General features: G+C 45.5%; 113 protein-coding genes, 1 tRNA gene, 1 pseudogene, 1 riboswitch and 1 other annotated feature (2 of these 117 running past the window's edge). Of the genes and pseudogenes, 75 read left to right on the top strand and 40 right to left on the bottom strand.

All coding sequences use genetic code 11. The features are described from left to right. The 5 genes from rpsA to pyrF form a co-directional block, all read left to right on the top strand. Nucleotides 1-62 carry the end of a 30S ribosomal protein S1 gene (gene rpsA / locus J4N39_RS09765; protein WP_252018625.1) on the top strand. The gene continues 1609 nt to the left of window position 1, outside the view, so 62 of the gene's 1671 nt are visible here — the last part of the coding sequence; the start codon falls outside the window, past its left edge; the stop codon is at nt 60-62. Nucleotides 63-252: 190 nt separating this feature from the next. After that, entirely contained in the window at nt 253-537 is a 285-nt protein-coding gene (ihfB, locus tag J4N39_RS09760) for an integration host factor subunit beta (RefSeq protein WP_252018623.1), read from the top strand. A gap of 155 nt (nt 538-692) precedes the next feature. Beyond that, nucleotides 693-962: a LapA family protein gene (locus J4N39_RS09755; RefSeq protein WP_252018620.1), complete on the top strand. Its 270-nt coding sequence runs from the start codon at nt 693-695 to the stop codon at nt 960-962. 14 nt (nt 963-976) lie between these two features. Next, nucleotides 977-2146: a lipopolysaccharide assembly protein LapB gene (gene lapB, locus J4N39_RS09750; protein WP_252018618.1), complete on the top strand. Its 1170-nt coding sequence runs from the start codon at nt 977-979 to the stop codon at nt 2144-2146. A 23-nt stretch (nt 2147-2169) separates the two neighbouring features. Next, a complete protein-coding gene (gene pyrF / locus J4N39_RS09745) occupies nt 2170-2865 on the top strand; it encodes an orotidine-5'-phosphate decarboxylase (RefSeq protein ID WP_252018616.1) in 696 nt (231 codons plus the stop codon). Nucleotides 2866-2933: 68 nt separating this feature from the next. On the opposite strand, the gene J4N39_RS09740 is transcribed toward pyrF, so the two are convergent. The 4 genes from J4N39_RS09740 to J4N39_RS09725 all read right to left on the bottom strand — a co-directional run bounded on the left by J4N39_RS09740 (nt 2934) and on the right by J4N39_RS09725 (nt 5982). Then, nucleotides 2934-3755 (bottom strand): IS3 family transposase, encoded by an 822-nt coding sequence (locus tag J4N39_RS09740; RefSeq protein WP_252023689.1) that lies wholly within the window; start codon nt 3753-3755, stop codon nt 2934-2936. 20 nt (nt 3756-3775) lie between these two features. After that, complete coding sequence (locus J4N39_RS09735) at nt 3776-4285, bottom strand: helix-turn-helix domain-containing protein (RefSeq protein WP_252018614.1); 510 nt, start codon at nt 4283-4285, stop codon at nt 3776-3778. 62 nt (nt 4286-4347) lie between these two features. After that, complete coding sequence (gene miaE / locus J4N39_RS09730; protein ID WP_252018612.1) at nt 4348-5124, bottom strand: tRNA isopentenyl-2-thiomethyl-A-37 hydroxylase MiaE; 777 nt, start codon at nt 5122-5124, stop codon at nt 4348-4350. A gap of 96 nt (nt 5125-5220) precedes the next feature. Further along, the gene (locus J4N39_RS09725) at nt 5221-5982 is read right to left on the bottom strand and encodes a DNA repair protein (protein ID WP_252018610.1); all 762 of its coding nucleotides are present in this window, start codon (nt 5980-5982) and stop codon (nt 5221-5223) included. Between the two features lie 291 nt (nt 5983-6273). Between J4N39_RS09725 and cysB the strand changes: the two genes are divergently transcribed. Continuing rightward, entirely contained in the window at nt 6274-7248 is a 975-nt protein-coding gene (cysB, locus tag J4N39_RS09720; RefSeq protein ID WP_252018608.1) for an HTH-type transcriptional regulator CysB, read from the top strand. A 59-nt stretch (nt 7249-7307) separates the two neighbouring features. Further along, on the top strand, nt 7308-8504 hold the full coding sequence (locus J4N39_RS09715) for a methyltransferase (RefSeq protein WP_252018606.1): 1197 nt from the start codon (nt 7308-7310) through the stop codon (nt 8502-8504). Nucleotides 8505-8659: 155 nt separating this feature from the next. Here J4N39_RS09715 and ald read toward each other — a convergent pair whose 3' ends face one another. Then, nucleotides 8660-9784 carry an alanine dehydrogenase gene (gene ald / locus J4N39_RS09710; RefSeq protein ID WP_252018604.1) on the bottom strand — a complete coding sequence of 375 codons (1125 nt, stop codon included), beginning with the start codon at nt 9782-9784 and terminating at the stop codon, nt 8660-8662. 156 nt (nt 9785-9940) lie between these two features. On the opposite strand from ald, the gene lrp reads away from it, so the two are divergent. The 5 genes from lrp to serS all read left to right on the top strand — a co-directional run bounded on the left by lrp (nt 9941) and on the right by serS (nt 16990). Continuing rightward, nucleotides 9941-10435, top strand: a complete 495-nt coding sequence (gene lrp / locus J4N39_RS09705; protein WP_004406045.1) for a leucine-responsive transcriptional regulator Lrp — start codon at nt 9941-9943, stop codon at nt 10433-10435. 184 nt (nt 10436-10619) lie between these two features. Further along, nucleotides 10620-13559 carry a DNA translocase FtsK gene (locus J4N39_RS09700; protein WP_252018602.1) on the top strand — a complete coding sequence of 980 codons (2940 nt, stop codon included), beginning with the start codon at nt 10620-10622 and terminating at the stop codon, nt 13557-13559. A gap of 69 nt (nt 13560-13628) precedes the next feature. Continuing rightward, on the top strand, nt 13629-14228 hold the full coding sequence (lolA, locus tag J4N39_RS09695) for an outer membrane lipoprotein periplasmic chaperone LolA (protein ID WP_252018600.1): 600 nt from the start codon (nt 13629-13631) through the stop codon (nt 14226-14228). Nucleotides 14229-14237: 9 nt separating this feature from the next. After that, nucleotides 14238-15587, top strand: a complete 1350-nt coding sequence (locus J4N39_RS09690; protein WP_252018597.1) for a replication-associated recombination protein A — start codon at nt 14238-14240, stop codon at nt 15585-15587. Nucleotides 15588-15682: 95 nt separating this feature from the next. Next, nucleotides 15683-16990: a serine--tRNA ligase gene (gene serS / locus J4N39_RS09685; protein ID WP_252018595.1), complete on the top strand. Its 1308-nt coding sequence runs from the start codon at nt 15683-15685 to the stop codon at nt 16988-16990. Nucleotides 16991-17038: 48 nt separating this feature from the next. Here the strand turns inward: serS and bioA are convergent, their stop codons facing one another. Next, nucleotides 17039-18316 carry an adenosylmethionine--8-amino-7-oxononanoate transaminase gene (bioA, locus tag J4N39_RS09680; RefSeq protein ID WP_252018593.1) on the bottom strand — a complete coding sequence of 426 codons (1278 nt, stop codon included), beginning with the start codon at nt 18314-18316 and terminating at the stop codon, nt 17039-17041. Between the two features lie 129 nt (nt 18317-18445). Between bioA and bioB the strand changes: the two genes are divergently transcribed. The 4 genes from bioB to bioD are packed head-to-tail and all read left to right on the top strand — an operon-like array spanning nt 18446 to nt 22152. Continuing rightward, nucleotides 18446-19498 (top strand): biotin synthase BioB, encoded by a 1053-nt coding sequence (gene bioB / locus J4N39_RS09675; RefSeq protein ID WP_252018591.1) that lies wholly within the window; start codon nt 18446-18448, stop codon nt 19496-19498. Then, nucleotides 19485-20642, top strand: a complete 1158-nt coding sequence (gene bioF / locus J4N39_RS09670; RefSeq protein ID WP_252018589.1) for an 8-amino-7-oxononanoate synthase — start codon at nt 19485-19487, stop codon at nt 20640-20642. Before bioB ends, bioF begins: the two co-directional genes overlap by 14 nt. Further along, nucleotides 20639-21460 (top strand): malonyl-ACP O-methyltransferase BioC, encoded by an 822-nt coding sequence (gene bioC / locus J4N39_RS09665; RefSeq protein ID WP_252018587.1) that lies wholly within the window; start codon nt 20639-20641, stop codon nt 21458-21460. Before bioF ends, bioC begins: the two co-directional genes overlap by 4 nt. Then, nucleotides 21457-22152 (top strand): dethiobiotin synthase, encoded by a 696-nt coding sequence (bioD, locus tag J4N39_RS09660; RefSeq protein ID WP_252018585.1) that lies wholly within the window; start codon nt 21457-21459, stop codon nt 22150-22152. Before bioC ends, bioD begins: the two co-directional genes overlap by 4 nt. 65 nt (nt 22153-22217) lie before the next feature. Here the strand turns inward: bioD and J4N39_RS09655 are convergent, their stop codons facing one another. Further along, nucleotides 22218-22385, bottom strand: coding sequence for a hypothetical protein (locus tag J4N39_RS09655; RefSeq protein ID WP_252018583.1), 168 nt, complete (start codon nt 22383-22385; stop codon nt 22218-22220). Between the two features lie 322 nt (nt 22386-22707). On the opposite strand from J4N39_RS09655, the gene htpX reads away from it, so the two are divergent. From htpX to J4N39_RS09610, 9 genes are all read left to right on the top strand, one after another. Next, the gene (gene htpX, locus J4N39_RS09650; protein ID WP_252018581.1) at nt 22708-23571 is read left to right on the top strand and encodes a protease HtpX; all 864 of its coding nucleotides are present in this window, start codon (nt 22708-22710) and stop codon (nt 23569-23571) included. 188 nt (nt 23572-23759) lie between these two features. Further along, nucleotides 23760-24179 carry a nuclear transport factor 2 family protein gene (locus J4N39_RS09645; RefSeq protein ID WP_252018578.1) on the top strand — a complete coding sequence of 140 codons (420 nt, stop codon included), beginning with the start codon at nt 23760-23762 and terminating at the stop codon, nt 24177-24179. Nucleotides 24180-24181: 2 nt separating this feature from the next. Continuing rightward, nucleotides 24182-24907 carry an SDR family NAD(P)-dependent oxidoreductase gene (locus tag J4N39_RS09640; RefSeq protein ID WP_252023687.1) on the top strand — a complete coding sequence of 242 codons (726 nt, stop codon included), beginning with the start codon at nt 24182-24184 and terminating at the stop codon, nt 24905-24907. A gap of 3 nt (nt 24908-24910) precedes the next feature. Continuing rightward, entirely contained in the window at nt 24911-26179 is a 1269-nt protein-coding gene (locus J4N39_RS09635; protein WP_252018576.1) for an NAD(P)/FAD-dependent oxidoreductase, read from the top strand. A 2-nt stretch (nt 26180-26181) separates the two neighbouring features. Next, nucleotides 26182-26937, top strand: a complete 756-nt coding sequence (locus J4N39_RS09630) for a DUF1365 domain-containing protein (protein WP_252018573.1) — start codon at nt 26182-26184, stop codon at nt 26935-26937. Continuing rightward, entirely contained in the window at nt 26924-28153 is a 1230-nt protein-coding gene (locus J4N39_RS09625) for an SAM-dependent methyltransferase (RefSeq protein ID WP_252018571.1), read from the top strand. The genes J4N39_RS09630 and J4N39_RS09625 overlap by 14 nt, the downstream gene beginning before the upstream one ends. 1 nt (nt 28154) lies before the next feature. Further along, nucleotides 28155-28679 carry a DUF2878 domain-containing protein gene (locus J4N39_RS09620; protein WP_252018569.1) on the top strand — a complete coding sequence of 175 codons (525 nt, stop codon included), beginning with the start codon at nt 28155-28157 and terminating at the stop codon, nt 28677-28679. Next, a complete protein-coding gene (locus J4N39_RS09615) occupies nt 28676-29263 on the top strand; it encodes a chalcone isomerase family protein (RefSeq protein ID WP_252018567.1) in 588 nt (195 codons plus the stop codon). The genes J4N39_RS09620 and J4N39_RS09615 overlap by 4 nt, the downstream gene beginning before the upstream one ends. Next, entirely contained in the window at nt 29260-29784 is a 525-nt protein-coding gene (locus J4N39_RS09610) for a DUF3833 domain-containing protein (RefSeq protein ID WP_252018564.1), read from the top strand. Before J4N39_RS09615 ends, J4N39_RS09610 begins: the two co-directional genes overlap by 4 nt. On the opposite strand, the gene rsmS is transcribed toward J4N39_RS09610, so the two are convergent. Genes rsmS through dinG form a run of 4 tightly spaced genes read right to left on the bottom strand, consistent with a single transcriptional unit; the run spans nt 29781 to nt 33367 of the window. Continuing rightward, nucleotides 29781-29960, bottom strand: a complete 180-nt coding sequence (rsmS, locus tag J4N39_RS09605) for a pleiotropic regulatory protein RsmS (protein ID WP_252018562.1) — start codon at nt 29958-29960, stop codon at nt 29781-29783. The two genes, J4N39_RS09610 and rsmS, sit on opposite strands and share 4 nt — an antisense overlap. Further along, a complete protein-coding gene (gene priC, locus J4N39_RS09600; RefSeq protein ID WP_252018560.1) occupies nt 29953-30507 on the bottom strand; it encodes a primosomal replication protein PriC in 555 nt (184 codons plus the stop codon). Before priC ends, rsmS begins: the two co-directional genes overlap by 8 nt. Beyond that, nucleotides 30504-31283: a sulfite exporter TauE/SafE family protein gene (locus J4N39_RS09595; RefSeq protein ID WP_252018558.1), complete on the bottom strand. Its 780-nt coding sequence runs from the start codon at nt 31281-31283 to the stop codon at nt 30504-30506. Before J4N39_RS09595 ends, priC begins: the two co-directional genes overlap by 4 nt. A 5-nt stretch (nt 31284-31288) precedes the next feature. After that, nucleotides 31289-33367, bottom strand: coding sequence for an ATP-dependent DNA helicase DinG (gene dinG / locus J4N39_RS09590; protein WP_252018547.1), 2079 nt, complete (start codon nt 33365-33367; stop codon nt 31289-31291). Nucleotides 33368-33879: 512 nt separating this feature from the next. Here dinG and J4N39_RS09585 point away from each other — a divergent pair. From J4N39_RS09585 to J4N39_RS09575, 3 genes are all read left to right on the top strand, one after another. Then, nucleotides 33880-34839 (top strand): porin, encoded by a 960-nt coding sequence (locus J4N39_RS09585; RefSeq protein ID WP_252018545.1) that lies wholly within the window; start codon nt 33880-33882, stop codon nt 34837-34839. A gap of 134 nt (nt 34840-34973) precedes the next feature. After that, nucleotides 34974-35621 (top strand): YccT family protein, encoded by a 648-nt coding sequence (locus J4N39_RS09580; protein ID WP_252018543.1) that lies wholly within the window; start codon nt 34974-34976, stop codon nt 35619-35621. 178 nt (nt 35622-35799) lie between these two features. Further along, nucleotides 35800-37104 (top strand): inosine/guanosine kinase, encoded by a 1305-nt coding sequence (locus J4N39_RS09575; protein WP_252018541.1) that lies wholly within the window; start codon nt 35800-35802, stop codon nt 37102-37104. 55 nt (nt 37105-37159) lie between these two features. Here J4N39_RS09575 and J4N39_RS09570 read toward each other — a convergent pair whose 3' ends face one another. Then, the gene (locus J4N39_RS09570) at nt 37160-37567 is read right to left on the bottom strand and encodes an H-NS family histone-like protein (protein ID WP_252018539.1); all 408 of its coding nucleotides are present in this window, start codon (nt 37565-37567) and stop codon (nt 37160-37162) included. 304 nt (nt 37568-37871) lie between these two features. Beyond that, nucleotides 37872-38056: riboswitch (Lysine riboswitch) on the top strand. Between the two features lie 94 nt (nt 38057-38150). Here J4N39_RS09570 and J4N39_RS09565 point away from each other — a divergent pair. The 9 genes from J4N39_RS09565 (at nt 38151) to hisIE (ending at nt 47207) form a co-directional block, all read left to right on the top strand. Further along, complete coding sequence (locus J4N39_RS09565; protein ID WP_252018537.1) at nt 38151-39746, top strand: Na+/H+ antiporter NhaC family protein; 1596 nt, start codon at nt 38151-38153, stop codon at nt 39744-39746. 161 nt (nt 39747-39907) lie between these two features. Further along, nucleotides 39908-40041: a sequence feature (His leader region), on the top strand. 46 nt (nt 40042-40087) lie between these two features. Further along, nucleotides 40088-40984, top strand: coding sequence for an ATP phosphoribosyltransferase (gene hisG, locus J4N39_RS09560; protein ID WP_252018535.1), 897 nt, complete (start codon nt 40088-40090; stop codon nt 40982-40984). A 3-nt stretch (nt 40985-40987) separates the two neighbouring features. Then, nucleotides 40988-42286 (top strand): histidinol dehydrogenase, encoded by a 1299-nt coding sequence (hisD, locus tag J4N39_RS09555; protein ID WP_252018533.1) that lies wholly within the window; start codon nt 40988-40990, stop codon nt 42284-42286. Next, the gene (gene hisC, locus J4N39_RS09550) at nt 42286-43347 is read left to right on the top strand and encodes a histidinol-phosphate transaminase (protein WP_252018531.1); all 1062 of its coding nucleotides are present in this window, start codon (nt 42286-42288) and stop codon (nt 43345-43347) included. Before hisD ends, hisC begins: the two co-directional genes overlap by 1 nt. A gap of 24 nt (nt 43348-43371) precedes the next feature. Further along, nucleotides 43372-44445, top strand: a complete 1074-nt coding sequence (gene hisB / locus J4N39_RS09545; protein WP_252018529.1) for a bifunctional histidinol-phosphatase/imidazoleglycerol-phosphate dehydratase HisB — start codon at nt 43372-43374, stop codon at nt 44443-44445. Further along, nucleotides 44445-45059: an imidazole glycerol phosphate synthase subunit HisH gene (gene hisH, locus J4N39_RS09540; RefSeq protein WP_252018527.1), complete on the top strand. Its 615-nt coding sequence runs from the start codon at nt 44445-44447 to the stop codon at nt 45057-45059. The genes hisB and hisH overlap by 1 nt, the downstream gene beginning before the upstream one ends. Nucleotides 45060-45082: 23 nt before the next feature. Further along, on the top strand, nt 45083-45820 hold the full coding sequence (gene hisA, locus J4N39_RS09535) for a 1-(5-phosphoribosyl)-5-[(5-phosphoribosylamino)methylideneamino]imidazole-4-carboxamide isomerase (RefSeq protein WP_252018525.1): 738 nt from the start codon (nt 45083-45085) through the stop codon (nt 45818-45820). Beyond that, nucleotides 45802-46575, top strand: coding sequence for an imidazole glycerol phosphate synthase subunit HisF (gene hisF / locus J4N39_RS09530; protein WP_252018523.1), 774 nt, complete (start codon nt 45802-45804; stop codon nt 46573-46575). The genes hisA and hisF overlap by 19 nt, the downstream gene beginning before the upstream one ends. Continuing rightward, nucleotides 46572-47207, top strand: coding sequence for a bifunctional phosphoribosyl-AMP cyclohydrolase/phosphoribosyl-ATP diphosphatase HisIE (hisIE, locus tag J4N39_RS09525; RefSeq protein WP_252018520.1), 636 nt, complete (start codon nt 46572-46574; stop codon nt 47205-47207). The genes hisF and hisIE overlap by 4 nt, the downstream gene beginning before the upstream one ends. Nucleotides 47208-47274: 67 nt before the next feature. On the opposite strand, the gene J4N39_RS09520 is transcribed toward hisIE, so the two are convergent. From J4N39_RS09520 to J4N39_RS09505, 4 genes are all read right to left on the bottom strand, one after another. Then, on the bottom strand, nt 47275-47778 hold the full coding sequence (locus J4N39_RS09520; RefSeq protein WP_252018518.1) for a YchJ family protein: 504 nt from the start codon (nt 47776-47778) through the stop codon (nt 47275-47277). Between the two features lie 25 nt (nt 47779-47803). After that, nucleotides 47804-49012 carry an EAL and HDOD domain-containing protein gene (locus tag J4N39_RS09515; protein ID WP_252018516.1) on the bottom strand — a complete coding sequence of 403 codons (1209 nt, stop codon included), beginning with the start codon at nt 49010-49012 and terminating at the stop codon, nt 47804-47806. Nucleotides 49013-49086: 74 nt separating this feature from the next. Next, a complete protein-coding gene (lpxH, locus tag J4N39_RS09510; protein WP_252018514.1) occupies nt 49087-49824 on the bottom strand; it encodes a UDP-2,3-diacylglucosamine diphosphatase in 738 nt (245 codons plus the stop codon). A 47-nt stretch (nt 49825-49871) separates the two neighbouring features. Next, nucleotides 49872-50366, bottom strand: a complete 495-nt coding sequence (locus J4N39_RS09505; protein WP_252018511.1) for a peptidylprolyl isomerase — start codon at nt 50364-50366, stop codon at nt 49872-49874. 210 nt (nt 50367-50576) lie between these two features. Between J4N39_RS09505 and cysS the strand changes: the two genes are divergently transcribed. Beyond that, the gene (cysS, locus tag J4N39_RS09500) at nt 50577-51962 is read left to right on the top strand and encodes a cysteine--tRNA ligase (protein WP_252018509.1); all 1386 of its coding nucleotides are present in this window, start codon (nt 50577-50579) and stop codon (nt 51960-51962) included. A gap of 209 nt (nt 51963-52171) precedes the next feature. Continuing rightward, on the top strand, nt 52172-52750 hold the full coding sequence (locus J4N39_RS09495) for a thymidine kinase (RefSeq protein ID WP_252018507.1): 579 nt from the start codon (nt 52172-52174) through the stop codon (nt 52748-52750). A gap of 195 nt (nt 52751-52945) precedes the next feature. Here J4N39_RS09495 and J4N39_RS09490 read toward each other — a convergent pair whose 3' ends face one another. The 6 genes from J4N39_RS09490 to J4N39_RS09465 form a co-directional block, all read right to left on the bottom strand. Continuing rightward, nucleotides 52946-53923 carry an alpha-L-glutamate ligase-like protein gene (locus tag J4N39_RS09490; RefSeq protein ID WP_252018505.1) on the bottom strand — a complete coding sequence of 326 codons (978 nt, stop codon included), beginning with the start codon at nt 53921-53923 and terminating at the stop codon, nt 52946-52948. A gap of 3 nt (nt 53924-53926) precedes the next feature. Further along, nucleotides 53927-55435, bottom strand: coding sequence for an inactive transglutaminase family protein (locus J4N39_RS09485; protein WP_252018503.1), 1509 nt, complete (start codon nt 55433-55435; stop codon nt 53927-53929). 24 nt (nt 55436-55459) lie between these two features. Then, a complete protein-coding gene (locus J4N39_RS09480; RefSeq protein WP_252018501.1) occupies nt 55460-56203 on the bottom strand; it encodes a putative ATP-dependent zinc protease in 744 nt (247 codons plus the stop codon). 128 nt (nt 56204-56331) lie between these two features. Further along, complete coding sequence (gene cmoB, locus J4N39_RS09475) at nt 56332-57306, bottom strand: tRNA 5-methoxyuridine(34)/uridine 5-oxyacetic acid(34) synthase CmoB (RefSeq protein WP_252018499.1); 975 nt, start codon at nt 57304-57306, stop codon at nt 56332-56334. 87 nt (nt 57307-57393) lie between these two features. Beyond that, on the bottom strand, nt 57394-58122 hold the full coding sequence (gene cmoA, locus J4N39_RS09470; protein WP_252018497.1) for a carboxy-S-adenosyl-L-methionine synthase CmoA: 729 nt from the start codon (nt 58120-58122) through the stop codon (nt 57394-57396). Between the two features lie 100 nt (nt 58123-58222). Then, nucleotides 58223-59077, bottom strand: a complete 855-nt coding sequence (locus tag J4N39_RS09465; RefSeq protein WP_252018495.1) for a DUF72 domain-containing protein — start codon at nt 59075-59077, stop codon at nt 58223-58225. A 255-nt stretch (nt 59078-59332) separates the two neighbouring features. Between J4N39_RS09465 and aspS the strand changes: the two genes are divergently transcribed. The 18 genes from aspS to nadA all read left to right on the top strand — a co-directional run bounded on the left by aspS (nt 59333) and on the right by nadA (nt 75057). After that, nucleotides 59333-61111 carry an aspartate--tRNA ligase gene (gene aspS / locus J4N39_RS09460; RefSeq protein WP_252018492.1) on the top strand — a complete coding sequence of 593 codons (1779 nt, stop codon included), beginning with the start codon at nt 59333-59335 and terminating at the stop codon, nt 61109-61111. Between the two features lie 207 nt (nt 61112-61318). Then, nucleotides 61319-61873: a TIGR02594 family protein gene (locus J4N39_RS09455; RefSeq protein WP_252018490.1), complete on the top strand. Its 555-nt coding sequence runs from the start codon at nt 61319-61321 to the stop codon at nt 61871-61873. After that, nucleotides 61873-62331 carry a hypothetical protein gene (locus tag J4N39_RS09450; RefSeq protein WP_252018488.1) on the top strand — a complete coding sequence of 153 codons (459 nt, stop codon included), beginning with the start codon at nt 61873-61875 and terminating at the stop codon, nt 62329-62331. Before J4N39_RS09455 ends, J4N39_RS09450 begins: the two co-directional genes overlap by 1 nt. Nucleotides 62332-62434: 103 nt before the next feature. Next, on the top strand, nt 62435-62956 hold the full coding sequence (gene ruvC, locus J4N39_RS09445; protein ID WP_252018485.1) for a crossover junction endodeoxyribonuclease RuvC: 522 nt from the start codon (nt 62435-62437) through the stop codon (nt 62954-62956). A 79-nt stretch (nt 62957-63035) separates the two neighbouring features. Further along, nucleotides 63036-63647: a Holliday junction branch migration protein RuvA gene (ruvA, locus tag J4N39_RS09440; protein WP_252018483.1), complete on the top strand. Its 612-nt coding sequence runs from the start codon at nt 63036-63038 to the stop codon at nt 63645-63647. 8 nt (nt 63648-63655) lie between these two features. Beyond that, a complete protein-coding gene (ruvB, locus tag J4N39_RS09435) occupies nt 63656-64660 on the top strand; it encodes a Holliday junction branch migration DNA helicase RuvB (protein ID WP_252018481.1) in 1005 nt (334 codons plus the stop codon). Between the two features lie 467 nt (nt 64661-65127). Then, a complete protein-coding gene (gene cydA, locus J4N39_RS09430) occupies nt 65128-66714 on the top strand; it encodes a cytochrome ubiquinol oxidase subunit I (RefSeq protein ID WP_252018478.1) in 1587 nt (528 codons plus the stop codon). A 17-nt stretch (nt 66715-66731) separates the two neighbouring features. Next, nucleotides 66732-67868 (top strand): cytochrome d ubiquinol oxidase subunit II, encoded by a 1137-nt coding sequence (gene cydB, locus J4N39_RS09425; RefSeq protein ID WP_252018476.1) that lies wholly within the window; start codon nt 66732-66734, stop codon nt 67866-67868. 12 nt (nt 67869-67880) lie between these two features. Further along, on the top strand, nt 67881-67991 hold the full coding sequence (gene cydX / locus J4N39_RS09420; RefSeq protein WP_190335611.1) for a cytochrome bd-I oxidase subunit CydX: 111 nt from the start codon (nt 67881-67883) through the stop codon (nt 67989-67991). A 59-nt stretch (nt 67992-68050) separates the two neighbouring features. After that, the gene (gene ybgE / locus J4N39_RS09415; RefSeq protein WP_252018474.1) at nt 68051-68350 is read left to right on the top strand and encodes a cyd operon protein YbgE; all 300 of its coding nucleotides are present in this window, start codon (nt 68051-68053) and stop codon (nt 68348-68350) included. A gap of 136 nt (nt 68351-68486) precedes the next feature. Beyond that, on the top strand, nt 68487-68909 hold the full coding sequence (ybgC, locus tag J4N39_RS09410; RefSeq protein ID WP_252018472.1) for a tol-pal system-associated acyl-CoA thioesterase: 423 nt from the start codon (nt 68487-68489) through the stop codon (nt 68907-68909). After that, on the top strand, nt 68899-69582 hold the full coding sequence (gene tolQ / locus J4N39_RS09405) for a protein TolQ (RefSeq protein WP_252018469.1): 684 nt from the start codon (nt 68899-68901) through the stop codon (nt 69580-69582). The genes ybgC and tolQ overlap by 11 nt, the downstream gene beginning before the upstream one ends. A 2-nt stretch (nt 69583-69584) precedes the next feature. Further along, nucleotides 69585-70025: an ExbD/TolR family protein gene (locus J4N39_RS09400; protein WP_252018467.1), complete on the top strand. Its 441-nt coding sequence runs from the start codon at nt 69585-69587 to the stop codon at nt 70023-70025. A gap of 19 nt (nt 70026-70044) precedes the next feature. Beyond that, entirely contained in the window at nt 70045-71145 is a 1101-nt protein-coding gene (gene tolA / locus J4N39_RS09395; RefSeq protein WP_252018465.1) for a cell envelope integrity protein TolA, read from the top strand. 12 nt (nt 71146-71157) lie between these two features. Next, nucleotides 71158-72513: a Tol-Pal system beta propeller repeat protein TolB gene (gene tolB / locus J4N39_RS09390; RefSeq protein ID WP_252018452.1), complete on the top strand. Its 1356-nt coding sequence runs from the start codon at nt 71158-71160 to the stop codon at nt 72511-72513. Nucleotides 72514-72547: 34 nt separating this feature from the next. Beyond that, nucleotides 72548-73072, top strand: a complete 525-nt coding sequence (pal, locus tag J4N39_RS09385) for a peptidoglycan-associated lipoprotein Pal (RefSeq protein WP_252018450.1) — start codon at nt 72548-72550, stop codon at nt 73070-73072. A gap of 12 nt (nt 73073-73084) precedes the next feature. Next, nucleotides 73085-73855 carry a tol-pal system protein YbgF gene (gene ybgF, locus J4N39_RS09380; RefSeq protein ID WP_252018447.1) on the top strand — a complete coding sequence of 257 codons (771 nt, stop codon included), beginning with the start codon at nt 73085-73087 and terminating at the stop codon, nt 73853-73855. Between the two features lie 140 nt (nt 73856-73995). Then, entirely contained in the window at nt 73996-75057 is a 1062-nt protein-coding gene (gene nadA, locus J4N39_RS09375; RefSeq protein WP_252018445.1) for a quinolinate synthase NadA, read from the top strand. An 87-nt stretch (nt 75058-75144) separates the two neighbouring features. Here the strand turns inward: nadA and J4N39_RS09370 are convergent, their stop codons facing one another. After that, nucleotides 75145-76008, bottom strand: coding sequence for a LysR family transcriptional regulator (locus tag J4N39_RS09370; RefSeq protein ID WP_252018443.1), 864 nt, complete (start codon nt 76006-76008; stop codon nt 75145-75147). Between the two features lie 178 nt (nt 76009-76186). On the opposite strand from J4N39_RS09370, the gene J4N39_RS09365 reads away from it, so the two are divergent. Both J4N39_RS09365 and fghA read left to right on the top strand, forming a co-directional pair. Then, nucleotides 76187-77335 carry an S-(hydroxymethyl)glutathione dehydrogenase/class III alcohol dehydrogenase gene (locus J4N39_RS09365; RefSeq protein WP_252018441.1) on the top strand — a complete coding sequence of 383 codons (1149 nt, stop codon included), beginning with the start codon at nt 76187-76189 and terminating at the stop codon, nt 77333-77335. A 71-nt stretch (nt 77336-77406) separates the two neighbouring features. Beyond that, nucleotides 77407-78252 carry an S-formylglutathione hydrolase gene (fghA, locus tag J4N39_RS09360; RefSeq protein WP_252018438.1) on the top strand — a complete coding sequence of 282 codons (846 nt, stop codon included), beginning with the start codon at nt 77407-77409 and terminating at the stop codon, nt 78250-78252. A gap of 78 nt (nt 78253-78330) precedes the next feature. On the opposite strand, the gene J4N39_RS09355 is transcribed toward fghA, so the two are convergent. Next, complete coding sequence (locus J4N39_RS09355) at nt 78331-78900, bottom strand: UPF0149 family protein (RefSeq protein WP_252018436.1); 570 nt, start codon at nt 78898-78900, stop codon at nt 78331-78333. A gap of 142 nt (nt 78901-79042) precedes the next feature. Between J4N39_RS09355 and J4N39_RS09350 the strand changes: the two genes are divergently transcribed. The 5 genes from J4N39_RS09350 (at nt 79043) to J4N39_RS09330 (ending at nt 84894) form a co-directional block, all read left to right on the top strand. Continuing rightward, nucleotides 79043-80002, top strand: a complete 960-nt coding sequence (locus J4N39_RS09350; RefSeq protein ID WP_252018434.1) for a DUF3080 family protein — start codon at nt 79043-79045, stop codon at nt 80000-80002. A 159-nt stretch (nt 80003-80161) separates the two neighbouring features. Continuing rightward, the gene (locus J4N39_RS09345) at nt 80162-82597 is read left to right on the top strand and encodes a hybrid sensor histidine kinase/response regulator (RefSeq protein ID WP_252018432.1); all 2436 of its coding nucleotides are present in this window, start codon (nt 80162-80164) and stop codon (nt 82595-82597) included. 262 nt (nt 82598-82859) lie between these two features. Further along, nucleotides 82860-83309, top strand: a complete 450-nt coding sequence (locus J4N39_RS09340; protein WP_252018430.1) for an L-alanine exporter AlaE — start codon at nt 82860-82862, stop codon at nt 83307-83309. 157 nt (nt 83310-83466) lie between these two features. Beyond that, a tRNA-Ser gene (locus J4N39_RS09335) sits at nt 83467-83554 on the top strand. A gap of 152 nt (nt 83555-83706) precedes the next feature. Continuing rightward, nucleotides 83707-84894, top strand: a complete 1188-nt coding sequence (locus J4N39_RS09330; RefSeq protein ID WP_252018429.1) for a DNA cytosine methyltransferase — start codon at nt 83707-83709, stop codon at nt 84892-84894. 22 nt (nt 84895-84916) lie between these two features. Here the strand turns inward: J4N39_RS09330 and J4N39_RS09325 are convergent, their stop codons facing one another. From J4N39_RS09325 to J4N39_RS09300, 6 genes and pseudogenes are all read right to left on the bottom strand, one after another. After that, complete coding sequence (locus J4N39_RS09325) at nt 84917-86791, bottom strand: ATP-binding protein (RefSeq protein WP_252018428.1); 1875 nt, start codon at nt 86789-86791, stop codon at nt 84917-84919. A gap of 474 nt (nt 86792-87265) precedes the next feature. Beyond that, entirely contained in the window at nt 87266-88225 is a 960-nt protein-coding gene (locus J4N39_RS09320; RefSeq protein WP_252018427.1) for a transposase, read from the bottom strand. Nucleotides 88226-88430: 205 nt separating this feature from the next. Further along, nucleotides 88431-88688: pseudogene (locus tag J4N39_RS09315) on the bottom strand (hypothetical protein); the annotation flags it as partial. Nucleotides 88689-88871: 183 nt separating this feature from the next. After that, nucleotides 88872-89831, bottom strand: coding sequence for a transposase (locus J4N39_RS09310; protein ID WP_252018426.1), 960 nt, complete (start codon nt 89829-89831; stop codon nt 88872-88874). Nucleotides 89832-89956: 125 nt separating this feature from the next. Next, on the bottom strand, nt 89957-91816 hold the full coding sequence (locus J4N39_RS09305; protein WP_252018425.1) for a sensor domain-containing diguanylate cyclase: 1860 nt from the start codon (nt 91814-91816) through the stop codon (nt 89957-89959). A 300-nt stretch (nt 91817-92116) separates the two neighbouring features. Further along, nucleotides 92117-92995 carry a 6-pyruvoyl trahydropterin synthase family protein gene (locus J4N39_RS09300; RefSeq protein ID WP_252018424.1) on the bottom strand — a complete coding sequence of 293 codons (879 nt, stop codon included), beginning with the start codon at nt 92993-92995 and terminating at the stop codon, nt 92117-92119. A gap of 357 nt (nt 92996-93352) precedes the next feature. Here J4N39_RS09300 and dctP point away from each other — a divergent pair, with 357 nt between their 5' ends. Genes dctP through J4N39_RS09275 form a run of 5 tightly spaced genes read left to right on the top strand, consistent with a single transcriptional unit; the run spans nt 93353 to nt 96934 of the window. Beyond that, nucleotides 93353-94366: a TRAP transporter substrate-binding protein DctP gene (gene dctP, locus J4N39_RS09295; protein ID WP_252018423.1), complete on the top strand. Its 1014-nt coding sequence runs from the start codon at nt 93353-93355 to the stop codon at nt 94364-94366. Between the two features lie 13 nt (nt 94367-94379). Continuing rightward, entirely contained in the window at nt 94380-94886 is a 507-nt protein-coding gene (locus J4N39_RS09290; protein ID WP_252018422.1) for a TRAP transporter small permease, read from the top strand. A gap of 1 nt (nt 94887) precedes the next feature. Next, entirely contained in the window at nt 94888-96177 is a 1290-nt protein-coding gene (locus J4N39_RS09285) for a TRAP transporter large permease (RefSeq protein ID WP_252018421.1), read from the top strand. A gap of 10 nt (nt 96178-96187) precedes the next feature. After that, nucleotides 96188-96592: an OsmC family protein gene (locus J4N39_RS09280; protein WP_252018420.1), complete on the top strand. Its 405-nt coding sequence runs from the start codon at nt 96188-96190 to the stop codon at nt 96590-96592. A 3-nt stretch (nt 96593-96595) separates the two neighbouring features. Continuing rightward, a complete protein-coding gene (locus J4N39_RS09275) occupies nt 96596-96934 on the top strand; it encodes a GYD domain-containing protein (protein ID WP_252018419.1) in 339 nt (112 codons plus the stop codon). Between the two features lie 66 nt (nt 96935-97000). On the opposite strand, the gene guaD is transcribed toward J4N39_RS09275, so the two are convergent. The 4 genes from guaD to J4N39_RS09255 all read right to left on the bottom strand — a co-directional run bounded on the left by guaD (nt 97001) and on the right by J4N39_RS09255 (nt 101927). Further along, a complete protein-coding gene (guaD, locus tag J4N39_RS09270) occupies nt 97001-98347 on the bottom strand; it encodes a guanine deaminase (protein WP_353505596.1) in 1347 nt (448 codons plus the stop codon). 46 nt (nt 98348-98393) lie between these two features. Further along, entirely contained in the window at nt 98394-99104 is a 711-nt protein-coding gene (gene deoD, locus J4N39_RS09265; protein ID WP_252018418.1) for a purine-nucleoside phosphorylase, read from the bottom strand. A gap of 11 nt (nt 99105-99115) precedes the next feature. Further along, nucleotides 99116-100336 carry a NupC/NupG family nucleoside CNT transporter gene (locus J4N39_RS09260; RefSeq protein WP_252018417.1) on the bottom strand — a complete coding sequence of 407 codons (1221 nt, stop codon included), beginning with the start codon at nt 100334-100336 and terminating at the stop codon, nt 99116-99118. Nucleotides 100337-100625: 289 nt separating this feature from the next. After that, nucleotides 100626-101927, bottom strand: coding sequence for a serine hydrolase domain-containing protein (locus tag J4N39_RS09255; RefSeq protein ID WP_252018416.1), 1302 nt, complete (start codon nt 101925-101927; stop codon nt 100626-100628). A 112-nt stretch (nt 101928-102039) separates the two neighbouring features. On the opposite strand from J4N39_RS09255, the gene J4N39_RS09250 reads away from it, so the two are divergent. Continuing rightward, nucleotides 102040-102927, top strand: coding sequence for a LysR family transcriptional regulator (locus J4N39_RS09250; RefSeq protein WP_252018415.1), 888 nt, complete (start codon nt 102040-102042; stop codon nt 102925-102927). A 73-nt stretch (nt 102928-103000) separates the two neighbouring features. On the opposite strand, the gene J4N39_RS09245 is transcribed toward J4N39_RS09250, so the two are convergent. Next, entirely contained in the window at nt 103001-104752 is a 1752-nt protein-coding gene (locus tag J4N39_RS09245; protein ID WP_252018414.1) for a sigma-54-dependent Fis family transcriptional regulator, read from the bottom strand. Nucleotides 104753-104962: 210 nt separating this feature from the next. Here J4N39_RS09245 and exaC point away from each other — a divergent pair, with 210 nt between their 5' ends. Next, nucleotides 104963-106483 carry an acetaldehyde dehydrogenase ExaC gene (exaC, locus tag J4N39_RS09240; RefSeq protein WP_252018413.1) on the top strand — a complete coding sequence of 507 codons (1521 nt, stop codon included), beginning with the start codon at nt 104963-104965 and terminating at the stop codon, nt 106481-106483. A gap of 115 nt (nt 106484-106598) precedes the next feature. Here the strand turns inward: exaC and J4N39_RS09235 are convergent, their stop codons facing one another. The 3 genes from J4N39_RS09235 to J4N39_RS09225 all read right to left on the bottom strand — a co-directional run bounded on the left by J4N39_RS09235 (nt 106599) and on the right by J4N39_RS09225 (nt 108538). Continuing rightward, a complete protein-coding gene (locus J4N39_RS09235) occupies nt 106599-107054 on the bottom strand; it encodes a hotdog fold domain-containing protein (RefSeq protein WP_252018412.1) in 456 nt (151 codons plus the stop codon). A gap of 156 nt (nt 107055-107210) precedes the next feature. Next, entirely contained in the window at nt 107211-107591 is a 381-nt protein-coding gene (locus J4N39_RS09230) for a DUF4345 family protein (protein WP_252018411.1), read from the bottom strand. Nucleotides 107592-107614: 23 nt separating this feature from the next. After that, nucleotides 107615-108538 carry an SDR family NAD(P)-dependent oxidoreductase gene (locus J4N39_RS09225; protein WP_252018410.1) on the bottom strand — a complete coding sequence of 308 codons (924 nt, stop codon included), beginning with the start codon at nt 108536-108538 and terminating at the stop codon, nt 107615-107617. Nucleotides 108539-108656: 118 nt separating this feature from the next. On the opposite strand from J4N39_RS09225, the gene J4N39_RS09220 reads away from it, so the two are divergent. After that, a complete protein-coding gene (locus J4N39_RS09220; protein ID WP_252018409.1) occupies nt 108657-109586 on the top strand; it encodes a LysR family transcriptional regulator in 930 nt (309 codons plus the stop codon). Here the strand turns inward: J4N39_RS09220 and J4N39_RS09215 are convergent. After that, nucleotides 109583-111112 carry a sensor domain-containing diguanylate cyclase gene (locus J4N39_RS09215; protein WP_252018408.1) on the bottom strand — a complete coding sequence of 510 codons (1530 nt, stop codon included), beginning with the start codon at nt 111110-111112 and terminating at the stop codon, nt 109583-109585. The genes J4N39_RS09220 and J4N39_RS09215 overlap by 4 nt on opposite strands. 255 nt (nt 111113-111367) lie before the next feature. Here J4N39_RS09215 and J4N39_RS09210 point away from each other — a divergent pair, with 255 nt between their 5' ends. Beyond that, nucleotides 111368-111709 (top strand): hypothetical protein, encoded by a 342-nt coding sequence (locus tag J4N39_RS09210; protein ID WP_252018406.1) that lies wholly within the window; start codon nt 111368-111370, stop codon nt 111707-111709. 210 nt (nt 111710-111919) lie between these two features. Beyond that, nucleotides 111920-113146, top strand: coding sequence for a M20/M25/M40 family metallo-hydrolase (locus J4N39_RS09205; protein WP_252018404.1), 1227 nt, complete (start codon nt 111920-111922; stop codon nt 113144-113146). Nucleotides 113147-113219: 73 nt separating this feature from the next. On the opposite strand, the gene J4N39_RS09200 is transcribed toward J4N39_RS09205, so the two are convergent. Then, nucleotides 113220-114239, bottom strand: a complete 1020-nt coding sequence (locus tag J4N39_RS09200) for a linear amide C-N hydrolase (RefSeq protein ID WP_252018402.1) — start codon at nt 114237-114239, stop codon at nt 113220-113222. Between the two features lie 235 nt (nt 114240-114474). Between J4N39_RS09200 and J4N39_RS09195 the strand changes: the two genes are divergently transcribed. Next, nucleotides 114475-115343, top strand: the 5' portion of a protein-coding gene (locus tag J4N39_RS09195; protein WP_252018400.1) for an ABC transporter permease. 64 nt of this gene lie beyond the right edge of the window; the window shows 869 of its 933 coding nt (coding positions 1-869); the start codon lies at nt 114475-114477; the stop codon falls past the right edge of the window.

The following is a 115343-nucleotide window of genomic DNA, read 5'->3' as shown; positions in this document are numbered from 1 at the left end:
CAGACGATGCTTCATTCGGTAACGCTATGGCTGACGCTTTCAAAGCAGCTAAAGGCGAGTAATTCTCCCGTCTTTATCTAAAAAAGGAGCCTTAGGGCTCCTTTTTTTATGCCTAAACGTAAGTGTTTGAAAAAAACTTGTCATTTAGAGTGATAACACTCAGCAATTATGTTCTATAATTCTTAGCAAGTGTTTGTTGGAATTGATATTCCTGTCTATAATTGGCTTGTAATCTAGGTAAAGAGAGGAACTATGACTAAGTCAGAACTAATTGAAAGACTCTGTGCTCAACAGACTCATCTATCTGCTAAAGAAGTAGAAGATGCGGTAAAAGATATCCTAGAGCATATGGCAACTACGCTTGAAAGTGGTGACCGTATTGAGATCCGTGGTTTCGGCAGTTTCTCACTACATTTCCGCGAGCCAAGAATGGGTCGTAACCCTAAAACGGGTGAAAAGGTAGAACTTGAGGGTAAATACGTTCCTCACTTTAAACCAGGTAAAGAGTTGCGCGAGCGCGTCAATATTTACAGCTAAAGATCTAACAACGGTTTATGAAAAAGCGGCATGCTACGGCTATGCCGCTTTTTTATGAGCAAAATTTCGCGATTGGCATGGTTTGCACAAGCGAATTCCTGCATAATCAGGTCTCGTGAAACTTGTACAAGAACTCATCCAGGGAGTTGTGAGCTATGAAAATTATAAAAATAATCATCGTGGTTGCGCTGGTACTAATTGCGCTCGCACTAGGAGCCCAGAATCAACAAGTTGTGACGTTTAACTACTTGTTGGCGAAAGGGGACTTTCACTTGTCTATTTTGCTCGGTATCGTCTTTGCAACAGGTGTTGCCATCTCTGCCATTGTATTTGGTAGTGTCCACCTAAAATACAAAATGACGATTCGTCGCTTGAACAAACAGGTGAAGAAACAAGAATTGGCCATCGCCAAAGATAAGAGCTAACTCAAAGATAGCGAATGCTGGAACTGCTTTTCCTGCTGTTACCTGTCGCAGCGGCCTATGGTTGGTACATGGGCCATCGCAGCGCAAGTATCGACAAGCAGGTACAATCCAACCAAATCTCTCGTCAGTATGTTACGGGCTTAAACCTCTTATTGTCTGATCAGTCAGATAAAGCAGTTGATCACTTTATCGAGCTTCTGCAGGTAGATAACGACACTATTGACACACATCTCGCACTTGGGAACCTATTTCGTTCTCGAGGCGAAGTCGATCGTGCCATTCGTATTCACCAGAACTTGATATCACGCTCGGGGCTCACCATAGAGCAAAAAAATATTGCTCTGCAGCAACTAGCAAAAGACTTTATGGTTTCCGGTCTATTAGACCGAGCTGAGCGCATCTTTGAGCAGTTATTGGAAGAGCCAGACCATCGAGAAGCGGCGCTTACTCAGTTAGTGATTATCTATCAACAGACTCGTGAGTGGCCAAAAGCGATTGAGCACGCAGTACAGTTAGCGAAAATGGGTAAGAAGCGTATTCGCCGAGATATCGCCCATTACTACTGCGAACTGGCTGTGCTGGAGCAGGCGGAATCCAATACCAAAAAAGCCATTCAGCTACTTAACAAAGCGCTGAGCGAGGATGCTAAGTGTGTACGTGCAACCATCACATTGGGCAAGATTTATCTGGCCAATGAAGATTACACCACGACAGCCAAATACCTAGAGCAGGTGTTAGAGCAAGATATCGATTTCATTGGAGAAATCTTACCAACGTTGGCTGAGTGTTATTACCACTTAGGCAGAGAAGACGAACTGCTTGAGTTTTTGCAGAAGTGCATTAAAAAGAAAGCAGGCGTGTCAGCGGAGCTCATGCTGGCACAACTGGTGGCGCAACACGAAGGTGTGCCTGCCGCTCAAACCTTGTTGACAAGACAGTTGGTTAAGAACCCGACCATGAAAGGGTTCCACCGTTTGATGGATTATCATTTAGCGGAAGCTGAAGAAGGACGAGCGAAGGACAGTCTAACGACCTTACAAGCCATGGTTGGCGAACAACTAAAAGTTAAGCCACACCATCGTTGTAGAAAGTGCGGCTTCTCAACACATTCTTTGTATTGGCACTGCCCTTCTTGTAAAGGGTGGGGCACTATTAAACCTATCCGCGGTTTGGATGGGGAATAAAAACTGACACGTTAGGAGAGAAAATGATTGACCAAAAAGTCATCGTAGCGCTGGATTATGACAATCAAGCAGATGCCCTTGCTTTTGTTGACCGCATTGACCCTGCAAGCTGCCGACTAAAAGTTGGTAAAGAGATGTTCACTTTATTTGGTCCAGAGTTCGTTCGTGAATTGCACAAACGTGGCTTTAGTGTTTTCTTAGACCTAAAATTCCATGACATTCCAAACACTTGTTCCAAAGCCGTTCGCGCAGCTGCAGAAATGGGTGTATGGATGGTTAACGTTCATGCCAGTGGCGGTGAACGTATGATGACAGCCTCTCGCGAGATCCTTGAACCATATGGTAAAGATCGTCCTCTGCTGATTGGTGTAACCGTGCTCACTAGCATGGAGCAGCAAGATCTTGCAGGTATCGGTCTGGATCTAGAGCCTCAAAAGCAAGTGTTGCGTTTGGCGACTCTGACTAAAAACTCGGGCCTAGATGGCGTGGTTTGTTCTGCTCAAGAAGCGAACTTACTTAAAACAGACCTTGGCGAGAGCTTTAAGCTTGTAACCCCAGGCATTCGACCAGCTGGTGCTGCGGTTGGTGACCAGAAACGCATTATGACTCCAGTAGAAGCAATTAATGCAGGTTCAGATTACCTAGTGATTGGTCGCCCTATCACTCAGGCAGCAGATCCAGCAGCAGTACTGACGGAAATCAATAAAACGCTTATTTAGTTGATTTTACATAAATAAGCACATTGAAGCCCTTCATTGAAGTGACCCCATAAAGTTGGACATTTCTGTTAAGCGGCTTGCAAGGCCTGATTTCGATATTCAATCGGAGTCAGGCCTTTTAGTTTTACCTTAATCCGCTTGGTGTTGTAATACTCGATATACTCTTCAATCTGCTCTATAAGATCGTTGGCATCATTAAATGATTGATTGTGGTACATCTCTGTCTTAAGCAGTGCGAAGAAGTTCTCTGCCACTGCATTATCTAAACAGTTCCCTTTTCTCGACATGCTCTGTGTTAACCCATTATCGGTAATTTTCTTCTGATATAACTGATGTCGATATTGCCAGCCTTGATCACTATGTATGATCGGTTTTGAGTGCTTATCCAGCTTCGAGATCGCTTCTGTTAGCATATCAGTCACAAGAGGCAATCGTGCGTTCTTGGCGACTTTATAAGCGACAACCTCTTGAGTAAACAAGTCAACCACTGGTGACAGATAGACTTTTTGGCCTTTTACTTTGAACTCAGTAACATCGGTTACCCATTTTTCATCTGGTTTAGTTGCCGTGAAGTCTCTTTCTAAGATATTTGGCGCACTTTTGCCTGTTTCCCCTCGATAAGAGCGATACTTCTTGGGTCTAACGGTTGATTTTAGACCTAGTTCTTCCATCAGTCGCTGGACCGTCTTGTGGTTTATTACGAACTCCAGCTTCTTTAACTCAAGGTGAATACGGCGGTACCCATACCGACCCTTATGCTCATGATAAATTGATTTAATTAACTCTCGTTCAATCGTATAGCTATCCGAGCGCTTACTCGCTTGTACTTGATAGTAGAACACACTTTTTGGCAGCTCGAGTGCTTGGAGCAAGTGTTTTAGTGGGTGTATTTCTCTGAGAGTTAGAGCAATTACCGTTTTTTCTTTATTTGACGGCGTCTCTTTTCCTGCTCTAACTCCTCTAACTTTTTTAGGACAGCATTCTCCGCTCTCAAGTACGCTAACTCCTCTTTCAGCTCCTCCAAAGTCTTATCATCATCGGATGTAATAGGATGTTGAGGTTGCTGTTTCATAAGAGGTCTGCCTACTTTCTGAGGCTCGAGCCCTTTAATACCTTGTTCTCTGTATCTTTTTAGCCAAACAGAGAGTGTTCCAGGGGTCGAGAGGTTTAAGAAGGCACTAGTGTGCGTCAGAGACCAGCCATTCGTCCACATTAAATTAATCGCTTCTAGCTTCGTTTTAGCCGTTGAAGCATGATTTGTGGGAAGAAAAGAGTTAGTACCATGAATAGCAAAGACTTGCGCCCAGTACCTAATTTGTCTAGAGGAAATGGAATATTCTTTAGCTAACAGGCGAGATGGCACACCACTTAAGCATTGCTTAGCAATGATGCACTTCAACTCACGACTATATTTGGACATAAAAGACCCCCAATAATTGGTGTCCAACTATTGGGGGTCAGTTCACATTCGAAGGGCTTTTTTTATACTTGGAGAGGTGAGCCGCTGTGAAACTTAAAATCAGTGTCTGGTGTAGTAATGAGCTCAGCTTCTACTTTCCCCAATGCTAACACTCGTTCTGAGATGTCATAGTCAGCGATTTGCTGTGCTAGATCTAAGTAGTCTTGGTAGTGCCTAGCTTCAGAGCGAAGCAGTGAAATATAGAATTTGGCGATATCTTCTGGCATGTGCGGGGCTAATTTAGCAAAACGCTCACATGAGCGGGCCTCGATGTAGGCACCAATGATCAGTTTATCGATTAAGGTTTCTGGTTCATAAGTGCGCATCTGTGAAAGCAGCCCTTTGGCGTATCGACTCGCAGGAATGTTACTGTATTCGATACCCCTTGCGTCCATGATTTCAAGAACTTGATAGAAATGGTGCAGCTCTTCTTTAATCAAAAGTACCATTTTGTCGATCAGGTCTTGGCTATAGGGCGAATCAGACTTAGCCATAATTGATTTTGATATATTGCTCTTACCCTTGAGCGTTTCAAGGCTGCCGATGTTGCGATAGGCAAAATCCTCATAAGGTTTGAACCAATCGAGTAGGTTAACGGCGCTTTTGTTGTCCACCGCATATTTGCGAATCAAATACATCGCCGATTGGCCTGCCTTTAGCTCGCATAGTAAGTGGTCAATCAGCACTGTGCTCAAGTTCTCTGGCTTTTTGGCTTCTATCACCCAGCTGTCAGGGGTTTCACATTGCAGAAACTGTTGAATTGGGGTTAATAGGTCTTGGTATGGTTCGATAGAAATCATGGGTGGTGTTGAGCTTTTTATTGGATTATTGAGCTCGCATGGTAATAAAAAAGGTCGCCGATGGCGACCTTTGTAAAGACAAATATTAAGCGGTAACTACCATTTCTTCTTATTACCGAACAAGGCTTCCATATCGTCACTGCGCTCTTTATCTTCAAGCTCTTGCATGGCTGCGGCATCCTTATCCATACGTTTTTGCTCAAGCTCATCCAGCATCTGCTGTAGTTTCTCTTTTGCTTGAGTTGAATACGCATCGTTTTTGGTTGTTAGTGCCTCTAGACCTTTCTTAAGCAGTTGCTTTGCAGTCCCCGCTTGTCCGCGCATTACTGAGTCATTGGCACGTTTGATAACATTTTCAATGTTGATACGGATCTGAATTTGTTCAAGACGAGCGTTTTCTGCCACGTAAGCTTGAGTATCAAATCGACCCTTGTTGTGCTCACTTCGAATAGTTTCGCGCAGACGCTTAACCAGTTTCAGCATTACAATCGCTTGCTTGTCACTGCTTGGGTTGCGGAAGTTGGCTGTTTCGTCTTTGAAGTTTTCTTTTAGCTGCTCGATCTGAGCATTCATATTGGCGATGCGAGATTTAAGCTGCTTGTTCTTTGGATCAAGTTCCGCCATGGCTTCAAGAGCATCAAGAATACGGGTATTGAGGCACACTAAAAGGTCTTTACTGTATGGAAGGTGGTGTGCATTCCCGATCAGGTCTTCGGTTGCGTCGATCACGGCGACGTATCGACCAGCCTCTTGACGTTTGGCGGACTCGGTTTTCATGCGATATTGGAGCATAACGTTGTAGCCGATGACCAGCACTAATAAAACGGCAACTAGAGCAATAATTAAACCAATATTCATAAAGTTACGTCTGCGATTAAATCAAAAAACTAACCTGTGAGCATACACTAAAGCGAAGTAAGACACATCACAGATTTACAGATTACCATACTAACCAATTAAATTATTATTTTAATCAAAAGTGACCACGAGAACTCAAATCTGAGGGGTAGGTTACAAAACATCTTTTTTCAATATAGTCGAGCCCCATATGAAATGGGCACTTATGAGACATTTTTCTGTCTTTTTTTTACATCTGGCGTTATAACTAATACTTATATACCCCTATAGTAAAGGAATACGAGGCTCGCAATGAAATTACAGCAATTGAAGTATATTGTTGAAGTCGTCAACCATAACCTTAACGTCTCTGCCACCGCAGAAAGCCTGTTCACATCGCAACCTGGGATCAGTAAGCAAGTCCGCTTGTTAGAGGATGAACTGGGTATTCAGATATTTGAACGTAGCGGTAAGCATTTGACGCATGTTACGCCTGCAGGTGAAGACATCGTTCGCATTTCTCGCGAGATTTTGGCGCGGGTAGAGAGCATTAAAGCAGTGGCTGGCGAGCATACTCATCCAGAAATGGGGACGTTAAACATATCGACCACTCATACTCAAGCTCGATATGCTTTGCCTGACGTGATCAAAGGTTTTACTGCTCGTTATCCAAAAGTTTCTTTGCACATGCACCAAGGTACACCGACCCAAATGTCAGAAGCTGTAGCGAAAGGTACTGCGGATTTTGCCATTGCTACCGAAGCGCTGCATCTCTATCAAGATTCCATTATGTTACCTTGTTATCACTGGAACCGTTCGATTGTTGTGCCACAAGGCCACCCGCTGGCACAAAAAGAGCACATCACCATTGAAGACTTAGCGAGTTACTCTCTTGTCACTTACGTATTTGGCTTTACAGGTCGCTCTGAGCTAGATACGGCCTTTAACAAAGCAGGACTGACACCGAGAATTGTCTTTACCGCAACCGATGCTGATGTGATCAAGACATACGTTCGTATGGGAATTGGTGTTGGGGTGATTGCTAGTATGGCAATTGACCACGAACAAGATACCGATTTAGTCGCTATCGATGCGAGCCACATCTTTGGGGCGAGCACGACCAGTATTGGGTTTAGAAAAGGTACTTTCCTTCGTTCTTACATGTATGACTTTGTGGAGCGTTTTGCCCCGCACCTGACTCGCCCTGTGGTCGAGCAAGCTATCTCACTAAAAAATAACGCCGAGATCGAAGAGATGTTTAAAGACATCGACCTGCCTGTGCGATAAGCCCGCCTTGACCTAACGCTATTTCCCCCTACAATCAGCGCCAAGATGTAGGGGGATGCATGCAGTCACAATTTATCCAAATCGACCAACTTTTATTAGAGCACCAACAACTGTGGCGCTTTGAGCCGTTTCATATCAGTGCTGAACCTAATTACTTACGCTCTTGGTCAGTTAAATACCCCAATTTATGTCAATGGTTGGATAGCCTATCTTACGCTGCGGTGGAGTCGCTCAAGTCAGACAGCACATCACTGACTCAACAGGCTGTCACGGCCGAACCAAAGCTTGCAGATTTGTTGAACGTCATCGACCCTACGGCAACAGACGCCAATACAGTTCAACTCTCTAGCCGAGAAAGTGCCGGCATTCCGGGAAGAAAACTCAATCAAATCTTAGCGATGGGAAGTGCTTGTTTAGCGTTTTCCGAGCAAAAAAGTTGGTTAGAGTGGTGCTCTGGGAAAGGGTTTCTTGGTCAGGTGCTAGCAAGGCATTCAACTTCACCAGTGACCAGCTTTGAATGGCAACAAGCCCTATGCGATAAAGGGCAACAGGAAGCCGATAGAGCAGGGCTTGCCATGAATTTTGTTCAAGGTGATGCACTGGATGCGAGTGCTTCTAGCTGTCTTAAACCAGAGCAACATGCGGTCGCCCTTCATGCTTGTGGTGATTTACACGTTAACTTACTGAAATTTGCCAGTCAGAAAGGCACTCAGGCGTTGACGGTTGCTCCATGTTGCTACCATTTGATTCAAGCTGATGACTATCAAGCATTGTCTGCTAATGCTCAAAATAGTGCTCTTAAGTTGTCTAAAGCTGAGCTGAGAATACCACTGCAAGCGACGGTCACTGGGGGAGAGCGAGTGCGTCGTCATCGGCGTCTAGAGATGAGTTACCGCCTAGGATTAAGTGGCTACCTTGAATCTATATATGGTGAGTACATTCCAATCCCTAGTATTAAAAAATCTTTGTTAGATGATGGCTTTGAAGCGTTTTGCCAGTGGGCGGCGGAGAAGAAGTCACTAAATATTACGGATATCAATTTTGATGACTGGCTTCGCTATGGCCAACAGCGCTTCGAGTTGATGGAAAAGCTAAGTTTAGTTCAACAGCTATTTCAACGCCCACTAGAAATGTGGCTGATCTTGGATAGAGCGTTGTTTTTAGTAGAAAATGGCTATCAAGTGTCGCTATCCACGTTTTGCGATTACAAGGATACACCAAGGAATTTGTTGATTCAGGCGGTGAAGGGAAAATAACGCTATTAGGCGTTCCACTTTTTCCAGTGTGGCGACTGTTTCTGTGAAAGTGGGAGAGGATCCTACAGAACTAAACTCATATTTTGTGGAATATGCAAGTTTGTGGCAGAACCCCCTCCAGCTCCCCCTTGGAAAGGGGGAGAGAAGACAGTTGATTAGCTAAACATAGTAATCGCAGTAGCTGGCTCAACGTACTCAAGATCAAACGCTTCGGCGACTTCCTTACAAGTCACTTTACCGTGGATAACGTTTAGCCCTTCTAGGAAACCTGGATCTTGCGTTAGTGCTTCACGATACCCTCTATCTGCCAATTTCAGGATATAAGGTAAGGTTGCATTGTTTAGTGCAAACGTAGAAGTACGAGCGACTGCACCTGGCATATTCGCAACGCAGTAGTGAACCACTTCATCGACAATGTATGTTGGCTCTGCGTGAGTGGTGGCTTTCGATGTTTCAAAACAGCCACCTTGGTCGATAGCCACATCCACAACAGCTGCGCCACGTTTCATGCGCTTGATGTGTTCTTTGGTCACAAGTTTCGGCGCTGCTGCCCCAGGGATCAGTACGGCACCAATTACTAAATCTGCTTCTAGAATATGCTTCTCAAGTGCGTCTTCAGTAGAGTAAACCACTTTAGCTCTGCCTTGGAATTCTTCGTCGAGCGCACGCAGAGTATCAATATTGCGGTCCAAAATGGTCACGTCAGCACGAAGTCCAACTGCCATACGAGCGGCATTTGAGCCCACGACACCACCACCAATCACCACGACTTTTGCTGGTTCAACCCCCGGAACGCCACCAAGTAGTAGGCCACGACCACCATGAGATTTCTCCAAAGTTTGTGCACCTGCTTGAATAGACATACGTCCAGCAACTTCAGACATTGGTGCTAATAGTGGCAGTTGACCCTTATTATCTGTTACAGTCTCATAGGCTATGCAGACAGCTTTGCTCTTGATAAGGTCTTCCGTCTGTGGAAAATCTGGTGCGAGATGCAAATACGTGAACAATATTTGCCCTTCGCGGAGCATAGCGCGCTCAACCGCTTGAGGTTCTTTAACCTTGACAATCATTTCAGCTTGAGCGAAAACGTCTGCAGCAGTGGGAAGAATGGATGCGCCTACGGCAATATAATCTTCGTCAGTAAAGCCAATGCCTGCACCAGCTTGGGTTTCGACGATAACTTGGTGACCGTGTGAGATCAGCTCTCGCACATTGGATGGGATCATGCCTACTCGGTATTCGTGGTTCTTAATTTCCTTTGGTACGCCAATAATCATCCTGACTCCTCGATTTTTTCTGGTCTATTTAACTATCTGTAGGGTAATTCTGTCGAATTAATAACTAGTATAGTGATGACGTTGAAAAATTTGATACTGAATATTAATAAAATGTAGTATATATATTTGCAAGGAAGTAAAAAGGTGGAATAAAACATGGTGGATAATTATAAAAAACCGTCCAAGGAACTAGATCGAATTGATCGGAATATTCTTAATGAACTGCAAAAAGACGGTCGAATTTCGAACGTTGAGCTGTCAAAACGCGTTGGACTGTCACCGACTCCTTGTTTGGAGCGTGTGCGTCGTCTAGAGCGTCAAGGATATATCACTGGCTACACAGCATTACTAAATCCTCAATACTTAGACGCTTCGCTTCTAGTGTTTGTGGAGATTACTCTTAACCGTGGTGCGCCGGATGTATTTGAGCAGTTTAACCATGCTGTTCAAAAATTGGATGATATCCAAGAGTGTCACTTGGTTTCTGGTGACTTCGACTACTTGTTGAAGACTCGTGTATCAGACATGAGTGCTTATCGTAAGCTTTTGGGGGACACACTATTGCGTCTTCCTGGGGTAAATGACACTCGTACGTATGTTGTGATGGAAGAGGTTAAGCAAACTAACCAACTCGTGATCAAAACGCGTTAATCTTGAGCAACAGATAGCACTAAATCGGATAAATCTTAGGAATTATACCGAGATAGCGTTAAAATCATTATCGAGCGGCTTTTTAGCCGCTCGATATGTTTCGGGCTTCTTAGATTAGTCAAAGAGGAGCTCACAAGCATTGGATAGCTAGAATTATAATCTTAGAGAAAAGTACTGATTAAGCATGTTCAAACAGAACAAAACTCAGGTTGAAACGATCATAAAGACTCAAGAAGAGTCAGCACAGCCTCGATTAGACGGACTGCAACGTCTTCGAGATTGCTGCTTTATCGTTGGCTTCTTAACATCAATCCTCATGGCGATTGCGCTGTTATCCTTCGACCCTGCCGATCCAAGTTGGTCACAAACGGCTTGGGGAACTCAAGTGAATAACCTTGGGGGGCAATTTGGCGCTCTGGTCGCAGATAGTCTGTTTTTTGTGTTTGGTTCCATTGCCTACGTCATTCCTGCTGCATCTGTGGTCGCCACTTGGGTGTTTTTCCGCAAGCGTGGTCAGTCTGAGCCTATTGATTTTATGTTGTGGGGTACGAGGTTACTCGGCTTCTTTGTAATCGTTTTAACCAGTTGCGGTCTGGCAGACATCAATTTCGATGATATTTGGTATTTTTCTTCTGGCGGCATCATTGGTGATGTGCTGACCAGTTTATCGATCCCGATGTTTAACATTTTGGGCTCGACACTGGTGCTGCTATTTTTGTGGGGAGCGGGTTTTACCTTACTCACTGGTATCTCATGGTTAGCCATTGTGGAGTGGATCGGTGATGGTGCAATTCAACTGTTGGGAATGCTGGTCAACAAGGCTCGTGGTGATAAAGAGCAGGTGCTTGAGCCAAACTTAGACAGCGACCAACCTATTGCTATCGCTCCTGAAGAAAAAATGGAACCAAAACTTGATGTAGATAGTGAAGCACCGCAAGATGCACAGTCGCATTACAACATTCATTTCCCAGCGGGTAGTGAAGATAATCCGGCGGTATCAGATAGCTCAGTCGAAACAGTGAATGCACCTGGTGAAGACACATCAGAGACTCAAGATAGCGTGTTTAAAGTTGACGAATCTTTGGTTGAGGAAGCTCCGAGTAGAAGCCCTGAAGTGATTGACTTTAGTGTTGTTGATGAAGAAGAACCTACCGTGCGCTCTAAACAGCTTGGGGCCACTATTGAAGAGCTAGAAGCTGCGGCGCAGCAAGACAATGACTTGGCCACTGATGACGTGGTAGAAGCTATTTATACAAATGCCAGCGACACACCTCAAATTGCTGTCGATGACGCACCTTGGGCTCAGGAAACCACGCAACAAGAATCTAAGCCACAAGAAATCACACAAATAGAAGCTGATGAACCACAACAGCCTCCAGCATTCTTGAAAGAAAACCCAGCAGTGGAGCCTAGTATCGAGCCTGTTCAAGAGCTTGAACAAACATCCATTGAACCTGTGCACAATGAACAGGGTCAGCAAGACGTCTCAGCTCCGGTTGATGATCCTGCGAATGAACATTCAGATCCTGATGTTGCCGCTTTCCAAAACATGGTCTCTGAAGCCCAGCAGAATATGGCGGGCACGCAAAATCCATTCTTGGTTCAACAGCAAGAAAATCTGCCTGTTCCTACCAGTCCAATGCCAACGCTAGAACTACTCTACCATCCTGAAAAACGGGAGAGCGTCATTGACCGTGAAGCGCTGGAGAATATCGCTCGTTTGGTAGAGTCCAAACTGGCAGATTACAAAATTAAAGCACGCGTGGTAGATATCTTCCCAGGTCCAGTCATTACCCGTTTTGAGCTTGACCTTGCTCCAGGAGTTAAAGTGAGCCGTATTTCAGGTCTTTCTATGGACTTGGCTCGCTCTTTGTCTGCGATGGCAGTGCGAGTGGTTGAAGTGATCCCTGGCAAGCCATACGTAGGTCTAGAGTTGCCAAATATGACTCGTCAAACAGTGTTTTTCTCGGATGTGGTAGGCAGCCCACAATTTGAACAGGCGTCATCACCTACCACGGTTGTGCTAGGTCAAGACATCGCCGGTGAAGCGGTGGTAGCAGATCTATCTAAGATGCCACACGTGCTGGTGGCAGGTACCACAGGTTCGGGTAAATCTGTGGGTGTTAACGTGATGATCTTGAGTATGTTGTATAAGGCAACACCTGAAGAAGTTCGCTTTATCATGATTGACCCGAAAATGTTGGAACTGTCGGTCTATGAAGGCATTCCGCACCTGCTGTCAGAGGTGGTTACGGATATGAAAGATGCCTCAAACGCACTGCGTTGGTGTGTGGGTGAGATGGAGCGTCGCTATAAACTTATGTCTGCGTTGGGTGTGCGAAACATCAAAGGCTATAACGAGAAGTTGAAGATGGCAGCAGAAGCAGGCCATCCGATCCATGATCCGTTGTGGCAGCCAGGTGACAGCATGGATGAAATGCCACCGCTGCTGGAAAAACTGCCGTATATCGTGGTGATCGTCGATGAATTTGCCGATCTTATGATGGTGGTGGGCAAGAAAGTTGAAGAGCTTATTGCTCGTCTTGCGCAAAAAGCGCGAGCTGCTGGTATTCACTTGATTTTGGCAACCCAGCGACCATCAGTGGATGTGATTACTGGCTTGATTAAGGCTAATATTCCTACTCGTGTTGCTTTCACCGTATCGACTAAAACCGATTCTCGAACCATTCTTGACCAAGGCGGCGCTGAGTCCTTGCTAGGCATGGGTGATATGCTGTACTTGCCACCGGGCTCAAGCCATACCACACGTGTCCATGGTGCTTTTGCTTCTGATGATGATGTTCATGCCGTGGTTAATGACTGGAAAGCTCGTGGTAAACCAGTCTATATCGATGAGATTACCCATGGTGACCAAGGCCCAGAAGCACTGCTTCCGGGGGAAACCTCTGCAGGTGATGAAGACGTAGATCCGCTGTTTGATCAGGTAGTGCAACATGTCGTTGAAACACGTCGTGGCTCAGTTTCTGGTGTGCAACGTAAGTTTAAGATCGGCTATAACCGAGCGGCGCGAATTGTTGAGCAACTTGAAGCGCAAGGCATAGTGAGTGCGCCGGGCCATAATGGTAACCGAGAAGTGCTCGCCCCTGCGCCACCAAAAGACTAACCTGACGCTGACGTAAAGTTGGCGTTACTGTTGTCCAATCGAGACACCAAAGATTAAAAGAGAAATTGAATGAAGTATTGGATTGCATCTCTTGCGCTTGTCAGTGCAACGGTATTTGCTGGTGCCAAAGAAGAGTTAAACCAACGCCTACTAAAGACCGATGGTTTTAGTGCTGAGTTTGAACAAGTCGTGACCTCACCAGAAGGTGAAGTCATTCAACAAGCCGAAGGCTCGGTAGAGATCTCAAGACCCAACAAATTTCGTTGGGAGACAGTCGTGCCAGATGAGACGTTGCTGGTTTCTGATGGTCAATCCCTATGGTATTTCGACCCGTTTGTTGAGCAAGTAAGTATTTACAACCAATCGGCTGCGACCGAGCAGACGCCATTTGTTCTGTTGACTCGTAATCAAGCAAGTGACTGGGATAACTACAATGTGGTGCAAGAAGGTAATCACTTTACGCTAACTCCGGTCAGTCAATCGACGACTCAAGGCGTGTTTACCATTAAAATTGATGGTAAAGGGCAGGTCGAAGGGTTTGAAGTGGTTGAGCAAGATGGACAAACTAGCCAGTTTAACTTCAGTCAATTGAAGCTTGTAAGGCCAAAAGACTCTCGTTTTGAATTTGTTCCACCAGTTGGTGTTGAAGTCAACGATGAGCGAAATTAAGGGACTAGCGTGAGCAACTACAGCTTAGACTTCGCAGGGGATGAAGATTTTCGTCCACTTGCGGCTCGAATGCGTCCGCAAACTGTTGAGCAGTACATTGGCCAGCAGCATATTCTTGGGGAAGGTAAACCGCTGCGTAAAGCACTTAAGGCGGGACACATCCACTCGATGATTTTGTGGGGACCACCGGGCACAGGCAAAACAACGCTGGCTGAAGTTGCTGCAAATTATGCGAACGCTGAAGTGGAGCGAGTCTCTGCGGTTACCTCGGGGGTGAAAGATATTCGCCTTGCGATTGATAAAGCTCGTGACAACAAAATGGCTGGTAGACGGACCATTTTGTTTGTTGACGAGGTGCATCGATTCAACAAAAGTCAGCAAGATGCCTTCTTACCGCATATTGAAGATGGCACGGTCACTTTTATCGGAGCGACCACAGAGAACCCTTCATTTGAGCTTAATAACGCACTGTTGTCACGAGCAAGAGTTTATAAGCTTACCTCACTCAATAGCCAAGATATTCAAACAGTTATTACTCAAGCATTAGAAGACAGTGAACGTGGCTTGGGCAGCGAGAAAGCCGATTTCGAATCCGGTGTTATCGAGCGCTTGTCAGAGTTGGTAGCAGGGGATGCCCGCATGTCACTCAATTATCTTGAGCTCTTGTTTGACATGGCATCGACCAATGATAGTGGTGAAAAAGAGATAACCTTGCCACTGCTTGCTCAGGTTGCTGGTGAAAAAGTCACTCGCTTTGATAAGCAAGGGGATATTTGGTACGACCTGATTTCTGCGGTGCACAAATCGATCCGAGGCTCTGATCCTGATGCCGCTTTGTATTGGTCGGCGAGAATGATCACGGCTGGGTGTGATCCTTTATACATAGCACGCCGTTTATTGGCTATTGCGTCGGAAGATATTGGCAATGCTGATCCTAGAGCCATGCAGGTAGCGATTTCCGCATGGGACTGTTTTGCCAGAGTTGGACCAGCAGAAGGCGAGAGAGCACTAGCTCAAGCTGTGGTATATCTTGCGTGTGCACCAAAGAGCAACGCCGTCTACACCGCTTGGAAGCAAGCCCTCAACGACGCGCGAAATACGCCAGAGTATGAAGTACCGTCACACCTGAGAAATGCCCCTACCAGTCTGATGAAAGATTTGGGCTATGGTGCTGAGTATCGTTATGCTCACGATGAGCCCGGTGCATATGCGGCGGGCGAAAATTATTTCCCTCCTGAAATGGCCCAGACACGCTACTATTTTCCAACAAATCGCGGTTTGGAAACCAAAATTGGCGAAAAGTTGGATTACTTGGCTAATTTGGACGCAAAAAGCCCGCAAAAGCGCTATGAAAAGTGAGCCTTTTTGGCTAACCTAGGCGGGTAAATCTATTCAAAATAAGCAGCACAAGTGGTGCTGCTTTTTCAACACAACTACAAGGCATAGGATTAGCAATGCTGGATTCTAAATTACTTCGCACTGAGCTGGATGAAACAGCTGCAAAACTGGCACGTCGTGGCTTTACGCTGGACGTGGAGACAATTCGTCAACTTGAAGAACAACGTAAGTCCATTCAAGTAGAAGTTGAAAATTTACAATCCACTCGCAACTCCATCTCTAAGCAAATCGGCCAAAAAATGGCGGCTGGTGACAAAGAAGGCGCTGAAGAGATTAAAAAGCAGATTGGTACTCTAGGTTCTGATCTGGAAGCGAAAAAAGTTGAGCTTGCGGATGTTCAAGCAAAACTTGAAGACATTACGCTGTCGGTTCCTAACCTACCTGACGATGAAGTGCCAGATGGTAAAGATGAAGACGATAACGTAGAAGTTTCTCGCTGGGGTACACCTAAGTCTTACGATTTTGAAGTGAAAGATCACGTAGACCTTGGTGAAATGGGTGACGGCCTAGATTTTGGTAGCGCTACTAAGATCACTGGCGCACGTTTTATCGTTATGAAAGGTCAATTTGCACGTCTACACCGTGCGATTGCTCAGTTTATGCTGGATCTTCACACGGATGAGCACGGCTACACAGAGATGTACGTACCTTACCTTGTGAACGCAGACAGCCTATACGGTACAGGTCAGCTTCCTAAGTTTGGTAAAGATCTGTTCCACACTGAGCCGCTAGAAGAGAAAGTGAATGATGAAGAACCTCGTCGCCTATCTCTGATCCCAACAGCAGAAGTACCAGTGACTAACATGGTTCGTGACACTATCTCTGACGAAGCAGACCTACCGCTTAAGATGACAGCTCACACACCATGTTTCCGTTCAGAGGCGGGCTCTTACGGTCGTGATACTCGCGGTCTAATCCGTATGCACCAGTTCGACAAAGTTGAGCTAGTACAGATCACTCGCCCAGAAGATTCAATGAACGCACTAGAAGAGCTAACGGGTCACGCTGAAAAAGTTCTACAACTTTTGGAGCTTCCTTACCGTAAAGTCGTTCTATGTACAGGTGATATGGGCTTTGGCGCTCGTAAAACTTACGATCTAGAAGTATGGGTTCCAGCACAAGAGACATACCGTGAGATCTCTTCTTGTTCGAATATGTGGGATTTCCAAGCGCGTCGTATGCAAGCTCGTTTCCGTCGTAAAGGCGAGAAGAAGCCAGAGCTTGTGCATACACTAAACGGTTCAGGTCTAGCCGTTGGCCGTACTATGGTTGCTATCCTTGAAAACAACCAAGAAGCTGACGGTCGTATTGCTATCCCAACAGTACTTCAGAAGTACATGAATGGCGTAACGCATATCGGCTAATCAGGCCAAAATAGTGAAAAACCAGCCGCAAGGCTGGTTTTTTTATGCTTATTGAAACAAGTCGGTTTGTTTACAGGCACTTTCAATGGCCGAGATAAGTGACTTTATATGCGCTGCACCACTGATAAATGGCGGCATGATGTAAATTAAGCGCCCGAATGGTCGAATCCATACACCTTGCTCAACAAAGTGCTGCTGGATTTTTTCCATATTGACGGCTTGATGGGTTTCAACCACGCCAATTGCCCCAAGCCATCTTACTGCTTTAACCACCTCTAGCTTTTGTAGTTTCGGAAGCTGCCGGCTTAGAAGCTCCTCAATCGTTTGAGTTTGAGCTTTCCATTCACCCCGAGCGATGATTTCCAAACTCTTAGCGGCGACAGCGCAGGCGAGTGGGTTAGCCATAAATGTTGGGCCATGCATAAAGCACCCTGCTTCTCCACCACAGACTGTATCAGCGACTTCTTTGGTAGTGATGGTTGCAGACAGTGTCATGTAACCGCTGGTCAGCGCTTTGCCCACACACATAATGTCGGGCTCTATACCGGCGTGCTCACAAGCAAATAGTTTCCCAGTACGACCAAACCCCGTTGCGATTTCATCCAAAATCAATAGCACATGGTGTTTATCACACAAGGCTCTGACTTGTTTAAGAAATTCAGGGTGATAAATGCGCATTCCTCCAGCGCCTTGCACGATGGGCTCAAGGATCACTGCGGCCAATTCATGCTTGTGAGTCTCGATCTTAGTTGCAAAGTCTTCAATATCATCTGGATTCCATGGCTCAAAGAATCCACCATTGGGAGATTGTGCAAAGATGTGTTCGGGTAGAAAACCTTTATAGAGACTGTGCATTGAATTGTCTGGATCTGTCACTGACATAGCGGCGAACGTATCACCATGATAGCCATGACGCAGCGTTAAAAACTTAGGTCGGCTTTGCCCTTTTGCATGCCAATATTGCAGTGCCATTTTTAGGCTCACTTCTACCGCAACAGAGCCAGAGTCGGCTAGAAATACCTGCTGTAAACGAGAGGGGGTCAGCTCAACTAATTGCTTACATACATCGATGGCGGGTTGGTGGGTGATCCCACCAAACATGACATGAGCCATTTTGTCGATTTGATCTTTTGCAGCTTGGTTGAGTTCAGGGTGATTGTAGCCGTGGATGGTAGACCACCATGACGACATGCCATCGATCAGTTGTCGCCCATCTTCAAGCTCGAGGTGGACATTTTGGGCGGAAACCACTGGGTAACATGTCAGTGGGTTTAGGGTTGATGTGTAAGGGTGCCATATATGCTGGCGATCAAAACTTAGATCCATCTCTCGTTATAATCTCAATGTTGATTAAAGAATAACCAAATGTAAACTTATGGCTACTGGTTGGTGTTGACAGTTTACCTTCGCCGCGTAGACTAGCCAAGCAGCAATGAAAACTATAAGGAAGTATTTGTGGAAGTACGTCACAACTGGACAGTGCAGGAAGTTAGAGCACTGCTTGATAAACCATTTATGGATCTACTGTTTGAAGCTCAGTTAGTCCATCGTCAATACCATCCTGCCAATCATGTTCAAGTCAGCACATTACTTTCAATTAAAACAGGCGCTTGCCCTGAAGACTGTAAGTACTGCCCGCAGAGCGCCCGCTACCGTACCGACGTTGATAAAGAGCGTTTGATGGAAGTTGAGCGAGTATTGGATGCAGCAAAGAAAGCCAAAGCAGCAGGTTCGACTCGATTTTGTATGGGGGCGGCGTGGAAGAACCCTAAAGAGCGTGATATGCCGCTGCTCAAAGATATGATCCAAGGTGTCAAAGGCATGGGGTTAGAAACCTGTATGACACTTGGCATGTTGACACCCGATCAAGCCAATCAATTGGCCGATGCTGGGCTGGATTACTACAACCACAACCTCGATACCTCCGCTGAGTACTATGGCAACATTATTACCACCCGAACCTATCAAGACCGACTAGACACGCTTTCTCATGTTCGCGATGCAGGCATGAAAATCTGTTCTGGCGGCATTATTGGTATGGGGGAAAGTGATAATGATAGAGCCGGGCTTCTGATGGAGTTGGCTAATCTGCCCGTGCACCCAGAGAGTGTACCCATCAACATGCTGGTTAAAGTAAAAGGCACGCCACTTGAAGATGCTGAAGACGTTGAGTCTTTTGACTTTATCCGCTTGATTGCCGCAGCGCGTATCATGATGCCTGCTTCTGCGGTGCGATTATCCGCAGGCCGAGAAAACATGAACGAGCAGATGCAAGCGCTGTGTTTTATGGCGGGTGCTAACTCAATTTTCTATGGCTGCAAATTGCTAACGACGCCAAACCCTGATGAAGATACCGATATGCAGCTGTTTAATAAGCTAGGTATCAACAGCCATCATGTCAGCCAAAAGCCAGATCAGGTGCAAGAACAAGAATTGCTTGGTCAAGTGGCTGAGCGTGTGGCTGCTCGTCCAACCAAAGACGATCTTTTCTACGATGCAAGTGTTTAGACACCGTATCCAAACCAAGCTAGCTGAGAGAAAAAAGCTTGGTTTGACCCGTTCAATGATTGCCTTGGATGGCAATCAGCGCAACCGGTTTTCCTACCAAGGTAATCAGTATGTGAACTTTTCAAGCAATGATTATCTAGGTTTAGCCAGTGATAAAACGCTGGCTAATCATTGGCAAGAGGGGATCGCTCGTTACGGAGTCGGCAGTGCAGCTTCTCCGTTGGTGACCGGCTTTGCCCAAGCGCATTTCGATCTGAAGCAAGCGTTATGTGAATGGCTTGGGTACTCTAACGCTGTTTTGTTTAGCTCAGGGTTTAGTGCCAATCAAGCTTTGCTCTTTACCCTGCTTGAAAAAGATGATGTTCTGCTACAAGACAGGCTTAATCACGCTTCGTTGATGGAGGCGGGCAGTTTGTCTTCTGCCACCATGAAACGCTTTAGGCATAACGACATTGCGCATCTTGAGAAGCTACTTGAGCCTTTAAACTCTGCGTTAGTGGTGACGGAAGGCGTATTTAGTATGGATGGTGATCTTGCACCGCTATCGGATATGGAGCGAGTTTGCCAACCACAATCTGCAATGCTGATGGTAGATGATGCCCATGGGGTAGGGGTATTAGGAGAGGATGGCCAAGGTAGTTGCCATCGCGCAGGTGTTTCACCAGATATCTTAGTAGTGACATTTGGTAAAGCTTTTGGCCTATCTGGGGCGGCGGTGCTTTGTGATGATGAAATGGCAGACTATTTGACTCAATTTGCTCGTCATCATGTGTATTCCACTGCCATACCACCGTCACAAGCTTATGCCTTGCAAAAATCACTGCAAATGATCCAAAACGAGCCATGGCGTCGAGAAAAACTGAGCGAGCTTTCAAGCATTTACCATAGTGCTCTAAAAGATTTACCGGGCTATGTACACACCGAGACACCGATAAAACCGGTGATTATCGGAGATTCAGCTAAGGCTGTTGAGGTTGCCAATCAACTTAGGCAACAAGGACATTGGGTCAGCGCAATTCGTCCGCCGACGGTGCCGAAAGGCAGCGCACGTTTACGCATAACCTTAACCGCAAGCCACAGCCCTGAGCAGGTGTCTCAGTTGGCCCACAGTGTTAAACATGCATTGGAAGGAGTCGAAGTATGACCCAAGTTGTGTCCAATTTAGCGCTCGCCGAAGATTTAGAGCAATCTTATGCCCAAAAACAGGCGATTCAAGAAGCGTTTAGCAAAGCGGCTAAGTGTTACGACCAACATGCCCAGTTTCAAAGAACCGTAGCTAATCGGTTACTTGATAAGCTCCCGAACTCGTTGCAAGGATTAAAGGTACTGGACTTAGGGTGCGGAACAGGATTCGCTTCACAGCTTCTTGCTAATAAGGGGGCAAAAGTTATTGCCGCCGATCTGTCGGAAGCGATGTTGGAGCAAAGCCGCCTTCGATGTGAAAATCTTGATGTTGACTATCAACAAGCGGACGCAGAACAACTGCCGTTTAAAGACAATGAGTTCGATATCGTGTACTCAAGCCTTGCCTTGCAGTGGTGCCAGGATCTGTCTGTACCGCTTAAAGAGATGAAGCGAGTCACTAAACCTGGTGGCAGTGTGTTGTTTAGCACCCTGCTGGACGGCTCATTAGAAGAGCTAAAAAGCGCTTGGTTAAAAGTTGATTCTTATCAACATGTGAATGATTTTATCTCTCCAAAGCAGGTAAAACTTGCGTTAGCGCAATCTGAGTGTGCTCTTCATCACATAGACTCACAACCAATCACTGTTTGTTATTCCACCGCACTAGCACTGATGAAGGATCTAAAAGGCATTGGCGCCAACCATGTACAAGGTCGTTCGCAGGGGCTGATGACGCGAAAATCCATTGCTAGATTAGAGCAAGAATATAGCAAGCAGCGAAACTCGCAGGGGCAGTTACCTGCTACTTATCAAGTTTGTTTTGGAGTGATCACCGCATGATTGATGCATTTTTTATTGCAGGCACAGATACGGACGTGGGCAAAACTGTTGCATCAAAAGCTATTTTGCAAGCTATTGGCGCACAAGGATATTCCACCATTGGCTACAAGCCAGTAGCAGCCGGTTGTGAAGATACCCCAGATGGAAAACGCAACTCTGATGCGCTTCATCTGCAACAAGCGTCGACCCTAGACGTAACCTATGACGACGTTAACCCATATGCACTGACGTTACCTACCTCACCTCATATCGCTTCTAAGCATGATGGTGTTGAGATTGACTATGCAGTGCTGAGTGAAAAACTCGCACAGCATAAAGCACAAGCCGATGTTGTCTTAGTTGAGGGCGCTGGTGGTTGGTACGTACCAACCACGGATACCGACCAACTATCAACTTGGGTTCAAAGCGAAAAATTGCCTGTTGTTTTGGTGGTTGGCATTAAGCTTGGATGTTTAAGCCATGCGATTTTGACCGCTAAAGCCATTGAGCAAGATGGACTTAATTTAGTGGGTTGGGTAGCTAATCGTGTTAATCCAGGCACAGAGCACTACGCAGAGATCATCGAAGCGTTAGAGAAAAATATCCCAGCACCAAAATTAGGCATGATCCCATACGTGCCAAGCATCAAGAGTAAGGATATTGGTAAGTACATCAATATTTCTCCATTGAGAGACTTACCATCGAGCAAGTAATTTATCGTTCGATGAAAAATAAAAAGGGCTGGATAACCAGCCCTTTAAAATTTGTGTCTCTGAGACTACTTCTCTTGATTCAAGCCCATCAGTGCCGCTTGAGTTTCGACGATGCGATCAGACGGCATGCCAGCAGCCTCTAAGCCGAGTTGTTTCTTTGCTTCATCTTCAGATAGCCCTAAATGACAGCACAACAAATCAATGGCCATTTGATAACTTTTGTCATCGTTCATTTTATCACTCCATGTGAAAATAGTTGAATCGCTCCTTAAAATGTAAACTCCACTCTTAAAGGTCGCAATACGACTAAGGTCTAATGCGCTGACAAGAAACTCCGATCAAGCAAAATAGGGATGCCGTGTAGCCGCTTATATCTATGATATCTCGTCATAAAATATGCTGTATTTTGAGTAAACAAAATGTTTCAATTTGAGACTTAACCTTGTTTTAAAAATCTTAGACTATATATAGCAAGTAACAAGGCACAAAAGTGCACACTAGGGGGACAGCGAGATCCCTCAGTTATAAACGAATATCTAATCTGGAGACGATTGAATGAAACGTACAATGCTGTTTATCGCAACTAACCTCGCGGTAATGGTCGTACTCGCTGTGGTGCTGAACTTAGTCTATGCCTTTACAGGTTTGCAACCTGGTAGCTTGAACGGCTTGATAGTTATGGCTGGCCTGTTTGGTTTCGGTGGTGCTTTTATTTCGCTATTAATGTCGAAAAGTATGGCATTGCGCTCTGTGGGGGCACAAGTCATCGAAAGTCCTCGTAATGAGATGGAGCATTGGTTGTTAGAAACCGTACGTCGTCAATCTGAACAGGTAGGCATTGGCATGCCAACCGTTGCTATCTACGATGCGGCGGATATCAATGCATTTGCAACAGGTGCTAAACGCGATGATTCACTGGTTGCCGTGTCGACTGGTCTGCTTCACAACATGACCCGCGATGAAGCGGAGGCAGTGCTAGCTCACGAGGTGAGCCACATTGCGAACGGCGACATGGTGACCATGACCTTGATGCAGGGGGTTGTGAATACCTTTGTGATCTTCATTTCTCGATTCATCGCCAACATCGTCGCAAGCAATGATGACGAAGAAGGCCAAGGCAGCAATATGATGACCTATTTTGTTGTCTCTATGGTGCTGGAGTTGGTGTTTGGCTTCTTAGCGAGCTTTATTACCCGTTGGTACAGTCGTCGCCGTGAATACTTCGCAGATGCAGGCGCTGCGGACCTAGTCGGTAGCCACAAGATGATTGCGGCACTCGAGCGTTTGAAGGTGAGTCATGAGCCTCAACTTGAAGGATCGATGATGGCATTTGGTATCAATGGTAAGCGTACTTTGAGTGAGATGCTGCTGACTCACCCGCCATTGGATAAGCGAATTCAAGCACTGCGTAACCGATAATTTTATTATTTCTCTTAAAGCCCATCCATTCGGATGGGCTTTTTTTTGTTTTAAAACAATAGGTAATGAAACTTGCACGAAATGTTGGAACAACCCATTCTACAAAGTTGTACAAAATAAATATTGTACAACTCTTCTAATTGCTCTAACTTAGTTGTACAGGAATTATTTTTGTACAAGGTGCTAAAATGGAAATTAAGCGTGTAATGGATCTTTATTCTTCGTTGTCGAGCAACAATCTCGACACATTGAGTGAGGTTTATCATGAAGAAATTAACTTTATTGACCCGTTACATGAGATCCACGGATTGGAATCGTTAGAGCTCTATTTCTCGGGGCTCTATGAAAATGTCACCTCTTGCCAATTTGAATTCTTGTTTACTCAGCAGTCTGACCGAAGTGCTTTTTTAACTTGGGTTATGCATCTAAAACATCCAAAACTCAATCGCCATCGTACGATCCATGTAAACGGCTGCACTCATCTTCAATTTGAGGGTGACAAGGTTATTTATCACAGGGATTACTTCGACGCTGGGCAAATGCTGTACAGACAGCTACCTGTGCTGGGAAGCGTATTAAGGCGTATAGATGCGAGGGCGGTGAAATGAGTTTGCAAACGGTTTTGATCACAGGGGCGACGTCTGGGATTGGTAAACAACTAGCCATTGACTATGCCTCACAAGGGGTTCAGGTATGGGCTTGTGGAAGAAACTCTCAAGTGCTTGCAGAGCTCCAACAGCAGCATGCCAATATCAACGGTTTGGGTTTTGATTTGACCGACCTTGAGGCTTGTCGTGTGCAACTCTCTTCTTTGAATCCAAGGCCATCGGTTTGGATATTCAACGCAGGCAACTGCGAATACATTGACCAAGGAATATTGGACGCCAGTTTGATCAAACGAGTCCTGGATATCAATGTCGTAGGGCTTTGTAACGGGATAGAGGCATCACAATCTCAATTTCAATCCGGAGACCGTGTTGTGCTAGTGAGTTCCATCGCTGGTGCCATGCCTCTGCCTAGAGCTGAAGCGTATGGCGCTTCCAAAGCGGCAGTCACATATCTCGGTAAGAGTTGGTCGTTGGCACTAAAGCCTAGAGGTATCCATGTCTCTTTGGTGTATCCGGGATTTGTTGAAACGCCATTGACCGATAAGAACGATTTCGAGATGCCAGACCGAGTATCGGCTGAAGAGGCGTCTCATGCGATTCGACAAGGCATATCTGCGGGCTCAGCTTCTATTTATTTTCCAAAACGATTTACCACCATCATCCGACTGATTGGGTTGCTACCCGACCGTTGGCAGTTAGCTTTGTCCAGTAAGCTTATCAAGGAGTAAAAAATGAAAATAGCCATCATTGGAACTGGGATTTCTGGGCTTACGTCTGCCTATTACTTACACAAAGACCACGAGATTACTCTGTTCGAAGCCAATGACTACATTGGTGGGCATACAGCGACCGTTGAAGTGGAGCTGTCTCAAGGCAGGTTTAAAGTCGATACGGGATTCATTGTCTACAACGATAGGACTTACCCAAGATTCAACCGTTTGTTGGATGAAATCGGTGTGGATGGTGTCGAAACTGAGATGAGCTTCAGCGTTAGAAATGACCAAACGGGCTTGGAATACAATGGCCATACTGTCTCCACTCTTTTTGCTCAAAGCAAAAACTGGGTGAATCCAAAATTCTACTACCTGATCTGGGAAATTTTGCGTTTTAACCGTTTATCCAAACAAGCGCTAGATACAGGTACCAGCAATACCCAAACACTCGGAGAGTTTTTAACCGCCAACAAGTTTAGTGATGCTTTTTGTCAAAACTACATTTTGCCAATGGGGGCAGCAATTTGGTCGTCAACAATCGCGGACATGAGAGCATTTCCACTACAATTCTTTATGCAGTTTTTCTTAAACCACGGCCTACTGGATGTGACTAATCGCCCTCAGTGGTATGTGATTAAAGGTGGCTCGAACGCCTACATTCCCAAGCTGATAGCAGGGTTTAAGGACAAAATTCGACTTAACACTCCGGTACTTCGGGTGCAGCGTCATCTCCAAAGCATCGAGCTGGAAACGCATCAAGGCATCGAACAGTATGATCAAGTGATATTTGCCTGTCACAGTGATCAAGCACTAGCAATCATCGAGCAGCCTTTGGCGCAGGAGCAGCAAGTTTTGTCTGCGCTAGAGTATCAAGCCAACCAGGTCATACTGCACACCGATGCGTCGCTCTTGCCACGTAACCAAAAAGCGTGGGCGGCTTGGAACTACAAGATTGATCAATCAGAGCAAAGCAAACCGACTCTGACTTACGACATGAACATACTACAACACTTAACTTGTGAAGAAACCGTGTGTGTGAGCCTCAACAGTGAAGATCAAATTGACCCCGCTAAGATACTGAGAACATTCACTTACCACCATCCAGTATTCACCAAGGAAACCATGGATGCTCAATCTAAATATGATCTGATTAATGGGTTTGATCGTATCTGGTTTTGTGGAGCGTACTGGTTCAATGGCTTTCATGAAGATGGTGTAAGAAGCGGTTTAAGTGTCGTCAACGGCCTTGAAAAAATGACACAAGAAATGGAGCGGGGAGTGGCTTAGCTATGAACAGTTGCATCATGAGTGGAGACGTATTCCACCAACGGTTTGTCCCGATAAAACACAAGATCAATTATCGCTTGTTTATGCCACTACTCGATTTGGATGAAATCGAATCACTGCAAAAACAATGGGTAGGATTTGGTCAGCGTTGGTGGCATTGGGCACGGTTTCGTCGGGCTGATTATCTTGGCAAAACAGGTAGCTTAAAACTGGCACTGCAAGACAAGTTGTTTGAGCTAACAGGGGAGCGTTTGACGGGCAAAGTGCTTGCGTTGTGTCACCTAAGATATTTCGGCCTTTATTTCAGCCCCGTGAACTTCTACTACCTGTATGACCATCACGACCAGTTTAAGTATCTGATCGCCGAAGTAAGCAATACGCCTTGGAACGAGAGACATTATTACGCCGTCAATGCTGATAAAGGGGTCGATGATTGTAACTGGATACACCCAAAGCAATTTCACGTATCGCCTTTTAACCCGATGGAGCAAAAATATCGTTGGCACTTTGCCGAACCATCAGAGCAGTTAACACTCAAGCTAGATGTGATTGCTCAGGGGAAAGAATTTACGGCTGGCGTTGCTTTTACCAAGCAACCAATAACACGTTTTAGCATGATGAAGCAGCTTACATCGACGCCTGTCATGTCACTAAAAATACTCGCTGGGATTTACGCTCATGCCCTTCGCCTGTGGTGGAAAGGTGCACCGATATACGATCATCCAGCACGCAAGGAGCAAAGTTATGTACAAAAGTGATTCATTAGTCTCGAGCCAGACTTTCAGCACCAGCCAAAAAATTGCTCGTACTCTAGTGCATAAAGCACTTGAACAAATTGCCGTAGGACACTTGGTGTTAGTTGAAACATTTGGCGATACCGTCTGCTTTGGTGACGAGAAACAGGGATTGAGTGCCGTAATTGAAATCCATGACCCTGATGTTTATCAACGGGTGATTAAAGCGGGTGACATTGGCGCTGCTGAAGCGTACATGGACAAGCAGTGGGACAGTCAGGATCTAACCATATTGATGCAAGTGATGGCGGCCAACCTGTCTGCATTGGATGCGCTCGAAAGCAACCAGAGTTGGTTGAGTAAGTGTGTCAACCAGGTGAAACATTGGTTCAACCGCAACACTTTGACAGGTTCGAAGAAAAACATTGAAGCACACTACGACCTTGGCAACGACCTTTATACGACATTTTTAGATACACGCATGCTTTATTCATCTGGGATATTTCATAGTGAATGTGACAGCTTGGAAGAAGCGCAACTCAACAAAATGGAGCGCTTGTGTCAGGAGCTTGAGTTGGACAGCAGTGATCATGTTCTCGAAATCGGCACAGGGTGGGGCGCAATGGCTATCTACATGGCGACCCATTACGGCTGTAAAGTGACCACTACGACTATTTCAGAAGAACAGCATGCTTACACCCAAGCACTGATTAAGCAAAATAAACTTGAAGATCGAATAGAACTTCTTAAGCAGGATTATCGCACCCTTACCGGTCGCTATGACAAAATTGTCTCGATCGAAATGATTGAGGCCGTTGGTGAAAAGTTTCTGCCTTCCTACATCAGTCAGTGTAATTCGCTGCTTAAGAAAGGTGGCAAGTTGGCAATTCAGTCCATCACGATTGCTGATCAGCGCTATGACCATTATGCAAACAGCGTTGACTTTATCCAAAAGTATATCTTCCCAGGAGGCTTCTTGCCGTCGGTCACCCAGCTTTGTGTGCAAATGACTCAAGGCAGCCAGCTTGTGATGAGAGACTTGAAAGACATTGGGCTAGATTACGCTGACACCTTAGCCCACTGGCATCATAGATTCAATCTGGCTGCGCATCATTTACAGTCGAAAGGATACGATGAGCGCTTTTGCCGCATGTGGCGTTACTACTTGAGTTATTGCGAAGGCGGTTTTCGCGCCAAAACGATAAGCACTGTACAGCTGACCTTTGAAAAGGTGGCTTAATATGCTTTTGGTCATATCAGGATGGTTTCAGTTGATGTGGTTTATTGCGGTGATTGGCCGCAATGAGTGGCAGTGGCTGCTGATATTGGCCATTTCCGCCGCGCTGATAGCCACTTGGCGTCGGGTTGCCACTGTAGGGTGGGGCATGATTGCAGTGATTGGCGTAGGTATATTAATCGATAGCGTCAACGTGCATCTTGGTGTGTTTACTTTTCCTTCAGAGCAGCCTGAGTTGGTTGGAGGCAGATTGTTGCCAGCTTGGTTGATGACCCTTTGGGTTTGCTTCGCTTGGTATGTATGGATGGTAAGAGAGTGGTTACTGAATTTCTCAATTTCTCTTATTGCCGTGATTGCATCGGTTGGTGGAGCCCTGAGCTATTTTGCGGGATTCAAGTTAGGCGCAGTTGACTGGCCTCTAGGCTTGGTGGAAACAGCGGCAATTTTGGCCTTGGAATGGTTTTTGCTCTCTTTATTGGTGGTAACACTACTTAAATCCAACTTAGGAAGAGCAGGAGTGACATCATGAAAACGAGTTTGAGTTCATCAGTTCTAGATTTCGCTAAAAAGTTGCTAGCTACACTAGCGGTCACCTTACTTATTGTTCAGTGTGTACAAGCATCAACCCCTACCTCACAAGATAATCAAAACTGGAATGGCTGGCCTACGGTTGGCACGTCGGTATTAAGTTGGCTGTTTTTCGATATTTATCAGTCGGAGTTAAAAACCCCGGATGGATTTTATCAAGAATCTTCAGACGTAACTCCTCATCCAATGGCACTGTCGATTCATTATTTACGTGATATCCCAAAAGACAAACTGCTCGAAGCCACACATGATCAATGGATCCATTTAGGTTATGGACAAAAACAAGCGGATGAATGGATAGGTAAACTAGAGGTAATTTACCCTGACATCCAGCAAGGGGACAGTTTGGTTTATGTTACCGACGGTAAAGCCGGGCAATTTATTTATTATTCAGATAAAGCTCAGCCCCAAGTCGTCGGTAACATCAATAGTGAAACCCTCAACGATGCTTTTTTAAGTATTTGGTTATCTCCTGATACGGAATATCCAAAACATAGAGCGCAATTACTAGGTCAAAGTCGATGAAAAAATGGGTCCTTACCTTTCTTAGTTTATTTCTGAGTGCGTGTAGCGCCGATATATCTGACTACGATCAGAGCAAGCCAGAATTTGATCTTTTTGGGTTCTTCCAAGGAGAGTCTAAAGCTTGGGGAATGATTCAAGATTATTCAGGTAAGGTTCAACGCAGTTTTGAAGTGACTCTTATCGGAAGGGTAGAACAAGATACACTCATTCTCGAAGAAGACTTTGTCTTTAACGATGGAGAGAAGGACACCCGAGTTTGGCGTATAGAGCGCAACGCTTACGGAAAATATGTCGGTCGTGCTGACGATATTATTGGTGTCGCAAACGGGGAAGAGTCTGGAAATGCACTGCGCTGGAGATACGACTTTTCCTTGAAGCTTGAAGACAGCGTTATAGAGGTACATTTTGATGATTGGTTGTATCGCCTTGACGAGCGCAGAGTCGTTAACCGAACTTCAATCAGGAAGTTCGGTATTGAAGTAGCAGAACTGACGATATTCTTCGAGCGTTCTGCAGATTAGCAGATACCGTCGGTATCAGTTTCCACTTTGCGCAAAAGGTCTTGTTTAACCATTTCAATTGCCCTCAGGGCAGTTTTAGGGTCTACATTGTTCTCTTCAAGTAAATAAATCAAATCAACCGCCAGCTTAATATCATCAGGGGCGTGTTCTAATCCTTGCGGTTGTTGGTCACTCACTCTCTTCGTCTCCGGTCATCAATAGTTGTTCGATTTTAGTTTTTGCTCGAATGCAGCGTTCCAAGCGTTGTTCTAGCTTTAAGAGTGTTTTTTTTGCAATCGCAGTGGTCGCAGGAGATGCAATTCTAACGGCGTATTGCTGCTCTTTTACTTTCACACTTAAGCGTCGTTCCCACTCTTGATGCTGCTCTAGTTGGACATAAAGTTGGTTAGTGGTTTGAGCAACCTCGGTTTCAGTGACTGGGGTTGTCTGGTTGATTTCGATGCAATCAATCGCTTTTTTAATCGCTTCAATTTGCTCTACTAAGCGGGTTGCTAAGTATTGTGCTCTATCGGTGCTCAAAATTCCCAGCGATTGTTCTTTAGTTATGCTATCTAGTGTCTTGTGCGCTTCAAGAGTTGCCGCTGTCATAGATGTAGGGCGGCTGATAAACAGTTGTTGGTCAAAAAGTGGCTGCTGATATACTGGGTTTTCATCGTCTGTTTGCTGTGCAAGCTTGGCCAGCTGAGATAACTGCTGTGCTAACGCTTGGGTGATAGCGGTCATAAGTTGACGAACCACGCATCATAGGCAAGTTTGACTGCAAGGATCATAACCACGGTGACAAAAACAGGCCGGATAAACCGAGCGCCGAACTTTATTGCAGAGTGAGCGCCAACATAAGCACCAGCCATCAAGCAAACACCCATGGTCAACCCCAGTACCCAGTTGATGTGTCCCAAGATGGCAAAGGTGATAAGTGACGTAAAGTTGCTGGTAAAATTCATCGCTTTAGCAAGACCAGAGGCGAGCAATATATTCACACGGTAAAGTGCCATGCTACTCACGGTCCAAAATGCTCCTGTTCCGGGGCCAGCGACACCATCATAAAAACCTAGACTGAAACCTTGTAGCCACTGTTTTTTGGGAAACTTAGGGCAGTCAGTCGCAATTTGATTGCCCTGCTCGGCAGAAGACTTTTGGAATAAGGTATAGATGGCGGCGAGCAAAATGATCAACGGCAACACTTTTTCTAGCCAGTCAGTACTGATTGCATCGACGGCAAATGTCCCGACCACAGCGCCTATCAAGGTTGCAATGAATGCTCGGTACCAAAACGCTGGTTGAAACAAGCGCTTTTTGTAATAGGTAAAGGCAGCCGTAGAGGATGCAAATGTTGCTGCTAATTTGTTTGTGCCCAAAGCGATATGTGGCGGCAAGCCAAGAGATAGCAAGGCAGGTACAGTGAGCATGCCACCACCACCGGCGACAGCATCAATAAAACCAGCAGCAAAAGCGACCAATGCCAAAACGATCAGCATGGTCGGTTCGATAAATTCCATAAATTCTAATATTCGATAGTACGTTTGAAAGGAGGCAGTGAATCAAGTAGTGCCTTGCCATAACGTTTGGTGATAATTCTTCGATCCAATAGCACAACTCTACCAGAGTCTTGCTCTTTACGCAGCAGGCGACCGACGGATTGGACCAGCTTTTTACTTGCTTCAGGCACGGTGATTTGTAAAAACGGATTGCCACCACGGCTTTCGATATACTCGGCATGGGCCTCTTCTACCGGAGAAGTAGGTACGGCAAACGGTATTTTGGTGATGATTAGGTTCTCAAGCAAATTACCTGGAAGATCCAGCCCTTCTGAGAAGCTGCCAGTGCCAAAAAGCACACTGGTTGTATGTTTTGAGCACAGCTGCTTATGTTTTTTTAGAATTTCTGCGCGTGATGATTCGCCTTGTAGCTGTAAGTTCCACTGTTTTTTCTTGGCGGTGGATTTGACAAGCTCCGCAACTTCACGCATTTGCCAATAAGAAGCAAACAGGACCAAGTTGGCTTTGTCTGATTCAATGTATTCGACGAGCCTATCGGCTAGGTGCTTAGTAAAGTCCTTAGCGGTAGGTTCAAACTGCATAGTAGGCACAACCAGTTCACCATTGTTGGCGTAATCAAATGGTGAGGCGAGGGCCAAAAACTGCACACCGTCTTCACTACGATCACTGATCCCCACTTGTTTGCAAAAGAAACTAAAAGAATTTAATGCTCTCATGGTGGCAGATACCAGTATGGCACCATTACAACGACTCCATAGCTGCTGGTCCAGTTGCCAACCCACTTCAAGCGGAGACACCGAAACGATGAAATCACCTTCGCGTTCAGGGTTAGTCGCTAGCCATCGGGCTAACGGTGCGCCTTTTTCTCTTAGCGGCTGTGCCATCAGCTGCCAAACCTTGGCTAAGTTCTCAAAGCGTTGGATGAAAAAACCAGCTTCTGCTAATGCAGGTTCTGCCAGACGGTTTGAGACTTCTCCTTCTTTTACGCGCTCACTGATCAGATCAGCAATTTTCGCAATCGCTTGGCAGCCTTTTTGGCTAGCCTTTTGTAGCTCTTCCGACTCCTTGACCAGCCAATCAGGAAGTTCACCGTTTTCGAAACGAAGTACACCTTCTTTAAAGAAACTTGGGTCAAAGCGAGTCGCAAGTTGGCTAAGACCAGGAACTAGGGTTTGAATGGCGTCTTGCAGCTCATTTCTAAATCGGTTGACTCGTTTCTCATCAGCAAGGCTGGCCAGTTTCGCTGTCGATTGATTCAAACTCTCAAGCCACGCAGCAGCACCTTTCAAGCTCGCTGAGGCCGAGGAGTGGTCTCTTGCGACTTTTGGTAAGTGGTGGGCTTCATCAAAAACATAGATAGTCTGCTCAGGTTCGGGAAGGATAATACCCCCACCTAGGTCGATATCAGACATCACCAAACTGTGGTTAGCAATGATGACGTCGCATTTCTCTAGTTCATTGCGTGCTTTTTGAAGCGGACAGTCCCTATGACTTGGTAGCGTCGCATTACAGCTGTGTTTGTCGCTGACAATTAATTGCCAGATATGATCATCAATATTAGTCGGCCAGCTATCTCGCTCACCATTCCATTTATTCTCGCCATAAGCCCGATACATGCGTTTGAGTAGATCGACTTCTTTAGTGGTTGGCTTCTTTTCAAACATTGCCAACTGTTCACCGTCAGCACTGCCGCTTGCTTGGGCAAGTTTCTCTGCACAACAATAACGTTGACGTCCCTTAGCTATCGCAAAGCTAAAAGGTTGCTCGGTAATCCTTCTATATAGAGGAAGGTCCTTACTGATTAATTGTTCTTGCAATGCGACCGTAGCGGTAGCAATAACCACTTTTTTATTACTGTGAAGTGCGAATGGAATGGTAGCCATTAAATAAGAAAGCGATTTTCCTATCCCAGTACCCGCTTCAGCAACCAGCATTCGATTGTTTTCGTGATAGCTACCCGCAAGTGTTTTTGCGATCTCAGCAACCAGAAAGTTCTGTGCTCGGCGAGGGATAAAGTTATCAAGTTGGTGCTGCAGGTTCTGATAACTGCTGCGAATAGATTTTTGTACTACAGGACTGAGCATAAATGGCCTCAAATTTTGACCGAGCGATTGTAACACAACGGGAAATTCTGCCTATAGGAGGCTCAATAAGTTCTGTTTTTGAGAAAATCTAGATCTCAATCACAAAAAAAAACTGAACCATCAGGGAGTTAGTTGTGATGAGTCAGCTGTCTGGAGGTTTGTTTGGTTATGTTGTTTATGTTGGTGGATTATTCTGAATAAGTCTAGGATATTCCATTTGCATAAATTTTTATGCTTAAAAAATTAATTCTTCAGAATGTGAATTTTTTAGTTTTTTTGTGATTTGCGACGTACTACTAACTTTTTTGTCTTTTTAAGTTGTTGATTTTTAACATTTTACAAATTTTGATTTGTGTTTTTTTAGTCATTTGACAGCTCGAAATTAATCTTGCAATCTAAACCTCGAATTCAGAAGAACTGACTTGGACCGCAAATTTTCAAATCAGTTCCTCGAAAACTAAAAAAGGGAACCGGAAAGGATTTCCTAATCTAAGAAAAGGCAGTGGATTATTATGAAAAAGACTCTAGTAGCACTAGTAGTAGCAGCGGTAGCTGGTTCAGCTAACGCAGGTATCGAGCTTTACAATGAAGGCGGTGTAACCGTTAACATGAAAGGCGACATCGAAGTTCAGTACGTTCAAGCTATCGGTTCTGACGAGCAGCTAACGCAAAAAATCGATGATGCTGACTTCGGCTTCGACACTCGTTACGCTATCGACGACACAACTCAAGTAGGCTTCTACTACGAGTTCTCTGGTGCAGATAACGACAAAAAAGGTCAAGCTGACCTAGCGTCAACTGGCGATGTATACGTTGGTTTCTACAATGACCAAATCGGTACGTTCAAAATCGGTAAACTAGCGACTCAACTTGATGATGCTGGTATCGGGTCAGACCACCTATTCGGTATCACTAAATTCTTCGACGACGCTGGCTTTGGCGGCCACGAAGCTGTTCGTTACGATCTAGACAAAGGTCAGTTCTACTTCGGCCTTGGTCTTATCCAAAACAAACTAAAAGCTAACTCTAAGCTAGGTGAAGCTGATGGTACTCATTTCGATGCTAAAGTTGGCTTCCGTGCAGACGCATTCGATGTTCGTGCATTTGCTGGTCAATCTAAGACTGACGCAACAGCGCCAGCAGTTGACAACAAGTTCACTCTTCTTGCTCTAGAAGGCACTTACTCTGGTATCGAAAATGTAAACCTACAAGCAGCAGTGTACAGCGTTAAGAACGACAATGACAACAAAACTGGTAACACCTACGCTCTAGCAGCTGACTACACAATGAATGCATGGAAATTTGCTGGTGGCTTCAGCTCACTAGACAAAGATGCAGGTGACTACAACACTTGGTTCCTAAACGCAGGTTACGCTATCGCACCTTCAACAACAGCATACGTTGAAGTTGGTGATACTTCTGAAGACGGCAAAGACCTAGGCTACGGCATGGGTATCAAAGCAGTATTCTAATCCTGCTTGAAAAGTCTTAATAGAAGCCACCTTCGGGTGGCTTTTTTTGTTGTATCTAATTTGTGATTTCTATCGCTAGCATCTGCCTAAGCTTGGTGATTTAATCAAAGTTAACTCGAAATTTGGAAAATGATATGCGTTGCACAAAAGTTTTAGCCCTAGCCGCAGTTAGTTTGTTTAGTTTTCATACCTTTGCAGCAGAATTGATTCCTGCAAAAGGGGTTGCGATTCTTTTCGCAAATGGAAGCGAGACCGAAAGCAAATACCAACCGGTTGCTATTACAGACGGTACCAACCAAGTTGTGGTAGAGGTAAACACCATGGTTGGTAATGGCAGTAAAAAAGAGAAGTTTTCTTCGAAGCCATTTATCTTAACTTTCGAAGCTGGACAGCAAGATGTTAATCTGGCGCACCCTAAGATATATAGCATTATCCATGCAGAGCAGGTATTTAGAACTTCTCCAGAATGGAGTCTGACTTCTGGCGGTTCAAATATTGCTTACACTTCTGATTTACTGAAAGGCAAAGAAGGGCTACTTCCTTATTCAGATATTGCACCGTTGGTTCAAAATTATAATGAGCAAAAAGGTTTGGCTATTGCCACAACGGTGGCGGTTGTAGCTAAACCACAGCCTAAATTAGCAGTTAAGCCTGAGGTTAAACCAGAAGCATCTGCTGTGCCTAAAGCTTCTGAGCCTTTAAGCGAGCTTAAGAAATGGTACATCGCTGCTTCAGATGCGGATCGTAAAGCCTTTCGCAAATGGGTCATTGATCAAGAGTAAGATATATCCAATAAAGAAGAGCCAAAACCTTAGCGGGTTTTGGCTTTTTTTGATTCAAAGCGACTAATGTTAAAAAATCCTTTTTGGCAAACGTTTGCTATTCTTAGGTGTATTGAAGCTGATTTATTCGCCAGATAAAATCGGCTCTCCTTAATGTCCCCTTACAAAATTTGAAACTATGAAATTTCCTGGTCAAAGAAAATCCAAACACTATTTTCCGGTTCATGCACGCGATCCTCTGGTCAGCCAAGCGCAAACCAGCAAGAAGATGTCTCGTACGCACATTGTGGGTATCGACCAAACGCTTGTTGATATTGAAGCAAAAGTTTCGGATGAGTTTATTGCCCAATTTGGCCTGAGTAAGGGACACTCACTGGTTATTGACGACCAAACCGCTGAAGCGCTATACACCGAACTTAAAGAGCAGAACCTTGTCACCAACGAATATGCGGGTGGCACTATAGGTAACACGCTTCACAACTACTCTGTGTTGGCTGATGACAAATCGATCTTACTGGGCGTCATGAGTAGCGATATTCAGATTGGCAGCTACGGTTACCGTTATCTGTGTAATACCTCTAGCCGTATGGATCTTAACCACCTTCAAGGTGTAAACGGTGCCATTGGCCGTTGTTTTGCTTTGATCAGTGAAGATGGCGAACGTACATTTGCGATTAGTGAAGGGCAAATGAACCAACTGGCCCCAGAAAGCATTCCTGAAGCTATTTTTGAGAACGCTTCTGCATTGGTCCTGACTTCGTATTTGGTGCGCTGTAAGAACGGCGATCCTATGCCAGACGCCACAATGAAAGCGATAGAATACGCCAAGAAGTATGATGTGCCAGTGGTGTTAACCCTAGGCACTAAATTTGTTATTCAGGATGATCCAGAGTACTGGCGTGATTTCTTGGCACAACATGTTTCAGTGGTTGCTATGAATGAAGATGAAGCTGAAGCATTGACCGGGGAAAGTGATCCTTTGCTAGCAGCCGACAAGACACTGGAGTGGGTTGATCTGGTATTGTGTACTGCAGGACCAGTTGGTCTATATATGGCTGGTTATACGGAAGAGAGCAAAAAACGCCAAACATCTTTGCCACTTCTACCAGGTGCAATCGCCGAATTTAATCAGTACGAATTCAGTCGTCCAGTGAAACGTTCATTGGCAGAAAACCCGATTAAAGTCTACTCGCATATTGCCCCTTACATGGGCGGCCCAGAGAAGATTAAGAACACTAATGGTGCTGGAGACGCTGCGTTGTCAGCATTGCTGCATGATATGGCGGCGAATCGTTACCACAAAGATAATGTGCCAAACTCAAGTAAACACCAATTGTCTTTCTTAACTTACTCATCTTTTTCACAAGTATGTAAATATTCTAACCGAGCAAGTTATGAAGTTTTGGTTCAGCATTCACCACGATTGTCTCGCGGTTTACCAGAGCGAGAAGATAGCTTAGAAGAAGCCTACTGGGAACGTTAAAATAAAAAAGAGCGCATTTTATGCGCTCTTTTTATATTTCTATTAGTAACTAAGCTTATTTGATAAGGAAGCTATCTAGTTCTACACCTTTATCTAGCTCTGCTTGGATTGCAGAAGGCGTGCGGCCTTGTCCAGTCCAAGTCTTACGTTCACCGTCTACTGTGTATTCGTATTTAGCAGGACGTGGTTCACGTTTCTTTTTCGCTTTAGTTTTATCACTACCAGACATAGCAGCAATTAGATCTTCAAGGTCGATACCTTCTTTTGCAATTAGCTCGGCATATTCAGCTAATTTAGCTTCTTTTTCTGCTTGAGCTGCGCGCTCTGCTTCAGCAGCTTCACGACGCTCTTCAACTACGATAGATAGTTTCTCGTGCATTTCTTCGAGGGTGTCGAAAGATAGCTCACGTGCAAAAGCACGTAGACTACGGATATTCAGTAAAGTCTTGGTAATATCAGACATGACAATTCCTATTTAATTATTCTTTATTGCATTTAAATGATAACAGTGAATATCAATATTACAATGGGGAGAAAAGTAAATATTTAATTAATTACATTTCAGTCGTTTTTAATTAATAAATACTTACAATTATAGAGTCTAGCATACTTTAAAAGTTCAGTATGCAGCTAAAGTAGTAGTACTAAAGTCAGTTTCGGAACTTGACGCTAGTTGATGCTAGATTGAGTGAAATTTTATGTTGCAAAAGTGGATAGGATCAGTAGTATGTCGGATTCCTGATTTGGTGAGGTGTATTATATCTCCTCGCCAACGTAGAGGTGCAATGACTATGAGTCTATGCTTTTAGGGTGATGCCTGAGAGAAGCATTAAAAGGAGTCATTGCCGAAGTGTCAGCAGCCCCATCAGGGCCTGGCGCTGGGGTTATATCCGAAAGGAATAACACTGCCATAGTCTATTATGTTGTTAAACTATGGAGCGCTACTGTAGGGTTGGGTGAAGTGTTCGCTTCCCTTTCGCTTGTTCAACATGCCTTATTTGGCAGTCTGCAGTAGATCTCTAACCAAACATTGGTTTTTGAAGATCATGAATTTAATTGATTACACCTCATCCTCTTTATCGCTATTGCCACCACTTATTGCGTTAGGTTTAGCGATTGTTACGCGTCGTGTCCTTATCTCTTTAGGTGTAGGTATCGCCCTTGGCGCTGTATTACTCAACGATTATTCTTTAACTCAGTCAGTAAGTTATATTACTACGACTGTCACCGGCCTAGTAATTGAAGACGGTGGTATCAATAGTTGGAATATGAGTATCGTTGCATTCTTAATTTTGTTAGGAATGACCACTGCATTATTAACTCTTTCAGGCGGTACTCGCGCTTTTGCTGAGTGGGCACAAAAAAGAGTTAAATCTAAACGTGGTTCTAAATTACTCGCAGCTTTCTTGGGCGTGTTCATCTTTGTCGATGATTACTTTAATAGTTTAGCCGTGGGTGCTATTTCTCGCCCTGTTACCGATCGCTTTTATGTATCGCGTGCAAAACTTGCGTATGTACTCGATTCAACAGCGGCTCCTATGTGTGTATTAATGCCAGCATCTAGCTGGGGTGCATATATCATGACCATCATTGGTGGCATATTAGTGACCCATGGCATGACGGAATATTCTGCGCTCGGTGCATATCTACGTATTGTCCCGATGAACTTCTACGCCGTATTTGCGCTATTAATGGTGTTTGCAGTGGCGTGGTTCCAACTTGACGTTGGCTTAATGCGTAAGCGTGAAATTGAAGCTTCACAAGGTCGTGGTTTTGGCGGCGACAACGATTCTGCCGAAGCGCACGAAATAAATGAAGAGCTAGACATTGTCGAAAGTGAGTTTGGTAAAGTCTCTGATTTGGTTTTACCGATCCTAGTACTGATTGTCGCAACTATCGCTTCAATGGTATTTACTGGCGGCCAATCTTTAGCTGAAGCTGAAAAACCATTCTCGCTACTAGGGGCTTTTGAAAACACTGATGTTGGTTTGTCGCTTTGTTATGGTGGTCTAGCAGGTCTTGTGGCCGCTCTAATAACGGTAGTTCGTCAGAAACTTGCTTTTGCAGACATTGCCACCACGATGTGGATTGGTGCGAAATCGATGTTTGGCGCAATTCTGATCCTATTCTTTGCATGGTCTATCGGCTCGGTTATCGGTGATATGAATACTGGTGCTTACCTATCTTCACAAGTGCAAGGCAATATTGGTCCGCACTGGCTACCTGTTATCTTATTCCTACTGTCAGGTTTAATGGCATTCTCGACGGGTACGTCTTGGGGTACTTTTGGCATTATGCTGCCAATCGCTGGTGACATGGCTGGTGCAACCGATCTGGCGTTGATGCTGCCAATGTTAAGTGCGGTATTAGCGGGTTCGGTATTTGGTGACCACTGTTCTCCAATTTCGGATACAACAATACTGTCTTCAACGGGTGCTCGTTGTAACCATATCGATCACGTAGCGACTCAGCTTCCTTATTCACTCTCTGTCGCATTGGTTTCATGCATCGGCTTTATTGTGTTGGGTATGACAAGTTCAGTGGCATTCTCGTTTGCTGCATCTTCAGTCGCCTTTGTGGTGGTTTGCTTCGCACTGTTCTTTGTATCGCGTTCAAAAGAGGTGAAAGCGCCAGCGGTTTAACACTATGGCAACCTAGCTTGTAAGCGAATTGTATAAGAGAGGGCAGTTGCTCTCTCTTTTTTTTATTTTCTTGAAATTATCGGTTGCAAAAAAGCACCGCCTTAGTTAGTGTGAAGTTAACTCAAGGAGATACTAATTATGCGTATTTGTGAAATGAACATTCATCACCACCACCATCCTGACTAGTCTTTCGGGAGGTTTACGCATAACCGGAAGACAATAGGGCTTCCGGTGGTAATCAAAGAATACAGATGATAACCCTCGGAAGAGCCAAGCCTTCCGAGGGTTTTTCTTTTATAGCTTTACTGATTAATTTTAAAAATGCCGACAGGGATATCACGATGCAAACACAACGCCTAAGAATCGCAATTCAAAAAAAAGGACGCCTAAGTAAAGAGTGTCAGGACCTACTTAAAAAATGTGGCGCTAAATTCAACATCATGGGTGAGCGTTTAGTGGTTCACTCTGAGAACATGCCAATCGATCTGCTGTTGGTTCGTGATGACGACATCCCTGGCCTTGTTATGGATGGCGTGGTTGACCTAGGTTTCATTGGTGAAAACGAGCTAGAAGAAGTTCGTCTAGAACGCCTTGCTCAAGGTGAACCAAGTAGTTTTAAAGCGCTACGCCGCTTAGATTTCGGTGGTTGCCGCTTGTCTATCGCTATCGATAAAGACGAGACCTACAACGGTCCACAAGACCTTGCAGGTAAACGAATTGCAACCACTTACCCTCAGCTATTGAAGAGCTTTATGGAAGAGCAGGGCGTACCTTTCTCAACTTGTATGCTAACCGGCTCTGTAGAAGTCGCACCACGCGCAGGCCTTGCCGATGCTATCGCTGACCTGGTATCAACAGGTGCAACACTTGAAGCCAACGGTCTAAAAGAAGCGGAAGTGATTTTCCGTTCAAAAGCGACGCTTATTCAGCGTGATGGAGAGTTCTCTCAAGAGAATGCAGAACTCATCGACAAGCTACTGACTCGCATGCAAGGCGTGACTCAAGCTAAAGAGTCTAAATACATCATGCTGCACGCCCCAACTGAGCGTCTTGATGAAATCAAATCACTCCTACCAGGCGCTGAAGATCCAACGGTATTACCGCTTTCCGCTGAACAAAATCGAGTCGCCGTTCATCTTGTAAGTACTGAAAACCTTTTCTGGGAAACAATGGAACAGCTAAAAGAGCTAGGTGCGAGCTCAATCCTTGTACTGCCAATCGAAAAAATGATGGAGTAAGCGATGAAGACGTTAGTTTGGCAATCTTTAAGTGAGTCGCAGCAAAACTCTGTACTAGAGCGCCCTGCGATTACTGAAGGTGCAAATATCACAGAAGCAGTCGAGTCAGTGATTGCCGCAGTACGCTCCGAGGGTGATACGGCGTTAAAAGCTCTAACTGAAAAATTCGATAAAGTGGCACTTGAAAACATTCAAGTGTCAGCGCAGGAAATTGATGCGGCATCAGATCGTCTTTCAGACAAAATGAAACAAGCGCTTCAACAAGCGTATGCAAATATCGCGACCTTCCACGAAGCGCAAAAACCACAACCATTGGTGGTAGAAACTCAGCCGGGGATCGTCTGTGAGCAAGTGACCCGAGCGATTAATAAAGTGGGTCTGTATATTCCCGGTGGCAGTGCGCCACTTCCATCTACCGTCCTTATGCTTGGTGTGCCTGCGCAAATTGCGGGTTGTCGTGAGGTGGTTCTTTGTTCGCCGCCACCTATTGCGGATGAAATCCTTTACGTCGCTAAGCTGTGTAAAATTGACAAAGTCTTCCAGTTAGGTGGCGCTCAGGCGGTTGCAGCGATGGCTTATGGCACAGAGTCAGTGACGAAAGTCGATAAGATTTTCGGTCCAGGCAATGCGTTTGTGACGGAAGCAAAGCGCCAAGTGAGCAACGACTTTAAAGGTGCGGCGATTGACATGCCAGCCGGTCCTTCTGAAGTATTAGTGATTGCTGATGAGACAGCAGATGCAGATTTTATTGCCGCCGATCTTCTAAGCCAAGCCGAACACGGCCCAGACTCACAAGTGGTTTTGGTTACACCGTCGGTATTGATTGCTGATCAAGTGGCTGAAGCGGTGCAAAAACAACTTAACGAACTATCGCGTAAAGATATCGCTGAGCAGGCATTAGGCTCGAGCGTAATCATTGTTGCTGAGTCTCTTTCTCAGTGTGTTGCGATTTCTAACTTCTATGGTCCAGAACACCTGATTGTTCAAACTAAAGCGCCACGTGAGTTATTGCCTCTGCTAGACAATGCAGGCTCGATCTTCCTTGGTGACTGGTCTCCTGAATCAGCTGGAGATTATGCATCTGGTACTAACCACGTGTTGCCAACTTACGGCTACACTCGTACCTACTCAAGTTTAGGCTTGGCTGATTTTTCTAAGCGCATGACAGTTCAAGAGCTAAGTGCAACAGGCTTGCAAACGCTAGCACCTACTGTCGTAACGATGGCGGAAGCCGAAGGTCTAGATGCACACAAACGCGCAGTTACCATTCGCGTTGAGAAGTTAGAAAAGGGAGAGCGCTAATGGAAAAACTTGCACGTAAACAGGTGCAACAGCTAACGCCTTACCTTTCTGCGCGTCGGATTGGTGGTAGTGGTGACGTGTGGCTTAATGCTAATGAATCGCCATTTGATAATGAGTACAAAACTAGTGCCTCTCGTCTTAATCGTTACAGCGAGTGTCAGCCCAAAGAGCTGATTGAAGCCTATGCGGCTTATGCAGGTGTTGCTCCTGAACAGACATTGACTTCTCGTGGGGCTGATGAAGGCATTGAACTACTTATCCGTGCGTTTTGTGAGCCGGGACAAGATGCGATTCTGTTTTGTCCACCTACCTACGGTATGTACGGCATTAGCGCTGAAACTATTGGTGTTGAGCAAAAGCGAGTGCCGTTGACCGACGATTGGCAGCTCGACCTTGAGGCAATTCAAAGCAACCTTGAGAATGTAAAGCTAGTATTCGTTTGTAGTCCAAATAACCCTACTGGCAATTTGGTGAAGCGTGAAGATATCGTTTCTCTGCTTGAGATGACCAAGGACAAAGCCATTGTTGTGATGGATGAGGCCTACATTGATTTTTGCCCTGAAGCATCAACGGTTGATCTGTTAGCAGATTATCCAAATCTGGCTATTTTGCGCACGCTTTCAAAAGCATTTGCTCTTGCGGGACTTCGCTGTGGATTTACGCTTGCCAATCAAGAGCTAATCCAAGTATTGTTGAAGGTGATCGCACCGTATCCTGTCCCCGTTCCTGTGGCAGACATCGCAACTCAAGCGCTATCTGAAGCTGGGCTTGCCAAGATGAAATATCAAATGCTTGACCTCAATGCGAACCGAGCTTATTTGCAAGTGGGTTTAAGCATGTTAGATGGGGTAGAAGTGTTCGAAGGTTGGGGTAACTACTTGTTAGTCAAATTCCCAAACGGTGATGAACTATTTAAGGCGGCGTGGGATAACGGCATGATCCTACGTAACTCTCCGATTGAAGATTGCGTGCGCATCAGTGTGGGCAACCGTGAAGAGTGTGAAAAAGTGGTGGCGTTTATTCGCAACCAACTCGCCAGTACCTTAGACCAGCAAAATTAAAATTACTACTAAAAGGATGTCGTAGTGAGCAAGCAACAAAAAATTCTATTTATCGACCGTGATGGCACCTTAATTGTTGAGCCTCCGGTGGATTTTCAAGTCGACCGTTTAGACAAGCTAAAACTAGAACCTTATGTCATTCCATCGCTGCTTGCGCTGCAAGACGCTGGCTACCGCTTAGTGATGGTGACTAACCAAGATGGCTTGGGTACGGATAGCTACCCGCAAGAAGATTTCGATGCTCCACACAATATGATGATGGAAATCTTCGAATCTCAAGGTGTGAAGTTCGATGACGTGTTGATCTGCCCACACTTTGACGAAGATAACTGCTCTTGTCGTAAACCAAAACTTGGTTTGGTCAAGCCCTACCTACAGGAAGGTAAAGTTGATTTCCAAAACTCAGTGGTGATTGGTGATCGTCATACCGATCTACAATTGGCTGAAAACATGGCTATCCGTGGTATTCAGTACAATCCAGAGACCATGGGGTGGCGTGAAATTCTTAAAGACCTCACTGTGAATGCTCGCACCGCTGAAGTGGTACGTACTACTAAAGAAACTGATATCAAAGTTTGTGTAAATCTTGATGAGCAAGGCGGTAATGAGATCAGCACAGGTCTTGGCTTCTTTGACCACATGCTGGATCAGATCGCGACTCACGGTGGCTTCCAAATGAAGTGCATCGTTGAGGGTGACTTGCATATCGATGATCACCATACAGTTGAAGATACTGCGCTTGCACTAGGCCAAGCGCTAAAAGAAGCACTTGGTGATAAGCGCGGTATCGGCCGTTTCGGATTTAGTTTGCCAATGGATGAGTGTTTGGCGCAGTGTGGCTTAGATCTTTCTGGCCGTCCTTACCTTAAGTTTGACGCTAAGTTCAGCCGCGAGACGGTTGGTGACCTATCTACCGAAATGGTAGTGCACTTCTTCCGTTCACTAACGGATACACTCGCTTGTACATTGCACTTATCTTCAAGCGGTGACAATGACCACCACATCATTGAAAGCTTATTCAAGTCTTTTGGCCGCACGCTGCGACAAGCAATTAAAGTCGAAGGTAATGAACTGCCAAGCTCTAAAGGGGTGTTGTAATGACTACGCAGAAAGTCGTCATCATTGATACTGGCTGTGCCAATGTTTCGTCGGTTAAGTTTGCGATCGAGCGTCTAGGTTACCCAGTGACTATCTCAAAAGATCCTGAAGTGGTGCTTGCCGCAGACAAACTCTTTCTTCCTGGGGTTGGTACCGCGAGTGAAGCGATGAAAAACCTTGAGCAGCGTAACTTGATTGAGTTGGTTAAAAAGGTTGAAAAGCCACTATTGGGCATCTGTTTGGGTATGCAACTGCTTGGCAAGCTTTCACAAGAGAAAGGCCAAAAAGCCGATGAAGAAGTCGAGTGTTTAGGATTATGTGATGGTGAAGTTCGCCTGATGCAGACAGGTGATCTGCCTCTTCCTCACATGGGCTGGAATACCGTTGAGGCAGCCTCTGGCCATCCTTTGTTTAAAGGCATTGAGTCGGGTGAGTATTTCTACTTTGTTCATAGCTTTGCTATGCAGGTAGGGGATTACACCATCGCCCAGTGTGATTATGGCAATCCGTTTACCGCCGCACTTCAAAGCGGTAACTACTACGGAGTGCAATTCCACCCAGAGCGTTCAAGTAAAGCTGGTTCAAAGCTTATCCAGAACTTCCTAGAACTATAAGAGCAAAATAAAAGGATTTTACCGTGATTATTCCCGCTCTAGATTTAATTGAAGGTCAGGTGGTACGCCTATTTCAAGGTGATTACGGCCAAGTGACCGAATACAAAGTAGACCCTGCTGAGCAGTTTAACCTCTATCACCAAGCCGGCGCTAACTGGTTGCATCTTGTTGACCTGACTGGCGCTAAAGATACGACGGCCCGTCAGCTTGATCTTATTGCTAAACTACTGGCAAGTACTCCAGCGAATATCCAGATTGGTGGCGGTGTTCGTACCGAGCAGGACGTGGTTGACCTGTTAGAAGCTGGCGCACAACGCGTGGTGGTTGGCTCGACGGCAGTTAAACAGCCAGAGTTAGTTAAAGGCTGGATGGAAAAATATGGTGCAGAGAAGATCGTTCTCGCACTAGATATCAATATCGACGAAAACGGTACACGTAAAGTCGCTATCTCGGGATGGCAAGAAGACTCAGGTGTCACCATCGAAGCGCTTATCGATGACTATCTAACCGTTGGCCTACAACATGTTTTATGTACTGATATCTCACGTGATGGCACCTTGACAGGTTCAAACGTTGAGCTTTACGTTGACCTTTGTAAGCAATACCCACAAGTGCAATTCCAATCATCAGGTGGTATAGGCTCTCTGGCCGATATTGAAGCGCTAAAAGGCAGCGGTGTGGCAGGCGTAATCGTTGGCCGTGCACTTCTAGATGGCAAATTCACCGCAGAGGAGGCATTCCAATGCTGGCAAAGCGAATAATTCCGTGCCTTGATGTACGTGACGGACAAGTGGTGAAAGGCGTTCAGTTCCGTAACCACGAAATCATTGGTGACATTGTTCCTCTAGCGCAGCGCTACGCTGAAGAGGGCGCTGATGAACTGGTGTTTTACGATATTACTGCCTCTAGCGATGGTCGAGTGGTAGATAAAAGCTGGGTCGCACGTGTTGCTGAAGTGATTGATATTCCATTTTGTGTTGCTGGTGGTATCAAGTCTGCTGAAGATGCGGCTCGTATTCTTGAGTTTGGCGCGGACAAAGTTTCAATCAACTCTCCAGCGCTTGCGAACCCAGAGCTGATTACCGATCTTGCGGACAAGTTTGGCGTGCAGTGCATCGTGGTGGGCATTGACTCCTACTTTGATAAAGAAACGGGCAAGTATCAGGTGTACCAGTTTACGGGTGATGAAGCCCGTACCAAGGCGACTTCGTGGGAAACCCGTGACTGGGTGCAGGAAGTTCAAAAACGTGGTGCTGGTGAAATCGTGTTGAACATGATGAACCAAGACGGTGTACGCAATGGCTATGATATCGAGCAACTTAACATGGTTCGCGAAGTATGTAACGTACCCCTGATTGCTTCTGGTGGTGCAGGTGCGATGGAGCATTTCGCTGAAGCCTACCAGAAAGCCAACGTTGATGGAGCATTAGCAGCTTCAGTGTTTCATAAACAAGTCATCAATATCGGTGAACTAAAACAATACTTAAAACAGCAAGATGTTGAGGTGCGACTATGAGTTTTGCAACCGCTGAAGTTTCGGCACTCTCTGAAAGAATCAATTGGGAAAAAGTCGACGGTCTTGTACCAGCAATTGTGCAGGACTTCCAATCAAGCCAAGTGCTAATGATGGGATACATGAACAAAGATGCATTGGCAAAAACGCTGGAGACGGAACAAGTCACTTTCTTCTCTCGCACCAAATCCCGTCTTTGGACCAAAGGGGAGACCTCCGGTAACGTCCTACAGCTAAAAAACATCGCATTGGATTGTGACAATGACACCCTGCTAGTCAAAGTAAACCCGATTGGCCCAACTTGCCATCTCGGCAACACCACTTGCTGGGATGTTGATCCGCAAGAAGAAAGCCAAATGGTGTGGCTTCATCAGTTGGAGCGATTGCTGGGGGAACGTAAGGATGCTGATCCCGACTCTTCCTATACGGCCAGCCTATATGCTCGTGGCACCAAGCGTATCTCGCAAAAGGTTGGCGAAGAAGGGGTTGAAGTTGCGCTTGCAGCGACGTCGGGCGATAAGGCGGAGCTAGTATGTGAATCAGCCGACCTGATTTACCACTTGATGGTATTGCTACAAGACCAGGGTCTGTCGATGAATGACGTGGTGAATAAGCTTAAAGAGCGACATAAGTAATAAAATGGGGAGCTTTCAAAAAAGCTCCCCATTTACTATCTCTCGATTACCGATTACCGATTACCAATCACCCACAACACTTCTTAAACTTCTTGCGACTACCGCAGATACAAGGGTCGTTGCGGCCAATCTTAACGCTAGAAACAGGCTGTTGTAGACGAGGATCGAGTTTAGGTTCTTGTTCAGGGAATATGCCATCTATGTAATACCACTGACCTTGCTCTCGAACAAAGCGAGAGCGCTCACCTAAGCAATACTCTTCCCCGTCTTGTTGGAAATATGCTTTGAACTCAACGAAGCCTTCATCGTCATGGTTACCATTGGTTTGAGCGATCACTTCTAGCTTTAGCCAGTCACTATCGATGGATTCGGCAATGGCTTGACGGTCTTGCTCGGCATTGCAACTTGGGTGATAGGTAGCAACGACAAAATCTACCAATCCTAATACATGTGCGGCGTATCGAGCTCGCATCAATTGCACTGGCTGTTGGGCGTTTTTGGGGTTGTGATGTATGGGTTCACAGCACTTAGCGTAGGGCAGAGTGCTGTTACAAGGGCATTGTGTTGTCATTTAGTGTACTTAAAATTCGTTAAAGCTATTTGAGGGTTAACAGTTCATTTGACCAAATAATTGCATCGTCATAGATATCGGTTAGCTCATCTTCTTTGATATTGAGCTCTGCTCGAAGCTGGGCGACTTTATCCCACTTGGCTTGCTCAAACGCTTTGACCAGTTCAATGGTTTTACCTAACTCACCTTCACCTTTTAGAAGCGCATCCTTAATGCTTTGATCGACCGGAAGCGACTCAAGGATGTCGTCTAAAGATTGATCTAGCAGCGAATCGAGCAGAGAGAATATTCCGGTTAGAAATGCTGAACTTGGCTCCATCTGAGGATGGTTTTTCGCTATCAACTCACTAAAGCGGGCACGCGAGATTGAAGCCGAGTACAAAGAGTTTGGTTTGCCTTCAGAGGTACTCGCCAAAGCAATCATAGAGACAAAGCGCTTTAAGCGTTCTTCACCAAGGTACACTAGGGCTTGCTTAAACGAGGTGATCTCTTTGCGGAGCATGGCAGATGAGTTCACCGAGCGCAGCAGTTTGTAGGATAGAGAAACATCGGATGCGACAATCTTCTCTACTGCATTGAAATTAATGTCATCGTTGGCTATCTCTTTACAAAGCTGAACAGTCGTAATAAATGATGGACGTATCTCTTTGCGTTGAATGATTTCAGGTTTAGCGAAAAAGTAGCCTTGAAATAGAGTGAAACCTGCTTTTTTTGCCTGCTCATACTCTTCATAAGTCTCTACTTTTTCAGCAAGAAATTCGATTTTCGTTTTAGCGAGCTTTTTCATGAACAGCTCGGCTTTAGCGATCGGAACTGTGATGATATCGAACTTAATAATCGCAATGTAAGGCAAAAATCTTAGCCACTCTGGAGAGGGAACAAAGTCATCCAAAGCGATGGTGTAACCATTTTTGTAAAGCGATTTGATCGCTTCAAACAGTTCATCAGTAGGCTCGCAATCTTCAAGGATCTCTACCACGATGCTGGTGGAAGGGAATAGCTCTGGAAGCTGATCAATTAGGCTCTGATAAGGGAAGTTAACAAAGGCACGTTTCTTACCGAAACTTTTTTGATGCGCCCCCAAAAACTGTTCCACCAGCAAACGGCTAGTGGCAAGTTGAGCTTCGATAGCAGGGAAAGTGTTTTTAGGACCATCACGAAACAGTAGCTCATAGGCTACTGTGTTCATTTCTGTATCAAATATTGGCTGACGTGCGACGTATGCGTATTTCAATCTGATAATTCTTATATATGCGTGACTAACAACTCTATCTTTTTACTTCCGACAGAGCTCGAACACTAACCGTCTTATCCTAGCGTAGACTTTACAGGAAATTTCAACTCGGTCATTCCTTGTGGTTCTACTTTAAGAGCGTAGCCAAAATCTCGCCAGTCAGGCAAGACAATACGCACACTTTCTCCCTGCTTTGTGTGCAATATGTGACGGTCCGGTCGATGCGTGTGACCGTGGATCATCAAGTTAACCTGATGTTTATCCATCACTTTAACTACTTCGTCCGGAGTGACATCCATTATTTGTTGAGACTTTTCTTGTTTGGTGTCTCTCGCTTTACCCTGAATGTTCTTAACGATCTTTTTTCTTATCGCCATCGGGATCTTATTGAATACCCATTGTAGCCAAGGTTGGTGAACTTTGGCTCGAAACGCTTGATACTGCACGTCGTCGATACATAAGGTATCACCGTGCAATATGACGGCTTCTTGGCCATAGAGTGTAATTTTGTGCTCATCTCCGAGCAGGGTGACTCCGGTGTCTTTAGCAAACTTTTTATTCACTAAAAAGTCACGATTGCCATGCACAAAGTAACACTCAATCCCCTGACGAGTCAGGTGCAAAAATGCTTGGCGAATCTCGTTAGCAAAGTCCGAATTGTCGTCATCCCCTAACCAGAAATCAAATAAGTCACCGAGTACATACAAGCATTTGGCTTGTGAGGCTTCACGGTAGATAAAATCAGTAAAGCATTGGGTGAGTTCTGGTTGAGCAGGAGATAGATGAAGATCAGCGATAAACAGGGTGGACATAGTGTATTTAACTCAAAAAACGGGGAAGTTACCTTCCCCGTTATTAATTACTCTTCGATAGTGGTGCCAGTGATGATCACTTCTTCTAGAGGAACATCTTGGTGCATACCCATAGAGCCTGTTGAAACACCTTTGATCTTGTTTACAACGTCCATGCCTTCAACCACTTCAGCGAATACACAGTAACCCCAACCGTCTAGAGACTCTGATTTAAAGTCTAGGAAAGTGTTGTCGTTTACGTTGATGAAGAACTGAGAGCTTGCTGAATGCGGCTCCATAGTACGAGCCATTGCTAGCGTACCTACTTTGTTGCTTAGGCCGTTGTTCGCTTCGTTTTTGATCGGAGCACGAGTCTCTTTCTCACGAAGGCCAGAAGTCATGCCGCCGCCTTGGATCATGAAACCATCGATTACACGGTGGAATAGGGTGTTGTCGTAAAAACCGTCACGACAGTACTGAAGGAAGTTAGCGCTGGTGTTTGGCGCTTGTTCTTCGTTTAGTTGTACTTTGATATCACCGTGATTAGTGTGAAGGATGATCATAGGACGTTCCTTTGATTGTAATTGTTCGGGTATTAAAGTGTGAATTTTAGCGGAAAGTGGCGCACAATCAACTCTTGTTGAAATAACGAGCAATTAAACTCCAATCAATACAGCGATTTGGCTTTTTGTTCACCCAGCTATTACCACGCATACAAGGAATTGATATACTCGACTCCTTATCATTTTTATTAATCTGACCAGATAGAGCTCATGTTAAAGATATACAACACACTTACACGACAAAAAGAGGAATTTAAGCCCATCACTGACGGAAAAGTTGGGATGTATGTATGTGGAGTTACCATCTACGACCTCTGTCACATTGGTCATGGCCGTACTTTTGTCTCTTTTGACGTTGTGTCTCGTTACCTTCGTTACCTAGGTTACGACCTGACTTTTGTTCGTAACATCACTGACATAGATGACAAGATCATCAAGCGTGCGAATGAAAACGGTGAAAGCTGCGACGACTTAACTGAGCGTCTCATTGGCGAAATGTACTCAGACTTTGATGCATTGAACATGAAGCGCCCAGACGTAGAGCCTCGTGCAACGCAGTTCATTGCTGAGATCATCGCACTTGTCGAGCGTCTAATCGAGCGTGGCTTTGCTTACGTTGGTGACAATGGCGACGTAATGTTCGAAGTGAAGAAGTACGACGATTACGGCAAACTTTCTCGTCAAGACTTAGAGCAACTTCAAGCGGGTGCTCGTGTTGACGTTGAGCACGCAAAACGCAGCCCAATGGACTTCGTACTATGGAAGATGTCTAAGCCGGGTGAACCAACGTGGGAATCTCCATGGGGCCCAGGTCGTCCAGGCTGGCACATCGAGTGTTCAGCAATGAACTCATCAATTCTTGGCGATCACTTTGATATTCACGGTGGCGGCTCTGACCTTCAGTTCCCACACCACGAGAACGAGATCGCTCAATCTTGCTGTGCGCACGATACTCAGTATGTAAATACTTGGATGCACAGTGGCATGGTAATGGTTGATCAAGAGAAGATGTCTAAATCTCTAGGTAACTTCTTCACTATCCGTGATGTACTTCAGCACTACGATGCAGAGACGGTTCGTTACTTCCTAATGTCTGGTCACTACCGCAGTCAGTTGAACTACAGCGAAGACAACCTAAACCAAGCACGTTCAGCGCTTGAGCGTCTATACACTTCACTGCGTGGTCTTGATACTACAGTAGCACCAGCGGGTGGCGAAGAGTACGTGACTCGTTACACAGAAGCGATGAATGATGACTTCAACACACCAGAAGCTTACTCAGTGCTGTTTGATATGGCTCGTGAAATCAACCGTCTGAAAGGCGATGATTTGGAGAAAGCATCAGCACTAGGTGCCCTGATGCGTGAGCTTGCAGACGTTATCGGCATTCTTCACCAAGACCCTGAAGCCTTTCTACAAGGCGGCGCTGCGGGTGACGACGATGAAGTTGCAGAAATCGAAGCACTGATCAAACTACGCAACGACTCTCGTGCCAATAAAGATTGGGCGAATGCTGACCTTGCTCGCGATAAGCTTAATGAGCTTGGCATCGTGCTAGAGGACGGTCCTGAAGGGACTACGTGGCGACGTAAGTAACTGAAGTTCCTCCCCTTTCGAAGGGGAGGTTAGGAGGGGGGCTGAACAGATTTGAGTCGTGCGTTTGCCTTGACTTAAGACTCAGAACCCCCTCCAGCTCCCCCTTGGAGAAGGGGGAGAGCTAATTCTTTGCTTGCTTTAACGCTACAGAGACAAATGACAGGGCTATCTAAGCCCTTTTTTTCAAAGATTTAAATTAGGTAGTCGTTTTGGCTCAAATGTATTTCTATTACTCAGCAATGAATGCGGGTAAATCCACCACACTTCTTCAATCGTCGTTTAACTACCAAGAACGCGGCATGAACCCAGTCATCTTCACTGCGGCACTAGATGACCGTTACGGTGTTGGTAAAGTTAGCTCTCGTATCGGCCTTCAAGCAGAAGCGCAGTTGTTTGGTGCTGATACTGACTTATTTGATGAGATCAAAGCGTTAGATGAGCAAGAGAAGCGCCATTGTATCCTTGTTGATGAGTGTCAATTTCTTTCGAAACAGCAGGTGTACCAGCTCACGGAAGTGGTCGATAAGCTCAACATTCCAGTGCTTTGCTACGGTCTTCGTAGCGACTTTATGGGGGAGCTGTTTGAAGGCAGTAAACATCTGTTGTCTTGGGCGGACAAACTGATCGAGCTTAAGACGATCTGCCACTGCGGTCGCAAGGCTAATATGGTGATCCGTACCGATGAGCATGGTAATGCGATCAAAGAGGGTGATCAGGTGGCGATTGGTGGTAATGACAAGTATGTGTCGGTTTGTCGTCGTCATTATAAGGAAGCGTTAGGGAAATAGGTTTTTTCTTCAAAGGCTCTCCCCCTTTTCAAGGGGGAGTTGGAGGGGGTTAAATTCAGGGTAACGTTTGAGTAAGCCATTCAACGATGTATCGCATTTTAACCCCTCCCAGCCTCCCCTTGAAAAGGGGAGGGGCGAATCAAAAAAGGGCTGAAACATCACCGATGTTTCAGCCCTTTTGCTATTTGAACCTAATTAATCTTGCTCAAAATTCGATTGAGTACTGAAGTGCTCCATAGAATATTTCACCCGCTCTGCTGGGCGTGGGTATTCAATTGGTTCACCCATATTTTCAATGTGGCGAAGGCGAGGTAGCAGCCCGCAGCCGTTAGCTATTTGGATAGCAAGACCTGGGCGAGCGTTAAGCTCTAGTACCATTGGGCCTTCTTCCCTATCTAACACCATATCGGTGCCCATGTAGCCTAAGCCAGTCATTTCCCAAGCGCTTGAAGCTAGGGTCAACAAGCGTTCCCAGTGGGGTACTTGCAGTGTCGCCAGCTCTTTATCAGTATCGGGATGAAGTGTAATAGGTTGGTCAAATTGTACCGCGCGAATCGCTTTACCCGTCGCAATATCAATACCTACACCGACCGCACCTTGGTGAAGGTTGGCTTTACCATCCGATGCAGAAGTGGATAGGCGCATCATTGCCATCACAGGGTAGCCTTTAAATACGATAATTCGTACGTCTGGCACACCTTCATAACTAAAGCCATCGAAGCAGTCATCGAACTTAATTAGGTTCTCTACAACGGCTACATCGTTCTTGCCACCGAGTGAGAACAGACCCGCCAGTGCATTACTGATGTGGCGCTCGACCTCTTCTTTACCGATAGTCGAGCCAGATGGCTTGGTGTAGACACCATCTTTGTGCTCAGTTACTACCAAAATGCCTTTACCACCACTGCCTTGCGCAGGCTTAATCACAAAGCCCGGCCAGTCTTTAACCATTTTATGGATAGTTTTAACTTCGGCTTGGTTGTTAATCACACCAATCAGCTTTGGCGTTGTCGCTCCGTGGCGCTCAGCGATGATCTTGGTCTTTAGCTTGTCATCCACCAGTGGATATTTTGAACGATCATTGTATTTACCAATGTAACCGTGGTTACGTTGGTTCATACCCATGATGCCCCGAGACTTGAGTTTAAATGGGGAAGTAAATGTCCCAAACATAACTTAGTCCTCCGCCAGAGGTTTAAAGCGACGTAGCTCTGTTAGACGGTAGCCTGTGTAAGTACCTAGAAGCAGAATACCTGCCAATACCACCAACTGCAGACCGATAAAGTTAAAGGTCAAGTGTTGGATGTATGTGTTGGTCATAGCTAGATAAACCAATACAGCGGTAAGCAGTGACCCACCACCTTGAATAAATACTTCTTTACCGCCTTCCTCTTCCCATAGAATCGACATACGCTCGATGGTCCAAGATAGGATGATCATTGGGAAGAAGGTGATTGTTAAACCTTCGCTCAAACCTATGTTGAATGAGATGATGGTAAATACCGAAATAATCAAGATAACCGTGATGATGACCGCAGATATCCTAGCAACCAGCAGTAGGTTGAGCTTAGAAAGGTAACTACGGATCACTAGACCCGTACCAACAATCAGTAAGAAGCCAACAATACCTGTTACCAGTGAGGTCTGCACAAATGCAACCGCAATCAGCACTGGCATGAAGGTACCAGAGGTTTTCAGGCCGACGATGACACGCAAGAACACCACAATCAGTGCGCCAATTGGTATCAGCATGATGGTCTTAAACATCGACTGTTCTGCAATCGGCAAGCTATGGATCGAGAAGTTTAGTAGGCTGTCAGCAGCAACTTTTTGGTCAGTGGCTTGTTGCGGAGTCACTTCCTGAACAATCATGGAGAAGTGTACTTGGCTGTTCTTACCACCAATAACGTCTAGCAATGAAACGTTCGATTGGTCCCAGATCAGTAGGTTATCTTTCGCTACTTGGTCTGCGGTAGTAACATCAAACAGCTGCCAATCTTGACCGTTCCATACTTGGATCATTGATGAAATCAATTGACGGCGACGACCATCTTCAAGTGTGATAACACCAACTTGTTTGTTCGGCACGTTTGCATAGCTTAGAAGCTTCGCTGTCAGCGCTACCTTATCTTGACCGTTGAGCAACAGTGAAGCATTTTGGCTATCATCATCGTTAAGCTGCTTAATCAGTTCGCGGGCAAAAGTGACGTCGTCAGCACTGCGTTTAGTCGCTTGCTCTATGATCGATTGGGCAGCAGCATCTTGCGGGCCATCAAAAATTGGTTTTTCGATAGGGTCACTGCTTGGTGCAATAGGCTCAACCTTTGCTTGGTCGTCGACCAAAAACTGGGTTTTGTAATAGATGGTTTGAGCACCGGTTGCATGGCGAACACTCCACTCAGCACGGCGACCAGTATCGGTCGCGACATAAGCGACACCATAGCCAGGAGATGAAGCACTCTCATTGATTAGGGTAAAACCCGCTTGAGTCTCTGGCGCTGCCAGAGAGACTTTGACGGGTTTATTTTGGGCGGTAAATTCTACTCGCGCTTCCACATCCCAGATTTGACGGGTTTCCCCCGGCGTCCATGGAACCCCGTAATCGTTGTGGCGCAGCACGCTTAACGCTATACCTGCAAACAGCAGTGCAGCCACGGCAAAATAGAACGGCACTTTTGACGTCATAAATAATCGTCCTTTTATTTAGATTTATTTCTTATCGGATAAAAGATAAGTCTTGCTGACATCGACTAAAGCAATGTCTTGAATAAATTCACGGCCAAGCAGTACAGGATGTGCCATGTGTGAACGGTCGGCTAGGGTAAACTGCGCTTTTTGGTGAAGTTCACCAAGTTGGACCCAAAGCTCAACAACAATGCGTTTTTCCGAATCATCGGTACTGGCTTGACGTACTTTCGCTGTACGTAGGATAGGCGCTTCGACCCAATGTTTCTCGTCTGCTGGCGCATCTTTGTCATTTATATGGAATTTTACCCAAGTTTTGCCATTGCGTTCAAATTCTTGAACGTCTGTAGCGTCAATAGATGAGGTTGCCGCACCAGTATCTACGCGGGCATCAAATTGGGCTTTGATAGTATCGATTTTTACTTTCTCAATGCCACCCAGCACTATGGTATTCGACGGAGCAGCACTGGTTGGTACTACAACGATCTCTTCTTCGGTGGTTTCGATCTTGGTTGCCGCAATCAGTTGGCTTTGGTTATTGCGAAGTTTCTTCACATCTTTACGAAGCTTGGCAAGCTCGCTATTTAACGCATCAATTTGGCTGTTTTGGTTTTCAATTTCCACATTGAACGTATCGAGACGTTGCTGAAGGTTGGATTCTGATTGGTTTATTGCGTCGATTGTCGCTTGAGAATATTTTTCACCATCCATCAAAGCGCAGCCTGACAGGGTGCCGATGATTACCATTGCGGTTATTGGTCTGTACATCTTTTACCTTATAGAACACAGAGGGTTGTGCGTTGAAATTAATAAAAGTGTATATGATAAAAAAGGATGCGTGAAGCATCCTTATGTTAATCTCAGGTCAGATACAGATTGACTGCACGAAATACCAACTAAGCTGGCTTTTTTGCCACAAGAACCGCTCGGCGAGGAGCAGGGTAGCCCTCGACCGTTTTACTTGGGTCATTAGGATCTAAGTAATCAGGTAAAGAGTTGTGCGTCATCCATTCTGTAGTACGTTGTTCACCGATAGACGTTACGTTCTCATCAACAATACGTACGTCCTCAAATCCAACTTTCTCAAGCCAAACTTTCAGCGCTTTTGCCGATGGGAAGAAGTAAACGTTACGCATTTGAGCGTAGCGATCGACCGGCACTAAAACTGCGTTTTCATCGCCTTCAATCACCAAGGTTTCGAGGATTAGCTCACCTCCATCAACCAGTTGGTTTTTGAGTTGGATAAGGTGGTCCAGAGGTGAACGACGGTGATAAAGCACACCCATGCTAAACACGGTATCAAAAGCATTAAGCTCAGGCAGTTGCTCGATACCTAGTGGCAAAAGATGTGCACGTTGGTCATCACCCATCAGCTTACGAATCGCTTCAAATTGCACTAGGAATAGATGTGACGGGTCGATGCCGACACATAAGCGAGCACCTTCACCAAGCATGCGCCACATGTGATAACCGTTACCACAGCCGACATCAAGAACACTACGGTTTTTTAGCGGTGAGATATGCGGCAGCACGCGATCCCACTTCCAGTCACTGCGCCACTCGGTATCGATGTGAATATCGTGAACCGTGTATGGCCCCTTACGCCAAGGGTGAAAAGTCTTAAGCAAATTTTCCAGCTTTTTCGCTTCACCAGTATGAAGTGGCTCGTTGTTGCCCAGCTTAAACTCAGTTTTGAGTTCGATGTTATCTGGGGTGCCCTCAGGGATCTTTTTGAGCGCGCGTAGCCAGCGGTCAAAGTCACCATGTTCTGCATTCTGCCAGTCAGTCAACTGTTGTGGCAGGATGTTCAGCCAAGGCTGTAGGCGTTGGTCTTGAGCGATAAGTTGGTAAAAATTAGCAAAATTGAACATGGTGTCTCAAATTAAATAGTAAAAAGTTATTGTGAGTGATTATACTCGCCGTTAGCCGTTAGCCGTTAGCCGTTAGCCGTTAGCCGCTTACTTAACAGCAAACATCGAGCCGAAGTTAAAGCACTGGAACCAAACTTCATTGCTTGAGAAACCGATCGCCTCAAATCGTGCTTTGTGGGTTTCAATCGAGTCTGGGCGCATCACGTTTTCAATAGCACTGCGCTTTTGGCTGATCTCAAGCTCGCTATAGCCGTTGGCGCGCTTAAAGTCGTGGTGCAAATCGATAAGTAGCTCATTCGCTTCTTCATCAGAGAACACGAATTTTTCAGACAGAATCAGGATGCCACCTGGGCGCAGACCAGCATAAATTTTTTCGAGCAGCGCTTGACGATCCGCAGGAGAAAGGAACTGCAAAGTGAAGTTTAAAACCACCACTGAGGCATTTTCTATCTCGATTTCACGGATGTCAGCTTCGATAACATCTACAGGCGTATCACTTCGGTAAGCGTTGACGTGGAGCTTGCATCGCTCAACCATCGCCGATGAGTTATCGACCGCAATGATTTTGCTGCCTTCTTGCTGAATGTGACGACGCATAGACAAGGTTGCAGCGCCGAGTGAGCACCCCAAGTCATAGACATTAGAATGTGGTTTAACAAACCTTTCTGCCAACATACCAATTGCCGAGATAATATTGCTGTATCCCGGAACCGAGCGTTGGATCATATCTGGGAAAACTTCCGCAACACGCTCGTCAAAAGTAAAGTCACCAATTTTATTGATTGGGGCAGAAAAGATTGTGTCTTTAGAACTCATCGTCACACACCTAAAAGGCCTACAGGTTTAATGCTGTACGCTACTGTTACAAAAGGGCGCGTATTTTATGCAAAAAAGTGTGGTTTGTCACCACACAAGCCTAAAACATCTTGAGTTGATGATTATTTGCTTGAGCAGGGAAATTGGAAAGTTCAGGCAGTGAAACGATTTCCCCTAGTTTTTGGTAGCAAGCGAGTGCAAGTTCTGGCGCAAGAACGTTATCTGGAGTATGAATCATCAAGTAGGGTTCAATCCCTTGGGATATCCACTCTGGCAGCTTTTTTAGCCATGGATTGAAAAACGCTTGGTTAGCTTCTAAATCAGGGTGTCCAATAAAACGTATCATCGGTCGTGTCGCTGTAGCGATAGCATGAACAGGGACTTTAGGCTTTTTCTGATGCGCATCTATCACAGCTTCTGACGTTGGCTCTGCGGCAAATACTGGGCGACTGTCCATAATGACCCGATTGTGGCCAGACTCAATCAGCCACTGATTGAACGCTTTTTCCGCCTCACCTTTAGCGAAAAATTCTAAGTGACGAACTTCCACTCCCAAGTTGAAATCTTCAGGAAACAGAGCGCAAAAACTCTTTAAGCGAGGGAGATCGGCTGGTGAAAAGTGCGCAGGCAACTGTATGGTCCATTGACCAATTTTTTGATGCAGTGGTGCCATGATATTGATGAAATCTCGCAGTTCCTGTTGGCTATGGTGCAGAGAGTTTCTATGGGTAATGGCTTGAGGTAGTTTAAAGGTAAAGCGAAACTCATCAGAAGTGGCGTCTCTCCAGTTATTCACGGTGGCAGCGCTCGGCGTGGCATAGAAGGTGGTATTGCCTTCAACTGTTCCAAATACTTGCGCATATTTTGCTAGGCGTTCGCTGGGCGCAGTGCCTTTTCCGTAAAAGCTGCTCTGCCAGTTAGCGTGAGACCAAAGAGTAAGACCAAGTTTTAACACGTGAACCTCAAGGTAAAATTGCTCGATACACCTTACTGTTATTTCGGGCTATAATCAGCCGCTAATTTTTGCTTTGATGGATATTTGGACGCTTTTTGCTGTAAAAGCCATCAAAGCTTGATAAAAGATGAGATAACTGACGTCAAAAGGTCGATTTTTCACGGTTTTTGGCGTATAAGTGGCGGTTTGCGTTACAGCATTTTTCGACTGTAACGATGGACAGATTTTTAAACTAACAAAGATTGGGAATTCACTATGCGTAGCCATTATTGTGGTCACCTGAACAAGTCCCTTGCAGGACAAACAGTAGAATTGTGCGGCTGGGTAAACCGTCGCCGTGATTTAGGCGGTCTTATCTTCATTGATATGCGAGATCGCGAAGGTATTGTTCAGGTTGTTGTTGACCCGGATATGGCTGATGCGTATGAAGTTGCCAATCAGCTTCGTAACGAATTCTGCATCAAGCTAACTGGTGAAGTACGTGTTCGTCCAGACAGCCAAGTCAACAAAGACATGGCAACGGGTGAAGTAGAAATCATCGCTAAAGGCCTTGAGATCATCAACCGTGCTGACGTTCTGCCGCTAGACTTCAACCAGAAGAACTCAGAAGAGCAGCGTCTTAAGTACCGTTACCTAGACCTACGTCGTCCAGAGATGAGCGATCGCATCAAGCTACGTGCGAAAGCATCTAGCTTTGTTCGTCGTTTCCTAGACAACAACGACTTCCTAGATATCGAAACACCTGTGCTAACCAAAGCGACACCAGAAGGTGCGCGTGACTACCTAGTACCAAGCCGTGTTCATAAAGGTAGCTTCTACGCTCTGCCACAATCACCTCAGCTATTTAAGCAGCTGCTGATGATGTCTGGTTTTGACCGTTACTACCAAATCGTTAAATGTTTCCGTGATGAAGACTTGCGTGCTGACCGTCAGCCAGAGTTTACTCAGATCGATATCGAAACTTCTTTCATGTCTGCTGACCAAGTTCGTGCAACTACTGAGAAGATGGTTCGTGAAATGTGGCAAGAGCTCCTAAGCGTAGACCTTGGCGAGTTCCCAGTAATGCCATTTAGCGAAGCAATGCGTCGCTTTGGTTCTGATAAGCCTGACCTACGTAACCCACTAGAGCTAGTAGACGTTGCTGACCTAGTGAAAGATGTAGAGTTCAAAGTCTTCTCAGGCCCAGCAAACGACGAAAAAGGTCGTGTAGCGGTTATCCGTGTACCAGGTGGCGCTAAGCTAACTCGTAAGCAGATCGACGGTTACGGTGATTACGTAGGTATCTACGGTGCGAAAGGTCTAGCGTGGATGAAGGTTAATGACCGTGCAGCTGGCATGGAAGGTATCCAGTCTCCTGTAGCTAAGTTCCTAAATGAAGAAGTGATCAACGGCATTCTTGAGCGCACTGGCGCTGAGACTGGCGATATCATCCTATTTGGTGCAGACAAAGCAAACACTGTTTCTGAAGCGATGGGTGCACTACGTCTGAAACTAGGTACAGACCTTGAGCTAACGGATACTTCTGCATGGGCGCCACTATGGGTTGTTGACTTCCCAATGTTTGAAGAAGATGACGAAGGCAACTTGCACGCAATGCACCACCCGTTCACTTCTCCTCTAGGCGTATCGCCAGAAGAACTAAAAGCGAACCCAGCGGCGGCAAACTCTGATGCCTATGATATGGTTATCAACGGCTACGAAGTTGGTGGTGGTTCAGTACGTATCCACAACGCTGAAATGCAATCAACAGTATTCGATATCCTAGGTATCGAAGCGGATGAGCAGCAAGCGAAGTTTGGCTTCCTACTAGACGCACTTAAGTTCGGTACACCACCACACGCTGGCCTAGCATTCGGTCTTGACCGCCTAGTTATGCTGCTATGTGGTACGGAAAACATCCGTGACGTTATCGCATTCCCGAAAACAACCAACGCAAGCTGTCTACTAACAGACGCACCAAGCCTAGCGAACCCAGCTGCGCTTGAAGAGCTAGCGATTGCTGTTAAAGCGGCAGAGAAGAAAGAAGAAGAGTAATCTACTTTCTGACTTTGAAATCAGGATACCCGCCTATTGGCGGGTATTTTTTTTGCATGAAATCGAGGATGTTTTCTAAATTTGAGACTAAATTCTAACCAGTTTCTTCTCGTGTAGAGATGTTTCGCACAACATCTAATAATAATTAGGTCATGTCTGATTTGGCTTTTATCGTGTTGTTTTTAAATAAATGATGGGCCAATCGTGATGAACCAGACAACAAATAAATTGCCACAACCATTTGATAGTACGAAGGCTAGGCTATTCAATTTTGCACCTTGGATGAAAAGTGCTTACAAAGAGCTTGGTCAAAGTGAAATTCCGGGAGTGAAAGCCAATCCAAGAGTCTTACAATACTTTACAGCGTCAAAATTTTGGGGAACCGATGATTCAGGTGGGCAAAACGCTTGGTGTGCATCATTTGTTGCCTATGTCATGAAAAGCAATGGTTACTCACCAGTTAAAAATGCGTTTAGGGCTAAATCATGGAAAGAGTTTGGGGAGGTCATTGAGAGTCCACTACAGGGCTCTATAGCGATTAAAAGCCGAAGAGGCGGTGGCCATGTCGGATTTGTTGTTGGCAAAAGCTCTACCGGAAAATACCTTTTTATATTGGGAGGGAACCAAGGAGATAAGGTAAGCATCGCACGTTATCCTGCTCACGTATGGGAAACCTTTGTATTACCGAGTGATATTGATGCTTCCGAAGGAATATTGCCAGTCTATACAGCATCATCGGTTGTTGCAGGAAGTGAGGAGTAATGATGGTTTCTAGATTAAATACGAATGCAAGCCTCTTTGTGATGGTGACTTTATTTAGCTCTATCACAAATGCAGATATTCCTTATTCACAAAAAGATTTTTTAACCAAGTCAGTGCAAAACACGCCTTTCACTGCGGTTGTCCAATATTTAAGTGCAGAGAAAGTTAGTTCAATTACAGGGGAAGGTGACACATATTCTGTATCAATAGAGGTGCTGGAACTTATTAAAGGGAACTCAGTTAGAAAGCTGAACTTTGATATATCGGTACAAACTGATGAAAAGTTTAACCTAAACAAAAAGCCAGTCATCTTAAGCCTATGTCAGGATAAAGGAGGGTACTACTGGGCAGGAGTAGGAGCTGAGTTTCCTTATTCAGAAGAGCTTTTAGCTATTGCAACAGATGCAGTAAGGAGCTTAAGAGGTGGTGATGCTAAATCATTCACTCATTGTAATTGAATCGATTTAGATTATATTCTCCGAAATGTGGTTTTTAGCGGGCATTTTTTTTTCATTTCGATATAATTCCTCTGTATAAACAAACAGTGGTTCAACAATAAACATGTCCATCATTTTAGGTATCGACCCCGGTTCTCGTATCACAGGATATGGGGTGATCCGCCAACAAGGTCGCCATTTGCAGTATCTTGGCAGTGGATGCATCAAAACTTCATGTGACGATCTGCCCGGGCGACTCAAGCAGATTTACGCTGGGGTGTCTGAGGTGATCACCCAATTTCAGCCGGATGTGTTTGCGATTGAGCAAGTGTTTATGGCGAAAAATGCGGACTCAGCACTTAAGCTAGGGCAGGCCCGTGGTAGTGCAATTGTTGCCGCCGTTAACGCAGAGCTGCCAGTGTACGAATACGCCGCAAGGTTAATTAAGCAAGCGGTAGTTGGGACTGGTGGTGCAGATAAAACCCAGGTTCAGCACATGGTGAAACACATGCTTAAACTACCTGCTCGTCCACAAGCCGATGCCGCCGATGCCCTAGGCGTTGCCATCTGTCATGCCAACACCAATAAAACCTTGCTTGCCATGGCGGGGAAAGCCACGAGCGCCAAAAAAGGGCGCTACCGCTAACCCCCATGATATTGAACTGGCTATCCATACAGTTATCTATTATTATCCGCTTAAACCAAATAAAACCTAAGGAACTCTCGTGATCGGACGTCTTCGCGGCACACTCATTGATAAGCAACCCCCAGAGCTACTGATTGATGTTGGTGGTATGGGTTATGAAGTCCAAATGCCAATGAGTTGCTTCTACGAACTTCCTAACGTTGGTGAAGAAGCGATTATCTATACGCATTTTGTGGTTCGTGAGGATGCACAACTGCTTTATGGCTTTAATACGATTAAAGAGCGAGCGTTGTTCCGTGAGGTAATCAAAGCCAACGGTGTGGGACCAAAATTGGGTCTAGCTATTCTATCTGGTATGACAGCTGCTCAGTTTGTTTCTTGTGTTGAACGAGAAGATATCTCAACCTTAGTAAAACTGCCCGGTGTTGGTAAGAAAACCGCAGAGCGCCTCGTGGTGGAAATGAAAGACCGTCTGAAAGGTTGGGGTGAAGGCGATCTGTTTACACCCGCCACTGACGCTGCGCCAATCGATAGCACTGCTAGCCAAGATAGCGCAATTGATGAAGCGGTCGCAGCGCTTGTCGCACTGGGGTATAAAGCTCCTCAAGCAACAAAAGTTGTCTCTCAAGTGGCGAAACCGGAGATGAGCAGTGAAGCCGTGATCCGTGAAGCACTAAAATCGATGGTTTAGGATAGCGAATGATTGAAGCAGACCGTTTAATCGCCCCTGATAATCCCGTCTTCAAAGATGAAGAAGTGATTGATCGTGCGATTCGTCCTAAAAAACTCCAAGACTATCAGGGCCAAGATCACGTCCGTAACCAGATGGAGATCTTCATCAAAGCGGCGCAAAACCGCAGTGAAGCGCTCGATCATCTGCTAATTTTCGGCCCTCCAGGTTTGGGTAAGACCACACTTGCCAATATCGTTGCCAACGAGATGGAAGTGAATATCCGAACCACATCTGGCCCTGTGTTAGAAAAAGCTGGCGATCTCGCTGCGCTGTTAACTAACCTTGAAGAAAATGATGTGCTGTTCATTGATGAGATCCACCGTTTGAGTCCAGTGGTAGAAGAAGTGCTGTATCCAGCGATGGAAGACTACCAACTCGATATCATGATTGGCGAAGGGCCTGCGGCACGTTCGATTAAAATTGATTTGCCTCCGTTTACCCTAATCGGGGCAACCACAAGAGCAGGATCACTTACTTCGCCACTTCGTGACCGATTCGGGATCGTGCAGCGCCTTGAATATTACAAAGTGGAAGATCTGCAAAACATCGTGCAGCGCAGTGCGGACTGTTTGGGGCTGTCAATGGAAAGCGATGGTGCGTTAGAAGTCGCTCGCCGTGCCCGAGGCACACCGCGAATCGCTAACCGCTTGCTAAGACGGGTTCGAGACTTTGCGGAAGTGAAGGGGAACGGACACATATGCTCAGAGGTCGCTGACCAAGCACTTAACATGTTAGACGTCGACAACCAAGGCTTCGATTACATGGACCGAAAACTACTGTTGGCCATCATGGAAAAATTCAGTGGTGGTCCGGTAGGCTTAGACAACTTGGCCGCCGCCATCGGCGAAGAGAAAGATACCATTGAAGATGTGATCGAGCCGTATCTGATCCAGCAAGGCTATTTGCAGCGAACACCTCGCGGCAGGATTGCAACAGATAGAGCTTATCTTCACTTCGGCTTGCAAAAATAAAAACTAAGGCATGATTTCGATATCATGCCTTTTTTGACTCCTTTCTTATGAACGTCAGTTCTTATCTGCAATTTTTTCTTATCAATCATCTACCCAAAAAGTATTAAGTTTCTAAATAATCAACCGATATTTCGTGACTATAGTCACGTCTGCTTAACAACAAATGCGCATTGAAGTTGATTTAAATCATTTTGGTTGTTTTTTGTGCGCTTGGGAGAAGGAAAACTTGATGCAGATCAACGCGAAAAGTTAAACAAACTCTTTGAAACTGGCAAGGAATAGGATTAATATTAGTTCCAGCTATATTAGCTGTTACTTAACAAATAATCAACCAAAAAAATACATATTGCTAACAAAGGTTTATAGGTGGTAACAAGTGCCTTTTGGTACTGGTTATTTTGCTCAAAATCACCTTAAAAATCAGAAGCTTTGTGTGGTGTCATTCAGCCGACACGAAAGGAGTTATCATGATTGATGTAGTTGATCTGTCGAGATTGCAATTCGCACTCACGGCAATGTATCACTTCCTGTTCGTTCCACTGACTTTAGGTATGGCTTTCCTACTAGCCATCATGGAGTCGTTGTACGTAATGACCGACAAGCAAATCTACAAGGACATGACCAAGTTCTGGGGTAAGCTATTCGGTATTAACTTTGCACTTGGTGTGGCTACCGGCCTTACCATGGAATTCCAGTTTGGTACGAACTGGTCCTACTATTCTCACTACGTAGGGGACATATTCGGGGCACCACTCGCCATCGAAGCCCTCGTCGCCTTCTTCCTTGAATCCACCTTTGTCGGTCTATTCTTCTTTGGCTGGGATCGTCTATCTAAGCGCCAACACTTGGCAGTCACTTGGTTAGTTGCTCTTGGTTCAAACTTCTCTGCACTGTGGATTCTTGTCGCAAACGGTTGGATGCAAAACCCAGTCGGCGCTGAGTTCAATTTCGAAACCATGCGTATGGAAATGGTCAGCTTCTCTGAAGTGGTACTAAACCCAGTAGCACAGGTGAAATTTGTACACACAGTAGCATCGGGTTATACCTGTGGTGCGATGTTTGTTCTTGGTATCAGTGCATACTACCTACTTAAAGGCCGTGATGTGGCGTTTGCTCGCCGTTCATTTGCGATTGCAGCGTCTTTCGGTATGGCTTCTATCCTATCAGTTATCGTACTAGGTGATGAGTCTGGTTATGAGCTGGGTGAAGTTCAGAAAGTGAAGTTGGCCGCTGTTGAAGCGGAATGGCATACAGAGCCAGCCCCAGCGGCGTTTACTCTGTTTGGTCTGCCAAACCAAGAAACAATGGAAACAGATTACGCTATAAAGATCCCTTACGTAATGGGTATTATCGCAACACGTTCTGTGACTGAAGAAGTAACAGGTCTACGTGAATTGCGTGATGAGCACGTAGATCGCATCCGTACTGGTATGTATGCCTACGAGCTTCTAGAGAAGCTACGTGCAGGTGAGCGTACTGAGCAAAACCTAGCCGCATTTGATGAAGTGAAAGGTGACCTAGGTTACGGCTTACTTCTCAAGCGTTACACAGAAAACGTAGTTGATGCGTCTGAAGAGCAAATTCAGATGGCTGCGGATGATTCTATTCCAACGGTTTGGCCGCTATTCTGGTCGTTCCGTATCATGGTTGGCTGTGGCTTTATCATGCTATTCGTATTTGGTGCGGCGTTTATGCAAACTTGTCGCCAGAAAATCGAACAAAAACCTTGGGTTCTTAAAGCAGCGCTTTGGAGCATTCCACTCCCTTGGATTGCTATCGAAGCGGGCTGGTTTGTTGCGGAATACGGTCGTCAGCCATGGGCGGTAGGTGAAATCCTTCCGGTACATGTTGCAGCATCCGCACTAACAGCAGCCGAGCTATGGACATCACTATTTGCAATCCTTGCGCTTTACACAGTGTTCTTGATTGCAGAAGTTTACCTAATGCTTAAATTTGCACGTAAAGGACCAAGCAGCCTGAAAACAGGTCGCTACCACTTCGAACAAAACGCAAACTCTGTCGAAGACAAAGTGAGCCGTCAGGTAGAAGCTTAAGGCAGGGAGAATAAACCATGTTTGATTACGAAATCTTACGACTAATTTGGTGGGTGCTGATCGGTGTGCTTTGCATCGGTTTCGCTATCGCCGACGGTTTTGATATGGGTGTTGGTGCCATGGTACCGTTCATCGGTAAGAGTGACACTGAGCGCCGTATCATGATCAACTCGATCGCCCCTCACTGGGACGGTAACCAAGTTTGGCTTATCACCGCAGGTGGTGCGCTATTTGCGGCTTGGCCACTGGTTTACGCAACGTCATTCTCTGGCTTTTACTTAGCAATGATCGTGACGCTAGCGGCGCTATGGTTGCGTCCAATTGGCCTAGATTACCGCTCGAAACTGGAAGACACCAAATGGCGTAATGCTTGGGACTGGGCGATCTCTGTAAGTGGCTTTGTTCCACCGATCATCTTTGGTGTTGCATTTGGTAACCTGTTGCAGGGTGTACCATTTGACCTAAGTGAATTCATGATGCCAACTTACCACGGTTCATTCTTTGGTCTATTGAACCCATTCGCACTGCTGTGTGGTTTGGTGAGCCTATCAATGATTCTTATGCAAGGCGCTACATGGCTGCAAATGAAGACCACTGACGAAGTACATGACCGTGCACGTCTGTTGGCTCAAGTGACAGGTATCGCTGTTGTGGTTCTATTTGTCGCTGCTGGTTTCTGGGTTCAAAACATTGATGGCTACGTGATCACTAGTGAGCTAGACATCGCTGCTGAATCTAACCCACTGAACAAAGAAGTGGCGGTAGTTACAGGCGCTTGGATGGCAAACTTTGAGAAGTACCCTCTAATGTGGGCTGCACCTATCCTTGGTGTGGTTATGCCGCTTATCGCCGTGATTGCTTCACGCTTTGAGAAGGGTGCGATTGCATTTATTGCATCGAGCTTGACTCAAGCAGGTGTAGTACTGACAGCAGGCTTTGCTATGTTCCCATTCATCATGCCTTCGAGCCTGAACCCAGACGTGAGTCTGACCATGTGGGATTCAACATCAAGTGAGCTAACGCTTAACCTGATGACGGGTGTTGCGATTGTGATGGTACCAATCATCCTTTCTTACACCGCTTGGACTTACTACAAAATGTTTGGTCGTTTGGACAGCAAGTTCATCGAAGAAAACAAAAACTCACTTTACTAAGGAGCATTCACCATGTGGTATTTTGCTTGGATTCTAGGCGTTCTACTTGCCTGTGCATTCGGTATCATCAATGCTCTTTGGTTAGAGCATAGTGAAATGATGGATAAAGATAGCGAAGAGTAATCTCGCTGACATTATCACTTAGACCTCGCACTGGCGGGGTCTAATTTTATGGAGAAGGTATGAGTCAATTAAACCAAACCCTGACACGTGTTCATCAGCCTATGGATAAAGGTATCCTCAGGGCCTTAGTCATGATAGTGGCGTTTCTTCACGTGGGCTTATTCATGTGGGAACCAGAACAATATGCGCAGCGCATTGGTGGTTTTGAACCTTGGCTAGGCGTCTTATTTGTTCTAAGTCTGTGCTCTAGTATGGTTTATGGCATCGGCTTTAAACCTCGTTTTTGGCTATGGCAGACCTTATTTAGCCCTTATATCCCAAGTGCAGTGCTCACTTACCTCAGCATTTTGTGCTTATGAATCATCCAAATGAGAGCGGTTTTCACCCAACTGCTCTCATTTTTATCCCTTGTCACAAAAAAACCTTTTTCTTTTTCCAATGGCTTAGGCAACATAGAGACAGTACACCTATAACTTGGAACAAGCTGGAACTGTTGTGGAAGGAATAAACCAATCTGTATTTACTTGGCCTGTCACGGTCTATTACGAAGATACGGATGCAGGAGGGGTCGTTTACCACTCTAACTATCTTAAATACTTTGAACGAGCAAGAACGGAACTCCTTCGCTCGATTGGAGTCTCTCAACAGGTGTTACTTGATCAGAACATTGGATTTGTTGTTCGCCACATGGATATCGACTTTATCCAGGGCGCTCGTCTTGACGATCATTTAACCGTAAAAACAACCATTTCTGAACTAAAGCGTGCCACCATTGCTTTCTGTCAGGAGTTAGTCAATCCTGATGGCAAATTATTGTGTAAAGCACAAGTTAAGGTAGCATGCATCAATCCAGAGCAAATGAAACCTCAAGCGATTCCAAGCTCAATTACTGCGGAGTTAAAACTAAGTGACTGCTGAAATTTCAATTATTGGTCTTATTCTAGAAGCGAGCCTGCTAGTACAGCTAGTGATGGCGACCCTAATGGGGATGTCTGTGGTTTCGTGGGCAATGATCATCAAGCGCACCAAAGTTCTTAACCAAGCGCAGAAAGACGTAGAAAAATTTGAAGACAAGTTTTGGTCAGGTATCGACTTGTCACAGCTTTACCAAGAAGTGAAAGCACGCAAAGAAACTATCGATGGTGCTCAGCAGATCTTCTATCAAGGTTTCACTGAGTTTGCCAAGCTTCGTCGCACCAACGGTGCGTCAGCTGAATACGTGATGGACGGTACAGGTCGTGCGATGCGTGTGGCGGTGTCTCGTGAAGTGGATGAGTTGGAAACCAACCTACCATTTTTGGCAACAGTAGGCTCTATCAGCCCTTACATCGGACTGTTTGGCACGGTATGGGGCATCATGCACGCTTTCATCGCATTGGGTGAAGTAAAGCAAGCCACACTTGCGATGGTTGCTCCGGGTATCGCCGAAGCATTGATTGCTACGGCAATGGGTCTGTTCGCTGCGATTCCTGCGGTAATGGCTTACAACCGCCTGAGCAACCAAGTGGCAAAAGTTGAGCATGCTTACGCCACTTTCTCTGAAGAGTTCCACAGTATTCTGCACCGCCAGGCGATGGCTGAGAAGGACTAACTATGGCGGGATATCAGCGCAAAAAACGCAGACTGACGGCCGAAATCAACGTAGTGCCATACATCGACGTAATGTTGGTACTACTGATTATCTTCATGGTGACTTCGCCATTTGTTACCCAAGGTGTTGATGTTGAGCTGCCAAAAACCACCAGTGCTAAGCCTGCTTCAGAGCTTGCGGGTGATAGTGCAGGCGGCTTTATTATCGTCGAAGTGGATGAAAATGGTGAGCTGGGACTGAGTGTAAACAACGAAGATATGATGCGAGGCATGAGCCTTGAAGAGATCATCGTTCGAGTAAAAGCAGAGCTTTCGCTAACACCAGACTCTCCGGTTGCCGTAGGTGGGGATGCACAAACTCCATATGCCGAAGTCGTATTAGTTTTGGATGAATTGAATCAAGCAGGTGTTACGAAAGTAGGCTTGTTGACTGATCTCAAATAGGGAAGACATCGGTTAATCGATGAAGAAGAATAAAAAAGGTTTCACTTCAGCGCTCACTATTTCACTGGCAATGCATGCATTGCTGGTGGCGGCTTTGCTGTGGGGAACAGACTTTACTATGGATAAACCGCAAAACAGCGGCAACATGGTTCAGGCTGTTGTCATTGACCCGAAATTGGTTCAGCAGCAGGCTAACGAGATCCGCCAAAAGCGTGATGCAGCTGCTCGTGCTGAGCAGGAACGTTTGGACAAATTGCGTAAGCAAAGCGAGCAACTAGAGAAAAACCGCCAAGCGGAAGAAGCTCGTATTCGCAAGCTTAAAGAAGACAAAGCCAAAGCAGACAAAGCAGCTCGAGATGCTGAAAAAGCTCGTGTTAAGAAAGAACAAGAGCGCATCGCAGCAGCAGAAAAAGTGCGTAAAGAGCAAGAACGCATTGCCAAAGCTGAAGCCCAGCGTAAAGAAAAAGAAGCAGCGATTGCAAAAGCCGAGGCGCAGCGCCTAGCCAAAGAAGAAGCGATCAAGAAAGCCGAAGCTGAGCGAGTAGCTAAACAGGCTGCAATTGCTAAAGCAGAAAAAGAACGCATAGAGCGCGAAAAAGCGGCGGCAGCGGCGGCAGAAAAAGCTCGTCGTGAAAAAGAAGCCGCTGAAAAAGCTGAACGCGACCGTATTGCAAAAGAGAAAGCGGCAGCTGAAGCGGCCGAGAAAGCGCGTAAAGAGAAAGAGCGTCTTGAGCGACTAGAGCGTGAGCGTAAACAGCAAGAAGCTGCGCTTAACGATATTTTCTCCGGGCTTGAAAGCGAGCAAGCGGCAAACAGCTCTGCGCAGCAACGTTTTGTTGCTGATGAAGTTTCTAGGTATGGCGAGATTTATAAGCAGCTGATAAAAAACAAGTTGCGCATTGATGACTCTTATCGTGGAAAAACATGTCGAGTTAACATACAGCTTGTGCATGCTGGTGGCGAAGGCATTGTTCGTAGTGCAAATGCACTTGATGGTGATAGCCGAGTTTGCACTGCAACCAAGAGTGCTATTACACAGGTAGGGAGCTTCCCTGTCCCAGCAGATTCTGATGTCGCAAATAAACTTAAAGATATCAATTTAACGGTAGAATTGGATTAAAAGGATTGAGCCGTGATTAAACGCTTATTAATCGGATTAATATTTATGTGGGCAGGCATGACACAATTTGCCCATGCTGCCTTGGAGTTGGTGATCACTGATGGTGTGGATTCAGCAAGACCCATCGCCATCGTTCCATTCAAATGGGAAGGATCAACCAAACTGCCTCACGATGTGAGTGCGGTGATTTCATCTGATCTACAGCGCAGTGGCAAATTCAGCCCTGTTGCGCCAAATAAAATGCCTCAAACGCCTTATAACGATGAAGATGTTGATTTTTCAGCGTGGACAGCGCTTGGCGTAGACTCACTACTAACAGGCACCATCACCCAAAATGCCGAAGGCAATTATGTGGTGGAATATGAACTTATTGACGTCGTTCGTGGTCAGCTAACGGGTGGGCAAAGCCAAGCATTAGGCGCTGACAACAAACTTGTCTTGTCTAAAGACCACGTACTGTTTACCAAGCGTGCTACAGTACCGGGTGAGCGCCTGCGTGAATATGCACACCGTATCTCAGATTTGGTTTATGAAAAACTGACTGGTGAGCGAGGTGCTTTCCTAACACGTATCGCTTATGTGGTGGTGAAGGATGGAGACAAACATCCTTACCAGCTTCGTATCGCAGATTATGACGGTTACAACGAGCGTTTAGTGCTTCGTTCAACGCAACCACTAATGTCGCCTGCATGGTCACCAGATGGGCAGAAGTTGGCGTACGTTAGCTTTGAAAATGATCAGGCGGAAATCTTCATCATGGACCTTTATAAAGGGACACGAGAGAAATTAACGTCATTCCCTCGTCACAATGGCGCGCCACGATTCTCACCGGATGGTAAGAAGTTGGCGTTGGTCTTGTCTAAAACAGGCAGCCTACAAGTCTATGTGATGGATCTAGAAACACGTAAGATGGATCAAATTACTACCGGTCGAGCGAATAATACTGAACCATTCTGGTACCCAGATGGTAATTCCTTGATCTTTACCTCGGATCGGGGTGGTAAACCACAGATTTATCGAGTAAATTTGTTAGACGGTGCGACCAACCGTTTAACTTGGCAAGGCAGTCAGAACTTGGCGGGACAGATTACACCGGACGGGCAATACCTAGTAATGGTGAATCGAAACGATCGTGGGTTTAATCTGGCGAAGCAAGATTTGGAAACCGGTGCAGTTCAAGTATTAACTAATACTCAGCTGGACGAGTCCCCAAGCATTGCGCCTAATGGTGGTATGGTCATCTATAGTTCCATGTACAGAAAGCAAAACGTACTTTCTATGGTGTCTATCGATGGTCGTTTTAGAGCCAGATTGCCAGCTACCAATGGGCGAGTACGTGCGCCAGCTTGGTCACCATTTTTGAAATAAACACATAGTTTCGGACACAATAAGGAAGAAAACGATGCAACTTAATAAAGTTCTTAAAGGGCTTCTAATTGCGCTACCTGTTCTAGCAGTGACTGCATGTAGCTCAAGCAACAACGCAGCAGATGCTTCTAACGCATCTCAAACAGACAACCAAGCGCAAAGTGAAGTAGTAACAACTCCGCTAGCGGGTGAAACTCAGCTAACAGAGCAAGAGCTTAAAGAGCAGCAGCTTCGTGAAACTCAAACAGTTTACTTCGCATTCGACAACTCTGCTATCTCTTCTGATTACGAAGACATGCTAGCTGCACATGCGGCATTCATCAGCAAAGATGCTTCAATCAAAGTTAAGATCGAAGGTCACGCAGATGAGCGCGGTACTCCTGAGTACAACATCGCACTAGGCGAGCGTCGTGCTGAAGCAGTAGCGAAATACCTACAAGCACTAGGTGTTCAAGCTGACCAAATCGAAATCAAGAGCTACGGTGAAGAGCGTCCTCTTCTTCTAGGTCAAAGCGAAGAAGTATACGCTAAGAACCGCCGCGCAGTTCTTGTATACTAATAGGTGAATCCTATGTTCAGTAACTCTAAGCGAGTAGTTACGCTTACGTTACTGGCAAGTGCAGCGAACCTTGCGTTCGCTGCACCAGCTCCAGTATCTGATCTGAGCGAATCAACTACGGTAGTTTCTACCACCCGCACCACATCTCCTGAAACTGACGTACAACGTCTAGAACGTTTGCTTCAAAATCGCGCTAAATTGCAGATCCAAATGCAAAACCAAATCGACCAGCTCAATGAAGAGGTGGGTCAACTGCGTGGTGAAGTCGAGCGTAACAGCCATGAAATGAAAAAGATGGTTGATCGTCAGCGAGAACTTTTCTTAGAGCTTGATAACTTGCGTCAACAGATGCAAACCAATCAAGTAGCACCCATCACGGATACAGAAACGCCTGCAACAAGTGGCACTTATACCGCCAACAAAGATGAAGCTGCGGCTTATCAAGATGCGGTTGATCTGATCCTGCAAAAGCGTGATTACGCTGGTGCCGTCGTGGCTTTCAAAGAGTTCCAAGCCGCTTACCCAGATTCTAAGTTCATGCCAAATGCACACTATTGGCTTGGGCAGTTATATTTTGCTCAACAAGAAGATGAGCAAGCAGTGAAAAGTTTTGCTGCCGTTGTAGCGTACAAAGACTCTAACAAGCGTGCTGACGCACTATTGAAACTAGGGGATATCGCTTTACGAGCGAAGAACCCAGACGCAGCGAAGAAATACTTCCAGCAAGTGATTGAAGAGTATCCAAATGCTTCAGCCGCAAAGTTGGCGAAAGAGCGCCTTTAGTCTTAGGTGACTAGAAAGCAGTGAGAGTATCACTGCTTTTTTTATACCCTAAGGACGCCTACGACTTGTTTCTAATATACCAATTGGCTTTCAACGGTGTACAATACCCGGATTATAGGAAGTAGCTTAGAGCTAAAGCAATGGCGCATATTTTAGATAAGATCGATACGGTTTATCCGTTTCCTCCTAAGCCTCAACCACTAACGGATGAGCAAAAACAAACCCACATTTCAAACATCAAAACGCTGCTTAAAGAGCGTGATGCGGTTCTAATTGCCCACTATTACACCGACCCAGAAATTCAGGCACTGGCTGAAGAAACAGGCGGTTTTGTCGGTGATTCTCTTGAAATGGCTAAGTTTGGTAACCGTCACTCAGCTAGCACCTTAATCATTGCTGGTGTTCGCTTTATGGGTGAGTCTGCAAAAATCCTAACGCCAGAAAAAACCATTTTGATGCCAACGCTTGAAGCGGAATGCTCGCTGGACCTTGGCTGCCCAGCGGATAAATTTAGCGAATTCTGTGATGCACACCCGGACCACACTGTGGTGGTGTATGCCAATACTTCTGCGGCAGTAAAAGCACGTGCAGATTGGGTAGTAACATCAAGTATCGCACTTGAAATTGTTGAGCACCTAGATGCCGAAGACAAGCCAATTATCTGGGGTCCTGACCGCCATCTTGGCTCATACATTGCCAACCAAACTGGTGCAGACATGTTGCTATGGCAAGGCGAATGTATTGTTCATGACGAGTTCTCTTCAGCATCGCTGCGCAAGATGAAATCTCTTTACCCTGAAGCGGCTGTGTTGGTTCACCCAGAGTCACCAGCAAGTGTGGTAGAGCTTGCAGATGCTGTTGGTTCAACCAGTCAGCTGATCAAAGCGGCAAAAGAGCTTCCTCATAAGCAGCTCATTGTTGCGACCGACAAAGGCATTTTCTTTAAGATGCAGCAATTGGTACCAGAGAAAGAGCTGATGGAAGCGCCTACTGCTGGCGCAGGTGCTACTTGTCGTAGCTGTGCTCACTGCCCTTGGATGGCAATGAATGGCTTAACCGCCATTGAAAGTGCACTGACAGGCAACAGCGAAGAGCATGAAATCTTTGTTGATGAAGCGCTACGCCAAAAATCACTGATCCCACTTAACCGCATGTTGGACTTTGCTGAGTCGCTAAACGTGACGGTAAAAGGTAATGCTTGATTCATTGAGCTAAGCCGAGCCAAATAACTGTAGAAGCCGCTTATGTAAGCGGCTTTTTTACGTCAGGGCATTTGATATTTTGAAGCCTTAGTGACCAAGCTTTTCTGCCAGATAGTCGATCAATAGCCGTACCTTGGGTGATAAGTGACGATTTTGTGGATAGAGAGCCCAAATTCCTTCTTTTTCGGGCCTAAACTCGCTTAATACTTCAATCAATGCACCGCTATCTAAAGCTTCCCTGACATAGTATTCAGGCAGCTGAATCATTCCAAGATGGCGCTTTGCCGCATCGACTAGCGCAAAACCTGAGTTACAGTGAACCCTGCCAGAAACACGAATCGGTTTGTCGCCCCTAAAGTGCCAATATCTGGATGAGCCGACCAGGCAGTTATGTTGTTCAAGCTCTGAAGGGTTTTGGGGCAATCCATATTGCGCTAAGTAATCTGACGTAGCGCATACGTATAGCTGTCTTGACGCAAGTCTTTTGGCAATTAAAGACGAATCTTCTAGCCTTCCCAGTCGTATTGCTACATCGAAGCCAGCCTCGATCAGATCCATTTTTTGATTGGATAAGTGAAGGTCGAGATCTACCTGTGGGTAGGTGGCAAGAAACTCGTTCAATAGGGGCACGATATGGGACTCACCATACGCAACAGGAGCGGTGACTTTAACTAAGCCCTTAGGTTCAGTTTGCATTTGAGTGACCGCCAGCTCTGCATTTTCTAACCCCTCAACCAGACTACGACAATGCTGATAATAGAGCCCACCAGCTTCTGTGAGAGAAACTTTGCGAGTAGTACGGTGCAGCAGCTTTACCGCAAGTCGTTCTTCTAAAATGGCAACCCGGCGGCTCACTTGTGCAACCGAGGTATTTAGGCGCTTTGCCGCCTGAGTAAAAGAGTGTGTATCGGCAACAGCGACAAACTCTGTTACCCCTTCCCAATTAGCCATCTGCTATCTCATATAACCCATGAAGTTTGATTATTACACATTTGTAATAGTGATTCTAAATTTAACGGGATTATCATTTTGTGAGCAGCGACTAAACTTGTAGTGAATTAAACATCGGTCTGCTTTGGCAAATGATGGGCGAAGGCAGAGTCCCACAGCAAGTTTAGAGGATTGCAACATGGCAATAGATATCAAACCTGGTCAGGAATTCATCAAGTCGAAAGCGGCGGTCGCTTGGGCAGCAGGCGAGCCACTTAAAATGGAAGAAGTAGACGTACAGCTACCAAAGAAAGGTGAGGTATTGGTCAGAATCGTGGCGACAGGCGTGTGTCATACGGACGCATTTACTTTATCCGGTGATGACCCTGAAGGGATCTTCCCATCAATTTTGGGCCACGAAGGTGGTGGTATTGTCGAAATGGTAGGTGAGGGCGTAACCAGCGTTGAAGTGGGTGATCATGTGATCCCTCTGTACACCGCAGAATGTGGTGAGTGTAAGTTCTGTAAATCAGGCAAAACCAACTTGTGCCAAGCGGTTCGAGAAACTCAAGGTAAAGGGTTAATGCCCGATGGCACCACTCGTTTTTACAAAGACGGTCAACCTATCTATCACTACATGGGGTGTTCAACATTTTCTGAATACACAGTGCTGCCAGATATCTCGCTCGCAAAAGTAAACAAACAAGCGCCTCTTGAGGAAGTCTGTTTGCTTGGCTGCGGCGTCACCACAGGGATGGGGGCGGTGCTCAATACGGCAAAAGTAGAGCAAGGCGACACTGTCGCAATCTTTGGCTTAGGTGGCATTGGCTTGTCAGCCATTATCGGTGCTCGTATGGCGGGGGCGAGCCGAATTATTGGTATCGATATTAATGAAAGTAAATTTGAGCTTGCGAAGCAGCTCGGTGCGACGGATGTCATTAACCCTCAATCTTTCGACAAACCGATCCAAGAAGTGATTGTCGAAATGACCGATGGTGGAGTTGATTACTCCTTCGAATGTATCGGCAACGTCAACGTGATGCGCCAAGCGCTTGAGTGCTGTCATAAAGGCTGGGGTGAGTCTGTGATCATCGGTGTCGCTGGTGCAGGTCAGGAGATATCAACGCGCCCTTTCCAACTAGTGACGGGACGTGTTTGGCGAGGCAGTGCATTTGGTGGCGTGAAAGGTCGCTCTGAGCTGCCAGAAATCGTCAATCGTTACATGGCGGGTGAGTTTGGTCTGCAAGAGTTCATCACCCACACTATGGGTCTGGAAGATGTGAACCAAGCGTTTGATCTAATGCATGAAGGTAAGAGCATTCGCACCGTTATTCACATGGATAAATAAATTGCCATTTGTACCATCGCTGCTTCTATTAGCAGCGATTGTTTTCTTAGATTCTTAATAAGAGAGCCGTAATGACACTGAGCAAAATTAGTCAAAACAAAGTGGCAGGTGGCTGGCAGCAACAGTTTACCCACCGCTCAACGACGGTAAATTGCGACATGCGTTTTGCCATATTCCTTCCACCGAATGCAACGCCAGAGACACCAGTACCGGTATTGTATTGGTTATCTGGGCTCACTTGCACCGATGAGAACTTCATGCATAAGGCTGGGGCATTCAAACAAGCGGCAAAATTGGGCATTGCCATCGTCGCCCCTGATACAAGCCCAAGAGGCGAAGGCGTTGCCGACGATGAAGGTTACGACTTAGGACAAGGGGCCGGTTTTTACCTCAATGCCACCCAGCAACCTTGGCAAAGCCATTATCAGATGTATTCGTATGTTGTCGATGAACTGCCTGCACTGATTGAAACCAATTTCCCTGTCACTGGAGTCAAAGCGATTTCGGGCCATAGCATGGGAGGCCATGGTGCAATAACTATAGGGCTTAAAAACCCAACTAAATACCGTTCGATTTCAGCATTTAGCCCGATTACCCAGCCTAGCTTAGTTCCATGGGGGCAAAAGGCATTTACTGCATACCTAGGGTCAGATACTGAACATTGGAAGGCTTATGATGCCTGTGAGTTGATCAAAAACTCGCACAGCAAACTAGCCATCTTAGTTGACCAAGGCGACGAAGATCAGTTTTTGGAACAGCAGCTTAAGCCGGATGCGTTAGTTGCTGCGGCTCGTCAGTCGGGCGCTGATCTAGAGCTTCGAATGCAGCAAGGGTATGACCATAGCTACTATTTTATCTCGACTTTTATCGATGAACATTTGGCGTTTCATGCCAAGTACCTCTTCCCTGAATCTTGATAAATATAATGCGCTAAACGAAAAAAGACCTCATATGAGGTCTTATTGTTAGTCTGCTGGATTTTTTATTAAAATGACTTACTCGTCGTCAACCAACATAGCGCCACGCTGGGTTAGGCCACACAGCATCATAGGAATCGCATTGAAAATCTCTTCAAATTGCTCCAATCCTTCAATGCCTTGCTCAGCCAGTGTTGCCATTGCCGTTTCTGGATCGTAAAGCATGCTAATAGAAAGTAGCACACCACCAAGTAGGGCGTTATCTTCGCTGTCTTCTGGCATTAGGGTTTCCCAGTCGTCACGAGCGAGTGTCCAGCCTTGCAGTAGACCTTCACTAAACTCACGTGCGAACGTGTTCACCACTTCTTCTTCATCTAAAGCACAGCCTTGTGGCCATTGCCAAGAGCCTTCCAATAGCGCTGGACGTGCTTGGTTCCAAATCTCAATCACATACTCTGCGAACTGTTCTAGCTGAGCACCATCGGTGAACGGTGCTTGCTCATCACCACCCCAAAGAAAGGCTAACCACTCTTGTGGCATAAGTAGGTTAGGTGCTGCTGCCATTGCGGTAACAAAACCACGGATCTGGCCTTCAGTGAGCAGTTTGCCTTCTAGGTCAGGGTGGTTGAGCAGTTCTTGTAATGTCAAAATAGAATCCTTAATTGCGTCTGACTGCGGCATCAATAAGCTTGCCGCTAATATTGGTCGATAGTGTAGCAAGACAAGAGAGGATCGCCAAAGCATTGCAAAGAGTTCGATCTAAGTTTAGCTGGTAGCGTATGCTTTAAATATGAAACGTATATTAGTTATCACCAGTGTATTTATTGCAGGATGCAGCGATCCCACCCTCAATATGTTCCAAGACTATATTGAGCGCATCGCCCGTGTTCAGGAGCAACCTGTTATAGCTTCAACCTTTGAGCCGACAACTCTGCCGCCTCAGAGGGCGTTGCATATCGACATAGAACCGGTGACCATCGGCCTGTTAGATAGCTATCAACTGCGCAAGTGCGGCTTGTTTGGTCTCATTGCTGATCGCAATTCAATTTTAGGTAAGGTACAGGATCAGTTTCGACTGTTTGATTATCAGCGCCAGTTGATTGCTGGTATAGAGGTTTGCTTAGCATCTGGCACGCTAACAGATGAGCTGGAGACGTCACTTAAACACAGCTATCTCCTGAAACAGGCACAGTTAAACAGCTATCAACACAACCTGCTATTGACTAGTAAAGCGATGCAAAAACAGTTAGGCGGGCAAATCTGGTTAACAGCAGAACACCAGACGCAAGTGAGCGAGATTACTGGTGTGTTAGAGGCGCTAAACCTTGCTTTATCTAACGGGGTGGGGGAAGTAGCTCCACTCCAAGAACAGTTAGAAAAATTGCCTGTGTTAGGGCGACTGGATCACTCATTGCAGCATGCAACGCATTGGCTAAACCTCACCACTCGCCAGCTTAGAGCCAATGATAGCCAAATTCACTGTGGTAAAAACCGAGATAGAAGCCGTTTTACCATCCTCAACAATGTATTTAACCAAGGCTTTGTGGCTAAAATTCAGCCCTACCTCGCCGAGCTTGATAGTTATTATTATGATCTTGAGCCCAATCTTAATCTCTTCCAGCCACCTATGGTGATTGGTTACACCCATCCAATTTCAAAACATCATCAAGAGTTTCGCCAAGCCACCTTAGACCATGTCCAGTATTGGCAGGGACTGTTTAAGCGATGCGGTCGTACCATTGGTCAATAAGCTAACACGACTCAAATTATCCAGAAGATCAGCGCAAAATTTTTGTCACTGTGAGACATGACAAATATCCGCAAGTTTCAAAAATAGACTCCATAAGCTATTGTTTATTTAGATTACATCCAGCACAAGAAAGTGATTAACGCTAGGCAGGTTAGGTTTATGGAAATTCGGTCTTCACTGAAGAAGAGAAGCATTTTTGCACTGGGGATTTACTTGTGTTTGTTCATCGCGACATTTGGCAGTTTGACCTACTTTGTGGTGGAAAAACCGATCCGAAGTAAGCTGGAACAAAACCTCGATCTAAGAACCGAACTGCTGGCCAGCAATCTCCAACTCTCTCTTGAACGCTCACTCGGTTCACTACATAGCTTAGTCGCCATTATTGAAAATGAGCCTACCAAAGAAACCCTGCCGCCACTGATTGCAAAAGTGATCGTGCATAGTGATAAAGCCGTGGTCAGCGGCGGGATCTGGCCAGAACCTTACGTACTGGACAAAAACGTTCGCCTCAATAGCCTGTTTTACAACAAACGTGAAGATGGTGGTGTGGATCGAATCGCTTCATGGAACAACCCTCAGTCTAACGGCTATAACCTAGAAGCTTGGTATACCGGAGCTGCAAGATTGAGCGTTGGGCAGGTCGATTGGTCAGAAGTGTACATTGACCCATATACTCACGTGCAGATGATCACCGCATCCACGCCTTATTACAAACAAGGTGAACTTCAGGGCGTTGCCACGGTAGATATCTCCCTTGATGCGATTGTGCGTGAGATGCAATGGCAAGCCAATCAATACCGATTGGGCGTATTATTAAAAGATGCCTTGGGTAATAGTATTCACGAGCACAACTTCCGTCTGTCAGATAACTTATATGTTTCCTCGCTATCGTTTGGCCCTTTTGAGTGGCAAATAGACGTTATCAACTCGCAACGTAAAGTGGCCGAGGAAGCATTTGATCTGGTGACCGACCTTGAACTGATTCTTCTTACCCTGCTATTGATTGGTGTGATGGCTGGCTACTACCTTATTCGCCGCAACCTTATCGACCCTATCGTAGTGCTTGCAGATAAAGTCTCTAACACACCGGCAGGGCAAAAAATCGATATGCTCTATAAGCGAGATGATGAGATCTTGCACCTGATTGACTGTTTCGACCAAAAAACACAATTTCTTGAAGAAGAGAAAGTTCGCGCTCAGGCGTCAACCAAGGCCAAAACCGCCTTTTTGGCGACCTTATCTCATGAAATCCGAACACCTATGAATGGTGTGCTAGGCACTGCACAAATCCTGCTAAAAACACCACTGGATGAGCAGCAATCGAAATTGCTTCACAGCCTCTATGACTCTGGCGAGCACATGATGACCCTGCTTAATGAAATCCTAGATTTCTCCAAAATAGAGCAGGGTAAATTGGAGCTTGAGAAAGCGCCATTTGCGATGGCGGCCATCGTTGGCAGTATCCAAAGTGTTTATCACACCTTAGCTTCTGAAAAAGGCCTCAACTTTAAGATTCATTCAGAGCTGCCTGACAACCGCTGGTACAACTCTGACAAAGCTCGCATTCGTCAGGTGATGTTTAACTTGCTTAACAATGCCATCAAATTTACTAGCCGTGGCTTTGTCGAGGTTTATTTAAAAGAAGAGACACTTAACGGCACCACTTATTTGTCGATTCAAATCCGTGATACAGGTGTCGGGATATCTGAAGAGGCGCAAAAACGTATCTTCAAACCATTTGAACAAGCGGAAACCAGCACCACTCGTAAGTTTGGCGGCACGGGGCTAGGTCTAGCCATCGTTAAAAAAATCATCTTGGGTATGCAAGGGGATATACAGGTTGAGAGTGAAGAAGGTGTCGGCTCAAGCTTTTACGTAAAAATCGCCGTTGAACCTTGTGAAGCCCGAGTCAAAGAGGTGACCGCGAATACTTCGGTGAACTGCGACGGCCTAACCGTGCTTATCGTGGAAGACAATCGCACTAACACCATGATTATCGATGCCTTCATGCGAGGTAAAGGTTTTGCTACGACTTCAGTGCAAGACGGTAAGCAAGCGGTAGATATCATGGCTAAACAATCCTTCGACCTGATCTTAATGGACAACCATATGCCTGTCATGGACGGCATAGAAGCCACCAGACAAATTCGTTTGATGCCAAAACCTGCCAGCGAGACGCTGATCATCGGTTGTACCGCCGACGTGTTTAAAGAAACCCGCGAGAAAATGATGCAAGCGGGGGTAGACGATATTGTTGCCAAACCTATCGATGAAACCGAGCTAGACGATGTGCTTTTGATGCACTCTAACCGTCTTAAAAACGCTGTTTCGCGTGTACAGCACGAACCCGTAGAGCCTCACCAACCAGCAGGGCTGACCTTTGAGCAATTACTGGTGGATCTCTATGTACACGTCGAGAACCAATCGTTTGAAAAAGCCAATGATGCCATTAAGCAAATGCGTATTAACTGCCAGAAGCAAAAAAACAGTGACGCATTGGAAGTCGTAGAGCGCATTGGAGCTGCACTCGACAACCAACTCTTGCCAGCCCAAGAGGATTTGGACTATCTCACCTTGAACCCTCTAAGTGACTGATTTATAGATTCTAAAAAAGGGCATTTATTGCCCTTTTTTATCAATTACCAACCATTCATCTAAGCAAAATTACCTGCCTAGCGAAACTCTCTAGTTTTGCATTCAAATCTAGTTATATATTCATCACTTTATTTTAAATTTGAAATCTAATTCTACCATTGGTGTGGTCTAATAGCGCTCCAATCTGGTAGGTGTGTAAATGTCTGGTGGATTGTTTTGTAAATTTTCCTTATGTGCAGTTTTTTATTTGGTAAGTTAGTCGATGAAACTAAAAGGTGTGTTCTGCGTGCGTAACTTTGCAGCGGATACTTTTGCGATGGTAGTGTTCAGCTTTATCGCAGGCATGATTATTGAAGTCATGATTTCGGGTATGTCTTTCGAGCAGTCTCTTGCATCTCGTATGCTCTCTATCCCAGTAAATATCGCCATTGCGATGCCTTACGGTGTGTTCCGTGATTGGGCACTTCGCACAGGCCGCCGTGTACACCGCAGTGAATTGGCACAGAAGGTGAGCGATATCATCGCTTACGTTGCTTTCCAATCACCTGTATACGCACTAATCCTGATCTCTATCGGCGCAACATCAGAGCAGATTCTAACGGCTGTGAGCGGTAACCTAGTTGGCTACTGCATTCTTGGTGTTCTTTATGGCTACTTTGTTGATGCATGCCGCAAGTGGTTCCGTGTTCCGGGCTACATCCAAAGCGCTTGATAAATCAACGATCTGATCAAAGTTTGTTAGAAATAGCTAATTAGTGTTCAATCAAACCGAAATGGGCAACTTTTTTAAGAAATCTGCTTGACCAACCCCCGGTAAATCATTAAATTAGCGCCTCGTTGGCACAGCAAGTCCCAACACTACAAAATACGGTGAGTTGTCCGAGTGGCTGAAGGAGCACGCCTGGAAAGTGTGTATACGGCAACGTATCGAGAGTTCGAATCTCTCACTCACCGCCACATTCGAAGCCCCAGCAGAAATGCTGGGGCTTTTTTGATTCCATAAGCAGCCTAAAAGATTGCGCTCATTTACAAGTAGACTAGAGCTAATTCAAATGATTTTTCTATTGTAGATGATAGAATGAGCCCAAAAAGTTAATAGAGAAGTATTGATGACAGTTAGAGCCATTGATTTGTTTGCTGGTGCAGGAGGTTTCACACTTGCGGCTTTAGAAGTTGGTGTGGAAGTATTGGCTGCTGTAGAGTTTGATCAATCTGCAGCCAATACTTATATAAAGAATTTCATTGAAGAAAAAGGCAAAAAAATTGATGTCAGGGCAGGAAAAACTGCTGGTGATATTAACAATGTTGACCCAGAAGAATTACGGAAATCATTATCCTTAGATAAAGGTGAGCTTGATATCATTTTAGGCGGCCCCCCTTGCCAGGGATTTTCTACACACCGCATAAATAATGCTGGTGTCAATGATCCTCGGAATAAGTTGTTACTTCGGTACTTTGAATTTGTAGATAAGCTTAAGCCTAAAGCTTTCTTAGTTGAAAATGTTGCTGGTTTACTTTGGAAACGGCATGAATCTTTTTTAAATCAATTTATAGCATCGTCAAATGACGCTGGGTATGACGTAATATTTTGTGATATCATAAATGCCAAAGACTATGGGGTTCCACAAAATAGAAAAAGGGTATTTATTCTTGGTGTTAGAAAAGATATAACATGTGAAAGCTTTGACTTTCCCCCTAAACCAACACATTTCTCACATACCTCCAATAACCAACCTAAATGGAAGACAGCATCTAGTGTGTTTGAGCCTGTTCCCAAAAAGCTATACTCTCGTTATTGGAAAGAATATTTTAAAACGAAGTACAGTGGAAAACCCTCTAAAGAGCATATCTATAAACTATTAGATGAGTTGGAATTTGGCAAGCCATTTAAAGCCAATGATCCATGTGATGTACATATGTTACCAACTGAAATAATGGTAGAGAGATTCAAAGATACTCCACTTAATGGTAGTAGGGAAGATGCAGGTCTCAAACATAGATTGCGTTGTCATTCCAATGGCTATAAGGGGCATAAGGATGTATACGGGCGAATCTTGATTCATACACCTAGCAATACTATTACCACTGGTTGCAATAATCCATCGAAAGGAAGATTCGTTCACCCATGGTTAAATCATGGTATTACGCTAAGGCATGCTGCGAGACTGCAATCGTTTCCAGACTGGTTTGATTTTGAAGGAAGCAATACTGAAAAGGCCAGACAAATAGGTAATGCTGTTCCTCCAGAACTAGGTAAGAAACTTATAAATCGGATTAAGTCACTCATAGCAGGTTGACTATGAGTGACTTGATTATTAATCAGTAGCTAAGCTTTTCCTGAAGGATATTCAGTAATTCTTCCCAAAGAGGGTGTTTTCTGTTTCTTTGATTTAGAAATATTTTTTGCGTATTTATGATTAATTGCGAGCAACTTTCTTTTTCTCCAAACAGCTCCTCGGCGGCAAGCTCAAATCTTTCTTTATAGTCTTTGGTTTTTCTAGATATACTATCTACATCAACAATGGTGTTATTGCAACATTCCCAAATTAGTTCCTCGGGGGTATCTGTGTTAATGAAATGAAATTTGTCATGATATTGGTCTAATATTTTCAACTTGAAATAAATAGCTTGTTTTTCTTTTATTTCATCTGGAGCATTGCCCCCATTAAGTGGTAGAGAGAATGTACTACCCCTAACTCCGGTCTGCTTTCTGAGTATATTGTTTAAATTTCTATATTCACTCTTGCTTATATCTTCACTGTATGACTTAACTACCAACTTTCCACTATCGATGAGGGGTTTATATTTGTGAGAGTGCCTTCTTTTTACCGATTTCCTTTTATCTCCATCGAGCATAACAAAGTCTTTACTCATATCGTCAGTTACAGCAAAGTGTACAGGAAGTTGCTTAATTATTGTATCTGCTCCTCCGGGATAAGGTAAAACAGTGTAGTTGTCTAATATAGAGGGAGCGATATCCTTTAGTGCTGCTTCTAGAAGAATTTTTCCCAATTCATCTTCCACATATATTTTGTTTGCTGATTCCGAAATACCACCCAGGCGACTAAATGCTTGTTCGGGAGAACATGAGTTTGAAACTTGAAATAAGCGGGTAGTTGGATTTTTGTTAAACATTTTTATGGCATTGTTTGGCAAACCCTTTAAAAAATGCTCTGAGTGAGTCGATATTACAACTTGTGCTTCTTTGGTCAATATCATCTCAAATAGTAGGTTCCGCAGTTCATGCTGAGCACCAGGATGTAACGATACTTCGGGTTCATCCAGGAGTATCAGCGAACCATGGGGGGCAGACAAAATACTACATACAGTATTAACTACTGCTACTTCACCGCTGCCAGCAGCTGCTTCACTGTATTGATGAGCTGTGTCTTCAAAGATTATTGAATACCCGAGGTTTCCAAATAGAGAATGTTTAACTCTCTTAGCTGCTTTGTAGCTTTTCCCTAAGATCTTGTTACACCATTGCAGTTGCTCAGTTGTCAAATACTCTATTTTACCAACCGATTGGCTATGCCATTTTCTAGGCAACTGATGGGGCTGTTCCAACATACGGCTTAGTGACTTAGAACGGTCTCTAAGGTAATCTTGAATTTTGTGATAGTGAGGGTTGTTCCCAATATCATGAAAGTAAAATGAAGTATCAAAAGCGCTTAGTTCTTTGCGAAAATCAACAAATATCACAGGTTTATTTGCGGCCTTCCAACGATATTTATTTCGATGCGGCTTTTCATCAAGTCTAATATCTGACGACAATTTTGACATATTGTCAGCCATTCTTGGCCTAGCTGTCTCCCAGTAATCAGGGTCTTCACGTCTGCCTTGGCGAGCTGAACGAACACGAAGCTTGATAACTTCGGCTTCTGTCTTCATTCCTTTAGGGGTGTACTTATATATAAACCGTGCGGGACCACTACCATCATCGCTGACAATTGGGTCTAAATCGGTTGAAAACCAAAAGTCACCTAGTGAATTTCCTCTGACTGCGCCATATAGGGATGTGAGAACAGAAGATTTGCCAGAACCATTTGGACCAACTAGAGCTGTAAATGGGCACTCAAATGTTAAGCTCGTGTTTATATCTAGCTTTTTGTAAAATGGATATCTGATTTCTAGAATGTAGTCGGTGAGTTTAGATGTATTGATTTTGCAAATATTCTTAATTGTTTGGGACATCGCACAGTAACATTAGGTGAAATTTATTCGAGATTATACATACAAACTTATGATTTGGTTAGTACTTAAGTATTAGTTTGAAAGGCAATGTATATGTTCAATTAAGGACATGCACCTAATTGGAAACTGACCAAATATGCCATTCCCAGTGTTATGTGCAAGATAGAGTTTAAAGATTCAGTCTTTTGGTGGCAGATTTATCGTATCGACAGCGTTCTCCTGCAAGAACAACCAACACAAAAATCCAGAAACAACTGGCATGACTATAACGGGTGTAAGAGTTATCTATTAAGGACAGGCACCTAACTAGAAACTGACCAAATATGCCATTCCCAATGTTATGTGCAAGATAGGGTTTAAAGATTTAGTTTTTTGGTGGCAGGTTTATGAAATTGGTGACATTTTCTTGCAAGAACAACCAACACAAAAAGCCAGAAACAACTGGCGTGACTATAACTGGTGTACTTGTAACTTCTATTCCAGAGAATAAAGATGAATCTTGGTCTTGTTCAAAGCAGCTCTAGCACATTCGATTTGGCTTATACTGCCAATGGCAGTCGCACGCGGCCTCTCAAGCTGAACGCACGCTTTAAACCAAGTGGCTGAATCGATATCGAGCCTATCCAAGATCGGGGGAAGGGGAGTATCCATCGTATATTTTCCTTCCCTAAACTGTCGAGCCGTCCAGTCAATGAGTTCGAGATAGTCAATCAATCGAAATGGGATGCCATTAGGCTTGATGTTGTTCGAAGAGCCAACGAATGGATGTAAACAATGAGCGGTAGTTTGGTTCTGATTTAACGCATCTATCCGGGCTTTTACTGAGGTAAAGTCTGAACTTTCGGGAGTTTTTGCCACACCAGCTCTAACGGGGTTTAAATCTACGTATGCCATCGCTGCGGCAAGCGCTTTTTCATCTAACAGTGCTTGGCTTTTAAAGCGACTTTCCCAGAAGTGACCAGTGCAATTGTCCTCTCGGTTGGCTTTGCAAGCAATGTCGTAGTTGAGCTCCTTCATAAACCAACTGAGTGACCATAAGCGTTCTCGCCAGATCTCAATTATTTCAGAGCATTTTTGTTCTTCCACTTGGCATGTTAGCTGCTTTTGTCTCCACCTCTGAATCAAGGCTGGTAACTTGTGTTCTGCTCCCCACCTTTCCACGACTTCGTCCTGAGTTAATGCCAGCGCTTTGCTGCGATCTATGTGCAGAACAACATGAAAGTGGTTACTCATTACTGCATAGGCACATACATCGATACAGTACATTTGCATAAGTGACAGTATTTTGGCTTCTACCCAAGCTCGTCGGTGTTCGTAGTTAGTATTAGTCAGACTATCAATGCCGCAAAGGAAGCTACGTCTCACGCAGCGAGATACACAATGATAATAAGGCGTGGCATCTACGGCCACGAGCTGTTTTCTAGCAGTAGTCATAAGTCGTTAAGGTTAGTTGTTTGTGTTTACCTTAACTGCTTGGCGTCAAAGCGAATGAGAGCTTAGTTACTGTCTGAGTGAAATCAGTCTATTTTCATACTTTTGGTGTGTGTCCCGCTTAAAAAGATACCTGTGTATTAGCAAGATATAAAAAAGCTCATCGATTGGTATGCGATGAGCTTTCTACAAAACGGGAGCCTAGATGCTACCTAAACGCCATAGCCCCTTTACCAACCCCTTCATAAGCGACAACTTTTAGAGATTTACCTTCTGCAACTGAAGGTTTTACTTCATCTGCAATGTAGGCTGCGAGCAGTTCAACTGTCGTGTCTGTATCCAACACTTCGCATTCTGTTTTAGCTATAGCAATCTCAAACTCGCCTTGTGGCGCTGTGTATTTGAAGCCGTAGTGACTGTCATTGGTGATAGTGCTTGCGTGTTCGCTCAGTGTTAAGGTCTCTAGAATCTAATTAAAGGACAGGCAGCTAATTAGAAACTGACCAAATATGCCGTTCCCATTGCCATGTGCAAGATAGGGTTTAAAGATTCAGTTTTTTGGTGGCAGATTTAAAGTATCGACGACGTTTTCCTGGGACATAATTAAAGGACAGGCACCTAATTTTGAAAACTGGTGTACTTGTAACTTCTAGCCCAGAGAATAAAGATGGATCTTAGTCTTGTTCAAAGCAGCTTTAGCACATTCGATTTGGCTTATACTGCCAACGGCAGTTACATGCGGTCTCTCTAGTTGAACACATGCTTTAAACCAAGTGGCTGAATCGATATCGAGCCTATCCAAGATCGGGGGGAGGGCAGTTTCCATCGCATATTTTCCTTCCCTAAACTGTCGTGCAGTCCAGTCAATGAGTTCGAGATAGTCAATTAATCGAAATGGGATGCCATTAAGCTTTAAGTTGTTCGAAGAGCCAACGAATGGATGTAAACAAGGAGCGGTAGTTTGGTTCTGATTCAACGCATCTATGCGGGCTTTTATCGATGTAAAGTCTGAACTTTCGGGAGTTTTTGCCACGCCAGCTCTAACGGGGTTTAAATCTACGTATGCCACCGCTGCGGCAAGTGCTTTTTCATCTAACAGTGCTTGGCTTTTAAAGCGGCTTTCCCAGAAATGACCAGTGCAATTGTCCTCTCGGTTAGCTTTGCAGGCAATATCGTAGTTGAGCTCCTTCATAAACCAACTGAGTGACCATAAGCGTTCTCGCCAAATCTCAATTGTTTCTGAGCATTTTTGTTCTTCCGCTTGGCATGTTAGCTGCTTTTGTCGCCACCTCTGTATCAAGGCTGGTAACTTGTGATCGACTCCCCACCTTTCTACGACTTCGTCCTGAGATAATGCTAGCGCCTTACTGCGATCTATGTGCAGTACAACGTGAAAGTGGTTACTCATTACGGCATAGGCACATACATTGATGCAGTACATCTGCGTAAGTGACAGTATTTTGGCTTCTACCCACGCTCGTCGGTGTTCGCAGTTAGTATTAGTAAGACTATCAATGCCGCAAAGGAAGCTACGTCTCACGCAGCGAGATATACAATGATAATAGGGTGTGGCATCTACGGCCACGAGCTGTTTTCTTGCAGTAGTCATAAGTCGTTAAGGTTGGTTGTTTGTGTTTACCTTAACTGCTTGGCGTCAAAGCGAATGAGAGCTTAGTTACTGTCTGAGTGAAATCAGTCTATTTTCATACTTTTGGTGTGTGTCCTGTTAAAATTCTATTCTGACTCGATACGATTTCGTCCTCGCTCTTTCGCTTTGTACAGGGCTGTATCTGCTCTGGCAATTAGCGCATTCACTTCTTCATCTTTAGCGCATTGGGCTATCCCGAAGCTTGCCGTAACTTGAGGTTCTTTATCCTCATAAGAAGATGCGATGGTGGTCCTTAGTTTTTCTGCTAATGTCCGTACACCCTTTAGGTTGGTGTTTGGGCAAATGATGAGAAACTCCTCGCCGCCCCAGCGGCCTGCAAAATCGACTTCTCGCGAGCATGTTTTCAACATGTGGGCTGCGGAGGCTAAAATTTCATCTCCTATTTGATGTCCATAGTTGTCATTGATCGACTTAAAGTGATCTAAATCGATAAGAATGATGCTGAAAGGCTGCTGATATCGTTTAAAGACATTCGTCTGCTCGGTGAGTACTTGATCAAGCTTGTGTCGATTGAATAGTTGGGTGAGTGAGTCAGTAATCGACATCACTTCAAGTGCTTTTCGTGAAGTGATTTCTTGGGCTATTTGTGCGTAGCCCGTGCAATTTCCTTCTTCATCCAGTTCTGGAGTGATAATGCTGTAAATCCAGTAAGGTTTGCCTGCTTTTGTCTGGTTGAAAAACTCGCCTTTCCATGTGTGACCTTTGGTTATCGTCCTCCATAGCGATTTGTATGCTCTTGGGCTGGCTTTACTATTCTTTAGCATGCTGTGTTTTTGACCGATCATTTCGTCGGCAGTATAGCCAGAGAGCTTACACATACGCTCACTTACATCGGTAATATTACCGTTAAGGTCGGTTTTGCTTGTGATTACGTGTTTACTGACAATTGCATTGGTGCGCTTGAGTTCAACCAATGTATCAGAGAGTCGATTTTGTAGCTTAGCAGGTATAAGGGCGACGATAGCCGATAGGGGGAACGAAATAAGCATCACGATCGCGGCAATAATGGCGGCCGTGAAAAAGTTGGTATTGGTAATAGTTTCTATAGTGGTCGTTTTAGGAACCATGACTAACTTTAGTCCTTCACCATTGCTTACAAGCTCGTTCAGCGAGTATGAATAGATCGATCTACCTTCATAGGAGGTTAGGTAGTCGTGCTCTTTTTCGCCTAAATAGCGACTCCAAGATAAGGTTTCATTTGGGTGATGTAAGACTTGGTTATCTTTATCGGCAATAAATACATCAAAGTCAGTAGACTGTGAAATTGCATTCAGCATAAACGACGCATTCACGTTAATAACGATCACGCCATAGAGGTTGCCTTCATGTTTTAAAGGTGTCGCGATACGAATCGTGGGTTTTATCGGGTGTTCGATTTGTCCGTGTTCTACATTCAGATCGAGTTTCGAGTACCAGATTTCGTGCTTGTTCAAAGCAATAGATTCGTAAAAATAGTACCTGTCCGCTTTGTTTTGTAGCTCATTCTTGTCTCTAACAATGCTGTGCCCGAGCATATTTCTCTCAACTCTGACCATTTCGGCACCGGTCTGGTTGAGATATCGAACTTGCATGTACTCTGGCTCTGACTCAAGTATGGCTAGGAAAAGAGACTGAAGAGTATTGAGGTTGCTTGGTGTCGGTACTTTGAGGTAATTGGTGGTGATTGGGCTACTCACGATAGACAACAAGGTTGCATCTAGAGAGTTAATGGAGTTAGCAATCAATCGCTTTTTTGCGTAGAGCTCCCCTTCAAATTTGGATTCCAAGGCACTATCAATATTAGTGACTTGCATGTGGTAGTTAACGAATGAGGTGAACAGGGCCACGAGCGCCCCAAAAGATAGGAAACATAGAGCGAGACCAAGGTATGTTTTGTTGGACTGCCAGTATTTGTTTTTAGTTTTTTCTTGTATTGGCTTTGGCATAGGCATCTCTATAACAACATTAGAGTTTTGCAAAAGCTAGCCAAAAGACATTAATTTTATAATTGTTATTTAAGCTCTTTATAACTTGAATATGAGGCCATGACAATGATTAGTGAGCAAATTTGTTTTCGCTCTAGTAAGGGACAAAGTCAGGTTATTGTGGAGCGGGCTCAGTAAGGATTAGTGGTTACTTGGGATATGAAGGGTGATATGTCAGACAACATAGTCGTTGCTTGGAAGACTGTTAGCCAATTACACCCATAAAATCTGTTTATGGGTGTTATATGATTAGATTTTAAACTACCTAAACGCCATAGCCCCTTTGCCAACCCCTTCATAAGCGACAACTTTTAGAGATTTACCTTCTGCAACTGAAGGCTTTACTTCATCTGCAATGTAGGCTGCGAGCAGTTCAACTGTCGTGTCTGTATCCAACACTTCGCATTCTGTTTTAGCAATCGCAATCTCAAACTCGCCTTGTGGCGCTGTGTATTTGAAGCCGTAGTGACTGTCATTGGTGATAGTGCTTGCGTGTTCGCTCAGTGTTAAGGTTTCTAGCGCTACTTGGTCTTCTTTTGTCCCTAAGTAGATGTCTTCCCAGCGGTTGGCAAAAGCTTGTTCTAGAGCTGAATCGCGAGCTCCATCGACGTGTAGCTCGATAGGTGAGCGGTGGCCGTGGGCGATGCGTTGGCAGTTGCCATCGTGTTTTTTCAGCCCGTGAGAATAGTGGTAGAAAGCGCCTGCGATGTTTTCATGGCGTAGAGTGATTTCTAAGCCTTGTACGTTGTGCGGTAGGTTGCCTTTCAGCACTTGGTAAATATGCTCAGTTACGCTTTCGATATCCACTTGAGGTGCATCGATGATGCAGAACGCTTCATCTGGGCAGTTTAGGTGAATGCTTTTGTCGCCACGAATTAGGTCGACAGTTGAGTAGCCGTTTTGCGTCGCTTGAATATGTACTTGCGAGTTTACAGCTGGGATCAGTAGGCGGTGATCCACATACTCATCGACCAAATATTTGATCTGTTTTTTAACCTTGCCAAAGTCTAGCACCATGCTCATTTCATTGAGCTCACCTGAGAGAATGACATCCAAAATCCAACTTTCCCCTACCATACCTCGCTTTTCACACAGGTATGAGACATCGATGACGGTAAGATCATTAACAAATAGGTTCAAAGTGAAGTCCTTAATAAGGTAGTTATCATTGTTTCGGGTCGGCGATTATAGCAAAAGTCACGCCTACTGCGCACAAGATTACAGCCCTATTTATAGAAGGGAATTATCGCTCGAAAATTTCGCCTTCTTTCTTGTCCGAGAGCGGACAAAGCCTGCACTGATATGGGGTGAGGTGCTTTTACATCGCTTGATATTTGTGCGTTGAGCGAGCTTTCTCACACCTCAGTACAAAAACTCTCCATCTGTGATTTCCTTGAGTTATAGTCAATAACGAATTGTTTTACATATAACTAATTTATAAATAATTTACTCAGTTAAAGTAGGGCAATAATAAAATATTACATGGAGTAACTCAGAATGAAGAAAGCTAGTCAGTGGATTTTAGGTGGTGTCAGTGCCACTTTGTTGTCGATGTCAGTTGCACAAGCGCAAGAGTGGCGTTTTAACAACTTCCTACCAGAAACTCGCCCTGAAACGAAAGAGCTAGAGCAGTTTGCCGCCGAAGTGAAAGCGAAAACCGACGGTGAGATTGATATTAAAGTCTTCAGTGGTGGTTCTTTAGGTCTGAAGAACACGGATGTATTGCGATTCCTTCCTCGTGGTGCTGTGGATATGAGCTTGGCGTGGGCAAACTACCTTGGTCGAGATGCTGAAAGCATGAGTACTGTGATGGTGCAGGGCACGATTGGTTCGGTTGAAGAGCTCAATGCAGCACTGCCTGAAGTGAAGAAAATCTATCGAGAAGAGTTTAACGATTGGGATGTAGCGATCACAGGTTACGTTGCATTGCCAATGTTAGAAGCGTCTATCTTCTGTCGTGAAGAGCCAATCAACACCCTAGAAGGTTTGCGTGGCAAGAAGCTGCGTGTGTGGGCGAAAGATCAGGTTGATACCTTTGGTCGCCTAGGTGTTTCAGCTCAAATTATTCCTCAAGAAGAGATGTACGTAGCGATGAAAACAGGCGTCGTGGATTGTGCAGTTTACCCAGCACTATATGCTCACACAGTATCTCTTCAAGAAGTGGCTAAATACGCCGCATACCTATACCCAATGGCATCTGGCCCTTATGTCCTAGGCATGTCTCAGCGTAAGTGGGATCGTCTTCCACAGAAACACCAGCAAGCACTACTTGAAGCCGGTGATGCCGTATGGGAGCGCACCAACTCCTATGAAGATGACCACCAAAAAGAGCTGGCAGCGCGTAGCAAGCTGGAAGAGGGTGGCGTGAAGTGGCTATCAGATTTCCCAGAAGCAGATCGTAAAGAGTTCACTGAAGCGATCACTCAAGTATGGGGTGAACTGGCGAAGGAAGCGGGTGGTAAAGCGCCTGAATATCGTCAGCGGGTTCTAAAAGCGATGGGTCGAGAGTAACGCAGCACAGTTTATGAGTTCATTGAAATCTTCGATCGAGAAAGGGCTGAGAGGTTCAGCCTTTTTTCTCGCAATTTTGTCTGCACTGGCATTGACGGCAATTTTACTTGTCATCATCACCAGTGTTGTTTTGCGTAAGTTTTTTGACTCACCGCTCTTCTTTGCCGAAGAGCTGGTGGGGCTGTTGATGAGTGCGAGTCTGTTTTTGGCACTGCCAATGGCAACCATAAAAGGTCAGCATATTCGAGTGACCTTACTTATTGAGGCTTTGAAAGACGGTTTTGCGTTGGCGACTAAGATACTCGTTTTTGCGGGAACCTTGGTCGGCATCGCATTTACTGGCTGGATCTTATGGGAAGCCATTCCTTGGATGGAGTTTGCAATCAGACGCGAGCTTAAATCGGAAACAGCGCGTATTTTGTTGTATCCACTTATGAGTGTTGTACCCGTATCGATGGGGCTTTGCCTGTTGATTTACTGCGCTCGTGTTGTCGGTATCGTTAAATTAGAGGAACGTTAAGATGTTTTGGACGACCCTCGTCTCTGTGTTGGTGGCGACAGCAAGCAGTGGTATCGCCCTTGGGGCCGCTTTAGGCTTTACTGGACTTATCATTCTGCATTTTTTCAATTATGGTTCGGCGTATCTAGCGATTGATACGATTTGGGGTATTTTTAACTCCTTCACGTTAAGCGCCGTTCCGATGTTCATTTTGTTAGGGGAAATTCTACTAAGAAGTGGTTTGAGTGAGCGTGCCTATGCAGCGTTTACTCCAATTTTTGCTCGTATTCCAGGCGGGCTACTTCACTCCAATGTGGCGGTTTGTACTTTGTTCGGTGCAGTCAGTGGATCAAGCTTGTCGACGGCAGCGGCGATTGGTTCGGTGGCGTATCCTGAGCTAAGCAAGCGTGGCTACAACAAAGAAGCGGTTGTAGGCAGCCTTGCGGGGGCGGGTACCTTGGGGCTTTTGATCCCACCGAGTCTATCACTGCTGATCTTTGGTGCATTAACAGAGACCTCAATTGGTCGCTTGTTTGCAGCAGGTATCGTACCGGGCATCATGGTGAGTGCACTGTTCATGCTGTACATCTTTTTGCGCAGCGTGAAAGACCCAAGCATTGCACCTCGTGATAATACTAAATACACCCTGAGCTTTATCTTGGTGGGACTCGCCAGAGTATGGCCAGTGCTACTGATGATCTTGGCAATCATGGGCAGCATTATGTTTGGTATTGCGACGCCAACGGAAGCGGCTGGAGTAGGTGTCGCTGTAGCGATAGCTATCTCGTTTATCTGGGGCGATCTTAGCGTTAAAGGCTTGGTTGAGTCGGTATATCGTAGCGCACTGATGTTTGCATCGATTGGCTTTATTGTGCTTGGCGCAGCTATTTTGTCTCAGTCAGTGAGCATTCTTGGTATCCCACAGGCGATTTTGCAAACCGCAATTGATAGCGGCCTTGGCAAATACGGCATCTTCCTACTGATCGTTCTTATCTACGTACTATTTGGTTGTGTGTTTGATGGCTTGTCATTGATGGTGATGACTTTACCGATAGTGTTCCCACTACTGACAGGACTTGGTTTCGACCAAATTTGGGTGGGTGTGATGATCACTATCATGATTGAAATTGGTCAAGTAACACCGCCAGTGGGGCTTAATTTATCGGTGCTAACGGCATTGACCAAAGGCGAAATAAGTTTGGGTCGCACAGCGATTGCAACCATCCCATATTGGGGGATCTTGTTGCTCGCCATAGTGATAATCACTTTGGTACCAAGCATTGTATTAATTCTTCCTAACGCGATTTTCTAAAAGGTATTTTATGGCAATTAAAATAAAAGCAGCCAGTTACGGACCAGCCATTGCAGCGCTCAATGCGGATGGTGAACTAGTGTATGGCACAGAGCTGGGCGCATTATCTAAAACACCTGAGCTAGATAGCCCAGCCATGACCATGCTCTACTCAGTGGCTTCTTGCATGGTGTTATCGCTGCAAATGGTCGCAAAGCGCAAGAAGATTGAGGTGCAGCCATTTAGCTTTGAGGTGATTGGCCATAAAGGGACAGAACTGCCGATGCATTTTGCTCGTTATGAAGTCGCACTAAGCGCAGGCGTTCACGCAGATCCTGAAGTTGCGCAGAAGCTGCTAAAGGATGCCAAAGCGATCTGTACCGTAAGTAACAGCCTTTCTGGCTCGTTTGAATTGAGCATCAAGGAAGAGGGGTAAACCGTGGCGTTACAAACTTACTTAGTCCAAGTGGCGTTTACTGCCGAAGCGATGGCGGGCCTAGTAGCAAAGCCTGAAAATCGCTTAAACAGCATGATCCCTATCGTTGAGAAGATGGGTGGCAAGTTTATCGGTAGTTGGATCTCATTTGGTGAGCACGACTCGATTGCAGTGATTGAAATGCCAGATCATATCCATATCAAAGCGTTTTCAATGGCGGCGATGGCTGGTGGTGGTTTACGCCATTTCCACCTTACTCCAATGATCTCATTTGAAGATGGCGTAGAGGCGATGAAGCTTGCAGGGTCTTTGGCTTACCAAGCACCAAAAGATGATGAATAGCGCATCGATATAATGAAGATAATAAAAACCCCAAGCTCTAGAGTTTGGGGTTTTATTTTTGGAGGCTTACTTGACCAATCGGCCATTTACCCAAACGTTCTTAATCGCGGGTTCAGAGCTATGAACGATGATTTTCTCAAGAATGTCTTGGCTAGAGTCAAGGTCATCGTAAACTCGCACTTGGCTGGTTGGAGAGTTGGCTTCAACCACTAAAGCATCAAACAGGTAACCCGGCTTAAACACACCAATTGGCAAATCGAGGGTTTGACCGCCACCGTTGGTTGCCATCCAAAATGCCTCAACAAATGATACTCGGCTTGATGCTTCGCCACGATTTTCCATCAGATGAGTATTAGTACCCGCTTCGCGTACTCTTGAGTGGCTTACTGCATCAAGACAGGCGTGGAAAATCGAAGGGATAGGGCCACCAGAAAGATCAGCACCTAAACCCACATGTAGATCCTCATCGAGCGCTTCACGCAAAGGGAAGGCGGCATCGGCAAAGTACATATTAGATAATGGGCAGTGCGCTATACCTGCGCCAACTTCTTTCACGGTTTTCTTGTCGCTGTCGCTAAAGAAGATAGAGTGCGCCAGAACGGTTTTACGTGTCAGTAGCTTTGTCTCGTGATACAGCTCAACATCACTTTTGCCATACTTTTGCAGTGAATAGTCACGAGCCCAATCACTTTCAGACGCATGGGTTTGCACGTGGCAGTCGTATTTTTCGACTAGCTCGCCAAGTCCGCTAAGCAGCGCATAGGTTGACGTTGGAACAAAGCGAGGTGTGATCACCGGATAGACCAAGCCTTGCTTGTTATCGATCGTTTGAACAGCTTGAACAAAACGCTCTGCATTGTCGATTGCCGCTTGGCTAGACTCTTCTACATAGTATTCAGGACACATGGATTTCTCATCCATCGACACTTTACCGATCAACGCACGTTGACCTTTTTGCTGACATACCTTAGCCAAATACTCAGAGGCTTGATTGTCAATCGTCGCAAAGTACATCGCAGTGGTGGTGCCATGAGCCAGTAAAGTCTCTACCAGTTCTGGATACATACGCTGGGCAAATTCTGGCTCTTGGTAGCGGCTTTCGAGCGGAAAGGTGTACTGATTCAGCCAATCGTGTAGCGGTAAGTCTAGCCCTTTGCCTGATTGCGGCCATTGAGGGGCGTGAGTGTGCAGGTCGACAAGCCCCGGCATTAGGTATTGATGCTTGTTGAGCTTAGTTAGACTATCGGCATCTTGGTGCTTCTCAACGAGCGCTTCAAATCCTTCTTGTCCGCAATGCATCACTTGGGTAATCACCCCGTTGGCATCAAACTCAACACACGCACTTTCAAAATGCTCGAACTGGCCTTTAACAGGAGCGTGGAATAGTGCGCCTAAGACAGCTTTTGTTGTCATTATTCGTTTCCTAGAAAAAAGCCTAGCTCACGGCTAGGCTTGGCATTTACAGAGCGATGGCCGTTTTTAGAGCGACGTTGATCATTTCATGTAGCTCAGTGCGTCGTTCATCTGCCGTCAGGTGTTCACCTTTGGTGATATGGTCTGTCACGGTACACATTGCAACTGCTTTACAGCCGTTTTCTGCGGCGCAAGAGTAAAGTGCGTTCACTTCCATCTCGACACCTAGCACACCGTACTTTGCCATCAGTTCGTACATGTCGAAATCAGGGCGGTAGAACAAGTCAGAAGAGAACACTTGGCCGACTTTGTAGCTCATGTCTGTACCTTCAAGAACCGACACACACTTTTGCAGCATGTTGTAGTCAGCAAGGGCTGCGTAGTCGTGGTCACGGAAACGGATTCGGTTAATCTTAGAGTCCGTCGACGCACCCATCGCAACGATAACATCTTTTACTTTCACGTCATCATGAATAGCGCCACAGCTGCCGATACGGATGAAGTTCTTAACGCCAAATTCAGTCATCAACTCGTGAAAGTAGATGGTTGCCGAAGGACCACCCATGCCGTGCGCCATCACAGATAGTGCTTTGCCTTGGTAAGTGCCAGTGTATGCGTAGATACCGCGAACATCAGACACCAACTTAGGGTTGTCTAGATACGTTTCTGCAATCAGTTTGGCGCGTAGCGGATCACCTGGCATCAGGATAGTTTCTGCAAAATCGCCTTTTTCTGCGTTGATATGCGGAGTCGCCATGTTGAAGTTCCTTATGCAAGAGTGATTAATAGACCAGCAATTGTGCCAGACATTAGGTTAGCCAAAACTGCGCCGAACAGTACGCGAGGACCGATTTCAACTAGCAGTGGACGACGCTCAGGATTCATTGCTCCAATGCCGCCAATCACCATCGCCAGTGAACCAAAGTTCGCAAAACCACATAGTGCGAATGCGATGATCGCTTGAGTTTTAGCAGATAGTGTTTCTGAGATCTCAACAAAGTTCATGTAAGCCACAAACTCATTCACAGCGATTTTCTTACCGATCAGAGCGCCAGCAGTTACTGCTTCTTCCCATGGAACACCCATCATGAAGGTCAGTGGCGACAAGATGTAACCGATGATCAGCTCAAGGCTTGCGTTTTCAAAGCCAATCATGCCACCAATTCCAGAGATAATGCCGTTAAGTAAAGCCACTAGAGCGACGAAAGAGATCACTAGCGCAGTTACCACAGCGACTTGCTGCATACCAACGATAGAGCCTTCAGTGATAGCGTCGAGAAGGTTTTTCGGTGCGTCTTGATCGTCTAGTTCAACTTTTTTGTTCACCACAACTTCATCGGTTTGCGGACAAAGTAGTTTTGCGAAAAGTAGACCTGCAGGCGCAGTCATGAAACACGCCGTGATGATGAATTTTGGATCAACACCCAAGCTGATGTAGCCGACCATAGTACCGCCAGCAACACTTGCTAGGCCGCCCGTCATTACCGCAAACAGCTCTGAACGAGTCATGTTTTTCACCAAAGGGCGGATCATTGAAGGCGCTTCGATTGGGCCAACGAAGATATTTGCTGTTGCGCTCAGAGATTCTGCTTTAGATGTTCCAAGCAGTTTAGTCAGTGCGCCACCGATGATGTTGATCATCAGCTGCATTATGCCTAGGTAGTAGAGGGCTGCGATAAGCGCAGAAATGAAGATGATTACACATAGAACGTTCACCACAAAGATGAAGCCCATGCCAAATTTGCCAAGGTCACCAAATGCAAACGCTAGACCTTCATTTGCGTAAGAAATAACGTGGTTAACACCATTAGACATGCCTTGTAGGATCTGCTCGCCAACAGGGACAAACATCACAAATGCACCAAAGCCAATTTGTGCTAAAAGGGCTAACAGTACGGTGCGTTTATTGATTGCACTACGGTTTTCAGAAAAGGCAAAACCCACTGCAAGCAGTGTGAAAATGCCCACGATACTCATTAGTAAAGACATGATACAGCTCTTTGGTTTAGTACCTAGTAACGTCCGTATCATTTAGGTAGGAATTAATTTGGGCGGGATTCTATAAGTTGGACTTGATAAAAGCAAACGTTTTCCGAAAACGTTTATATGGTAATGATTTTATGTAACACCAAAGAGAAATAAGTAGGGCAAATGTTGATAAAGAGTAGAAAGGCTAAGGCGGTAAGGTAATGAAACGGAGAATTTCATTACCTATTTGCTACCAACCTTAACCTGTGATTAAACCCTGACAGTTACGCTAAGGGTTAAGCTGTCACTGTTATAGTGTTGACGCCAGTGATTCGAATGCTTGCAGTTTCGCTTTTGCGCTGTCTCGAGCCGCATTGGATGCACTGTCAGCAGAGGAGAACGTCGCAATCACCACGTTTTTCTCTTGATTGATGTAAAGGAATTGTCCAAACACCCCTCTAAATGTGCCGATGTTCTTGTCTGAATCATGCACCCACAGGAAGTTTTTGTAGCCTTGTAGATGAGTGTCAAAAACGTTGGTGTCAGCTTGTCTATAAATGCTGTTTTGGGTATGACGTTTTTCTTCATCACTGAGGGTAAATGTCTCTTTAACCCACTTTTCGGCAAATACTTGTTCGCCGTTATATTGCCCATTGTTAACCATGGCCAAGCCCACTTTGGCAAAGTCACGCAGCGTGGTGTTGAAACCGCCAGTCGCAATCGGGTTGTAGTTCATATCACTCATAAAGAACGCATCGTGAGCAACGCCAAGTTTGTTCCAGATATTGTTAGCGATGAACTCATTCAATGGTTCACCAGACACACGTGCAATTACCCAGCCGATCACGTCAACATTTGGGCTGTGGTATTCGAACTTGTGGTTTTTGTCGAGGTCCGGATTTTGTTCAAACATTGCCGCAAAACTGAGTAGATCTTTCGGGGTATCGTCTTTCGTCGGGTCAATGGCCATCAAGTCGTAGGCGGGTACAAAACCGAGGCGGCGGAAATACTCGTAGTGCACATCGCCCGGAGCCATATTGACGTAGTCTTCACGATAGTCCAGCGCACTGGTCATATTGAGCACTGTGCGTATATCTTGCTCGCCAAAATAGGTGTCTTTCAGCTCTTCGATGTAATGGGATACTTTTTGGTTCACATCAACTTTGTCTTGTTCTACCAAAAGACCTAATGCTTGGCCAACAAGGGATTTAGTGCTCGATGCCCATAGGTGATGATCCCTGGCTCCAAAGTCACCAAAATATTCTTCATGCAATACTTTTCCGTTTTGGATCACTATGTAGCCGTCGGTGAAGTCATTGATCATCGCCTCTCGAAACGTCAATGTTTGATCGCCGTAGTTAAATGTGTGCTTTGCCACCTCAGGGTTTAGGGCTTCTGGAAGCTCAGCAATCTCACCGTCACGTGGCACCATGAGCGAAGGGTGAATTCCCATGTTCTGGAAAGCCCATTGGTTGTAAGGCGAATGGGTGTAGTTGCTCAAAGTGACTTGATCTTGAGGCTTTGCTGGTACGGTGGACATCGGTTTAATTTCAGCGATAGCAGACGTTGAAACGGCAGCAGAGATAATAGTGGCAATTAGGGATGTTTTCATGGGGTGATCTCCGTGGATGATCATTGCTGTGAATTTGTATGTGCCTAGGTTACTGTGATAATTTCAAACATATAAATTCATAATGTACGCCTTAGGCGTACAAAGAGGCGTTATGATCTCATTTGAACAAGTGACCTGTTTTACTCACGTGTATGAGTTGCAAAGTTTTAGCAAAGCCAGCGTTAAGCTTGGTAAAGCGCGCTCCACCGTTAGAGAAAGAATTGCGGCGTTGGAAGATATGATGGCGGTTGAGCTATTTGTCATTGAAGGGAAAAAGGCTGTCCCAACTGAATATGCTCGTCGTTTGTATCCTCGAGCAAGGCTATTGGCAAGACAGGCCCTAGAGTTCGAAAACATAGCCTTGTCCGCCTACCAAGGTGAGCTTTCCAATATCACTCTGTATCATGACAGCCTGACCCCAACGGCTATGCTGATCGAGATTGAAAGCGAGATTAAGTCTTTGGTTCCCAATGTATCTATTCACTGGCTTCAGCGCGATAGGCATCACTGTTTGGCGGAGATAGAATCAGGAGAGGTGCTTTTGGCAATTATGCCGGGTCTTGGCAATATTCATCCGAGTTCCGCCATTGGCAGCGTCAATTTAGGCGCTTACCCGTTGGGTATTTACACCGCAACCGACTCAGATATTCCAACACAGCCGATCGCCTTAGCCGAACTCACCACAAGAAAGCAGTTGATTACAGAAAATGATTTAAACAATGCGCTCAGGCACACCAAGATGAGTAGTGTGTACGAGGTTGTTACGTCAAAGCAGTTTTTGATGGAAAAACTGATGCGAGAGGGGTGGAGTGTAGTCGCGCAGCAAGATGCTCAGGCTTATCTTGAACGTGGTCAGCTGAGGAGGGTCGATTTGCTCGAAGCGCCAGCGTCTATCCGCCAAGACTGTATTATGTTTTACAACTTATCGTCAGAAGCTTCGGAGCAAGAAACCAAAATTGTTCAAGCGGTGAGCGACGTGGCGAAACGAATTGGACTCTAGTGTCATTGGCGTACATTGAACCTAAGGTATGCCAACGACAATTTGAGGTGGTCCATGTTCACCGAGACGAGCACTAACGAATAAGCCCTATTGCTTTAAGTTTCCGATACAGGGTATTGCGGCTGATCCCTAGCATGCGTGATGTTTTGCTGATATTTCCTTGATTGGCTTGATAGGTTTTTACCAAGGTATCCTCAAGGGTAGATTTAAGATCCTTACTCTCAGGATTGGAAGATGTCAGCTCTGTCTGTGCCAAACCTTTGGCAAGGTGCTCGGGGACGTGACTCAGGTTAAGCTGAGGATCGCCCTGAGCCATTAGACTTGCTACCTTGATTAAATTGTCTAGCTCTCGAATATTGCCCGGCCAGTGGTAGGCCATAAGCACCTTATTTAGGTGAGGGCATAACTGTTGATCCGTTTCGCAGTAGCGCTGGTGGATAGCTTGGATCAGCGCTGCCTTATCTTCTCGCTGTGCCAGTTTAGGCAGGGCGGTCACCAGACCATTGAGGCGGTAGTAAAGGTCTTGGCGGAATAGTCCTTGTGCTACCAGTTGCTCTAGGTCTTTATGAGTGGCGGCGATAATTCGAGCATCGACTGAGTAAGAGCGTCCAGAGCCAAGCGGCACAACGGTTTTGTCTTGTAATACATGCAGCAGGCGACTTTGCGCATCTAGTGGCAGGTCACCAATCTCATCCAGAAATAAAATCCCTTTATCGGCAAGACGGATCTTTCCTTTGCTGCCCTTAGGATTGGCTCCAGTAAAGGCTCCCGCCTCGTAGCCAAATAGCTCTGCTTCAACCAGATCTCTTGCCAGTGCGCCACAGTTGACTGAGATAAGCGGCGCATTTCGGCGGTGGCTGTGATTGTGCAGAGCCTTTACAAACTCATTCTTACCTACGCCAGTTTCACCAAGGATCATAATACTGATGTCTTTGTCGATGACCCGAGTGGCTTGTTGCCAGCTCTGCTCAAAGGTTCTGTCTCCAAAATGCAGGTCACAAGAAGAGCTTAGGGTTTTGCTGCGGCGACGCTTTTGTTGCAATGGATGCGAGCTATACACGATCTTCTCCGCATCCCCTTGAAGCAGCGAATCGAGCTGGTAACCAATCACATTTGATTGAGCCAAGATCTGCCCTGCGATCTGGTTATGGGCGACCACTCGCCCAGTTTCACTGGTGATCAGTATCCCTTGCCAATGGGTGCCAAGCAGGGAAGGCTCACAGGCAATATTGATCTGAAAGCTTGCTTCGGGTGTTGAGAGCAGCAACCGATTTTCCACCTGCTGTACCATGCTATGCACCAGCATCTGGGTGTTGATGTCATGGATCTGCTGCTCACTTGTAATATCTAGCACTCCAACCAGATCTCCCAGAGGACTTTTGATTGGAATGGCGCTACAACTTATAAAGCGGTGCTGCTGGATAAAGTGCTGCTCACCAATAATAGTGACCGGTTTTGCCTCAACCAGAGCCGTGCCTATGGCATTGGTGCCCTTGAGTTTTTCTTGCCAGCAACTGCCTGAGCTCAGAGCAATTGACGTCAGACGCTCTTTAAATCTTGGCTGTCCCCAGCTAGCGAGGATCACCCCCTGATTGTCGGTCAGGATCAGGCGACTATCGGTGTGCGCAAATAGTTGATTAAACAGAGGTAGAGCGCAGAGCTGCACAGCGTCAATAAGCTCTGCGTGATCTGAGCGCTGCTGGGCGAGGTGTCGATCTGAGACGCGGATATCTTCTGGCAGGCGTCGTTCACTCAATCCAGCCTGTTTACTTCGCTGCCAAGAGCTTGCCAGCCACTCCTGTGCATGTGAGGGGTTAAGATGCATAACTGTACCATTGTTGAACAGTTTTGGTGTTCCAAGTTGGAACACTTGAACAGGGTGGAACAGCTCATTTACCACCCACCTGTTTTTTATAATTCAGAGGAAATTTTGCTTAATCATAGTTTTACATTTTTTTAACAACAAGTGCTTTTTTGTTGGCCTGTGACTTGCGTTATTGATAGCGATTCAAACAACAAACGAAAGGAACTCCCTATGATCTACGCACAGCCAGGTACAGACAGCGCCGTTGTCGGTTTTAAGAGTCACTATGACAACTACATCGGTGGTGAATGGGTAAAACCTGTCAGTGGTGAGTATTTTGACAATATCTCCCCTGTGAATGGAGAGGTCTACTGTCAGGTAGCTCGCTCAGGTGAGGCGGATATCGCCTTGGCATTGGACGCGGCTCATGCTGCCCGCAGTAGCTGGGCGACCACTAGCGTGACTGAACGCTCGAATATTCTGCTTAAGATAGCTGACCGAATTGAGGAAAATCTCGAAGAGCTTGCGGTCGCCGAAACTTGGGAGAATGGCAAGCCTGTACGTGAGACGCTTGCCGCTGATTTACCATTGATCGTCGATCACTTCCGCTATTTTGCAGGCTGTATTCGTGCCCAAGAGGGCAGCGCAGCGGAGCTTGATTCAAACACCGCTAGTTATCACTTCCCTGAGCCAATCGGTGTGGTTGGACAGATAATCCCATGGAACTTCCCTATGTTGATGGCTGCGTGGAAGCTTGCGCCAGCGCTTGCGGCGGGATGCTGTGTGGTACTCAAGCCTGCGGAGCAAACCCCGACTTCAATACTAGCGCTGATGGAGAAGATCGGTGATCTGATCCCAGCAGGGGTGATTAACGTGGTTAATGGCTACGGCAGTGAGGCAGGACAGGCGCTAGCAACCAGTGACCGCATCGCCAAGCTGGCATTCACAGGCTCAACTGAGGTTGGGCATCATATACTGAAATGCGCCGCAGAGAGCCTAATCCCATCCACGGTTGAGCTAGGTGGCAAGTCGCCAAATATCTATTTCCCGGATGTGTTTGAACATGAGGATGAATATCTGGATAAATGTATAGAGGGCACCTTGTTGGCTTTCTTTAATCAGGGTGAGGTGTGTACCTGTCCATCACGAGTGCTAGTACATGAGGATATCTATGACCGCTTTATCGCTAAGGTCGCCGAGCGAGCGAAAACGATAGTGCAGGGCGATCCACTCGATACTGATACTCAAGTTGGTGCGCAGGCCTCTCAAGAACAGTTCGATAAGATCCTTAGCTACCTAGAGATTGGTCGCCAAGAAGGTGCGAGAGTGGTGTTTGGTGGCGAGATTGCGCAGCAGCAGGGATCGCTGGACAAGGGCTACTACATTCAGCCAACCTTGCTTGAAGGCAACAACAAAATGCGTGTCTTCCAGGAGGAGATCTTTGGCCCAGTGATTGCGATCACCAAGTTTAAAGATGAGGCTGAAGCATTGGCGATTGCTAATGATACCGATTATGGGCTTGGTGCTGGGGTCTGGACTCGTGATGCCAATCTCGCCTATAGAATGGGAAGAAATATCGAAGCTGGACGAGTTTGGATCAATTGTTATCACGCTTATCCAGCCCATGCGGCTTTTGGTGGCTATAAGAAATCCGGTATTGGCCGAGAGACACATAAGATGATGCTCGACCACTATCAGAACACCAAAAACCTATTGATTAGTTATGATGTTAATCCGCTAGGCTTTTTCTAACTGATTAAAGTTTAAAACTACCTTGTAACAAAGGCAGCCGTCGTTGGGCTGCCTTTGCTTCTTAAACGCTAGTGTGTTGTTGGTGATTCCTGAATATAAGATACGCTAAACTGGATCAGGCCATTCTCACATTCATGGTGATTTGCGCACGAAAAACCAGATTGCCTTCAACGTCTTTCACCTCAACAGGCACCAGTTTGTCGCCAGCACTGTTCCAGTCAATCCCATCACCTATGGCATGTGCCGTGAGATCGGATTTTGCCTTCTTAAGATATTCCACCGTCATGCCAACGGGTATCCAGCGGCTTTTGGTCGGTACAGATACATCCGTCATCATACCGCCCGCTAGTTCAGCCATATTGCACATGGCGATCGCATGGACGGTATTGAGGTGATTGGTGACTCGGCGACGTTTTTTTATCGTTACTTGAGCGTAGCCAGGTTTAAGGTCAGTAACTTGTGGCTTGATTGAACCGAAGTAGGGAGCCATTCGACACACCACAAAACTAAACAGTTGGTTGCCGAAAGGTAAACGACGCATTCTTTGGTAGATTTTTAAGTTTTTGCGCATGAAAAGATCCTTTTGATGACTAAACAGAGAAATCCTTCTCTGGTCAGACCAGAATAGCAAGGAACGTGTTTTACGCTAATTTTCACCATAGAAAATGAGAAGTGAGTAGATGATTGGAGAGGCTGCTGTGTTTAAGCCGCCCCTCCAAGTTTTTGATTAATAGAAGCCACCATTCTTGAAATGGGTGAATATTAAAACCGATGCGATCACGAGCTCTAGTACTAATGGTGGGATCACTGCTTTGTTAAACCCATCGAGTACCAGACCGACAACTCGGCCAACCGCAACAGCAATCATCACAATGGCGACAAACATGTAGCCTTCGGTATTGCCTGAGCTTAACCCCATGGCTAACACGGTAACACTGGCGAGAAATAACCCACCAATGATGGAGCGTATGGTGTTTAACCCAGCAGAACCCACAGGCTCAAGGGCGAAGTTCGCGACCATCTTTTGTGGTGCAAACATCGACATTAGCCCCAAACCACTTAGCATCACTGTTGCCAGACCGACTAAAATTTGTAGTGTAGTATCCATATTCTTATCCTCAAACGTTGTAGTTACGCAAATTTCGCAATGGCTGTTCTGGCGTTATCTTGCGCCGTGGTGTGGCCGAGTGATGGGTCTAATGTAATTTGGTCAATCACTTCTCCCGTCGGAGAGCCAGCTTTACTGGCATAAAATCGACCAGATTCAAATCGAGGGTTAAACAACCCATCGACATATCGTTTGGCCCCTTTTTCTACGCTGTGCATCATGCCAAACATTGGCATCAACACACTGCCGATGTATTTGAAGAACACCTTTTTGGCAAATGGTAAGTCGTCCATACCGTTAGTGCCTGTAGTACCGCCAGGACTCATGGTAATGAAACGTAGGTGAGGGTGTTGTCTAGACATTGACGCCATCCAAAGCGCACCCGTCAGTTTAATTGTGCCGTAGATGTCCATAGGGTCTGCTTTTGCGCCAAATTTGCTGCCATTGGCAATCGACGCAAACTCGTCAACCGAAGAGTTAGATAACTCTGGCTTGGCAATTCCCATTTTAGGAATGCCACGTGCCGTTTCAGATCCAGCGTAAAGAATCGTTGAGGTGACCAACTGATGCTTAATCAGCTCATTGACCAGCACGACATGCCCTAGGACATTGGAGGCAAAAATCATGGTCACGCCATCTTTAGTAAGCTGGTTTGGTTGCTGTCCTCCCATACCGCCCGCATTAAGTACAACAGCATCGATTGGCGCAGTGAGCTCGGTTACCGCCTGCTTGACGGAGTTGGTATCGGCAACATCCATAATGAGAATCTCGAAAATATCTCGACCTGTCATGGTGGTGAGTCGGAATCGAGCCGCTTGGGCTTTTTCTTCACTTCTACAGCCTAAAACTATCTTTTTAATGTGGTCTTGCTCTGCGAGTTGGCGAGCAAACTCGAACCCGATGCCTGCATTGGCACCTGTGACTAATACGGTTTGAATAGTGTTCATCTTCGTCTCCATTGAAGGTTTGTGCTGACGAGAATTAAGTTATCATGGTTGAAATTTGAACTGTATATAGGTAAAACTGAACATAATGTTCCAAATATGAACCACACGGATGTAGGGTATGGAAAACGAAAGCTACGGATTTAACTGGGATGATTTGAAGTTCTTTCTCGCTGTCGTACGCACAGGCACGTTACGTGGTGGTGCAGAGAGTATCGGCGTCAATCACACCACATTGACTCGAAGAATTTCAGTGATGGAAGTGCAAGTCGGTAGTCGGCTATTTGATCGCTCAAAACAAGGCCTAGTATTGACTCAGATAGGAGAGGAGTTACTACCATTTGCAGAACGAGTTGAAGATGAAATGATTGCGGCTTCACGGATGATTATTGGCCGTGATTCAGACCCCGTTGGTACAGTGTATGTATCTCTACCTCATGGTATGGCATTAACGTCATTGATGGATGATTTCGCCGCATTTTCACAGCAGTACCCTGAAATTACTCTTAATCTACAATTTGGGAATGACATAGCAAACCTACATAAGCGTGAAGCAGATGTTTCCATTCGTGTTGCCGATGAAGTATATGACGATGCGGTAGGTCGGCGCTTAGTCCAGATGTCGCAAGCGGCCTATTGCTCTCGAGAATACGCAGAGAAAGTGAAGGACAATAGTGGTGAAGGGCTGCATTTCATCGGTTGGCATGAACCAGAGGGGCAGGAGTCTTCCAAGTGGCTCACAGAGAGCTTTTATCCAAAGGCAACACTCAAACACCGTGTTTCGGAGTTGGTGCCTCTCATTTCTCTCGCAGCCTCTGGTTTAGGTATGGCTTATTTAGCGTGCAACCTTGGTGATCGACACCCAAATCTAGTCCGTGCTCCTTTCCAAAAGCCACTACCTTATCGAAGCATTTGGTTGCTGCTTCACAGAGATCTACGAACGACAGCGCGTATTCGTTGCTTTGTTGACTTCCTTGCCGAACGCATTCAAAGCCGTGAAAATGAGTTTTGGGTTTCTGGTACGGCTAGCCGAGCCAACTTACAAGGTTAGTAGTCAAGAGAGACACTATCTCGCCCGCTTTCTTTGCTGCGATACAGCGCCATATCGGCAATATGCAGCAGAGACTCTGAGTTTTCATCACTTCGTATAGCGCCACCAATACTCAAAGTACATAACACTTCTTGGTCGCCAATTTGTAGTGGTGTTTCTCTCACGGCATTGCGGATCAGATCTAGTCTCGCTTCAAAAATAGCGCCGTTGGTTTGGTTGGAAATGACGCAAAATTCATCACCACCGATACGTGCAAAAATGTCTTTGTCACTTAATTGTTCTGCAACGATTTGGGTGACATGAATCAGCAATTCGTCGCCAATTAAGTGACCAAAGTTATCATTGATGGACTTAAAGTGGTCAATATCAAAGGTGGCAAGCGCAAACTGCTCGTTGTTTTTTATTCGCTGAGTGAGCTCTTTATTAAAGAATCTACGGTTGTAGATGCCGGTCATGGAATCATGGTCAACCATGTACTGTAGTTCTTGGGTTCGACTGGCCAGTTGGTGTGCTAGGTGCTCTTGAGAACGCACTTGGATAAGCACAATATAGCTAAGCAGCAAGGAGATAATTAGGCCGCCCAACCCGATGGCAATTAATGAATATTGAGCACTTTTTTGAACGTGATGGGAGAGCTTAAACTCGATTTCCCAGTTTCTATTAGGCAGCATTACGTGGCGACTGATCGTTTGGCCTGACTCACTCTCCCAATCTGGGCTTTGATATAGTAAGGGAGCGGCTTCTGCTTCAAAGCCTCGGTCAGATACACGCAGCAGTAATTCTTGTTCAAGTACGGTACGAGATATAAGGCGCTCAAAATAGGGCGTCGTTCGGATAACACCTATGACGTAACCTATTAAATCGGAGCCTTCCTTTGCATCAAACACTGGGTGAAACACCAGCATACCCTCACGCTTGATGCCCTCTCCAATACCATCTTGGATCAGACGCACTTTATTGGACACCTGCACCTGGCCTGTGTCTTTCATGCCTTTTATTAGCTTTGTTGTGCGTTCACGGTAAGAGTACAAACCGATGACTTTGAGGTTTTCCTTGGTTCTTGGGTATATGTCCGTTGCCACAAATATCGGTTCATTATTTGGCGCATGATAACCGAGCACCTTGCCGCTGTTTTTTGGCACCGTATAGATTTTAAAGTCGGGAAATAACTGACGCGTTTTTAGGCTGTGCTTTTCGATTTGATTCGGCTCGACTTTCTGCATCCATTGCAGGGCGACCAAGGTATCTGAAGATTTCATGATGTCATCAGCAAAGATATGGAAACGAGGCCAGTTTGAAGGCGAGGTCGCATGGAAGAAGGTTGCGCCTGCACCAATTGAGATGAGATCGCTGTCGATGGCCTTCTGCAAACTTTGGGTTTGCTGTTCGACTAAGTTGATGAATAAGGTATCGGTATAGCGTGTTTGTGACTGATGTACACTATATAGGGTGACAAGGGTCAAAATTAGCGTTGAGGCAAGAGTCAGTATTGGGTTTACCCATTTTTGATGCTGTCGAATGCTCATTGAAGTTGTGTTTGCCTTTTTCGCGAATTTAGTGGTTTGAGTAATATCTCTCCATGATAAGTTTAGTTCGATATTATAACTTTTCTCGGTCTATATGGATGTGGTTTAAACGATTAGTTTCGTCAGAATTAGGTTAAAACTTACCTGTGTGAGCTGATTTTTAAATTAGTTTGTATTGTATGGTAACTTAGAATAAATGCACTAAATTTGTAAGATGCGATTTGGGCTAACTCGATGAAATTGGAGGATGTTTCGATGGGAAAGGAAGTGCAACAAGCACTACTGCGTGGCTTAGGAACTCATGCCATTAAACAGTTCTCCATGGCCAATGGTGAGCTAAAAATAGTGGTTGCTCCATGGAACAATCTTAGTGATGAAGCCGCCGCAGATTTTCGAAATGTCGATATGAAATATATCGAGACACTCCCCGACAGTGGAGAGTGGCCGCTTGATTTTAATCTTCCATGGAATTTGATTCGCTTGGATTCAAACCCAGAAACCAATAACCGATGGCGGATTGGCATCTGTTGCGGAGACATCAACATTGGTTTTGTCAGTGACTGGCCAGAGATATCCATTGTATCTACTGACGAGTAAAGAAACTTAAGCTTTATAAATCCTAGAACGAAATCTAATATTTCATCTCCCAGCATATTTGCATTACAAAATCCCACCTTAAGGGGTTGAACTTCTCGTCAACAATCTTTAACGTCTTTGCATTATTTTTGCCCCTACACTGTTTCGGCTGAGAAACAGCGTGTTTGGCGGGTGAGAAAGTATTACACCCTGAGAGGAAAAGGCTAAATCATGAGCTTAGACAACAACACGGAAAAGAAACACGCTTGGCAAACCGCAATGCCATCAGAGCAGTTCGAATTTATGAAGAAGGTACTTGCATCACCTTCTCCAGTAGGTTTTGAAGCAGCGATGACTTATGGCGTGATCAAGCCTGAAATGGAATCCATCATGCCTCAAGGTTGGGCAGTACATCAGTTCAAAGCCAACGCAGGTTTAGTATTCGATTCTCATCCGGGTCGTGATGATCTTGTGAGTGTGATGATTGTTGGTCACGCAGATAAAATCCGCATGCAAGTGCGTAAGATTGATGATGATGGCAAAGTTTGGATCAACACAGATTCATTCCTGCCAACAACCTTGATTGGCCATGAAGTTAAGGTGTTCTGCCAAAACCCACAAGACAACAGTAAGTACAAAGTGATCGATGGCTGTACAGTTGAAGCCCTAGGTGCGATTCACTTCTCAACCCCAGCGCAGCGCACAGGCGAGCAGGGCATTAAGCCTGAGCAAATCTACCTAGAACTGCACACTCACGGTAAAGATCGTAAGAAGCAAGTAGAAGACTTAGGCATTCGTGTTGGTGACCCAATCATCTTAGATCGCCCGATTAAGCGTGGTGTATCCGAAGATACTTTCTACGGTGCTTACCTAGATAACGGTCTTGGCTGTTTCTCTGTGGTTGAAGTGGCTCGCTTGATCGCAGAGCAAGGTCTAGACAATGTACGTGTTATGTACACGGTTGCAACACATGAAGAGATTGGTCGTCACGGTTCAACACAGCTGGTGGGCGAACTTAAGCCAGATGTACTGATCGCAACAGATGTAAACCATGATTACGAAGCGGCGCCGGGTATTGGTAACCGTCGTATGAACGTGCTTAAAATGGGTGAAGGTTTCACTATCGGACGTGGTTCAGTAACCTCTGAATACCTAGTGAGCGCATTTGAGCAAGTATGTCGTGAGCAAGAGATTCCTTATCAGCTAGATTTCTCTGGTCGTGACATGGGTACTGATGGCATGGCAGCCGCACTTGCTGGTGTTGATAGTGCAGCGATCAGTATCGGTTACCCAATCCGCAACATGCACACCTCTTCTGAGTCTGCACATACGGGTGATCTGCTTGGCTCAATTCATGCTATCGCTGGCCTGCTTCGTCACTTCAACGAGATGAATGACGGAACTGGCATCAAGCGTGATGATCTTAAAAACAGTCACATTCGTTTAGATCACGTTTAATTGATCGGAAAGTGGTACAAGAAGGAGAGGCGACTGCCTCTCCTTTTTTATTACCAATTCTTCTATCTATAACTTACTTATCCAGCGGGTGGATGCCTAGCGTGGTAGAGACTGCTTTGTTTACATCAAACATAGTGAAGTTGTACGTCTCTGCTGTCCAAGTGTCGTAGCGGTCAAGAATCCACTCACCTGCGTTACGGTCGGTATGCACTGTCCACAACGTTGGAAATACGTTTGGATTTTCTAGTGAGTGATCCAGTTGCTCGTAGCCAGCAAAGGTGCTATTTGCTACGGCTTTCATTGCATTTTTTGCTGAGACTGCATCTGTGACATCACGAGCGTACATGTCTGCCATGATTTCTTTGGCGCGTAAACGGCGGTCGATTGGGTGAATGGTACCATCTGATTTTTTACCATTGGCAGTGAATTCAAGGTGCACAGAGAACTCCGGATTATTGGTCAGCGCTTCAGCATCACTTCCTCGGTAAACTTTTAGCTCACCTTGCACAAACTCAACTACCGCTACATCGCCGCTTTTGTCAGCAAACTGATAGTGAACCGGAGCTTGAGTGCAGTGACCATCACTGTTGGGTAGGTTACAAACTTCAGCATCGATGATGTCGACTTTATTGCTTTCGATTGCTTCTAGCACTTCAGCAACGGTTGCGAAGTTGTCTGCCGCCCAGTTAGGTACTTCTAGAGCTGAGACATCGGGTGTATCTGCACTGCCTTCTGGAAATGCTGTGTAGTCTCGGCCTAAGTAAAGAATGCGAGCTTCTAGACCAGCATCATTCATCGCTTCTGCAACCAGACCATTGCCGAGTGCGTGCTGAGAATTTGCAAATGATTGGATCTTCAACGTCGCATGTTTCGCTACCGCCGTTTGTGGGTTGTTGGTCGCAGCATAAATATTGTGTGTCCCTTTGCCTGTACCAATAACCTTGGCTTCATCGTGCCCGTACCAGTCCATTGAACGAGAAGTTAGAGACGCTTCGCCATTATGGTAGACCGCCGTAGTACACGCTTGCGCTGTGCCGATAACTGCAGTCGTTGCTGTTGCTGCCAATGCGATAGCTAGAATGGATTTTTTCATGTCGTTTACTCTCTGTGTTCGTTGGTGTGAGTAAATAATACGGTGAACGAACTTTTAGCTACAGTTAGCAGCTTTAAGCTCAGATTGGAGGTTGTATGAGGATGGGTATACGGTAAATAGTCTTAAATTAAACATGGACATTATTGAGTAATGTTATAACATACGCCAACTTCGAATGAGAATGATTCCATGTTCAATCCAGCCAGTAGGGTTGAACCGCAGTATTAGGTGATTTATGAGCGCTATAACTAACAAATTGGCTGAATTTGTAATGGTTGTATTTGCCGCTACCTTACTAACTTATTTCCTCACCTGGCTTAGCCCTGGTGACCCAGCGCAGATCTACTTTGAAGCACGAGGCGTATCACCTAGTGAAGAAGCGTTGCGTGAGATGCAGGTTGCCATGGGGCTGGATAAGCCTTTTATTGTTCAATATCTTGATTGGGTAAAAGGCATTTTGACCTTGGATGCTGGTCATTCGCTTAAAACTGGTGAGCCTGTCGCGGATATGGTGACACATCGAATGGGCATGACGTTCAAACTCGCCGCTTGCGCCATTGTTCTGGTGGTCTTGTTTGCGATGTTGTTTGGTGTTGTTGGCTCATTGTTGAGGGAGTCTGCGGGTGAGCTAGTGCTGCGTCTACTAGCTTTTATCGCTATCTCTATTCCTGACTTTTGGCTGGGGCTGATGCTGATTATTGGGTTTGTCGTCAATCTCAATTGGTTCAAGATTACTGACCCTTACGCAGCATCTAGTATTGTACTGCCTGCACTCACGTTGGCTCTTCCTTTGATTGGCCGCTATACCCGCCAGATTCAATCCATGATCCAAGAAGAGATGAGTAAAGAGTACGTTGTTGGTGCTCGTGCACGAGGCACTAAAGAGAGCACCATTATTTTACACCACGTACTGCCTTCGGTACTTGGAGGCTTAACCACCTTGTTTGGTTTGTCTTGTGCGCTATTGCTAGGCGGTACGGTTGTGGTCGAGTCCATTTTTTCTTGGCCGGGATTAGGCCGCATGGCATTGGAAGCGATTACTTTTCGAGACTATCCCGTGCTTCAAGCTTATGTGGTCATCATGGTGATTATTTATATGAGTGT

This window comes from Vibrio sp. SCSIO 43136 (genome assembly GCF_023716565.1).
Lineage (GTDB): Bacteria > Pseudomonadota > Gammaproteobacteria > Enterobacterales > Vibrionaceae > Vibrio.
The sequence above is the reverse complement of the archived record's forward strand: the minus strand, read 5'-3'. Positions and strand labels throughout refer to the sequence as shown.

What these genes read in the sequence shown, in the direction of transcription:
- ihfB (WP_252018623.1), top strand. Translation starts at nt 253, where the DNA reads ATGACTAAGTCAGAACTAATTGAAAGACTCTGTGCTCAACAGACTCAT.
- J4N39_RS09755 (WP_252018620.1), top strand. Translation starts at nt 693, where the DNA reads ATGAAAATTATAAAAATAATCATCGTGGTTGCGCTGGTACTAATTGCG.
- lapB (WP_252018618.1), top strand. Translation starts at nt 977, where the DNA reads ATGCTGGAACTGCTTTTCCTGCTGTTACCTGTCGCAGCGGCCTATGGT.
- pyrF (WP_252018616.1), top strand. Translation starts at nt 2,170, where the DNA reads ATGATTGACCAAAAAGTCATCGTAGCGCTGGATTATGACAATCAAGCA.
- J4N39_RS09735 (WP_252018614.1), bottom strand. Translation starts at nt 4,285, where the DNA reads ATGTCCAAATATAGTCGTGAGTTGAAGTGCATCATTGCTAAGCAATGC.
- miaE (WP_252018612.1), bottom strand. Translation starts at nt 5,124, where the DNA reads ATGATTTCTATCGAACCATACCAAGACCTATTAACCCCAATTCAACAG.
- J4N39_RS09725 (WP_252018610.1), bottom strand. Translation starts at nt 5,982, where the DNA reads ATGAATATTGGTTTAATTATTGCTCTAGTTGCCGTTTTATTAGTGCTG.
- cysB (WP_252018608.1), top strand. Translation starts at nt 6,274, where the DNA reads ATGAAATTACAGCAATTGAAGTATATTGTTGAAGTCGTCAACCATAAC.
- J4N39_RS09715 (WP_252018606.1), top strand. Translation starts at nt 7,308, where the DNA reads ATGCAGTCACAATTTATCCAAATCGACCAACTTTTATTAGAGCACCAA.
- ald (WP_252018604.1), bottom strand. Translation starts at nt 9,784, where the DNA reads ATGATTATTGGCGTACCAAAGGAAATTAAGAACCACGAATACCGAGTA.
- lrp (WP_004406045.1), top strand. Translation starts at nt 9,941, where the DNA reads ATGGTGGATAATTATAAAAAACCGTCCAAGGAACTAGATCGAATTGAT.
- J4N39_RS09700 (WP_252018602.1), top strand. Translation starts at nt 10,620, where the DNA reads ATGTTCAAACAGAACAAAACTCAGGTTGAAACGATCATAAAGACTCAA.
- lolA (WP_252018600.1), top strand. Translation starts at nt 13,629, where the DNA reads ATGAAGTATTGGATTGCATCTCTTGCGCTTGTCAGTGCAACGGTATTT.
- serS (WP_252018595.1), top strand. Translation starts at nt 15,683, where the DNA reads ATGCTGGATTCTAAATTACTTCGCACTGAGCTGGATGAAACAGCTGCA.
- bioA (WP_252018593.1), bottom strand. Translation starts at nt 18,316, where the DNA reads ATGGATCTAAGTTTTGATCGCCAGCATATATGGCACCCTTACACATCA.
- bioF (WP_252018589.1), top strand. Translation starts at nt 19,485, where the DNA reads ATGCAAGTGTTTAGACACCGTATCCAAACCAAGCTAGCTGAGAGAAAA.
- bioC (WP_252018587.1), top strand. Translation starts at nt 20,639, where the DNA reads ATGACCCAAGTTGTGTCCAATTTAGCGCTCGCCGAAGATTTAGAGCAA.
- bioD (WP_252018585.1), top strand. Translation starts at nt 21,457, where the DNA reads ATGATTGATGCATTTTTTATTGCAGGCACAGATACGGACGTGGGCAAA.
- J4N39_RS09655 (WP_252018583.1), bottom strand. Translation starts at nt 22,385, where the DNA reads ATGAACGATGACAAAAGTTATCAAATGGCCATTGATTTGTTGTGCTGT.
- htpX (WP_252018581.1), top strand. Translation starts at nt 22,708, where the DNA reads ATGAAACGTACAATGCTGTTTATCGCAACTAACCTCGCGGTAATGGTC.
- J4N39_RS09645 (WP_252018578.1), top strand. Translation starts at nt 23,760, where the DNA reads ATGGAAATTAAGCGTGTAATGGATCTTTATTCTTCGTTGTCGAGCAAC.
- J4N39_RS09635 (WP_252018576.1), top strand. Translation starts at nt 24,911, where the DNA reads ATGAAAATAGCCATCATTGGAACTGGGATTTCTGGGCTTACGTCTGCC.
- J4N39_RS09630 (WP_252018573.1), top strand. Translation starts at nt 26,182, where the DNA reads ATGAACAGTTGCATCATGAGTGGAGACGTATTCCACCAACGGTTTGTC.
- J4N39_RS09625 (WP_252018571.1), top strand. Translation starts at nt 26,924, where the DNA reads ATGTACAAAAGTGATTCATTAGTCTCGAGCCAGACTTTCAGCACCAGC.
- J4N39_RS09620 (WP_252018569.1), top strand. Translation starts at nt 28,155, where the DNA reads ATGCTTTTGGTCATATCAGGATGGTTTCAGTTGATGTGGTTTATTGCG.
- J4N39_RS09615 (WP_252018567.1), top strand. Translation starts at nt 28,676, where the DNA reads ATGAAAACGAGTTTGAGTTCATCAGTTCTAGATTTCGCTAAAAAGTTG.
- J4N39_RS09610 (WP_252018564.1), top strand. Translation starts at nt 29,260, where the DNA reads ATGAAAAAATGGGTCCTTACCTTTCTTAGTTTATTTCTGAGTGCGTGT.
- priC (WP_252018560.1), bottom strand. Translation starts at nt 30,507, where the DNA reads ATGACCGCTATCACCCAAGCGTTAGCACAGCAGTTATCTCAGCTGGCC.
- J4N39_RS09595 (WP_252018558.1), bottom strand. Translation starts at nt 31,283, where the DNA reads ATGGAATTTATCGAACCGACCATGCTGATCGTTTTGGCATTGGTCGCT.
- dinG (WP_252018547.1), bottom strand. Translation starts at nt 33,367, where the DNA reads ATGCTCAGTCCTGTAGTACAAAAATCTATTCGCAGCAGTTATCAGAAC.
- J4N39_RS09585 (WP_252018545.1), top strand. Translation starts at nt 33,880, where the DNA reads ATGAAAAAGACTCTAGTAGCACTAGTAGTAGCAGCGGTAGCTGGTTCA.
- J4N39_RS09580 (WP_252018543.1), top strand. Translation starts at nt 34,974, where the DNA reads ATGCGTTGCACAAAAGTTTTAGCCCTAGCCGCAGTTAGTTTGTTTAGT.
- J4N39_RS09575 (WP_252018541.1), top strand. Translation starts at nt 35,800, where the DNA reads ATGAAATTTCCTGGTCAAAGAAAATCCAAACACTATTTTCCGGTTCAT.
- J4N39_RS09570 (WP_252018539.1), bottom strand. Translation starts at nt 37,567, where the DNA reads ATGTCTGATATTACCAAGACTTTACTGAATATCCGTAGTCTACGTGCT.
- J4N39_RS09565 (WP_252018537.1), top strand. Translation starts at nt 38,151, where the DNA reads ATGAATTTAATTGATTACACCTCATCCTCTTTATCGCTATTGCCACCA.
- hisG (WP_252018535.1), top strand. Translation starts at nt 40,088, where the DNA reads ATGCAAACACAACGCCTAAGAATCGCAATTCAAAAAAAAGGACGCCTA.
- hisD (WP_252018533.1), top strand. Translation starts at nt 40,988, where the DNA reads ATGAAGACGTTAGTTTGGCAATCTTTAAGTGAGTCGCAGCAAAACTCT.
- hisC (WP_252018531.1), top strand. Translation starts at nt 42,286, where the DNA reads ATGGAAAAACTTGCACGTAAACAGGTGCAACAGCTAACGCCTTACCTT.
- hisH (WP_252018527.1), top strand. Translation starts at nt 44,445, where the DNA reads ATGACTACGCAGAAAGTCGTCATCATTGATACTGGCTGTGCCAATGTT.
- hisF (WP_252018523.1), top strand. Translation starts at nt 45,802, where the DNA reads ATGCTGGCAAAGCGAATAATTCCGTGCCTTGATGTACGTGACGGACAA.
- hisIE (WP_252018520.1), top strand. Translation starts at nt 46,572, where the DNA reads ATGAGTTTTGCAACCGCTGAAGTTTCGGCACTCTCTGAAAGAATCAAT.
- J4N39_RS09520 (WP_252018518.1), bottom strand. Translation starts at nt 47,778, where the DNA reads ATGACAACACAATGCCCTTGTAACAGCACTCTGCCCTACGCTAAGTGC.
- lpxH (WP_252018514.1), bottom strand. Translation starts at nt 49,824, where the DNA reads ATGTCCACCCTGTTTATCGCTGATCTTCATCTATCTCCTGCTCAACCA.
- J4N39_RS09505 (WP_252018511.1), bottom strand. Translation starts at nt 50,366, where the DNA reads ATGATCATCCTTCACACTAATCACGGTGATATCAAAGTACAACTAAAC.
- cysS (WP_252018509.1), top strand. Translation starts at nt 50,577, where the DNA reads ATGTTAAAGATATACAACACACTTACACGACAAAAAGAGGAATTTAAG.
- J4N39_RS09490 (WP_252018505.1), bottom strand. Translation starts at nt 53,923, where the DNA reads ATGTTTGGGACATTTACTTCCCCATTTAAACTCAAGTCTCGGGGCATC.
- J4N39_RS09485 (WP_252018503.1), bottom strand. Translation starts at nt 55,435, where the DNA reads ATGACGTCAAAAGTGCCGTTCTATTTTGCCGTGGCTGCACTGCTGTTT.
- J4N39_RS09480 (WP_252018501.1), bottom strand. Translation starts at nt 56,203, where the DNA reads ATGTACAGACCAATAACCGCAATGGTAATCATCGGCACCCTGTCAGGC.
- cmoB (WP_252018499.1), bottom strand. Translation starts at nt 57,306, where the DNA reads ATGTTCAATTTTGCTAATTTTTACCAACTTATCGCTCAAGACCAACGC.
- cmoA (WP_252018497.1), bottom strand. Translation starts at nt 58,122, where the DNA reads ATGAGTTCTAAAGACACAATCTTTTCTGCCCCAATCAATAAAATTGGT.
- aspS (WP_252018492.1), top strand. Translation starts at nt 59,333, where the DNA reads ATGCGTAGCCATTATTGTGGTCACCTGAACAAGTCCCTTGCAGGACAA.
- J4N39_RS09455 (WP_252018490.1), top strand. Translation starts at nt 61,319, where the DNA reads ATGAACCAGACAACAAATAAATTGCCACAACCATTTGATAGTACGAAG.
- J4N39_RS09450 (WP_252018488.1), top strand. Translation starts at nt 61,873, where the DNA reads ATGATGGTTTCTAGATTAAATACGAATGCAAGCCTCTTTGTGATGGTG.
- ruvC (WP_252018485.1), top strand. Translation starts at nt 62,435, where the DNA reads ATGTCCATCATTTTAGGTATCGACCCCGGTTCTCGTATCACAGGATAT.
- ruvB (WP_252018481.1), top strand. Translation starts at nt 63,656, where the DNA reads ATGATTGAAGCAGACCGTTTAATCGCCCCTGATAATCCCGTCTTCAAA.
- cydA (WP_252018478.1), top strand. Translation starts at nt 65,128, where the DNA reads ATGATTGATGTAGTTGATCTGTCGAGATTGCAATTCGCACTCACGGCA.
- cydB (WP_252018476.1), top strand. Translation starts at nt 66,732, where the DNA reads ATGTTTGATTACGAAATCTTACGACTAATTTGGTGGGTGCTGATCGGT.
- cydX (WP_190335611.1), top strand. Translation starts at nt 67,881, where the DNA reads ATGTGGTATTTTGCTTGGATTCTAGGCGTTCTACTTGCCTGTGCATTC.
- ybgE (WP_252018474.1), top strand. Translation starts at nt 68,051, where the DNA reads ATGAGTCAATTAAACCAAACCCTGACACGTGTTCATCAGCCTATGGAT.
- J4N39_RS09400 (WP_252018467.1), top strand. Translation starts at nt 69,585, where the DNA reads ATGGCGGGATATCAGCGCAAAAAACGCAGACTGACGGCCGAAATCAAC.
- tolA (WP_252018465.1), top strand. Translation starts at nt 70,045, where the DNA reads ATGAAGAAGAATAAAAAAGGTTTCACTTCAGCGCTCACTATTTCACTG.
- pal (WP_252018450.1), top strand. Translation starts at nt 72,548, where the DNA reads ATGCAACTTAATAAAGTTCTTAAAGGGCTTCTAATTGCGCTACCTGTT.
- ybgF (WP_252018447.1), top strand. Translation starts at nt 73,085, where the DNA reads ATGTTCAGTAACTCTAAGCGAGTAGTTACGCTTACGTTACTGGCAAGT.
- nadA (WP_252018445.1), top strand. Translation starts at nt 73,996, where the DNA reads ATGGCGCATATTTTAGATAAGATCGATACGGTTTATCCGTTTCCTCCT.
- J4N39_RS09370 (WP_252018443.1), bottom strand. Translation starts at nt 76,008, where the DNA reads ATGGCTAATTGGGAAGGGGTAACAGAGTTTGTCGCTGTTGCCGATACA.
- J4N39_RS09365 (WP_252018441.1), top strand. Translation starts at nt 76,187, where the DNA reads ATGGCAATAGATATCAAACCTGGTCAGGAATTCATCAAGTCGAAAGCG.
- fghA (WP_252018438.1), top strand. Translation starts at nt 77,407, where the DNA reads ATGACACTGAGCAAAATTAGTCAAAACAAAGTGGCAGGTGGCTGGCAG.
- J4N39_RS09350 (WP_252018434.1), top strand. Translation starts at nt 79,043, where the DNA reads ATGAAACGTATATTAGTTATCACCAGTGTATTTATTGCAGGATGCAGC.
- J4N39_RS09345 (WP_252018432.1), top strand. Translation starts at nt 80,162, where the DNA reads ATGGAAATTCGGTCTTCACTGAAGAAGAGAAGCATTTTTGCACTGGGG.
- J4N39_RS09340 (WP_252018430.1), top strand. Translation starts at nt 82,860, where the DNA reads ATGAAACTAAAAGGTGTGTTCTGCGTGCGTAACTTTGCAGCGGATACT.
- J4N39_RS09330 (WP_252018429.1), top strand. Translation starts at nt 83,707, where the DNA reads ATGACAGTTAGAGCCATTGATTTGTTTGCTGGTGCAGGAGGTTTCACA.
- J4N39_RS09325 (WP_252018428.1), bottom strand. Translation starts at nt 86,791, where the DNA reads ATGTCCCAAACAATTAAGAATATTTGCAAAATCAATACATCTAAACTC.
- J4N39_RS09320 (WP_252018427.1), bottom strand. Translation starts at nt 88,225, where the DNA reads ATGACTACTGCTAGAAAACAGCTCGTGGCCGTAGATGCCACGCCTTAT.
- J4N39_RS09310 (WP_252018426.1), bottom strand. Translation starts at nt 89,831, where the DNA reads ATGACTACTGCAAGAAAACAGCTCGTGGCCGTAGATGCCACACCCTAT.
- J4N39_RS09305 (WP_252018425.1), bottom strand. Translation starts at nt 91,816, where the DNA reads ATGCCAAAGCCAATACAAGAAAAAACTAAAAACAAATACTGGCAGTCC.
- dctP (WP_252018423.1), top strand. Translation starts at nt 93,353, where the DNA reads ATGAAGAAAGCTAGTCAGTGGATTTTAGGTGGTGTCAGTGCCACTTTG.
- J4N39_RS09290 (WP_252018422.1), top strand. Translation starts at nt 94,380, where the DNA reads ATGAGTTCATTGAAATCTTCGATCGAGAAAGGGCTGAGAGGTTCAGCC.
- J4N39_RS09285 (WP_252018421.1), top strand. Translation starts at nt 94,888, where the DNA reads ATGTTTTGGACGACCCTCGTCTCTGTGTTGGTGGCGACAGCAAGCAGT.
- J4N39_RS09280 (WP_252018420.1), top strand. Translation starts at nt 96,188, where the DNA reads ATGGCAATTAAAATAAAAGCAGCCAGTTACGGACCAGCCATTGCAGCG.
- guaD (WP_353505596.1), bottom strand. Translation starts at nt 98,347, where the DNA reads ATGACAACAAAAGCTGTCTTAGGCGCACTATTCCACGCTCCTGTTAAA.
- deoD (WP_252018418.1), bottom strand. Translation starts at nt 99,104, where the DNA reads ATGGCGACTCCGCATATCAACGCAGAAAAAGGCGATTTTGCAGAAACT.
- J4N39_RS09260 (WP_252018417.1), bottom strand. Translation starts at nt 100,336, where the DNA reads ATGTCTTTACTAATGAGTATCGTGGGCATTTTCACACTGCTTGCAGTG.
- J4N39_RS09255 (WP_252018416.1), bottom strand. Translation starts at nt 101,927, where the DNA reads ATGAAAACATCCCTAATTGCCACTATTATCTCTGCTGCCGTTTCAACG.
- J4N39_RS09250 (WP_252018415.1), top strand. Translation starts at nt 102,040, where the DNA reads ATGATCTCATTTGAACAAGTGACCTGTTTTACTCACGTGTATGAGTTG.
- J4N39_RS09245 (WP_252018414.1), bottom strand. Translation starts at nt 104,752, where the DNA reads ATGCATCTTAACCCCTCACATGCACAGGAGTGGCTGGCAAGCTCTTGG.
- exaC (WP_252018413.1), top strand. Translation starts at nt 104,963, where the DNA reads ATGATCTACGCACAGCCAGGTACAGACAGCGCCGTTGTCGGTTTTAAG.
- J4N39_RS09235 (WP_252018412.1), bottom strand. Translation starts at nt 107,054, where the DNA reads ATGCGCAAAAACTTAAAAATCTACCAAAGAATGCGTCGTTTACCTTTC.
- J4N39_RS09230 (WP_252018411.1), bottom strand. Translation starts at nt 107,591, where the DNA reads ATGGATACTACACTACAAATTTTAGTCGGTCTGGCAACAGTGATGCTA.
- J4N39_RS09225 (WP_252018410.1), bottom strand. Translation starts at nt 108,538, where the DNA reads ATGAACACTATTCAAACCGTATTAGTCACAGGTGCCAATGCAGGCATC.
- J4N39_RS09220 (WP_252018409.1), top strand. Translation starts at nt 108,657, where the DNA reads ATGGAAAACGAAAGCTACGGATTTAACTGGGATGATTTGAAGTTCTTT.
- J4N39_RS09215 (WP_252018408.1), bottom strand. Translation starts at nt 111,112, where the DNA reads ATGAGCATTCGACAGCATCAAAAATGGGTAAACCCAATACTGACTCTT.
- J4N39_RS09210 (WP_252018406.1), top strand. Translation starts at nt 111,368, where the DNA reads ATGGGAAAGGAAGTGCAACAAGCACTACTGCGTGGCTTAGGAACTCAT.
- J4N39_RS09205 (WP_252018404.1), top strand. Translation starts at nt 111,920, where the DNA reads ATGAGCTTAGACAACAACACGGAAAAGAAACACGCTTGGCAAACCGCA.
- J4N39_RS09200 (WP_252018402.1), bottom strand. Translation starts at nt 114,239, where the DNA reads ATGAAAAAATCCATTCTAGCTATCGCATTGGCAGCAACAGCAACGACT.